The sequence below is a fragment of the Micromonospora chokoriensis genome (genome assembly GCF_900091505.1).
In the GTDB taxonomy this organism is placed as follows: Bacteria; Actinomycetota; Actinomycetes; order Mycobacteriales; family Micromonosporaceae; genus Micromonospora; species Micromonospora chokoriensis.
Window position 1 is genome coordinate 1,030,266 of the sequence record NZ_LT607409.1, and the last position, 112,795, is coordinate 1,143,060.

Below are 112,795 nucleotides of genomic sequence, written 5' to 3' on the forward strand. Positions count from 1 at the left end.
CCGGGTGGCCGGGGGGCCGGGTGGGTTAGGGGGTTGGGGTGGGCCAGGTGGGGGTGCGGCCGGTCTGGGTCAGAAGGTGGGCCAGGTCGGGGCCGTCGGTCGGGGTGGTGGGGTGGGTGACCGGGTCGGCGAAGACGCCCATCCTGCGGGCGGTGGGGCCCAACTGTTCGACCAGACCGTGCAGCTCGGCCACCGCCTCCGGGGCCGGCTGGTACCGCTGGTCGGTGGCGACGGCGAGGTCCCAGCCGTGCACGGTCAGGTCCAACAGAGCCATCCCGCCCACGACGGTCTGCGGCAGGCCCATTCCCGGCGACACACCCTCCAGCGTGGACGGATCCGACCACGCCGCGACCAGCCGGTCGGTCTCCACCCCGAACCGGTCCCGCCAGCCGTCACCGAGGTGGTCGGGCTTCTCCGCCCATTCCACCGGCTGCTTCGCGGCCAGCCCCTGGAAGTTGACCACCACTTCGAAGAGGTGGTTGAGCAGGTCACGCACCACGTAGTCGCGGCAGGGCGTGGGCAGGTCGAGCTGGTCGTCGGTGATGCCCCGCACCACGTCGACGGTTCGCGGCGCGGCAGCCGCCAGCAGATCGCTAGTCTGAGTGGTCATAGGGCCAGCGTATGAGGGTGGTCTTGAACAAATGCGACAGCGACCGCGTGGCGACAGCCGGGGAATTCTCGACCCCGGGCGCATGCTGCGCGAGGTGCGCTTCCGACGGCACCTGCCGGCGGAGCCACTACGCCCCTGGGTCGAGCACTACTGGCTGATCGACTGGGCGCTGCGCGCACCGTTCGAGCAACGGGTCGTGCCGCACCCGGCGGTGAACGTGGTGTTCCGGCGCGACGGCGACGGCGACGGCCACGGCCACGGCCACGGCCACGGCCACGGCCACGGCCACGGCGACGGCGGGGACAGGAGCGGGACCGCGTCCGGCGAGGTCGCGGGCGTGGGTCGTGACCTGTTCCGGATCACCCTGACCGGTACCGGCCGCGTCTGCGGGGTGCAGTTCCGCCCCGGCGGCTTCCACCCCTTCTGGCAGCGCCCGGTGAGTGAGCTGACCGGCCGGCGGGTGGCGCTTCCCACGGGCCGCCTGGCATCCCCCGGGATCGGCATGTGCGCGGGCACCGACGAGGAGCGTTGCGCAGCCCTGGACGCCCTGCTCAGCGCCTGGGCGCCCACACCGGATCCGCTGGCCGAGGAGGCCACCCGGCTGGCCGAGGCGATCCGCACCGACCGGACGGTGCTGCGGGTCGGTGACTTCGCCGCGCGACACGACGTCCCGGTCCGCCGGTTGCAACGGCTCTTCCTGGAGTACGTGGGCGTCGGGCCGAAGTGGGTGATCCGCCGCTACCGACTCCAGGAGGCCGTCGAACAGGCTGCCGGCGGTCCGCTGAGCTGGGCGGACCTTGCCGCCGACCTCGGTTACAGCGACCAGGCCCACCTGGTGCGCGACTTCACCGCGGTGGCCGGGGTGTCTCCTGCCGCGTACGCCCGGTCGGTGCGCTGACCACCGGCGCTCAGCGGCGACGCAGGACGACCACTGCGACGTCGTCCTGGATCTCCGGTGGGGCCAGCTCCACCAGCAACCGGGCGCAGAAGCGGTCCAGGTCCTCGTCGACAGTGGTGCAGACCCCGGAGAGGGCGGCCAGCCCCTCGTCGATCGTCGCGTCGCGTCGCTCGATCAGCCCGTCGGTGTAGAACACCAGGGTGGCCCCGGCCGGCAGCACGAACTCCAGGTCGGGCGGGCGAGGTGCCCGGACGCCGAGCAGCGGTGCGGAGTGCTGCACCAACTCGACCTTGCCGTCCACGCTGAGCACCGGCGGAAGGTGCCCGGCGCTGGCCAGCCGGACCCGACCGGTCGGTGGGTGCAGCAGCAGTACGCAGAGCGTGGCCAACTCGTCCGGCAGCAGTGTGCGCATCAGCTCGTTGACCCGGTGCAGGATCTCGCCGGGCTGGTGCCCCTCGACCGCGTACGCCCGCACCGCGTGCCGCAGCTCGGCCATCACGGTCGCGGCGTGCAGCGAGTGGCCGGCGACGTCCCCGATCGCCAGCAGCAGGTGCCCGTCGAGCATCACCAGTTCGTAGAAGTCGCCGCCCACCTCGGTCTGGGCGCTGGCCGGCTCGTACCGCACGGCGAGGTCCAGCCCGGCCACGTCGGGCAGGCCGCGTGGGAGCAGGCTGCGCTGGAGGGTCACCGCGATCCGGTGCTCCTCGTCGAACGAGCGCTGCCCCTCGACGGCGGCGGCGACCGCCTGCGCGAGCTGCACGAGCACCGGGGTCCGAGCGGTCTGGGTAGCGGTCGGCACCACCACGTAGAGCGGGGCCCGGTCCTCCCGCAGGCGGGCGGCGGCGACAGTCACCGTGTCGTCCGCCGGCCAGTCGACCAACGCCCAGGCCTCGGCCGTGTCGACCCGGACCGTGGAGCCGGTCGGCACGCCGGTGTCGTCGACCACCCAGGGCACGACGGAGGCCGGGGTGCCGGGGCCGGCGCAGATCCCCGCGAGACAGTCACCGTCGAACGTCTCCGCGATCACCGCCGCCGGACTCTTGAAAATCTGAGCGGCGCCCTCGGCGGCCGCCTCCAGCAGGCGCGCGAAGGTCGGGGCGGCGTGCACCGACACTGTCGTGTCGGCCAGGCCGAGCAGCCGCTCGGCGAGCAGTTCGGCGCGTTGCCGGGCCTGGTAGTAGCGCAGGACCGCCCGGGTGGTGGCGATCAGCTCTTCCGGCTCGATCGGCTCGGTCAGGTACGCGTCCGCGCCCCGGGTCAGTCCCTGGGCCCGGTCGGCGACGTCCACGGCGTGCGCCGACACGTGGATCACCGGCATCGCCGGATGACGGACCTTGATCTGTTCGCAGACCTCGTAGCCGCTGAGGTCGGGCAGCCGGACGTCGAGGACGACGAGGTCGATCCGGTCCACCTCGACCCGGGCCAACGCCTCGGCGCCGTTCTCGGCCTCGAGCACTGTGAAGCCGGCCCGGGTCAACCAGCTGACCAGCAGATAGCGTTTGGTACGACTGTCATCGACCACCAGGACGGTCGTCGGCATGCCGTCCACGCCGTCACGCTCCGCCAACGGGCAGGGAGACGTGGAATGTGCTGCCCCGGCCCGGCTCACTGGTCAGTTCCAGTGTCCCGCCGAGCAGCGTCACCAACCGCCGGGCGTACGGCAGGCCGAGGCCGGTGCCGCCGACCCGGGTGGCGCCCGGCACCTGGTAGAACTCCTCGAAGATCCGGTCGTGCAGCTCGGGGGCGATGCCCGGCCCGGTGTCGCTGACCTCGAACGTCCACCTGTCGCCCTGCTGGTGGGCACGCAGCCGCACCTCGCCGCGCTCGGTGAACTTCAACCCGTTGTGCAACAGGTTGCGCAGCACCTGGCCGAGCAGCACCTCGTCGGTGCGCAGCAGAGCCGGCGCGCTGGGCTCCTCCACCACCAGCTCCACCTCCGGGCGGGTGGCCAGCGCGCGCAGTGTGCCGCGCAGTTGACCGAAGACCGGGCGCAGGTCGACGTCCGACAGGTCCAGCTCGATCCGGCCGGACTCCGCCTTCGCCAGGTCCAGCAGCTCGTTGACCAGGTTGAGCAGGTCGGCCGCCGACGAGCGGATCAGTTCGACCTGGCGGCCCTGCTCCTCGGTGAGCGGGTCGGAGGCGGAGTCGGTGAGCAGCCGCCCCAACCCGATGATCGCGGTGACCGGGGCGCGCAGCTCGTGGCTCACGTTGGCGAGGAACCGGCTCTTCGACTCGCTCGCCGCCCGCAGTTGGGCCGACTTCTCGTCCAGCTCGGCGTAGAGGGCGACGACCCCCCGGTTGGTCTCCTCCAACTCCTCGGTGAGCTGGTTGTAGAGCGCCAGCACACCACGGTTGGTCTCGGCCAGTTCCTCGTTGAGCACGGCCAGCTCGTCCCGTTGGCTGCGTACCTCGTCGAGTGCCGCGATGAGCTGCCCGTTCTGCACCGTCAACTCGTCCAACGCGCTGGCCGGGGCGATCCGACCGAGTTCGCTGCGGAACTCGGCCAACCGCTCCGGGGTCGGGTTCGGCGCGTTGGCCGGGACTCGTCGGGACATCCTCACGACCGTAACCCCCTCGACGGTCGTCACGCCCAACGTGTCGACCAGTCGGGACACCGCACCGGACTGCGGCTGGTAGTGACCGTCGGGCAACGGGGTCACCGGGGCGAGGTCGGCACGCAGGTGGTGTCGACCGTCGACGCCCGCGTCGATGTGGAAGGTGACGTCCGCGCCGCCGATCGTCCCCAGCAGGTCCCGGGCCACCTCGCTGAGCGCAGTGGCGATCCGAACCTGGTCCTGGTGTTCGAGGCCCACCACGGCGGCCACCTCGCGGCCCCGCTGACGGATCACGAAGATGTCCTGCTCCACCCGCAGCGCCATCTGGAGCAGCGGCTGCGCGGCCAGGTCGCCGGTCATGCCCAGGACCTTGCCACGAGCACGCAGGCGTCGTCGCGTCGCACACCCGCGTCGCGCAGGAGGGTTGCCGCCACGACGAGCGGAGAGCGTTCCGCCAGACCCGGGTAGTCCTCCAACCGCCACCGGTCGGCCACCCCGTCGCTGTGCATCACCAGTCGGGAACCCAGGCCGAGCGGATATTCGTACTCCCGGATGGCCGGCCGTTGGTGGCCGGCGATGCCGGGCAGCGACACCAGCCCACGGCGGCGGCCGTCCTCCTCGACGATCACACCGGCGATGTTGCCCAGGCCGGCGTAGCGCAGCACGCCGGCCTCCGGCGCGAGTTCGGCGACCGCGAGCGCGGCGCCTCGGGTGTGCGACATGCTGCGGTGCAGGTGGGCGACCACCGCTGCCGGTGGGCCGGCCGGGGCGTTGCGGAACGCGGCGAGCGCCGCGTCGGTTGCGGCGCCGGCCAACGGGCCGTGCCCCAGCCCGTCGCTGACCAGCACCTGGTGTCGCCCGTCGGCGACCCGGACGGCGTACCCGTCGCCGCTGACCGTCTCGCCGGTGATCGGCCGGGTCAGGGCACCGGCCCAGGACGGGCGCGGGGGCTCCGCCGGCCAGACCTGCACGGCGAACACCGTCCCCCGGCCGGGCAGCGAGTATCCGTCGAACCAGCTCGCCTGCCGCACGATGGCACCCAGACCGATGCCGAGCGTTCCGGTGGTGGAGTGCCCGTCCTGGGACGAGACGGTCAGATCGGCCATCCCCGGCCCGGAGTCGATCGCCACCAGCTCCACGCCGGCCTGCCCGGCCCGGCGCACCGGCCGGAGCAGCAGCACCCCTTCGTCGGCGTGCTTGACCAGGTTGCTGGTCAGCTCGGCGGCGACGATGGCCAGGTCGGCGATGCGGACCTCACCGATCCCGACCTGCGCACCGAGGCGCTCGGCGGCCCGCCGCACGGCACTCGCCGCGCTGCTGGCCTCCACCCGGAACCAGATGCCACTGTCGGTGACCGCCTCGGCGCTCACCGCGACCACTTGGTGACCGTGATGCGCGTGCCGGTCTCCGGCGAGGTCTCGATCTCGAACTCGTCGACGAGGCGGCGGGACCCGCTGAGGCCGAGGCCGAGGCCACCGCCGGTGGTGTAGCCGTCGGTCAGGGCCAGATCCAGGTCGGCGATGCCGGGCCCGGAGTCGGCGAAGACGATCCGGATGCCCTTGCGCCGGCCGTTGTCCACTGTCGCCACCTCGACCGAGCCACCGCCCCCGTAGACGAGGGTGTTGCGGGCCAGTTCGCTGGCCGCGGTGACCACCTTGGTCTGGTCGACGAGGGACAGCTTGACGGCGACCGCCACGGACCGGACCAACTGCCGGACGCGTACCACGTCCTCATCGCTGCGGACCGACTGCGCCTGCGGGTGGCCCAGGTCGATGCCCGCGGTCACGGCGTGGCCGTCTCGGCGTCCGGCTCGTCCTCAAGCTCGTCGTCGAACCCGTCGTCGTGCGCCGCCGCGATGAGCTCCATGCCGCGCTCGACGTTCAGCGCGGTACGGATGCCGTTCAGCGAGAGCCCCAGTTCGACGAGGGTGATGGCCACGGCGGGGCGCATTCCGACCACCACCGTCTCCGCGTCGAGCACCTTGGAGATCGACGCGATGGTGGAGAGCATCCGGCCGACGAAGGAGTCGACGATGTCCAGCGCGGTGATGTCGATGATGACGCCGTGGCAGCCGGTGTCCACGATCCGCTCGGCGAGGTCCTCCTGGAGCGCGACCGCCGTCTGGTCGGACATGTCCACCTGGATGGAGACGAGCAGGATGTCGCCGATCTTGAGGATCGGTACGCGTTCCATCAGTTGCCCCGACGCGGTTGGCGGCGGGCCGTCTCCACCCCGGTGAGCCGCAGCACGTGGCGCAGCGCGTCGGCGAGGCTCGCCTTGGTGGCGATGTCGCCGAACTCGATGCCGAGCGCCACGATCGTCTGCGCGATCTGCGGACGGATGCCGGAGATGATGCAGTCGGCGCCCATCAGCCGGGCCGCCACCACGGTCTTCAGGATGTGCTGGGCGACCTGGGTGTCCACCGCCGGGACGCCGGTGATGTCGATGATCGCGTACGGGGAGCCGGTGTCGACCAGGGTCTGCAGCAGCCGCTCCATCACGACCTGCGCGCGGGCCGAGTCCAGGGTGCCGACCAGCGGGACGGCGACCACGCCCTCCCAGAGCTTGACCACCGGCGTGGAGAGTTCGAGCAGCTGCTCGGCCTGATCGGCGATCAGGCTCTCCCGGGTGCGGACGAAGCTCTCGAAGGTGTAGAGGCCCATGTCGTCGACCAGCTTGGAGAAGGCGACGAAGTCGCTCAGCGCGTTGCTTCCGCCGGCCTCCTGCAACAGTTCGGCGAGCACGTCCTTGAGGGCGAACACGCTGATCGAGGTCTCGGTGGCGGAGAAGCCCTGCCGGGCGCGACCACGGGACAGTTCGGAGAGCGCGGCACGCAGCTCGGCGGCGCTGTCGGCGGACAGGTCGATCTCGCCCTGGTCGCCGGTGGCGAGGATCGCGCGGTGCAGGTCCTGAACCTGCCGGCGCAGTTCGGCCTGACTCAGCCGGCCCCGCAACGAACTGGTGACGATCTCGGTCCACCGAGTCGTGACCCGGTCGGCCTGCTCGCTCAGCAGCGCGGCGAGCCGACCACTTTCTTCGGTGCTCAACGCCATTTCGAACCCCCTTGACCTGGACCGGGCGGACTCTATCACCGAGGGCCGACCAACTACTTGCCCCGTAGCAACGGAATGATGACGGCCACCGGATACCGGCTCCCGTTCTGCGTTCGCCCCCCGTCGTGGGATACCGTTCCCCCGATAACAGGAGGTCTGTCGAATGTCCTTGACGGTGCACACGGAACAGCGCGGCGACATGGTCGTCGTGTCGGTCGCGGGCGAGCTCGACATGGCCACCGCACCGCAGCTCCAGGACCAGATCACCGACCTGCTGGACAAGGGCCGCAGTCGGCTGGTGTTCGACCTGGCGGACGTCTCGTTCTGCGACTCGACCGGCCTGTCGGTCTTCGTCCGCGCCAAGAACAGCTGCGACGAGGCTGGCGGCGTGGTCCGGCTGGCCGCACCGCAGCGCGGGGTGCTGCGCATCCTCGAGGTGAGTGGGCTGGTCGAGGTGCTGCACACCTACCCGACGGTGGACGAGGCAGTCGCCGGCGAGTCGACGCCGGCCTCCTCCTGACCGCTGCCGTTCCTCACTCGTCCTCGACGTAGCGGGGACGGGCGATCGCCATGCCCGCCGTGGTCTGCACGGCGAGAGCGACCAGCAGGAACCCGATCGGGGCGGTCCAACCGCCGGTGGCCTCGTAGAGGATGCCGACCAGCAGCGGGCCGAGAGCGGCGATCACGTAACCGGTGCTCTGCGCGAACGCGGAGAGCGCGACGGTCCCCTCGGCGGTGCGGGCGCGCAGACCGATGGCGGTCAGGATCATCGGGAACGCGCCCTGACCGATGGCCAGGAGCGCGACCCAGAGCAGCGCGGCGCCGTGCGGGGCCAGCGCCAACCCCAGGTAGGCCAGCGCCGACGCGGTGGTCAGCCCCAGCACCAGCGGCCGCAGACTGCCGAGCCGGCCGGCCAGGGTGGGCATCAGCAGCGCGATCGGCACACCGAGCGCGGTCACCCCGGCGAGCAGCAGCCCGGCGGACTCCGGGTGGTAGCCGGCGTCGCGGAACAACTGGGCCAGCCAACCCATGATCGCGTACCCACTGAGTGACTGCGCCCCGAAGTACACGGCCATCGCCCAGCCGAGCCGGGTACGGGCCGGCCGGATCCGCGCCGGGGTGGCGGCGACCGCCGTCGGGGTCGCCCGCCGCGCGCCGGTCCGGGTCCGCAGCGCCAGCGGCACCCACGGGAGTACGGCCACCGCCGCCATCGCGGCCCAGATGCCGAGCCCGGCCCGCCAGGACCCGAAGGCGTGCGCGATCGGCACCGCGGTGGCGGCGGCCACCGTCGTGCCCACCGTCAACGCCATCGTGTACGCCCCGGTGACCAGGCCGGTGCGGTGCGGGAAGTGCTGCTTGACGAGCATCGGCAGCAGGATGTTGGCGACCGCGATGCCGGACAGCGCCAGCGCGCTGGTGAGCACGAAGATCCAGATCGAGTCGGTGACGACCCGGAGCACCTGACCGACGGCGAGGGCGAGCATGGCGGCCACCAGCACCCGGGCCGGTGCCACCCGGCGTACCAACCACGGGGTGAGCGCGCCGAGACCGGCGAACGCGATGGTCGGCAGGGTGGTGACCAGACCGGCGGTGGCGCCGGAGAGGCCCAGTCCGTCGCGGACCTCGTCGAGCAGCGCGCCGAGGCTCGTCACCACGGCACGGAGGTTGACCGCGACCAGCAGCATCCCGACCAGCACGAGCGCGCCACCGGTAGCCGGGTGCGTCCGCCGGGCCGCACCGGGGTCGCCGGCCAGGCGGGTGTCGACGGCGGGGCGGGTGTCGACGGCGGCGGGGGCGGGCAGCGCCGGAGCGGCGGTGGGTGGCGGGGTCATGACCTCTAACCTACAATCATGGGATGAATTTGGGACCGGTGATGTAACCAGTGCCACCGTCGGTCGATTCCTCCTCAGCTCCCCCCGTGCCGCCGCGCGGGCACCGCGTCCGGCAGACGATCGAGCAGCTCCGGGCCCGGATCCTCGGCGGTGAGTGGCCGGTCGGCGGGCGCATCCCCACCGAGCCGCAGCTGGTCGCCGCGCTGGGAGTCGGGCGCAACACGGTCCGCGAGGCGGTCCGCGCCCTGGTGCACGCCGGGGTGCTGGAGTGCCGGCAGGGCTCCGGCACGTACGTGGTCTCCACCGACGAGCTGGCCCCGGTGGTGGCCCGCCGCCTCGGCGACGACCGGATGACCGAGGTGATCGAGGTGCGCCGCGCCTTCGAGGTGGAGGCCGCCCGTCTCGCCGCGCTGAGGCGTACCCCGGAGGATCTGGCGGCGCTCGACGGCGCGCTCGCGGAGCGCGAGGCCGCCTGGCGGGACGGCCGGGTCGACGCGTTCGTCGAGGCCGACGCGGCGCTGCACACGGCGGTGGTCGCCGCCGCGCACAATGCCATGCTCGCCGAGCTGTACGCCTCGGTCGGCAGCGCCCTGCGCAGCACCGTCGCCCAGGCGATGGGTGACGCGCTCACCCCGGAGCGCTACGTCGACCACGGCCGACTGGTCGAGGCCATCCGGGCCGGCGACCCGGGCCGGGCGGCGCTCGAGGCCGGCACTTTTCTGGAGCCCGCCGAACGGGCATAGGTTGTCCCCGACAGAAAAGCGGACACCTCGGGAGTACGAATGCTCAAGGGCTTCAAAGACTTCATCATGCGCGGCAACGTCGTCGATCTGGCGGTCGGTGTCGTCATCGGCGCGGCGTTCACCGGCGTCGTCACTCAGCTCACCAAGTCGTTCCTCGAACCGCTGATCAGGGTCATCGTGCTGCTGATCACGGGCAGCGACAAGGGCCTGGCCGGCACGGCGCCCGAGTTCCGCGGCATCGCGTTCGACTGGATCGCCTTCGTCAACGCGGTGATCACCTTCCTGCTCACCGCGGCAGCGCTGTACTTCCTGGTCGTCTACCCGATGAACCGGCTGGCCGAGCGACGCAAGCGGGGCGAGGAGCCGCCGCCCGCAGCGCCGAGCGAGGAGGTCAAGCTGCTCACCGAGATCCGGGACGCGCTGGTCTCCGCCGGCCACACCACCCCGGGTCAGCAGCGTGGGGCGCTGGACGACGTGCTGGGCCGCCGGACGGAACCGCCGACGCAGCGCTGACTCGACCGGAAGCACATCGGCCCCTGTGGGAATCCCGCAGGGGCCGCACCTACTCGTACGTGTGTTCGATAGAGTCCCGCCATGGAGCAGCGGAAGCACTGGTGGAACGGGAAGTGGGGGCGGCTGGCCCGGCGGGACGTCTTCCTGCGGGTGGACGCCGACCGGTGGCACGTCGAGCAGCGCGCCGGCGGAGCGGAGGGCGTCTCCCGGTTCTACGAGTACGGCAGTGCGGACGAGGCCGAGGACACCGTCCGGGCACTCCTCGACGGTCCGGACACCTGGCGGGAGCTGTCCCCCCGCCCACCGGGCAGCTGGACCCTCCCGAACAGCTGACGAACCACCGCAGCCGCGCGGCGTTACCGTCGGGGTTGGCGGCGGGCTCGGACGCCGGTCGTCGCCACGTCCGATCCGGAGGCGGTAGCGCTCTCAGCGGTGATGCCGCTGTGGCATCTTGATGCCACAGCGGCATCAAGCTCTCCGGTCATCCCCGCGCGAGCGCCGCACCTCGGCCACTTCGGGATGCACGAGTGGGCCATGACCTACGCTGCCGCCACCCGCCACCCAGGCATCACGCTCTCCGGTCATCGCCGCGTGCCGCTAGCGCTACCGGCCGACGGGCATGCGGACGCGTTTAGCGGCGTGCCGCCCCGGGAACCGCGGTGGGATGGACCAGCAGGACGAGCAGCAGGCGACCATTTCGCGGATCACCACGGGGATGCCGGTGGTCGACTCAGCCGGCACCGAGGTCGGAACCGTGGACCTCGTCCAGCGGGGCGACCCGAACGCGGTGACCGTCCAGACCTCGACCGCCGACCCGGGCAGCAGCCTGGACGAGCTGATCGAGGCGACCGCGGTCGAGGAGCCGGACGTCCCGGCCGACCTGGCCGCACGGCTGCTGCACAGCGGCTATCTGAAGGTGTCGACGGAGTTGACCCGCACCGGCGCGGTCTACGTACCGGCCGACCGGATCGGATCGGTGGCCGACGGACGGGTCCTCCTGGCCGTCGGCGTGGCCGACCTACCCCCCGAGGAGTGACCCCACCGCCCTGATCGACTCGGGTTCACGAAAATCGGGGTGTCCCGAGGCTTCGGACACCCTGATTTCAGGAAACCCGAGTGGATCTACCCCTCGCGGCGGAAGCGGGGGCGTCCGCCGCGACGGAAGCGGGACCATCCGGCCCGGCCGAGGCAGGGGCAGGACCGTTCGACCCGGCGGGGGCGGGCGCGGGGCGGGGGTGGAAGAGCAGCAGCATCAGGCAGCCGGCGACCAGACCCCAGAATGCGCCGCCCACGCCGAGCAGCGTCACCCCGGAGGCGGTCACCACGAAGGTGACCACCGCCGCCTCCCGGGTCGCCGGGTCGGCCACCGCCGAGGCGAGCGCGGTCGCGAGGGCACCCAGTAGGGCCAGCCCGGCGACGGCCTCGATGAGGATCGGTGGGGCGACCGCGACCAACGCGGTGGCCACTCCGGCGCCCAATCCGAGCAGGGCCAGCCCGAGGCCTGCGGTGACCGAGGCGACCCATCGACGCTCCGGGTCCGGGTGCGCGTCGGGGCTGGCGGCGAGCGCGGCGGTGATCGCCGCCAGGTTCACCGCGTGCCCGCCGGCCGGGGCGGCGAGCAGGCTGGCCAGTCCGGTGGCGCGCAGAGCGGCGCCGAACGGCGGCCGGTAGCCGTAGCCGACCAGCACCGCCATGCCGGGTACGTTCTGCGCGGCCATGGTGACCAGGAACAGCGGTAGGGCCAGCCCGACCAGCGCGGACGCGTTCCAGGCCGGCGCGGTCAGCGTCACCGAAGGGACCAGCGCGGCACCGGTCAGGCCGGCCGGCGACGCGGTCAGCGCGATCGCCGCCACCGCGACCACCAGAGCGCCGGGCACCGCCCAGCGGCGGGCGAACCGGTGCAGCAGCAGCCAGGCCACCACCACCGGCCCGGCCACCAGGGGCAGCTCGACCAGTGCGCGGACCGGGGCCGTACACAGCGGCAGCAGGACCCCGGCGAGCATCGCGCCGGCCACCGGCTTGGGGATGGCGGCCACCGCACGGCCGAGGGGCGGGAACAGCCCGGCCGCGACGATCAGCACCCCGGAGACGAGGAAGGCGCCCACTGCGACCGGCCATCCGCCCGGGGGTGGTCCGGTCGCGACCAGCAGCGCCGCGCCCGGTGTGGACCAGGCGACGCTCATCGGTATCCGGTGCCGCCAGCCCAGCCATGCGGCGGCGAGCCCGCACGCCAGGCAGAGGGCGAGCAGCCCGGAGGCGGCCTGCGCGTCCGACGCGCCGGCCGCGCGGAGCCCGGCCAGGACGACGGTGAACGAGCTGGCGAAGCCGACGAGTGCGGTCACCACACCCGCCAGCAGTGGTTGCACACGTCCGGCCATCCGACTCCCCCGACTGTTCCGTTTACGGAACGACAGCGTGTAGCACCATAGTCGGGTGCCGCAGCCACCACCAGCCCGCCGCCCGGGCCTCGACGTGGATCCCGTCGTCGTCGGCCGCCGGGTTCGTGCCCTACGCGAGGAGCGAGGCATCTCGCTGTCCACACTGGCCCGGCTCGCCGGTGTCGGAAAAGCCACCCTCTCCGGCCTGGAACACGGCACCCGCAACCCCACCCTGGAGACGCTCTGGGCGGTCACCGCGCAGCTCGGCGTGCCGTTCACCGCCCTGCTGGCCGAACCGGCGGCCGAGCCGATCGTGCACGGCACCGCCGTGACCGCCACCCTGCTGGAGGTGTTCACCGACACCGACGCGACCTACGAGCTGTACCGGATGAGCGTCGCGCCGGGCGTCGTGCAGACCTCTCCCGCCCACCAGCCGGGCGTGACCGAGCACATCACCGTCTTCGCCGGAGTGCTGCGCGCCGGGCCCGCCGACGCGCCGCTGACCGCCCCGGCCGGCGGTCACCTCCGCTGGGTGTCCGACGTGCCACACACGTACGCGGCGGTGGGTGACGAGGAGGTCGCCGCCAGCCTGCTACTGCGCTACCCGCGCCACTGAGACCGGTTCCAAAGGGCCCATATCTCAATCATTTTTGCCCCACGCAGTAGTGCGTAGAGACGAAGGCAGGGTCTTCTTGGCAAGCTTGACCCCATGACGCTGATCCTCCGCTCGGCCATCCTCAACGACATCGGCTTGGTTCGCACCAACAACGAGGACTCCGCCCTCGCCGGTGACCGCCTGATCGCCGTCGCCGACGGCATGGGCGGGCTGCCCGCGGGCGAGGTGGCGAGCGAGATCGTGATCCGGATCCTGGACGAGCTGGCCCCGCCCACCGACCCCGACGCCGCCGCCGACGCCCTGCGCGCCGTGGTCAGCACCGCCAACCAGCGCATCCACGCCGCCATCACCGTCGACCCGACCCGGGAGGGGATGGGCACGACGCTCACCGCGGCACTGCTGGCCGGCGAGACGCTGGTGCTGGCCCAGGTCGGTGACTCCCGGTGCTATCTGCTGCGCGACGGGGAGCTGACCCAGCTCACCCGGGACGACACGTTCGTCCAGGCGCTCGTCGACCAGGGCACGCTCTCCCCCGACCAGGCCCGTCACCACCCGCAGCGGTCCCTGGTGACCCGGGCCGTGCAGGGTGCCGACACCCCGCCGGCGGTCGGGGTCCTGACCGTGGTGCCCGGTGACCGGCTGCTGCTGTGCAGTGACGGGCTCTCCGACTACGTCGAGGACGACGCCATCGCGGCGGCGCTGGGCATGTACTCCGACCGCCAGCAGTGCGGCGAACAGTTGGTGAAGCTGGCCCACCACGCCGGCGCTCCGGACAACGTGACAGTCGTCGTCTCCGACGTCGTCGCCCACTGACCGGTAGGACACACTCCGCCGGTTCACGGGACCCGCCGGGTCGGGTCCGGCCGCCGAAGTAGGTAGTTGTGCCATCTAGCTTGCACCGCTACTGTCCGACGCGTGGAATCCGACCGGCGCGGGCAGTGGCTGCGTGGGGTGCTCGACATCTGCGTGCTGGCCCTGCTGGCCGACCGCGAGTCCTACGGCTACCAGCTCGCCCAGGCGCTCGACGCCTCAGGTGTGGGGCCCATCCAGGGCGGCACGCTCTACCCCGTGCTGCTGCGCCTGCAGAAGACCGGCCTGGTCACCGCACAGTGGCGGGAGGGCAGCGCCGGGCCGGCCCGCAAGTACTACCGGCTCACCGACGACGGGTACGCGGCGCTCCGCTCAGGCGGCAGCGCCTGGCTCGCCTTCGTCCAGCCGGTGAACGACATCGTCACGAAGGGGGTCACCCGGTGAACGCCGACGATTGGCTGCGGACACTCACCGCCGAGTTGCACCAGCGCCGGGTAGCGCCGGACGCCGCCCGACACGTGGTCGCCGAGGCCGCCACACACCTACGTGACGGTGGCGGTGACCCCTGGGTCGTCTTCGGCCCACCCCAGCAGTACGCGGGCGCGGTCGTGGAGAGCATCGGCACCGCGCCCGGACCACGCCCCGGACCGGTCCGGCTGCACGCGACGGGCATCACCAAGCGGTACGGGCGGCGAACGGTCCTGCGGGACGCCACACTCACCGTCCGGGCCGGACAGATCGCCGCCGTCATCGGTGCGAACGGCTGCGGCAAGAGCACCTTCCTGCGCATCTGCGCCGGGCTGATGTCCCCGGACGCCGGCGAGGTGACAGTTTCGGGGCGGCTCGGCTACTGCCCACAGTCCGGCGGCACCGCCGACTTCCTGCTCGCCGACGAGCACTTCGTGCTGGTCGGGGCCGGCCAGGGCGTGGCTCGGGGTCCGGCCCGCCGGGCCGGTCGGGCGGCGGCACGTCAACTCGGATGGGAAGCGGGCGGGGACGTCCAGGCCCGCCATCTGTCCGGTGGCACCCGGCAGAAGCTCAACCTGACCATGTCCACGCTCAGCGCCCCCGACGTCCTGCTGCTCGACGAGCCGTACCAGGGCTTCGACCAGGGCACCTACGTCAACTTCTGGGACCAGCTCAGCAGGTTGCGCGACGCCGGCACGGCGATCGTCGTGGTGACCCACCTGCTCAACCAACTCGACCGGGTGGACATCGTGCTCGACCTGACCCCGGCACGGGAGACCGGGTGGCATGCGCCCGGCGTCCGGGGAGGCCACCAGTGAACCGGCTCGTCACCGTCGCCGAGATGACAGTGCGGGAGTTGCTGCGGCGTCGGGGCGTACTCCTGCTGTTGTTGTTGATGCCGTTGACCTTCTACCTGATCCGGCGGGACGCCTACCTCGGGCAGTCGGTCCGGTCGCTGCTTCTCGGCGTGGGCTGGGCGGTGAGCACCGCCGCGCTGTTCGCCACGACCGCGGCTCGTGAGGTGGAGCCGAGGCTGCGGCTGGCCGGCTACCGCCCACATCACCTCTACCTCGGTCGGGTGCTCGGCCTGTGGACGGTGGGGCTGATCATCTCCGTGCCGTTCTTCCTGCTCCCGATGATCGACGGCGCGGAGCTGCGGTACGGCGGCCTGGCCGCCGCGCTGCTCTGTTCCGTCGCGGTGGCGGCGCCGTTCGGGATGCTGATCGGCACGTTGCTGCCCCGGGAGATGGAGGGCACCCTGCTGCTGCTCACCGTGGTCACGGTGCAGATGTTGATCGACCCCGCCGGGTCCGGGGCGAAGCTGACCCCCTTCTGGTCGACCCGGGAGATCGCCACCTGGGCGGTCGACCACACCGACCAGGGCTACCTCTCCCGGGGCCTGCTGCACGGGCTCGCCGTCACCGCCCTGCTGGTCATCGGCGTGGCGGCCGTGGCCGGCATCCGTCTGCGCCGCCGCCGTCACCTGCGGCATCTGCCGGTCGGCTGACCGCGCGTGTTCGACCACGGGGTGCTCGTCGATGCCACGGATCGGGCCAATCCGGTTGCTGTCACCTGCACGGCAGGCTGAGATGGGCGAATGACCATCCGCCGGGTGACCGCCGACGACCGTCTCACCACCAGCTTCCCGCTGGCCGCGTACGCCTTCGAGTCCTCGCCGCTCGGTGCGGCACGGCTCGACGAGTTCCGCGACTACCTGCCCTACCAGCAGGGCAACCGGACGTTGATCGCCGAGGAGGGCGGTGCCACGCTGGCCGCCGTCTCGGCCATTCCGATGCGGCAGAACCTGCGCGGTGCGGTGCTGCCGATGGCCGGTGTCGCCGGGGTGGCGACCCATCCGCTGGCCCGTCGGCAGGGGCACGTCCGGACGTTGCTGCACCAACTGCTCGACGACGTACGCGAGGAGGGGCACACGCTCAGCGCGCTTTATCCGTTCCGGCCCAGCTTCTACGCCCGCTTCGGCTACGTCGGGCTACCCAAGCCGCGTCGGGTCACCTTCGCCCCGGCCCACCTGGGCTCGCTGCTCCGGGTGGACCTGCCCGGCGAGGTGAGTTGGGAGCGCATCGGGGCGGGTTATCCGGCGTGGCGGGCGTTCACCGAGCGCCACCTCCAGGAACGGCACGGCTTCTCGATCTTCCCGGACTACCGGGCGGTCGGGATGCGCGACCGGGACGAGTACTGGCTGGTGACCGCCCGGGTGGGCGGGGAGGTCACCGGCGCGGTGACGTACCGGATCGACGGGCACGGCGGCACACTGCACGGCAACGAGATGCTGTGCGTCGACCCGCTCGCCCGGACGTTGCTGTTGCAGTTCTTCGCCCGGCACGTCGACCAGATCGAGCGGGTCAGCGTCCAGGTCCCGCCCGACGAGTTGCCAGAGCTGTGGCTGACCGACCTGGACGTGCACGTGGAGGCGCGGACGGCCGTACCGGCTTCGTCGGCCCCGATGGCCCGCCTGCTGGCGATGGACGCGTTACGCGGGCTGCCCGCCGGGCCCGGTCGGGTACGCGTCGAGCTGACCGGTGACCGCTGGCTGGCCGGCACCCACCTGCTGGACGGCACCACCGGCGCGTTGGAGCTGGTCGACGACACCACCGCCCGTACGCCCACCGCCACCCTCACCGCCGCCGGGCTCTCCGCCCTCGCGTACGGGGTGCTGGACCCGACCGAGCTGCCGTTGCGGGGCCTCGGTGAGGTGCCGGCGGACGCCGCCGCCGAGCTGCGCGGCATCTTCCCCCGCCGGGTGCCGTACCTCTTCGCCGACTTCTGACGTCCCTTAGACAGGGGTTAAACCGGCACGGCGGATTCGTCGTGACACCGGCGCGGCTCCTAGCATCACCTGGTGCGCATGACGTCGCTTGCCGCCCTGCTCGTCCTCGGTGTCGCCACCGCGACCCTGCCCGCCTGCGCGGCCGACGATCCGGCACCCGCTTTCCAGTCCGGCTCCTCCGCCGCGCCGACGGCGGTGGCGACCGGCGAGCAGAGCGCCTCGCCGCAGGCCCGTGACGGCCTAGGTGGGCCGGGTGCCAGCGCCAGCCCCACACCCGCCGAGAAGGTCCTCGCGGCCGGAAACCCGAACGGCAGGGCCAGCGTGCCGGCGGAGGGGCGGGCGGTGGACACCTCGAAGCCGACCCGGACCATCGGCACCGGCACCCCGGCCAGCTGCACCTCCGCGGCGGTCGTGAAGGCCGTCGCGGCGGGCGGTGTCATCACGTTCAACTGTGGCCCGGCACCGGTGACGATCAAGATGGCCGCCACCGCGAAGGTGCGCAACGCCAACGGTCCGAAGGTCGTGCTGGACGGCGGCGGCACCGTCACGCTGAGCGGCCAGGGCCAGCGCCGCATCCTCTACATGAACACCTGCGACGAGGCTCAGGGTTTCACCACCTCGCACTGCCAGAACCAGGATCACCCGCAGCTCACCGTGCAGAACCTGACGTTCGCCGACGGCAACTCCACCGGAGAGAAGGCCGAGGGCGGCGGCGGTGGGGCGATCTTCGTACGCGGGGGTCGGTTCAAGGTGGTCAACTCGCGTTTCGTCCGCAACCGCTGCGACCGCACCGGCCCCGACCTCGGTGGCGCGGCCGTCCGGGTGCTGAGCCAGCACGAGAACAGGCCGGTGTACGTGGTGGGCAGCACCTTCGACGGCGGTTCCTGCTCGAACGGAGGGGCGCTGAGCAGCATCGGCGTGTCCTGGGTGGTGCTGAACAGCCTGTTCAGGAACAACGAGGCGATCGGCAACGGGGCCAACCCGGCCAAGTCCGGCACGCCGGGTGGCGGCAGCGGTGGCGCGATCTACTGCGACGGCAACGAGTTCACCGTGCGGATCGCCGGCACGATCATCGAGAACAACAAGGCCAACGAGGGCGGCGGAGCGATCTTCTTCGTGAGCAACAACCGCACCGGCACGATGCGGATCGAAGGCTCAACCCTGCGCCGCAACCCCAGTGGCAAGTTCGAGACCCGAGGCTTCCCCGGCATCTTCTTCCTGGGCGCCCGGAACCCCACTGTCACCGGCTCCAAGCTCTCCTGACCCAATCCCCGCCTGCGCCGCCGCACTCATCGCCCCGGCGCAGGTGATCAAGAGGTTTCGGTCATCGGGGCGGCGGTTTCTGACCGAAAGCTCTTGATCAACGAGCTGAGGCTGGGGCGGGTGGGGTGGGTCAGTAGGGGTTTCCTTCGCCTGGGGGGGGCGAGCGTGGAGGAGGGCGGCTGGGCGACCGGGCAGGTTCGGTGCGCCGGACATCGGCGGGCTCCCCGTGTGGTCGCCGTCGGCCATCCCGGCGAAGAGTTCCTTGAGAGCCGCCAACGCGTCGATAGTGGGGTGCCAGCCCAGTTCGGTCTCGGCGCGCTCGCTGGACATCAGCGGGGCGTTCAGACCCAGCTCCACCCAGCCCGCGTCCACCGGTTGCAGCCGCGCCCGCCAGCTCAGCGCCGCCGCCGCCCGCAGCACCGGCGCGGCGACCGGCACCGTCCAACCGTGGAAGTGCCGGGCCACCAGCTCCGGAGTCAGCACCGGGTCCGCGGCGACGTTGAAAGCGCCGCGCGCATCACCCACCACCGCCCGGGTGTACGCGTCAGCCACGTCGTCGGCGTGCACCGCCTGCATCCGCAACCGGCGGTTCGTCGGCACCAGCGGAATCCGACCGAAGCGCAACAGCCGCACCGGCGCCAGCGGACCGAGGAAGTAGCGGGTGATCTCCACGCCGGCGGCCCGCTGGAAGATCAACCCGGGTCGCATCCGCACCACCCGCAGCGTCGGGTGCTCCCGCTCGACCTCGTCCAGCAGCGCCTCCACCTCCGCCTTGTGCTCGCTGTACGACGAGCCGGACACACCGGTGGCCGGCCACCGCTCGCTGATCGGGTGGTCCTTCGGACCGGGCGCGTAGACCCCGACCGACGAGGCGTACACCAGAGCCGGCACCCCGGCCCGAACCACCGCGTCGACCACCGCCCGGCTGCCGTCGACGTTGGTCCGGCGCAGCACCCGCTGGTCATGGCTGGGCTGGATCTGCCAGGCCAGGTGCACCACCACGTCCGCACCCGCGAACACCTCGGAAAGCTGCCCCACCGCGCCCGGCGCGCCGATGTCGCAGGAGTGCCACTCCACCTGGTCGTACGGCTCGCCGGCATCCGGGCCGGGCAACCGACGGACGACCCCGGCCAACTCCACGCCCCGCTCCCGGCGCAGCCGCCGCAGCAACGCCGTACCGACGTTGCCGCTGGCCCCCACCACCACGATCCGCATGCCCGACCCCGTACCCGCCCAGCAGCAGCTCAACCACCGGCCCCCGTGCGGCTCGGCCCGGCGCTCGTCCCGGCGCGGCCTGTCCACGCGGCGCGGCCTGCCTGCCCGACCCGGTCCTGCGCCCGGCGCGGTCAGTCCGCCCGGCCCGGTCCGCCGGACGCGGTCCGTGCGCCCGGTGCGATCCGCGCGGTGGCTTGATCCACTCGCCTTCCTGAAAGTCGCGGTATGCGGTGGCTTGATCCACTCGTCTTCCTGAAAGTCGCGGTATCCGGGTGAGGATGACAGCCCGACTTCCGGAAACCCGAGTCGATCAGGGTCGCGGGGAGTGCCGGACCCAGCCGTGCTTCTCCATCCCCCGTCGACCGGTGGTCTCGGCCAGGCAGCGCGGGCAGATCCAACCAACCGCGTCCGCGTCGGTGAGCACGTCGGTGCCCGAGTAGTCGAAGCGCACATGAGGGAAGCGACGCAGCCGGGTCCGACTGAGGGCCAGGCCGCAGACCGTCTGGTTCTGACCGGGCAGCCAGGCGTGCACCTCGCCACCCGGCTGGCGTACACCGTCCGGCCCGACTTCCTCGCCGGACGCCGCCACAGCCGGGCTGCCGTTCCGTCTCATGCCCAACCGATTCCCCAGACGCCCCCGTACCATGCACATCCACCCAGGGCGCACATAATCCACTCCACATCCCCGACCTGGCGGTTTTCCCCGTCGCGGACACCGCCGCATCGCCGACCTCGTGATGATCAGGTTCGCCTGACGACAGGCATCGACGCCCGGCCGGAAGCCGAGAGCCGGCATCGCTCACCGTCAGGTAACCTGAGCGCGCGGGGCCGCTAGCTCAATGGCAGAGCTGTGGACTTTTAATCCATAGGTTCAGGGTTCGAGTCCCTGGCGGCCCACTCTTCCGCAGGTCAGCGGCACCGTCCGAGGATCGCTGAAGTCGCGATCTTGGTGGACGTAGCAGCGAATGCTCGGGCTAACGCCCAGGGCCTCCGCCGCACCTGAGGTCAGCGGGTGTCGAGGTGCGCGCGGGTGCGCATCAGCGCGAACCCGAGAAGGTTCGGGCCGCGCCACCGGGCCGGGTCCTCGGCACGCGGATCCGTGGCCGCCAGTCCGATGCCCCAGACGCGATCCAGCGGGCTGGCTTCGACCAGGACCCGGTTGGCCGTGCGGGACAGGTACCACGCGAGGTCGGGGTGCTGGCTGAACTTCGCCACGTTGCCGGCGACGACGAGGTCGAAGCGGTGCGCATCCCAGACGGCCTGATCGAAGTCGCGTACCTGCCGACCCAGGGCCTTGACCGCGTTCGGGTGCGACGCCGTCACCATCTGCGCGGCAATCGCCTCGTCACCGAACAGACGAGCCTTGCCGACCATCATGTAGTGCTCTGCGGTCGGGTAACGGACGCCGTCCACTGTGAACGGGGCCGGCCACCACTGGCTCAGGCACCCCGAGCCGATGCTGCCGTCGGGTTGGGGCTGGTGGCCCCAGAAGAACAGGTACTTGGGACGTCCACCATCGGCGACCAGCGCCTGCAGTGCGGGCAGGTTGTACGGCAGGGATTCCGTCTCAGGCACGTTCAGCAGCGTGCCAGACCCGGCTGACGATATCGGCCGCCAGGGTCGGGGCGCTGTGGAGCCTGGCGCCCAGGGCCGACGCAGTTATCCTCTTCAAGTGCCGGCCCGTGGAGATCGTTGACGCGGTGGCGGCACTGCGAAGGGACTATCGACATGCCCCGTGTGGTACCGGCGGTCAACCGCGCACTCGACGTCCTCGAACTGTTCGTGGACTGCCCCGAACTGTCGGCCCGCCAGGTGATGGAGCGGCTCGACCTGCCCCGCACCACAGTCCACGAGCTGCTCGTCACGCTTGAGGCTCGCTCGTACCTGATCTCGGTGCCGGGCCAGCCGGTGCGTTATCGGCTGGGCATGCCGCTGTTCCAGCTCGGCGCGGCGTTCGCCGGCCGGCTTGATCTGGTCCGTGAGGCACAGTGCGTCGCGCGGGACGTGGCCGCAGCGTGCGACGAGGCGGTCCACGTGGCGGTGCTCGACGGTGCGGATGTCATCTACCTCGTCAAGTTCGACAGCACGCACCCGGTTCGGATGGTCTCGGCGGTCGGACGGCGGCTGCCGGCGCACTGCACGGCGGTCGGCAAGATCCTGTTGTCCGACCTCGATCCGGCCGGCCTGGACGCCGTCCTGACCAACGGTGCCCTGCCCGGGATGACGCCGGCCAGCATCACCGACCCGGAGCGCCTGCGCGCGCATCTCGCGCGGGTGCGGGCGGACAGCGTCGCCGTGGACATCGGGGAGTCCGACACGGCCATGCGGTGCGTCGCCGCGGCGATCCGAGACCACTCCGGTGCGACCATCGCCGCGATGAGTCTGTCCGCGCCGATCATCCGCTGGACGGCCCAGGCGTACCGGGATTGGACCGAGCTGGTCCGCGAGGGTGCGGCCACGTTGTCCACCCGCATGGGCTACCGGGCCGTGCCCCGATAGCCAACCTCCCGTTTTCGGTTCGAAACTTCATCGAAACATTGACATTCTTCGCAGAGCTGTTCTAGCGTCGCGTCCACTTGATGCGGTATTTCGAACTGAGTTCGAAATTTCGAACGGCGGTGGTCCCGTGGCCCGACCGAACTGGAACATCAGCGCCCCCTTCGCGGCCTGGTCGCCGATCGCCACAACGCACTGACCGATGCGGGCGACGCGCATCCGTGGTCGCCGTCATGAAGACACACCCGTTGCACGAGCCACGCCCTCGGCGTGCCGTGCCGCGGGGACTTGAGGGAGGCGAATGTCCATGGGAAACAACCCAGCCTGGTCACGACGCGGCTTTCTGGGGATGGGGGTGGGGGTACTCGGCGCAGCCGGCCTGGCCGCCTGTGGTGGCGAGTCCGACTCGCCTCCCAAGGTGCAGCCGGAGGTTCCGCAGGAGCTGATCGACGCCGCGGCGGCGGTGAAGGGCTCCTCGATGGGGATGCTGTCGCAGAAGCTGTACTCGACGGCGGCGAACGAAGCCCTCGACAGCTCGATCAAGAAGTTCGCCGACACCACCGGGACGAAGATCGAGAACAGCCTGGTCCAGGCCGACGCCGGTGACGTCGTGGCCAAGATCCATGCAGAGGTCGAGGGCGGTGTCGCTCGGGACCTCGCGTTCATGACCGACTCACGCTTCGTCGCCCAGTTCCAGGCGCTGGGCGACCTGGAGGACGTGACGGACGTCGTCCAGGCACTGACGGCCAAGTACGGCGAACCCTGCGCCGAGGCCAAGAACTTCTGCGTCTTCGACGGCAAGTGGTACGCGATCCCGTACCACTTCATCGGGATCGGTTCGTTCCTGCGTAAGGACTGGATGCAGGAGAAGGGCATCACCCCGAAGGACATCTACAGCTGGGAGGAGCTGCGGGACGTCTGCCTGGAGATCTCCGATCCGGCCAAGCGTCGGTTCGGCTGGGGCATGACGGTGAACCGATCCGGTGACGGCAACGGCATGATCGAGGCACTGATCAACGCGTACGGCGGATCGATCGCGTCCAACGACGGCCGCAAGGTCACCTTCAACTCCCCCGAGACGGTGCAGGCCGTCACCTTCCTGGGCGACATCTACACCAACGAGAAGTACAAGCGGATGCTGCCGCCGGGGATCGCGAGCTGGACCGACACCAGCAACAACGAGAACTGGCTCGCCGGGATCCTCGGTTACACCCGCAACCAGTTCAGCGTCTACGCGGACTCCCGGACCAAGAAGAACCCGGTGCACGCGAACACCCACGTGTTCTCCGACTGCATCGGACCGGCCACCAACAACCCCCTGCTGCTCGGCCAGTCGCAGGGCTTCGTCGTCTTCAAGGGCGCCAAGAACCCCACGCTCGCCAAACTCCTGGCGCAGTACCTGGTCAGCGCGCCCGCGCTGCTCGGCGTCGCGAAGGAGGCCCCCGGCCTGGTCATGCCCGCCTGGGAGAAGGTCTGGGACGCCGACCCGTTCTTCACCAGCGGCGACCCGGCCTTCCCGATGCTGCGCAAGATCACTGAACTGAAGCTGCCGTTGAACACGAAGAACGGCCTCGCCTTCCCGCAGAAGGCCAGCGCCGGACAGCAGGCCGTCGGCTCGGCCTACGTCCTCACCGACATGATGCAGCAGGTCGTGCAGGGCACCGCGCCGGCGCAGGCCGTGACGACCGCCCACACGAAGATGGTGCAGATCTTCAACCAGCAGGGGCTGCCGCAGTGAGCTCGGTCCGTCCTGCGCGGGTCCCGACGGCGAATAGGGCGAAAGCCTCGCCGTCGGGACCCGGATCGCTCACCGTGACGCAGCGGCGGCTGGGTCGGGACTGGCGGCTGGCGACACTGTTCCTGGCACCGATGGCCCTGCTGGTCGGCGTGCTCGTCCTCGTGCCGATCGCCAGGTCGATCCTCACCAGCACCACCGAACGGCACGGGCAGGACACCGTGTTCGTCGGTCTGGACAACTACCTCGCGCTCATCGGTGACGACCAGTTCCACACCGGCGTGGTGAACTCGTTCGTCTTCACCGCGTACGCCGAGATCTTCAAGGTCGTGCTGGGTCTGTCCGCGGCCCTGCTGCTGCATCATCGCCGTCGCGGGCGGGCCCTGCTGACCGGGCTGCTGCTGGTGCCGTGGGTGGTGCCGACGGTGGTGACGGCGTTCAGCTGGCGCTCGCTGCTGGACCCGATCTTCGGCAGCGTCAACACGCTGCTCACCGCGACCGGAATCGGGCCGTTGCTGGCCAGCGTGCACCTGGTCGACAGCTGGCCGGCGGGTTGGCTGTCCGACCCGGAGCTGGCCATGCCGTCGGTGATCCTCGTGAACGTCTGGAAGGGGGTGCCGTTCTTCACCGTGTGCTTCCTGGCGGGGTTGAAGGCCATCCCGGCGGACCTCTACGAGGCGGCGACCATCGACGGCGCGTCGTCGGTGCAGCGGTTCATGAACGTGACGCTGCCCGGGTTGCGTCACGTTCTCACCGTGACGGTGACCCTGTCGTCGATCTGGACGTTCAACAACTTCGACCTCGTCTGGCTGCTGACGCAGGGCGGCCCGGGCGACGTGACAGCACCGTACGTGCTGATCGCGTACTCGAAGGCGATCCTGCAGTTGCAGTACGGCGCGGGCGCGGCGGTCACGCTCGTCATGCTGCCGGTCATCGGCGGGCTGGTGTTCTTCCTGGTCCGGTTGTTGCGCCAGGACAGCACCATCAGGCTGCCCCGGCGACGCCAGGCGGCGTGGCGGATCGGGGCGCGGCGGTGGGCCGGGGCGGTGCGGAAGGCGCTGCCGTGGGTCGTCACCGCGGTGGTCACCGGTCTGCTCTTCTGGGCGTCGCCGGAGATCTTCTGGAAGGCGGCGGTGGTCCTCGGGGTGATCCTGCTGATCGCGGTGGCGGTCGGCCGGGTGGTCTCGACCCTCCAGACCCGGGGCGGTCGACGGTCGTCGTCAGCGGTGTCGGGTCTGGGGTCCTGGGTGGCGCTGGCCGGGTTGCTCTTCTTCGTGCTGGGCCCCCTGTACTGGATCGCCGTCACCGCCTTCAAGTCCGAGGGCCAGGTCGTCATGCGCACCGACGACCTGTGGCCGACGCCGTGGACCCTGGAACAGTTCAGTGCCCTGTTCGCCAACCAGCCGTTCGGCCGCTGGTATCTCAACACCCTGCTGGTGTCCGCGGCGTCCACCGCGGTGGCGCTGATCTGCGCCGCCCTGGCGGGCTATGCGCTGGCCCGGCTGCGGTTCCGCGGGGCGCAGGGGTTCACCGTCACGGTGCTGCTCACCTACGTGATGCCGGGCGCGCTGCTGTTCATCCCGCTGTACCAGATGCTCATCGGCGCACGGCTCACCGACTCGTTGTGGTCCCTGGTGGTGACGTACCCGACCTTCACGCTGCCGTTCGCCACCTGGCTGCTGGTCGGCTACTTCTCGTCGATCCCCATCGAGCTGGAGGAGGCCGCGCTCGTCGACGGCTGCACCCGCCTCCAGGCGTTCGGTCGGGTGGTGCTGCCGCTCGCCAAGCCCGGGCTGCTGGCGGTCGCGCTCTTCACCCTGACCAATGCCTGGAACGAGTTCCTGTTCGCCTTCGTGTTCATCACGAAGGACGAGTACAAGACGCTCCCCGTCGGCATGCAGTCGATGATCGCCGGAGACGTCGTACCCCAGGGACAGCTCGCCGCGGCGTCGCTGCTCGTCAGCATCCCCGTGGTGATCATGTACGCCCTCGGGCAGCGCTTCCTGACCGAAGGTCTCACCGCGGGAGCCGTGAAGGGATGAGGTGACGGGCCGCTGGTGTCGATCGCGCACCAGCGGCCCGTCACCAACGACGGCTGCGGGATGCGATCAGGCGCTCTCGGTGCCGGTCTGTGCCCGGGTGTAGGTGAGGAAGAGGGAGCCGCTGTCCAGGACCGTGTGCTCGGTCAGGCGCCAGGTGCGGGGTGCGAAGACGGCATCGCGGCCGAACAGCGGAATGCCCGCGCCGATCGTCAGCGGGGCGAGCTTGACGACCAACTGGTCGATCTCCGGGTAGAGGGCACCGGCCAGGGCGCCACCGCCGATCACCCAGATGTCCTTGCCGTCGTGGCGCTTCAGCTCTCGTACCGTGGCAATGGGGTCCCCGGCCACGACCTCGACGGCCGGGTCCGGGCTTTGACCCAGCGTGCGGGAGAACACCAGGTGGCGCAGGTGCGGGTACGCGTCGGTGACACCGGCTCTCAGCCCCACCTCGTAGGAGTGGCGGCCTTCCAGGACGGTGTCGAACCGGCTGCCCGCGTCGGTGATGCCCAACGACTGTCGGGCCGGACCCGGCAGGGTCTCCGGGTACTCGGCGACAAGGTGGTGAAGGTAGTCGTCCGGGATGGGCCAGAAGCCGTCCGGACCGGTGGGGTCGGCGCCGTCGGGACCGGCGATGAATCCGTCCAGGGTGACGGCGACGTAGTAGACGAGCTTGCGCACGAACATCTCCTTGGCTCCGGTGCCGGATCCTGTTCTCGATCCGACCAGCTCAGCCTGCTCGGAGACGTGCCCGCTTGCAAGATCGTTTTGTTGTCGGGCGGCTCGACGGGTTCGAGAGACCGTCGAGCGCCGACAAAACCCGACAGTCCAGCGCGTGCAGATAAGACATTCAAACGGATCGCAAGCCTAATAAAACGGCCCGATGGCACGCGAATTCATTTGTCGGCCACGGCTACTCTCAGCGCACATCCATTCAGGATTCATTGACTCACGGGGAGAGCAGATGAAGCCTTGGCGCCTACGCGCGCTCGTCGCAACTGTGGCGGTTGCCGCGGTTGCCCTGTCGGTCACCGGTCCGGCGGCTGCGGCACCGGCGACCAGCCCGGTGCTCGACGTCGCGTCCATCGCCTTCGACAGGACGCAGGTCGACGTCACCGAGGACTACGCGACAGTCAATCTCAACTGGACGATCACCAATCGCGCCGCCAAAGCCCGGGGAATCAGCGGTGTCGTGGAACTGCGGCAGTTCGCCGGCAGCGAGCAGATCGGTCAACCCCGCACGGTCAGCTACAACCTGGACTGGGGCCGGGCGCAGGTAGGGGGCTCGGGGACAGCCCAGGAGTCCACCTATGCCTACCAGTTCACGGTCCCGCGCTACGCGCCTGTGGCGCAGACGTTCTGGCGGGTCACCAAGGTGACCATCGCCGACGACGTCGCGCACGCCCGCACGGTGCGCGACCCGGGCCCGGCCGCGCTCACCGTCGCCCAGATCGTCGACGCCGAAGGGCCGGTCGCCGAGCAGTTGTACTTCGACTTCGACCAGCCTCGCAGCTTCTACGACGACGGTTCCGGGGTGACGCTGCGCTACGCGGTGTACGTCGTCGACAACTCCGGCTTCAAGAAGGGGAAGCTCACCCTCACCGGCCCGAGCGGCAGGCGGGTCAGCGGCACGTTCCAGCTCACCCGGGACGGGTCGCAGTGGTCCTGCAACGGCCAGGTCGCCTGGGATCCGACGTGGCTGACGTGCTCCATCCCGGTCACCGTGCCGGCCGGCTCACCGTCCGGCACCTGGCGGGTCTCCCGGCTCGACCTGACCGACAGTTGGGGCAACACCCGGACCGACACGTCGCCGGAAGGAGCTGCTCCGGTCCAGGTGAGCCGCAACGAGGTGCTCAGCGCGTCGAACTTCGCTCTCACCAAGGCAGAGGTGAACAACTGGCGTGGTCCGGCCTCGACGGCACTCACCTTCCGGCCGCAGGGCATGGTTGGTGGCCTGGCCTCGGTCGACCTCGAATTGTCGTGGTGCTCCCAGCCGTCACACACCCCGGTGGTCGGTGACGACGGATCAGCCTCGGTAGAGATCGTCCTCCAGTCGTCCTGGATGAGCTCCTGCTCGATCAACGGGGTCAGGCTGACCGACGGGGCGGGCAACGTCGCCCTCTACGGCGCGGCGTACGGTGCTCCCGACCTCGGCCTCACCGTCACCCGGGTGAAGGACGAGAAGGCGCCGGTCGTGCTCTCGGCGACGCTACCCAAGGCGACGTGGACGCAGCAGGAGACCGAGGACGCCTGGGGGCTCGGCTTCGACGTCACTGTCGAGGTGGACGACTTCGCCAAGATCCAACAATTCAGCGCGACGATCTACGACAGCAACGGGGAGCCGAAGGGCGGGATGTCCGGCGGTGAGCACGACGACGGCACCGGCGTCTTCCGTCTCGCGGTGTCCACCGGCCGAATGGAGCCGGGGCAGTACACGATCGGTTTCTCGCTGACCGACGAGGCCGGAAACGACAGCGCTTGGGGTTATCCGAACAACGCCGGCAACCCGATTCCGAACGGTCCGCTGGTCCTGACCGTGGTGCCCGACTGACGTCCCGGTCCGGCCCGGCCCACCGGGCCGAGCCGGACCGCCGCCCGTTTCGCGCGCCGTGGCCGTGTCGGCGCTGGGGCCCGGCCGTCACGGCAGCGCCTTCCGCCGGCACCCGCCGGCTGCGGTGCCGGCCGCACCTACCCGCCGGTCCTCCGGCGGTACGAGAAGAGCCCGGCGTGGTCCAGGACGACCACCACGAGCACCACCACCGTGGCGACCGCGCTGACCGCGAGCAGCGGCAGCCGCAGGAGCCCCGTGGCAGCCGCCAACACGAACAGGGCCGCGACCCGTGGCCAGGACAGCCGTCGGTGGATCGCCACCGAGAAGAGGATCCGCCCGACGAGGAACAGCGTCGGACCGCCCAGGATGACGACGACAGCTGTCAGGTCACCGGTCCGCGAGGGGTGGGCGATGCTCAACTCGGCACCGACGGCGGTGACGACCAGCCCGGCGATCATCACCAGGTGCACGTATCCGGTGACGACGCCGAGCCGGGACGGGTCGGCGCGTTCGATGGCCGGGCCGAGCCGTTGGCCGGCGGGTGTGACGTAGAGCAGACCGATCAACACAGCGGTGGCGAAGACCAGCAGGAAGGCGGCGGTCTGCCGGAGGTGGAGGTCGGTGCCGGCGTACGAGAGGCCGGCGACCAGTACCAGTTCACCGAGCGCGATGATCATGATTTGTTGGTACCGCTCGGCGAAGTGCTCACCCGCGAGGTGCAACTCCTGTTGGCGGGTCCGGCCCATCAGCGGCGTGGGCCAGCCCAGTCGAGGGCCGGTGAGATCCAGGACGAGGGCGAGCAGCCAGAGCGGCACCCGCCAGTCCGGCAGGAGCCCGCCGGCCAGCCACGGTACGGCGGAGACGCTGAACCAGCAGAGGATCCGCACCGTCCGGTTCTGCCTCGGATGACCGCGTAACGCGAAGGTGGTGACCAGGCCCCGGGCGATGTGTACCGAGACGTACGCACCGGCGAAGAGCAGACCCCTCCCGTCCAACGCCTGCGGTATCGCCACCCCGACCAGCAGGGCGCCCAGCGCCGACGCGACCAGCAACCACCGCACCGCTGGACTCTCCGGGTCATACCAGTCGGCGAACCAGGTCGTGGGCACCCAGATCCACCAGATGCCGGTCAGCAGCAGTGCGGTCCGCAGCGCGCCGGCCACGGTGAGGTCGTGCAGCAGATGCTCGGCCAACTGGCTGAGAGCGAGCACGAACGCCAGGTCGAAGAAGAGCTCCAGGAACGAGGCGCTCAGTGGCGAGTCTCTGCCCCGCAGCAGCCGGTCACCTCGGCTCGCCATCGGCGCTCCCCCCGGAGGCACACCCGCCCTGCCTCCGTCGTACCACTCCGAGCCGGCCGACGAGACGAAAACGGCCGGGTGACGACCCGCCGCCCCCTCGTGTCGTTGATCCGGCAGCGCCCATGGTCGTCGCTGGCCACGGTGGGGGCACCGACTCAACGAGGAGGTAAGCCGATGACCGCTCAGCGCGAGACAGTGCAGGTCGACCACGACCTGTTCCGCGCCGTGTACGACTCGCCCGCGTCACTGCCCGGCCGACACCGCTGGACCACCCCGGAATCGGACGTCCGGCGGTTGGAGAAGCTGCTCGGCATGCCGGCGCGCAGCATCGGCGCGCCGCTCTGGGTCAGCGGCGACGAGCCGGACTGCCCGAAGTGCGGCCGGCGGGTCACCTGGTACGACATCGTCTCGTCGGCGCTCTCCGGGCTGCACGACAAGCACATGATCGCCACAGTCATCCTCGGCGACCGCAAGTACGTCAACACCGAGATCCCCGACGCCATCGCCGGGGTGCGCTGCTCCGACTGCCACACCGCGATCGACGGCCTGCGCAGCTTCAAGTGCCACAACTGGGCGTACGCCTTCGAGGCGCTGGAGGCCGTCCGTGAGCGGATGGCCGGTGGTCCCGTGCCGGCCTGAGCCGGGGATCGGTCGGCCTGAGCCGGGGGTGGTGGCTCAGGCGGCCGAGCGACGGGTGGGACGACGGCCGGGCGGGGAGGCTGGTTCCGGCCCGGGGTCGGGCACCTGCGGCATCGGCACGGTGACCGCCTCGGCGCCGGTGATCCGGACCGACTCGCCGTGGTGCCACACCTCCACCTCGGTGTCGGAGGCGGCGTCGGGCAGTTCGTAGCGGGCCTCGGTGGGCGTCAGCGTGACCCGCAGCCGGTGGCCGCGCCACCGCAGGCTGAACGCCAACCGGTCGATCCGGCGCGGCAGCCGCGGGTCGAAGGAGAGCACCCCGCGGTCGTCGCGCAGCCCACCGAAGCCCTGTACGAGGGCCAGCCACGCGCCGGCCAGCGACGCCAGGTGCAGCCCGTCGGCAGTCTTGTCGCCCAGGTCCGCCAGGTCCTGAAGGACCGACTCGGCGAACAGGTCGTACGCCAGGTCCAGGTGCCCGACCTCGGCGGCCAGGACGGCCTGCGGCGCGGCCGACAGCGACGAGTCGCGGACCGTGCGGGCCTCGTAGTAGGTCAGGTTGCGGGCCTTCTCGGCGGCGGTGAACTCGCCGGGGCAGACCTGCATGGCGAGCACCAGGTCGGCCTGCTTCACCACCTGCTTGCGGTACAGCTCCAGGTACGGGAAGTGCAGCAGCAGCGGATAGTCGTCCTCGCCGGTGTTCGCGAAGTCCCACTCGGGTTGCTCGGTGAAGCCGGCGGCCTGCTGGTGCACCTCGCGCTCGCCGTCGTACGGGACGACCATCGCGTCGGCGGCGGCCCGCCAGCCGGCCACCTCGTCGTGGTCCACGCCGAGCCGGCCGGCCAGGTCGGGGTGACGCTCGGCGGCGTCCGCCGCGCCGCGCAGGTTGCGCTTCGCCATCAGGTTCGTGAAGACGTTGTCGTCGACCAGCGCGGCGTACTCGTCCGGGCCGGTCACCCCGTGCAGGTGGAAGTCGCCGTCGCCCGACCAGTGGCCGAACCCGTGCCAGAGCCGGGCCGTCTCCACCAGCAACTCCAACCCCGCGTCGGCGAGGAAGCGCTGGTCGTCGGTGGCCGCCAGGTAGCGCAGCACCGCGTCGGCGATGTCGGCGTTGACGTGCAGCGCGGCCGTGCCGGCCGGCCAGTAGCCGGAGCACTCCCGGCCGCCGATGGTGCGCCACGGGAAGGTGGCGCCGGTCAGCCGCAGCTCGCGGGCCCGCTCCCGGGCCTCCGGCAGGTGGGCGTGCCGCCAGGTCAGCGCCGAACGGGCCACCGCCGGGGCCAGGTAGGTGAGCACCGGCAGGACGTAGGTCTCGGTGTCCCAGAGGACGTGCCCGTCGTAGCCGTTGCCGGTCAACCCCTTGGCCGAGATCGTCCGGTCCGAGTCGGGCCGACCGGCCTGGATCAGGTGGAACATCGCGAACCGGACCGCCTGCTGAAGCTCCTGGTCGCCGTCGAGCCGCACGTCGGCGACCTGCCAGGCCGCGTCCAGGGCGGCGCGCTGGTCGGCGAGGAGAGCGTCGAAACCGTCCGCACGGGCCGCGTCCGCCTCGGCGGAGACCAGGGCAGCCAACTCGTCGGCGGGTACGCCGTCGACCGCCGCCCACTCGTACGCGGCGAACTTCGTCAGCCGCAGCCGCTCCCCCGGATGCAGGCGACCCGTCACGGTCAGCCGGATTCGGTCCGGAATGCAGTCGCCGGTGGTGGTGACCGTGTCCGGCCCGTCCACCAGGTGACTGACCGCGACCGCCACGCGCTGACCGCTGCGCTCGGTCCGGTGGACCAGCACCCCGTCGAGGCCGTTCGCGTCGTACGACTCGGCGGTCAGCGGGTCGGTGGGCACCGAGGCCGCTCGGGGGTCGTCCGAGCGCTCCGGCACCTTCTCGTTGGCCAGCAGGTCGGAGCAGACCCGCAGCTCGACGGGGGCGTCCAGCGCCTCGACCTCGTACCGGACGGCGGCCACCGGGCGGCGCGGCAGGGACACCAGCCTGGTGCTGCGGATCCGCACCCCCCTCCCGGCAGGGGAGATCCACTCGGTGTCCCGGCGCAGCACACCGGTACGCAGGTCGAGCACCCGTTCGTGACTGCGCAGCGTCCCGGTCCGGATGTCCAGCGGCTCGTCGTCGACCCAGAGCCGGATCAGCGCGGCGTTCGGCGCGCTGATGACCGTGTCACTCTCCTGCGGGAACGCGTACCCCTCCTCGGGGTAGCTCAGCTCGCGACGCTCGTGCAGGCCGTTGACGTAGCTGCCCGGCATCCCGCACGGCGCGCCCTCGTCGAGGACACCACGCCATCCGACCCACCCGTTGCCCAGCGCGAAGATCGACTCGGTCTCGCCGAGCCGGTCCAGATCATCCGCCGTACGCCGGATGCGCCACGTCTCGTCGTCCCCCGTCCCGGCGGCGGGCGGCGGTTGGTCGGTGGCCGAACTGGTGTGCACGAAGCCTCCTGTGGATGCCGACGTCGCTGAACAGCCAAGCAGAGCCGGCTGGACGAATCCTGGACGAAGGTCGTGCCGGCGGCCCGTCCTTCGACAGCGGCGATGCCCCCGTGCCGCGTTCCCAGGGTGCCCCCACGGTGAACGGGGTATGAACAGAGGGTGAGGTGAGGCATGGCCGACAACGGCAGCATTGACGTTCCGGAGATCAGCGCGGAGTGGTACCGCGACGTCGTCGACGCCGCCGCCGCCAGCCCAGAGCCGGTGCAGTGGTTCGTCGGGCACGCGACCGAGGGGGTGATCCTCCTGCTCGGCGCGCTCCTGCTGATCGCCGCGCTGGGTCGCCGCTCCGGCGGCCCGCGCGACCGGGCACTCGCCCTGATCTCGCCGCTGCCGGCCCTCCTGGCGTACGTGGGCAGCGAATGGTTCAAGACCGTGGTGGACGAGGACCGCCCCTGCCGGACGGTCGGCCGGGCGATCATCGCGGGCGCCTGCCCACCCCCGGGTGACTGGTCGTTCCCCAGCAACCACGCCACGGTGGCCGGCGCGCTGGCGGTCACCACCCTGCTGCTCTCCCGCCGGCTCGGGCTGGTCGCGCTGCCACTGGCCGCGCTCGGCGCCTTCTCCCGGGTCTTCGTGGGTGTCCACTATCCGCACGACGTGATCGCAGGCGTGCTGTTCGGCGCGCTGGTCGCCGTGGTGGCGACCCCACTGCTGGCCCGACCCACCACCGAGTTGCTGCGTCGCCGATCCCGGGCTCCGATCCCCAAGCTGGCCAGCCGCCCCCACCCCTGACCGCCACGCGCCGGCCGGGGGTCAGAGTGACAGCAGGAGTGCCCCCACCGTGCCGAGCAGGAGGAACGGCCCGAAGGGCAGGTGGGTGTTCCAGTGCGCCCGGCGGGCGGCGAGCAGACCCACACTCAGCAGCGCGGACAGCCCGAAGGCGAGCAGCAGCCCGATCACCAGAACCGGCCAGCCGTACCAGCCGAGCAGGGCTCCCACGCTGAGCGCCAACTTGGCGTCGCCCAGCCCGAAGCCACGACGTCCGAGCAGCAGCGTGGTGCTGGCGAAGAAGAGCGCCAGGCCGGCACCGGCGACGACCGCCCGCAGCCAGTGACCCGGGTCGGCGTCGAGAGCGGCGACGCCGAGCAGGAGCCAGGTCCCGGCGGCCGCCGGCAGGGTGAGCCGGTCCGGTAGGCGGTGCACGGCCAGGTCGACGAGGACCGCCGGGATCGTCCAGCCCAGCCACCAGGCCAGCGCCGGCAGCGCCCCGCCCGAGGAGCCGGTCAGAGCGAGCAGCAGCGCCACCGCGCCGAGCACTGCCACCTCGACCACGCCGGGAGGCGGGCCGATCCGGGCCTGGCAGCGACCGCACCGGGCCGTCGGACCGAGCGCCGGCCAGGGCCGGGTCAGGCCGATCGGCGCGCCGCAGGCGTCGCAGCCGGTCCGGCTGGGCATGCCCGGGGGTACGGAGTAGCGCAGCGCGGCCATGCGCATCAGCGGGCCGACCGTGAGGATCGCGAGCACCGTCGACAGCCGGGTGCGCGCCTCCGCCGAAACGCGGTCCGTCGTGCGGCCCCGACCCACCGCCGAAACGCCATCCGTCGTGCGGCAGTGCCCCACCGCCGGGCGAGCGGGTTCCGTCGTGCCGCCGGTCGGTGGGTGCGCCGGGCTCCGATCGGGTGGGTTCTCCCGTCCGGGGACGGGGGCCGGGGGGCCGGTCAGCGCCATGTCACCTCCGGTACGCCGGTGCGCTCCCTTGGGAAGGTGAACACGGATCGTAACTGCACGATCGTCACGGTGTGGCGGATGGCGCAGAAAGCGACAGGCTCGCCCGGCCGCCAGCGGGCTGCGTCGAGCTGATCCGGGCCGGACAGCTCGTCGCTCAAGGCACAGCCGCAGCGGGCCGGCGACGCGGATGGGATGCCGGGATCAGGCCGCGATGTCCCACTCCTGGGGACGACGACGGGGCATCGGCGACAGTGCCCGCTCCGGCGATGCCCGATTTCCGACGGCCCCCCGCCCGGCCATCGCCCCGTGCACGGTGCGGACACCCGTCACCACCACCTGTCATCACTCAGAGTGTTCGCTTGAATTGCCTCTGTTGCATCGGCGAACGTCAGCCTATGCTCGCCCCTTGGGTGTGACGCAAGCCTCACCTCGACAACCGGAAGACACAGGACCTGCATTTGTAGAAGATCCGTAACGGTAAATGCGGAAGCGCAATGAGCGGCTCCGGATGTGCTGATCCGGGCGCGCTTCCGCATGCCCGACAGCGGTGACCCCCCACCGCTCCGGGCGACCACGAGGAGGCTCGACGGTGCGCGGACGGCAGCTCAGACGAGCGGCAATCTGCCTGCTGGCGGTCGTGGCGGCAGCGCCGCTCACCGCCTGCGCCAGCGGACGGGAGTCGGTCGAACGACCGGTGGCACCCCGTGCGGACGAACAACGGACCGATCCCGAGATCGATCGGCGAGCCGCCGAAAAGGCGGCACTCGACGCGTACTCCGGTTATCTCGCGGCTTCGCGCACGGCGAGCGGACGTAGCGATCCACGGGCACCCGAACTCACCCGGTATCTCGCTGATCCACTTCTTACTCGGGTCCAATTGTCCATTCGCGACGCTAAGGAGCACGGTGCCATGCGTACCGGGACGGTGAAGTCCGACCCGACCGTGATCGCGGTCAGCCTGGACGCGAAGCCAGCCACCGTGGAGATCCAGGACTGCCTGGACACGACCGGCTACCGGCTGGTCTACGCCAAGGACAAGCGCGTCGTCCCCGGCAGCGGAGGCGGCAGGCACTTCTCCACCGCCACCGCGACCCGGTATCCCGACGGGCGCTGGCTGATCAACTCTGGTACGACGCACCGGGACCAGCCGTGCTGACGTCCGGAGCACGGTCCCGCCGCGCCGGCACATCCTGGCGGGCTCTCGCCGGGATCGGCCTCGCGCTCCTGCTGGTGGTCGGCGCGACCCCGTCGGCAGCCGCCGCTGCGCAACGCGCCGACCCGGGGGCCAACTGCCCGCCGGACCAGCCGGACTGCAACGTCTGGGACGACGAGCCCGGCAACCCGGGTGACCCGGGTGGCGGCGGTGACGACGGTGGTGGAGACGACGGCGGTGGCGGCGGTGGCGGCGTCTGCCGGTGGGACGGCCGGACGGTCCCCTGCTACGACGAGTTCAAGGGCTGGTTCAACAGCGGAGACGGCTGTTACTACAAGTTGTCGGTGCCCCAGCGTGAGGCACCCGAGGGCCAGCAGTGGTACGTGCAGACCTGCAACGGCGGCGCGGACGTGGGCAACCAGACCGAGGTGTTGCTGGACGAACCGCCGGCCGGCTTCGGCGCACCGCCCAACCCGGAGGAGCTGGCCCGGCGTGCCCTCGCCTCGATCAAGCTGCTGCCGGCGCCCCTGAAGGTCGCACCCCGCAAGGGCATCGGCCCCGGGCTGGTCGGCCTGCCGGTGTGGCTGTGGGCGAACCCGGGCGAGGACTACTACGGCCCGCTGACCGCCAGCGCGACCGACCGGGACGTGACCGTCAGCATCACCGCGGCGGTCACCAGGACCGTCTGGGACATGGGCAACGGCGAGAAGATCACCTGCTATTCGGCCGGCACCCCGTACGACTCGAAGAACGAGAACCTCGCCGGCCGCGCGTCACCGGACTGCGGCGACTCCGACGGCTACCCGAATGCCGGCGAGTACACGATCAGCGCCACCACGCACTGGACGGTGACCTGGCGCGGCGGCGGCCAGAGCGGAGAGATCCTGGTGACCCGCCGCAGCGGCAACGTGCAGATCCAGATCAACGAACTCCAGGTGGTGACCCGGTGATTCAGCCGATGGTGCGATCCCCGCGAACGGAGATGACCCAGTGAGCCTCGCGACGCGCAACGGCACCGCACCGGTCGACGCGCCGGTCACCCCGCCGAACGTGGTCCGGCAGCGGCGGGTACGCCCCGGGCTGCTCGGTCTCGCCGTACTCCTGATCGCCCTCGGTGGGCTCGGGGCGGCGTTCGCAGTCACCTCGGTCCGGGCCACGGGCAGCTACCTGGCGGTGGCCCGACCGGTGGAGGTGGGTCGCGAGATCAGCGCCGCCGACCTGGTCAGCGTGCAGGTCGCCGGTGGTCAGGGGTTGCGCCCGGTGCCCGCCGGGCGGCTCGACGAGGTGATCGGCAAACGTGCCGCCGTCGCGCTGGTCCCGGGCACCCTGCTGACGCTGGGGCAGGTCACCGACGACCCGTTGCTCGGCCCCGGCCAGCAGCAGATCGCGCTCGGCCTGAAGACCGCCCAGGTGCCGGCCCGCGAACTGCACCCCGGCGACAAGGTCCTGCTGGTGAGCACCCCGGACCGCAGCAGCACCACCGGGGACGCGGCCGCCACCGGCACGAGGTTCCCGGCCACCGTGATCGACATGGTCAGCCCGACGAACAACGACAAGGTGCTGTATCTGGCGCTGGTCACCCGCGACATACCGGCGGTGGTGGCGCTCGCCGCACAGAACCGGCTCGCCGTCGTGCTGACCGAGACGGCCTGACGATGGCGATCATCGCGCTGGTGTCGGCGAAGGGTTCGCCCGGCGTCACGACGTCGGCGCTCGCCTGCGCGCTGACCTGGCACCGGCGGCTGGTCCTCGCCGAGTGCGACCCGGCCGGCGGCTCGATCCTCGCCGGCTACCTCGGCGGCCAACTGGACGGACCACGCGGCCTCGGCGAGTTGGCAGTCGGGGAACTGCGCGACGGCAACCTGGAGACCGCGTTCTGGTCGCAGCTCGTCGACCTGGACGCACCGCGCCGCGAACGACTGCTGCTGCCCGGACTCGTCGACCCCGCCCAGGGCGGCAGCGTCACCCCACTCTGGCAACGCTTCGCCGACTACTTCGACGCCCTGGACCGTGGCACCCCCGGCTACGACGTGCTCGTCGACTGTGGCCGGCTGCACGTCAACGGGCCGCCCTGGCCGGTGCTCCGGGCCGCGTCGGTGGTGCTGCTGGTGACCCGGGCGCACCTGCCGGACCTCTCCGGCACCCGCGTGGTCGTCACCGCCATCGAACGGGACTTCGCCGAGCACCGGGTGCCGCCGGGCACCCTGCGGCTGCTGCTGGTCGGTGATGGCCACGGACGAGCCGAGATCAGCCGCGCCCTGAAACTGCCGGTGATCGCACGGCTGCCGCAGGACCCGCGTACCGCCGGGGTGTTGGCCCTGGGTGGGACCGTGCGGGCCGGACGGCCGTTGATGCGCGCGGCCGGCGCGCTGGAGGTGCCGATCGGCGCGCTGCTGGAACGACGTCGCGCCCGGTTGGCGTGGCCCGTGCAGCAGGGGGTGCCGGATGCGGTTTGAGCCGGTCTCCGCCGACCCCCGGCAACAGCCACCGGGTGTCACCTCCACCGCGCCGCCCCTGGCCGCCCCGAACGGCCGGCACCACCAGCACGGGCCGGTGCCGCAGCCGCAGCCCACGGCCACCGTGCAACCGGAACTGGCACCCCGACCCCGGATGGACTTCCAGGTGGTCCGGGAGTTGCGTCGGGAACTCACCGAGCGGCTCACCCTGTGGCAGCGTGGCCGGGAGTTCACCGTCGACGAGGAGGACACCGAGCGAGCCCGACTCGCCGTCGCCGTGGTCGCCGCGTACGCGGACTCCGTACGCCGGGCCGGCACTCCGATGGCCGCCGGCGAGGAACGTCTGCTGCTCGACCAGGTGACCGCCGAGCTGGTCGGGCTCGGCCGGCTACAGACCCTGCTGGTCGACGACACCATCGAGGAAGTGCACATCCTCGGCTGCGACCAGGTACGCATCACCCGGCACGGCGGCGGGGTCGACTGGGCCGAGCCGATCGCCGACAGCGACGCCGAACTGGTGGAGATCCTCCAGGCGGCGGCCCGTCGGGCGGGCGCCACCGAGCGGTCCCTGTCCACTGTGAAGCCCACCCTCGACCTGCAACTGCCCGACGGCAGCCGGCTGGCGGCGGTGTTCCTGGTCAGCCACCGTCCGTACGCGGTGATCCGCAAGCACAACACCCTGGACGTGAGCCTGGACGACGTGGCGGGGGCCCGGGGTGACCTGGACGAGATGATCGACCCGCTGCTGCGCGACTTCCTCCGCGCGGCGATGCGCGCCGGCCTGAACATCATGGTCGCCGGCCTGGCGGGGGCCGGTAAGACCACGATCATCCGGGCCCTGATGAACGAGATCCCGCCGGACGAGCCGTACGTGCTGCTGGAGGAGAGCCGCGAGCTGTTACCGGCCCGCCGCCAGGAGCGGCACCGGGCGGTGATGAGTTTCGAGGCCCGGGAGGGGCACGGCGAGCGCGGCTTCGACGGCCGCCCGGCCGGCGAGGTGACCATCGCCGACCTGATCCCGCTGTCGCTGCGGATGGGTGTGCTGCGCATCATCGTGGGCGAGGTGCGGTCCCGGGAGATCGTGCCGATGCTCCAGGCGATGACCACCAGCCGTGGCTCGATGTGCACCATCCACGCCCGTACCGCCGCCGGGGTGGGTGAACGGATCGTCGAGTTGGCGCTGGCGCACGGCCGTGAGATGACCGTCGACCAGGCCCGCCGGATGGCCGGCAACGCCCTCGACCTGATCGTCTACGTCACCGTCGAGGACGAGACCGCGATCGGCGGACGTAAGCACCGGTTCGTCTCACACGTGGAGGAGGTGATCGGGGCCGGCGAGGCCGGTCGGATCACCACCACCAGCGTCTTCGGGCCCGGCCCGGACGGCCGCGCGGTCCCGCGGCACCTGCCGGAGCGGGTCCGTGACCAGCTGCTGCGGGTGGGGTACGACGTGCGGCTGCTGACCAGGTGGATTGAGGCCGGCGCGGGTGCCTGGCGACGCCCCCGGCAGACCCGACTGGCCCGGCGGTGACACCGATGGGCAGCCTGGAGTTGATCGCGGTGGTCTCCGGAGCCGCCTGTGTGGCGGGGCTGCTGCTGGCCGTGGTGGCGTTGGTCGGCACGCGACGCCCCCCGGGGGCACGCCCGGGTGGCGGGTCCAGCCTGAGTCGGCTGTGGCGCGGACCCGGCGGCACACCCGCCGAGCAGCGGTCCCACCAGGCGCTGCTGGTCGCCGCGCTGGTCGCCGGGGCGTTGGCGTTCCTGCTGACCGGGCTGCCGGTGGTGGGTCTCCTGGTGGCGGTCGCGGTGCCCGGAACCCCGTGGCTGTTCGGTGTGGGCAAGGCCGAACAGCGGGCGATCGCCCGGATCGAGGCGGTCGGCGAGTGGACCCGCCGACTCAAGGACGTCTCCAGCACCGGGCAGGGCCTCCAACAGTCGATCGTCGGCACGATCGGCAGTGTGCCGCCCGGCATCGAGGACGAGGTACGTCTGCTCGCCGCCCGTCTACAGGCCGGCTGGACGGCCCGCTCCGCGCTGCTGGCGTTCGCCGACGAGATCGCCGACCCGGTCTGTGACCAGGTGGTCGCGGCGTTGATCCTGCACCTCTCCGACCGGGGTGAACGGCTCGGTGACGTGCTCGGCTCGATCGCCGGCGCGGCATCGGCGGAGGTGGCGACCCGCCGGGAGATCGAGGCCAAGCGCACCCAGCCCCGGTTCGCGGTTCGTTTCCTCACCGGAATGACCCTGGCGACCCTCGCGTACGGGCTGATCAACACCGAGTACATCGAGCCGTACGGCACGCCTGTCGGTCAGATGGTGATGGCCGTCCTCGGCGCCGCCTTCATCGGCCTGCTGGCCTGGGTGCGCTCGATGAGCCAGCCGCAGCGGCCCGCCCGGTTCCTCCCGGCGCCCGACCCGACCGAGGTGATCGCATGATGGTCAACTGGCAGTTGGTCACCGCGGTGTGTGGCGGCGCCGGCATCGGGTTGGGCGTGTTCCTGGTGATCCGGGAGCTGGTACCGGCGACTCCGGCGCTCGGGCCGGCGCTGCGCCGACTGCACCAGCCGCCGGGCACCGGCCAGGTCGCCGCGCCCACCTCCCGCCGGTTGGACTGGTTGACCGGGTTCTCCCGCTGGCTGCGGCCACCCCACCGGCAGCTCGCCCTGATCGGCCAGACTCCCGAGCAGTACGCACTGTCGGTGCTGCTCTCCGCGCTGATCGGGCTGGCCACGCCCACAGTGCTCGGGGTGGCGCTGGTGGTGCTCGGCGTCTCGTTCCCGCTCGTCGTACCGGTGCTCGGCAGCCTCGGCCTGGCGATGGTCGGCGCTCTGCTGGCACACCGGGCGGTGCTGACCAAGGCCGACGCCGCCCGCGACGAGTTCCGTCAGGCGGTCTGCACCTACCTGGATCTGGTGGCGTTGCAGCTCTCGGCAGCGCACGGGCCCGTGCAGTCGCTGGAACGGGCCGCGGCGGTCTGCGACGGCTGGGTGTTCGACCGGCTCCAGGAGTCGCTGCGGATCGCCCAGATGCAGATGCACGCGCCCTGGGACGAGCTACGCGACCTCGCCGACAAGATCGGCATTCCGGAGCTGGGCGACGTCGGCGCGATCATGCGCTCCTCCGGCAGTGAGGGCGCACAGGTGCACGAGACCCTCCGCAGCCGGGCCGACTCGTTGCGCGACCAGATCCGCACCGACAACCTCGCCCGCGCCGAGGCGGTCACCAGCAAGCTCGACATCCCGGGCGCGCTTCTCGTCTTCGTGCTGCTCGGCTTCGTCGTCTATCCGTTCATCGCCCGTATCTGACCCCACCCCCGAAGGAGCACGTCATGTCCATCCTCAGCTATCTGCACGTCGTGCTGACGACGCGCCTGGCCGAGCTGCGCCGCGACGGCGAGCGCGGCGACAGCCCTGTTCCCACCGCCGTGATCATCTTCGGGCTCGTCTTCGTGGCCACGATCGTCACCGGGCTCGCCCTGGCCAAGGCCAACGACTGGATGACCAACATCCCGACCCACGAGAACCCGACGGCCCCGGAGTAGCCGGCATGAGCGGAGCAGCGCGCCCGAGGTCACGCCGGACGGTCACCGCCGCCCGGCGTCACCTCGCGGGCGTCGACCGGGAGCGAGGGGCCAATCCGGTCGAGCTGGCCGTGATGATGCCACTGATCCTGGTGCTGCTCTTTGCGTCGATTCAGATCGCGGCCGTCTTCCTCGCCCGCTCCACCGCGTTGAACGCCGCGCAGAGCGGCGTCAACGCACAGCGGTCCTACCAGGCGGCGGGCGGTGTCGGGGCGGAGAGCGCCAGCCAGTTCCTGGAGGCCGCCGGCGGTTGGCTGGTGGGCTGGAAGGCGACCAGCCCGAGCTGCGTGATCATCGACGACGTCGAGGTGACCTGCACGGTGAGCGGTAGATCCCTGTCGGTGATACCGGGCGTGGACTTCGCGGTCCAGCAGACCGCCCACGGGACGGTGGAGAGGGTGACCCCGCCGTGAACCGCACCACCGAGCGCGGCTCGGTCTCCATCGAGGTGGCGGTGCTCGCGCCCGCGTTCATCGCGCTGATGGTCCTGGCCGGCATGGCCGGGCGTACGGCGCTCGCCGCGGAGGCGGTCGAGGCCGCCGCTCACGACGCCGCGCGGGCCGCCTCGATCTCCCGGGGGTCGAGCGCCGCGGAGACCGCAGCGCGGAACGCCGCCCAGAAGCAGTTGGACTGGCACGGTCTGTCCTGTCGGGGCGAGTTGGATCCCGAGTTCAGAAGTTCGGTGGGCACGGTGACCGCCGGCGGATTCGACCACGCTTTCACCAGCGATGTCGGTCAGGACGCCACAGTGACGGTGGAGATCGTCTGCCTGGTGTCGTTCGACGACATTCTGCTCGACATCCTGCCCGGGGCGCCCGGCGAGAAGAAGGTCTCCGCGACGTTCACCTCGCCGCTGGACCGCTACCGGAGCCGGCAGTGACCGCCAGCGGGCCGGCACCCGACCACTCGCTCTCGGGTGAGCACGGTCGGGTGAGCATCTTCCTTGCGGTGACGATGATCGGAGTGCTGGCCATCATCGGCCTCTCCTTCGACGGGGCCGGGCAGCTCCGCACCCTGCAACGCGCCCAGAATCTGGCCGCCGAGGCGGCGCGGGCCGGCGGCCAGGCCATCGACCGGGCCACCGCCATCGAGGGCGGGCCGAAGCGGATCGACCAGCAAGAGGCGGTCAAGGCGGTCGGCAACTACCTGGCCGTCGCCGGCACCGCCGGCCATACCGTGAGCTTCCCGCAGGTCGGCGGGGAAACCCGGATCCGGGTGACCGTCACCATCACCTACCACCGCTCGATGCTCGGACCGTTCGTCGGTGGCAAGACGGTCACCGTCACCGGCGAGGCGACCGCGAGTGCCATCACCGCCACAGCACCATAGGAAGGAAGGCAGCCATGCCCGCATCGGGTGGGTCCGTCGTACGACGGACCGGACGGATCCTCACCGGCGTCGGCGCGCTGGCCGTGCTCCTGTTGCTGCTGGTCGGTGCGCCGATCGCGTTGCTGGCCTTCGCCGGAAACCCCCTGCCCGACCACCTCCCCACGATCGGCGAGGTGGGCACCGCCCTGACCAGCCGGGACGACGGGCAACTCTTCCTGCGCGCACTCGCCGTGGCCGGTTGGTTCGGCTGGGCCACCTTCGCCTTCTCGGTTCTCGTCGAGTTGGGTGCGCAGACCCTGCGTCGACCCGCGCCGAGGTTGCCCGGGATGGGCCGCCAGCAGAAGGCCGCCGCCGCGCTGGTCGGCTCGGTGGCGCTGATCCTCGTCGCCAGCCCGGCCGCCGCCAGCGCTGCCGCGATCTACGGCCCTGCGGCGTACCCGGGCTCGGGCACGCCGATGGTGGCCACCCTGGCCGCGCCGGCCCGCGCGGGCGCGGCACCGGACACGGCAGCCCCGCTGGCCCGCAGCGGGCCACTCGGGTTGGCCGGGACGGAGGTGGCCGCACCGAGCGGATCGGCGGCGAACGGCGAGGCGGCGCCGGTGTACCGGGTCGCCCGGGGCGACTACCTCGGTGAGGTGGCCGAGCGTTACCTGGACGAGTTCGGTGACTATCGACAGCTCGCCAAGCTGAACAAGCTCGACGACCCGGATCGAATCCGCCCCGGGCAACTGCTCCGGCTGCCGTCGGAGGCCGCCGACCAGGGGGCCCGCGAGCACGCGAGCGGCCGACTGGTCGGCCGGCCGGCAGCCCCGAAGCCGCCCGCGCCCCGGCCGGCGCCCGAACGGGCCGCACCGGCGCGGGTGGATCCGGCACCACCCAGCGGTACGCAGTCAGCGGGCCAACCACCCGCGATGACTGTCGGCGCGGCCCGGGCCGGTGCGGACGACCGGGTGAACCGACCGCTGGCGGTCTCCGCCGTACTGGCCGTGGCGAGCATTGTCGGTGCGCAGATCGGTGCGGTCCTGGGTCTACGCCGACGCCCGGCCACGGCCGGAGCGGCTCCCCGGTTGGCCACGTCCTCCCGCAAGCCGCGGGGCAGCGCGTCGCGGAGCAGCGGCAGCGGGGGCCGAGCCACGAGCGCCGCCGGACGGATCACCGGCGGAGCGGCGGGAAGCGGGGCGGCCTGGGCCGCCAGCCGGGCAGCGGCAGCTATCGAGGCTCCGACACCTACGAGCGGTCGGACGGCGGCGAGCGAGAACGAGACCACGCCCCGCGGCAGCGGCAGCGGCACTCGCGGCGGCGGGTTGGCCGCCCCCGGCAGCACGGCGTTCCCCGACGGCACCGAGGGCGGGTTGTTCACCGGCGGGCACGGTCTGGATTCCGTACCGGACGGGCCACCGGTGGGCCGCCACCGACGCAGCTGACCCGGAGAGCGATATACCTGTGAGTCATAGATATGACTCACAGGTATAAGCGTTGAGGGCATCAGCGCCACGTCACGGAGCAGCGCAGGCCGCCGAGACGTCAACAGCCGTCAGGGCAGGCGGGCCTGGAGCACACCGTTCTGGATCCGGGTGGGCAGGATCTGCTGGTCGTTGCCGGACGGCCCCTGCACGACCTCGCCGCCGTTGAGGCGGAACGCGCTGCCGTGCCACGGGCAGACCACACAGGCGTGACCGTCGATTTCCTGCACCTCGCCCTCGCCGAGCGGCCCGCTCTGGTGCGGGCAACGCTCCAACATCACGGTCACCTCGTCGCCGTGCCGGTAGAGGATCACCGAGATGTCGTCGTCCACCTCCCGGGTGATCAGGGTGCGCTGCGGCAGCGTCGCCATGTCGACGAGCGAGTGCCAGCCGTCGGTCATCCGGCGCAACTCGGAGATGCTCTGGTTGACCTGCGCCCCCTGCTTGTACGCGAGGTGCCCCCCGATGTACGCGCCGAGGCTGACGGTGGAGAGGCCGAGGAAGCCGAGAGCTCGACCGACGCCGTGCCGGCCGGACATCCGCGCGGCCAGCGAACCGGCGTAGAGCGTCAGGCCGACGGTGTTGGCGGCGGCGTGCACCAGGCCGACGCGGCGCTGGTCCCGGGCGAGCGCCGCCCAGTCGTTCAGTCCGGCGATCGCCGCCGGCACCGCGCTGACGGTGCCCAGGCCGACCAGCATGGTGGCGGGTCGGCGTTGCCCGGGCATCAGGTCCAGGACCGCGGCGCTGATCCACGCGCCGACCGGCACCTGCACCATCGCCGGGTGGAGTGGGTGCCCGATGGTGACCCCGTGCAGCAGGTCCCGCAGCCGGCGCGGACGCAGCGTGCTGAGGACGATTCGCTGCAACCGGTCGCCGGTCCGGTCCAGCCCGGACGCCTGCTCGACTTTCGTCAGAAGTTCTCGCACCCGTACCGACTTCCCGGCGAAGAGCCCCGCAAACCGGTCTCCGGCGACAAAACTGTCAGTCAGTGCGATCTTGCCGATGCGGCTCGGCGAACCAGGGCGGAGCGCCGGCCGAATTTGCAAGATCGACCGGGATTGTGGGTGCCGGGCGGCGCGGGCATGCTGAGCCGATGGGTGTACGGGTGGAGCGTTCCGGGCCGGTGACGACTGTCGTGCTGGATCGGGCGGCTGCTCGCAACGCCGTCGACGGGCCGACCGCCAGGGCGCTCGCCGACGCCTTCCGGGCCTTCGAGGCCGACCCGGACGCGTCGGTCGCCGTGCTCTGGGGTGCCGGTGGCACGTTCTGCGCCGGGGCGGACCTGAAGGCGATCGGCACGCCGAGTGGCAACCGGGTGGAGCCGGAGGGAGACGGGCCGATGGGTCCGACCCGGATGGCGCTGAGCAAGCCGGTGATCGCGGCGATCTCGGGGTACGCGGTGGCGGGCGGGCTCGAACTGGCGCTCTGGTGCGACCTGCGGGTCGCCGAGTCCGACGCGACGCTCGGGGTGTTCTGCCGCCGCTGGGGGGTGCCGTTGATCGACGGTGGCACCGTCCGGCTGCCCCGGTTGATCGGCGAGAGCCGGGCGATGGACCTGATCCTCACCGGCCGCCCGGTGTCGGCGGACGAGGCGTACACGATGGGGTTGGTCAATCGGGTGGTGCCACCGGGCCGGGCGCGGGTGGCGGCCGAGGAGCTGGCGGCAACGATCGCCCGGCACCCGCAGACCTGCCTTCGCAACGACCGGGCGGCGGTGCTGACCGCCGCCGGGCGAGGAGAGCCGGAGGCGCTGGCGACGGAGTTGGCGTACGGGATGGATTCGCTGGCGGCGGACGCGCTGGCCGGCGCGGCCCGGTTCGCCGCGGGCGAGGGCCGGCACGGCGCGACGCCGCCGGGAGAGTCACCTCCCCCGACGGCGTCGGCCTCGGGCTGAGTCAGTTGCGGTTGATGGTGAAGGTGGTGGTGGTGTTGCGGATGTCCTGGTAGTTGTTGGTCAACCGCAGGTTGTTGAAGGTGACCGAGCCGACCGCCGGACCCTGACCGGGTTCGGGCATCTCGTTGGCCCAGATGGCGAAGCCCGACTTCGCGTCGTACGCGTCACCGCTCTTGCGGACGCCGCTGATCGAGACGTTGGTGAACACCGTGTCGGTGATCGGGTTCTCCGGCTGCGACCCGGTGTACTTGGTCTGGAACATGATCCCGGTGTACGTCGGGTCGACGATGTCCACGTCGGACACCCGGATGCCGCGGAACTCCTTGGATGCGGAGAAGACCCAGATCGCCGGGAACGTCTGGGAACCCCAGAAGTGCCCGCCCGCTCTGATCAGCGAGATGTTCTGGAACTGGGTCGGCGGGCTCGCCCCGAAGCCGATGAACGGATAGCCGAAGTCCAGCGAGCTGATGGTGATCCCGGAGTACGTCAACATGTCCGCGATGTAGAGGTTGCGGAAGATGTTGTTGTAGCCGCCGTAGACCGCCACCCCGGCCGCCCGCCAGGTCAGCGTGGCCGAGAGGTTCTCGAACACGTTGCCGTTGTTGCCGACCGACGCGCCCTGGTCGGTGGCCGAGAAGAGGGCGAACGCGTCGTCGCCGTTCGACCGGCCCTCGGAGTTGGTGACCAGGTTGTTGGTGCTGCCGTTGGTCAGGTTCACGGCGTCGGCGAAGGTGTTGCGGAAGCGGCTGTCGCGGATGGTCAACCCGCTGACACTCACTCCCCAGTACGCGCAGACGGTGTGCTCGACCCAGACGTTGTCGAGCGTCATGTTGTCGACGTCCTTCAGCTCACCCCAGACCTTGCCCGGCCCGTCGATGCGGTTGGTGTAGTTGCCGAAGAAGGCCAGGTGCGAGAAGGACGACCCGCTGGCCGAGGACTCCACCCGGAAGCCGGCGTCGGTGTTCTGCTGGTTGGTGGGCGTCTGGAAGCGGGTGTACCAGATGCCCGCGCCGACGACGGACACCGCCTTGCCGTACACCTGGAACTTCTGCGCGGTCTCGTAGGTGCCGGCCGGCAGGTAGACGCCGACCAGGTTGCCGGTCGTGTCCATCCGGACCGCGTCGAGCGCGTTCTGGACGTCCTGGTGGCTGAAGCCACTGGGCACCCGGTACCGGGCCGGATCCGGGTTGGCCCGAGGTGCGACCAGCTCCAGGTTGACGAAGTCGATCGCGTACGTGGTGGTGTTCGCCGGGTCCTTCTGCAGACGGATCTTGCTGCCGGCCGGGATGGTGGAGTTCAGCATCACGTTCGCCTCGTCGTACAGGTGGCGAGGCGGGCCGGCACTGGGCGAGTCGCTCGGGCTGGCCTCCGAGCCGTACAGCCAGATGTGCTTGGAGGTCAGGTTGATCGGCTTGTGCAGGGTGCCGTTGACGTAGATGTTCAGCGTCGAGTCGATGCCTCCGCCGCCCGCCGAGTCGGGGATGGAGAAGCGGGTGACCAGGGTGTTCGTCGCCGCCCAGGTGGTCCACTCGACGTACGCGCCGGTGCTGTTCAGGGTGACCGCCCGACGTCCGGACGCCTCACCGCCGAGGTTGCCGATCTCCCGGTTGGGGCCGACCTGACCCGCGCCGCCGCCGGTGGTGCCGTCCTCGGCCTCGTACATGTCGTAGCCCAGGTTGGCGCCGCGACCCACGAAGAGCGGCCGGTCGGTGGTGTTGTTGGTCTGCTTCACCGGCAGCTCGTTGCCGTCCACGGCGAGCACCACCCGGACGGTGTACTTGCCGTTCGCGGCGGTCCAGGTGCCCAGGTTGATCGGGCCGACCGTCGCACCGGCGTTGATCACACCGGAGTACGAACCGGTCAGGGTACGGACCACGGTGCCGGACTCGTTGAGCACGGTCAGGGTGATGCCGTGCCCACCGGACGCGGACGCCTGGTTGCCGGCGTTGCGGATCGACACGGAGAAGGTGACGGTGCCGCCCGGCGGCGGGTTGCCCGGTGACCAGTCGACGGCGGAGGCGACCAGGTCGGAGCTGGCGACCGCGCCGACCACCAGCGGGCTGGGGTTGGTGTAGCTGTTGTTCGTGTCGTCCTGCTCGACGACGGTGTTCGACTCGTCGACCTTCGCGCTGAGCGGGTAGCTGCCCGAGTCCCGGGTGCCGATGCTGGCGCTGACAGTGGTCGACGCACCGGCGGCGAGGCTGCCGACCGACGCGGTGCCGACCCGGGTGGAGCCCAGGTAGAAGTTGACGTTGGTCGCGCCGGAGGTCGCCGAGCCGGCGTTGCGCACGGTGGCCGAGAGGGTGATGGTGCTGGTCTCCACCGGGGCGGACGGGCTGAACGACATGCCGGTGACGGTCAGGTCCGGGTTCGGCGCGGGGGTGCCGAAGACCTGGAACTCCGCCACCTGCCCGGCCGGTGCACCGGTGTTCGAGGCGATCGAGAGCCGGACGTCGGCCGCCGCGCCGGAGACCGGGATGGTCACCGTGTTGCCGCTGCCCGGGTTGAAGGCGTAGTTCGCCGCACCGACGAGGGTCGTGAAGCTCGACGAGCCCTGGTCCCGGCCGAGCACTGTGATGTTCTGCGTACGCGCGCCCCAGGCCGAGTCCGGGTTCAGCTTGATCACGACCTGGCTGAGGCTGGCGTTCGCGCCGAGCTGCACGGTCAACGTGCTCGGGTTGCCGTTGCCCTCCCAGTAGGTGGCCACGTTGTTGTCGTTGGCGTTGGTGGCCACGAACGTGTGCACGAACCCGGAGGCGGTGATCGACTTGCCGATCGCCAGGTTGGTCCCGGTGGGCGGGTTGCCGGTGCCGGTACGGGTCACCGTGTTGCTGTTCGCCGACTGGTTACCGGCCGCGTCCTTGGCCCGGACGTGGTACGAGACGGTGGCGCTGTCCGCCTGGCTGTCGACGTACGCCAGGGTCGAGCCGTTGACGCTGCCGCGCAGCGCGCCGTTGGCGTAGACGTCGTAGCCGGTCACCCCGACGTTGTCGGTGGACGCCGACCAGGTGAGCCGGATCTGCCCGCTGGCCGGCTGGGTGTACGCCAGGTTGCCGGGCGCGGTGGGGGCCTGGGTGTCGGTGCTGCCGGTGGCGCCGTACACCTCGACCTCGGAGAACTGCGCAGCCGGCCAGCCGGTGTTGCCGGTGACCTGCACCCGTACGTAGCGGGTGCTGGTGGCGGTGAAGCTGACCGTGGCGGTGTTGCCGCTGCTCGGGTTGAAGGTGTAGCCGGCGGACGCCTTCAGGGTGCTGAACGACGAGCCGTTGGTGGAGCCGAGCACCGACAGCGTCTGGGTGCGGGTCTGCCAGTCCGACGACGGCGGCAGCTTCAGCACCACCCGGTCCACGTTGACGGTCGCGCCCAGGTCCGCCTGGATCCACTGTGGAAACGCGTTGTTGGCGCTCTCCCAGTAGGTCGAGGCGTTGCCGTCGTTGGCGTTGCCCGCCACGTAGGTCTGGTGGTAACTGCTGGCGGTCATGGTGGCGGAGAGCCCGGCGAGCATGGCCACCCGGGCGGCGGCCGCGACCGGGTCCGCCGCCGGTGCCGCGCTCGCCGGGGGGACGGCGGCCGGGGCGGTGGCGAGGAGCATCCCGGCGAGCACGCCGGCGAGCAGCCGTCGGGGCGGACGCCGGCGGGCGGCTCGGGGAACGGGCCCGCCGGTCGGTGACGTGTCTGGTCTGGTGCCGTTACTGGACATGGGGTCGCTACACCTCTTTCGGGGGTGGGGTGCGGTGCGTTGCCCGGCGGCGGAGGCAGGGGGTACACCCGCCGCGTGGCACATTGCCCCTTCGGTGCTCCTTCCTCCCCGGTGCGCGGGGGTGGTGGGTGGTGGTGCCGGCGGCCGGGACGGGACCGCCGGCACCACGACGGTCAGGTCCGGCCGGGTCCGTCCACCGATCCGGCGGTACGCAACCAGACCGCGGTGTCCGACGGCAGCATCCCGTCGTCAAGCGGTCCACTGGCCAGCAACAACTCCCCCTCGGCCGGCAGGGGAACCGTGGAGTCGGAGAGGTTGACGACGCAGGCGAAGTCGCTCCCGCGACGGAAGGCGAGCACCCCGGCCGGGGCGGGCAGCCAGGTCATCTCCCCGTCACCGAGCGCCGGGTCGGCCCGCCGGGCATGGATCGCCGCCCGGTACAGCTCCAGCATCGAGGCCGGGTCTCCGGTCTGCGCGCTGGCCGTCCGGTCCTTCCAGTCGGCCGGCTGCGGCAGCCAGGGCGACGCGGCACCGGCCGGGCTGAACGCGAACGGCGGCTCGTCGCCGGCCCACGGCAGGGGTACGCGGCAGCCGTCCCGGCCCGGGTCGATTCGGCCGGACCGTTCCCACATCGGGTCCTGACGCAGCGCGTACGGGATGTCCTCCACCTCGTAGAGGCCCAGCTCCTCGCCCTGGTAGACGTAGGCGGCACCGGGCAGCGACAGCGAGAGCAGCGCGGCGGCCCGGGCTCGGCGGGTGCCCAGCTCCAGGTCGGTGGGGATGCCCTCGCGCTTGGCCGCGAAGCTGAACCTGGTGTCGGCCCGACCGTAGCGGGTGACGTGGCGGGTGACGTCGTGGTTGGAGAGGACCCAGGTGGCCGGCGCGTTGACCGGCGCGTGCGCGCTGAGCGTCCCGTCGATGCTCTCCCGCAGGGCGGAGGCGTCCCAGGCGCAGCCCAGGAAGTCGAAGTTGAACGCCGCGTGCAGCTCGTCCGGGCGCAGGTAGTTGGCGAACCGCTGCCGGTCCGGAAGCCACACCTCACCGATCAACGCGCGGTCGTCGTACTCGTCGGCGACCCGACGCCAGCCCCGGTAGATGTCGTGCACCCCGTCGAGGTCATGGAACGGGTGCGGCTGGTCCGGCTGGACCTCGGGCAGCGTCGGGTCCTTGACCAGCAACCCGGCCGAGTCGATCCGGATGCCGTCCACGCCCCGGTCGAACCAGAACCGCAGGATGTCCTCGAACTCCGCCCGCACCCGGGGGTGGTCCCAGTTGAAGTCCGGCTGCTGCGGGGCGAAGAGGTGCAGGTACCAGTCGCCGGGGGTGCCGTCCGGGTTGGTGGTGCGGGTCCAGGTCTCGCCACCGAACTCGCCCACCCAGTCGGTGGGCCGCTGGTCACCGTCGGGGCCCCGGCCGGGCCGGAACCAGAACAGGTCCCGCTCGGGCGCGCCGGGCCCGCCGGCGAGCGCCGCCTGGAACCAGGGGTGCGCGTCGGAGCAGTGGTTCGGCACCACGTCGACGATGGTCCGGATGCCCACCGCGTGCGCCTCGGCGATCAACGCCTCCACCTCGACGAGGGAACCGAATACCGGGTCGATGTCGCGGTAGTCGGACACGTCGTAGCCGGCGTCCGCCATCGGCGAGGGGTACCACGGGCTGAACCAGATCGCGTCGACGCCGAGCGCGGACAGGTGATCCAGCCGGGACCGGATGCCGGCGATGTCGCCGATGCCGTCGCCGTTGCCGTCGGCGAAGCTCCGGGGATACACCTGGTAGATCACCGCTCCACGCCACCACGGACTGCTGTCTGCTGTGGACACGAGCACCTGCTTTCTGGGTCAGTACGTCGGCGGGTTCGCCGGACCTGTATGTGTGTCGGACGAACTGTCGTTGTTCGCCGCGCGGGGTGTTGCGGTCGTGGCTAGCCCTTGATGCTGCCCGTGGTCAGACCGGACATGATGTTCCGTTGGAAGATCAGGAAGATGATGACCGTCGGGATCGCGGCGATGACCGAGGCGGCGATCACCACGTTCATCGGCGTACCGCCGGCGAAGGCGTAGATGCCGACGCTCACCGTCCGGGTCTCCGGCGACGGCATGACCAGCTTCGGCCAGAGGAAGTCCTTCCAGACCGCCGTCACGGCGAAGATCGAGACCACGCCGAGGATGGGGCGCGACAACGGCAGGATGATCGACCAGAGCGTGCGCAGCGACGACGCCCCGTCCATCAGGGCGGCGGCCATCAGCTCCTCCGGGATCGAGTCGAAGAACCGCTTCAACAGGAAGATGTTGAACGCGTTCGCGACCAGCGGCAGCCAGATGGCGAACGGCGAGTCGAGCAGGTTGAGGTGCAGGATCGGCAGGTCGATCACCGTCACGTACTGCGGAACGATGAGCACCATCGCCGGGATCATCAGCGTCCCCAGCATCAGGGCGAGGATCACGTTGCCGAAGATCGGCCGGAGTTTCGACAGCGAGTACGCGGCGGCGGTGTCGAAGACCAGTTGGAACAGCACCGCGCCGATCGCGTAGTAGAAGGTGTTGAACAGCAGCTTTGCGAGGGCCAGGTTGTTCCACGCGTCGATGTAGTTCTGCGGCTGCGGATCCTTCGGGAACAGCGAGGGTGGGGTCTGCGCGATCTCCTGGCCGGACTTGAGCGCGCCGGTGACCATCCAGTAGAGCGGGCCGAGGAAGACGAGCGTGAACCCCGCCACGACCATGACCAGCAGCGTCCAGTAGATGACCCGACCACGTCCCCGGCTGATCTGGGTCTGGGAGATGAGGGTCCGGGTTCCGGAATCCTGTGCCATTCCTCGCCGTCCTAGTCCTGTTTCGCAGTCAGCCGCACGTACACGGCGGAGAAGCCGGCCAGCACCACGAGCATGATCACGCCCAGCGCGGCGGCGCCGTTGAGGTCGTTCTGGAAGAACCCGTGCTGGTAGATGAGGTACGCCACCGAGGTCGCCGAGTCCTCCGCGCCCGCACCGTTGGCGAGGATCAGTGGCTCGATGAAAAGCTGCATCGTGGCGACGATCTGGAGCATCGCCAGGAGCGCGAGGATCAGCCGGGTCTGCGGGATCGTGACGTGCACGATCCGCCGCCAGATCCCGGCGCCGTCCAACTCGGCGGCCTCGTACAGCTCGCCGGGGATGTTCTGCAACGACGCCAGGTAGATGAGCACCGCACCACCCATGTTCATCCAGGTCGACGCGACCACCATCGCCGGCATCGTCATCTCGGGCGACTGCATCCACTGCGAGGTGGGCAGGTGCAGCGCCTTGAGGATCGCGTTGAAGAGCCCTGCCTCGCTGGGGTCGTACGCGTAGAACTTGAAGAGGAACAGCGCGGAGGCCGGCGGCAGCATCACCGGCAGGTAGACCAGAATCCGCAGGTAGCCCTTGGCGTGACGGAACTCGTTGAGCACGATCGCCACGAAGAACGGCACCACGTAGCCGAGGGCCAGCGCGAGCACCGTGAAGTAGAGCGTGTTCTGCCAGGCCGTCCAGAAGCTCGGGTCGGCGATGATGCGGGAGTAGTTGTCCCAGCCCACCCAGGTGGTCTCGCCGCGCCGGGTCCGCTGGAAGCTCATGACGATGCCGCGGATCATCGGGTACCAGGAGAAGACGACGAAGCAGAGCACCGCCCCGATCAAAAACGCGTGACCGGTGAGGTTGTCCCGTACCTTGCGGCCGAGGCTCGTGCGCTGCGGCCCCGCCGAGTACGGCGACGGCGGGCGGCCCGGTTTCCTGGAGGTATCCGGGACGGTGGTGATCGCCAAGGCAACTCCTGAATGAGTCGGTGACGTCGACGACGCGGTGCGGGTGGTGTGTGGGGGCCGGGTCGGCGTCCCGGCCCCCACACGCTCGGTCAGCTCTCCGCGGCGAGGAGCTGGTTGACCTTCTCCTCGGCGGTCTTGAGCAGTGCGTCGATGTTCGAGTTCGGGTTGGTCAGCACACCGGACATCGCGGCGTCGAGCACCGCGTAGATGGCCTGGGCGTTGCGCGGCTCACCCTTGATCGGCACCGGGGTCGCCTCGAAGATCGCGAAGTTGGCGGTGTCGACGTTGGCGTTCGCCTTGCGCAGCTCCAGCTCCTGCTTCTGCGCCTCGCTCCCGTTCGCGAAGAGCAGCGGCTGGGGCAGACCCACCGGGTAGTTCTGCGGCTTGGCCCGGACGTAGTCGAACTGACCCTTGCCCGGGGTGAGCTTCTGGTACGCGATCCACTTCAGACCGGCCTTGACCTGCTCGGGAGTGAGGTCCTTCTTGAAGAAGTAACCCTCACCACCGCCGAGCGTCCCCTTCGCCGCGCCGTCCTGGCCGGGCAGCGGAGCCATCGCCCAGTCCTGGAACTTGCCCTGGAACTGGCTGACGATGGCCTGGGTGGCATCCGGCGCTCCGATGAACATGCCGACCTTGCCAGCGCCGGCGTTCGTCAGCAGGTCGCCCCACTGGAGCAGCTGACGGGCGCCCATGCTGTTGTCGCCGTACCGCATGTCCTTGAGGTTCTGCAGGACCTGCTTGCCCATCGGGTTGTTGAAGTCGGCCTTCTTGCCGTCGGCCGTGAGCACCTGGCCGCCCTGCGAGTAGAGCAGCGAGGTGAAGTGCCAGCCGCCGGTGTTGCCGGCGCTGTACTCCGAGTAGCCGGCGATGCCGTTGCCGAGCGCGGAGATCTTCTTGGCGGCGGCCCGGACGTCGGCCCAGGTCTTGGGCGGGTTGTTCACGTCGAGCCCGGCCTGCTGGAACAGGACCTTGTTGTAGATCAGTCCCATCGAGTAGTTCTTCACCGGAACGGCGTAGAGCTTGCCGCCGTCGGTGAAGACCTCCTTGAGCGCGGGGTCGATGCTGTCCCAGGTCGGAACGGTGTCCTTGTTGGCGTACTGGGTGATGTCCATCGCCTGACCGGAGTCGAGCACCTGCTGGACGTCGGTCATGTACCCGTAGAACACGTCGGTCACGGTGCCGCCGGCCAGCCGGGCGGTGAAGTCCGGCGGGTTGTTGCACTGCTCGCCGACGCTGACGCTCTTGATGATGATGTCCGGGTTCTGCTTCTGGAACTCGACGACGTCGTCGTTCCAGTTCTTCAGCAGCTCTTTCTGGGCACCTACCGGCTGGCAGTCGACAGTGATGGTGACCTTGCCGCCGGCGGTCGCGCCCTTGTCGTCGCTCTTCGTGGAGCACGCCGTGAGGCTGAGCCCCAGGCCGGCCACGAGCGCGACCGCCGCAGCCTTTCGGTATTGCGGTACGGACATCTGTCCATCCCTTCGGGAACGGGTGTCTCCAATGACCTTCGCTGATCTGCGGTGATGCGACCTGACGCCCAGTAGCTGCGTCGGAGCCAGGTGTGAGTGGAGTCACTGTAGCGAGACCGACTCATTTCAGCAAGGTGTCGACCCCAAGACGAAAGGACACGACGTGATTACGTCAGATGTTGGCAAGCCGGTGAAAGCACCCCCACAAACCAGGCGCTACACCGCCATACCGTCCCATTCGAACAGGTCGATACCGCAAGCCCTGCCCAACCCGGTCGATCATGGAGTTGTGGTGCCTGATTTCGAGGTTTTACGGGCGTTATGCCACCCACCACAACTCCATGATCGACTCGGCGTGGGGTGGGGTGGGGTGGGTGGGGTGGGGTGGGGTGGGGGGGTGGGGGGACACAGAACGGCCGTCGACCGCGTGGGCGGTCGACGGCCGGAAGGCTCGTTCGGTGTGGTCCCTAGCGACCAGGGGCGGGAGCGGTCGAGCCACGTACCACCAACTCGGGCTCGAACAGCAGCTCGTCCTGGAGCACACCGGCACCCTCGATCTGGGTGACCAGCAGGTCGACGGCAGCCTGCCCCATCGTCTCGATCGGCTGCCGAACCGTGGTCAACGGCGGGTCGGTGCAGGTCATGAACGCGGAGTCGTCGTAGCCCACCACCGAGATGTCGGTAGGCACCGAGTGACCCAGCCGCCGGGCCGCTCGGATCGTGCCCAACGCCAGGACGTCGCTGGCGCAGATGATGCCGGTGACGCCACGCTCGACCAGCTTCGTCGCGGCGACCCGCGCGCCCTCCATCGAGAAACTGGAACGTTCGACGCACTCGGCATCGGCCTCGCCCCAGCCGGCGGCCCGGGTCATCGCATCCAGCTTGCGGCGCGACGGCACGTGCCCCTCCGGGCCGAGCACCATCCCGATGCGCTCGTGCCCGAGCGAGCGCAGGTGCCCGTACGCCTGCTCGACCGCCACCGCGTCGTCAGTCGAGACCCGGGGGAAACCCAACTCGTCCACACCGGCGTTGACGAGTACGACCGGAAGGCCCCGATCGGTCAGCCGACGGTAGTGGTCGTGCCGGGCGTCCGCGAGCGCGTACGAACCACCAGCGAAGATGACGCCGGAGACCTGGTGGTCGAGGAGCATCTCCACGTAGTCCATTTCGGAGACACCACCGATGGTCCGGGCGCACAGAGCCGGGGTGTAGCCGCGCTGCGCGAGCGTCCCGGTGACGACCTCGGCCAACGCCGGGAAGATCGGGTTCTGCAACTCGGGCAGCACCAGCCCGACCAGCCGGGCGCGTTCGCCACGCAGCTTGGTGGGTCGCTCGTAGCCGAGGACGTCCAGCGCGGTCAGCACCGCGGTCCGGGTCGCCTCCGAGACCCCGTCACGGCCGTTGAGCACCCGGCTGACGGTGGCCTCGCTGACGCCCGCCTTCTTGGCAACTTCAGTCAACCGCTTGGTCACGGACGCAATCGTACGTCGCCCTGATGAAAGAAATGAACAGCAAAATGCCCTGCGCTTGCCGTCCAGCTGCCGCATTCTTCCCATCGGCCACCATTCGGGCGGCGACATCGGGGGCCTATTGCGGCGTCGGCGCCTTACCGACACCAGGTCGCACCGGCCGGGTCGATCAAGCCCGGACCACGATGGGTGAGGGCGGTCGTCAGGACAGGTCGCGCAGCGCGTCCCCGATGGCCCGGTGGAAGGTCGGGTACGCGTAGATCATGTGTCGGAGCTGGCTCAGCGGTACCGCCGCGTGCACCGCCACGGCCAGCGCGGACAGCACCTCGCCGCCGGCCGGGCCGACGGAGGTCGCGCCGATCAGCACGCCCTGGTCGGCATCCGCGACGACCTTGATGAAACCCTCGTCGCCGACCTGGTGGATCCAGCCCCGGGTGGAGCTGCTCAGCTTGGTGAAACCGACCTGCACGTTGATGCCGCGGTCGCGGGCCTGGTGCTCGGTGAGCCCGACCGCGCCGACCTCGGGGTCGGTGAAGGTCACCCGGGGCAGCGCGCGGTAGTCGGCGCGGGGGACGGTGCCGGCCGACCCGCTCGACCCGCTGGCGGCCAGTGCGCTGGACGCGCCCATCGCTCCGCCGACCACGCTCGACGTGCCGCTGGCGTCCGCACCGGCCTTCGCCTGTCGGGCACGGGCCAGGATGTCGGCGATCACGATCCCCGCCTGGTACATGGCGATGTGGGTGAAGGCGCCCTCGCCGGTCAGGTCACCGACCGCCCAGACGTGGTCGGTGACGTGCAACCGGTCGTCGACCGGCAGGTAGCGCTGACTCGCGTCCAGGCCGATCGTGTCCAACCCCAGTTCGGCCAGGTGCGCCTTTCGCCCGGTCACCACCAGCAGCTGGTCGGCGGTGTACGCGGCCCCGCCGCTGCCCCGCAGGGTGAACCCTGTGCCGTCGTGGTCGACGCGTTCGGCGCGTACCCCGGTGTGGATCTCCACGCCGTCGGCGCGCAGCGCGGCGGCGGCGACCTCGGACGCCTCCGGTTCCTCGACGGCCAGCACCCGGTCGAGCGCCTCCACCACCGTCACCCGGACCCCGAAGCGGGCGAAGACCTGCGCCAACTCCAGGCCGATCGCGCCGCCACCGAGCACCAGCAACGACTCTGGCAGCTCCTCGACCTCGATCGCCTGATGGTTGGTCCAGTACGGGGTGTCGGCCAGGCCGTCGATCGGCGGCACCGAGGGGCGGGTTCCGGTGCTCAGCACGACCCCGTGCCGGGCCTCGAAGACCTGGTCACCGACCCGGACCCGGCGTGGGCCGTCGAGACGGCCACTGCCCCGCACGAGCCGGCCGCCCTTGCTGGTGAACCGGTCGGCGGCGACAGTGTCGTCCCAGGTGTCGGTGGCTTCCTCGCGGATCCGCTTCGCCACCGGAGCCCAGTCGGGCTGGACCTGCGCCGTCCCGGCGAGCCCGTCGACACGGCGGGCCTCGGCGAGGGCGTTGGCCGCCCTGATCATCATCTTGCTCGGGATGCAGCCCCAGTAGGGGCACTCCCCGCCGACCAGGTCCCGTTCGACGCCGACGACGCTCAGGCCGGCTTCGGCGAGCCGCTCGGCCACCTCCTCGCCGCCAACCCCGAGCCCCACCACGACCACGTCCACCAGCTCCCGATCTGCCACTGGAACAGCATCCCCCAGCGACACCGCCCCAACCACCGGGGTTGGAGAAAAGTCGGCGCGCTCACCGGTCCGGGCCGCCTACCGTGTCGGGATGCACGCACGCTTCGCCCCGGTCCGGGACTGCTTCCACGATCTGCTCAGCTCCGGCCGGGAGACCGGAGCCGGCCTGGTCATCTGGTACGACGGGCAGCCCGTCGTCGATCTGGTCGGGGGTCACCGGACCGGTGCCGAGCCGTGGCGGCCGGACACGCTCGCCAACGTCTACTCGGTGGGCAAGCCGGTGGCCGCGCTCTGCCTGCTGATGCTCGTCGACCGGGGGCAGGTCGACCTGGACGCGCCGGTCGACACGTACTGGCCGGGTTTCCGCACGGCGGCCACAGTGCGTCAGGTGTTGGCGCACACCGCCGGCCTCCCGGCGTTCCCGGTGCCCCGGCCGGCCACCGCGGTCGCCGACTGGGCGCTGCTCACCGACGACCTGGCCGCGGCCGACCCGGAGTGGGCACCGGGCTCGGTGGCCGCGGAGCACGCCTGGACGTACGGGCACCTGGTGGGCGAGGTGGTGCGGCGGGTCGACGGGCGGTCGGTGGGCCGGTTCCTGGCCGAGGAGGTCGCCGACCGGTGGCAGCTCGACCTCGGTTTCGGGCTGGCCCACGCGGACCAACGCCGGTGCGCGGAGATGCGCTACGGCGACCCGCGGTGGCCGGCTCGGAAGCTCGGCGAGCCGGGGTCACTACGGGCGCGCGCGTTGGGCAACCCGGCCGGTGGGCTGGACCTGGCCGTGTTGAACAGCCCGCTGTGGCGAGCTGCCGAGATGCCCGCGGTCAACCTGCACGCCACCGCGTCCGGTCTCGCCCGGCTGTACGCCGGCCTGCTCGCCGGGGGCAGCCTGGACGGGGTCCAGTTGTTCAGCCCGGAGCTGGTGGCGGAGGCGACCCGGGTCCAGTACGACGGGCCGGACCTGCTGCTGGACCGCCAGGTCCGGTGGACGCTCGGGATGCAGTGGGAGCCGGACGGCAGTTGGGGCATGGGTGGTATCGGTGGCAGCAGCGCGTGGGCCGACCCGGAGCGCGGTTACGTCTTCGCGTACGCCACGGCGCACCTGGCCGAGCACGACCGGGTCGACGAGCTGGTCGAGGTGTTGCACTCCTGCCTCTGACGCCTGTCAGCGCAGCCACACGGGGTCGGTGCCGGGCACCGAGAGCGGCGGCGGATAGTCGAGCGTCCGGCGGAGCGCCTCGGGCAGTCGCCACGGTTGGTGGACGGCCTTGCCCTGCACCCCCGCCAGCTCCGGCACCCACCGGCGTACGTAGTCACCGGCCGGGTCGTACCGCTCGGCCTGCCGGACCGGGTTGAACCCCCGGTACGGCTTGGTGTCGTTGCCGGTGCCGGCGACCCACTGCCAGTTGCCGGAGTTGTTGGCCACGTCCCCGTCGAGCAGCCAGCGGAAGAAGACCGCCACCCCGGACCGCCAGTCCTGCCCGAGGTGCTTGGTCAGGTAGCCGGCCGTGATCAGGCGGGCCCGGTTGTGCATCCAGCCCTGCGCACGCATCTGCCGCATCCCGGCATCGACGATGGGCATCCCGGTCCGCCCTTCGGTCCAGGCCGCCAACGCGTCGTCGTCGTAGCGCCACCGCTCGGTGGCGCCCCGCCGGTACGCCGCTGTGGAGATGTCCGGGAACGCGGCGGTGACCTGGTAGTAGAAGTCCCGCCAGCAGAGCTGCCGGACGAACGGCCCGGACCGGTCCCCGGCACTGTTGGCCACCGTCAGTGGGGACACGCAACCGAAGCGCAGGTACGGGCTGAGCCGGGACGTGTCGTCGCCGGCCATGTCGTCGTGCTGGTCGTCGTACCGGTGCAGGGCGGGCAGCCAGTCGGTGAGCCGCTGGCGGGCGACCCGTTCCCCGCCGACCGCGGCGTCCGGCGACTCTCCCGGCGGCGGCTTCGGCAGACCGCCCACGCGCACACCGCTGGGCAGCGCCACCCGGTCCGGCGCGGCCAACTCCTCGCGCCACTGCCGGGCTGCCCAGGACCTGTGGTACGGGCTGAACACCCGGTAGTGGTCGCCCCCGCCACCGGGTTGGAGGGCGCCCGGCTCGACCACTGTCAGCCCGGGGAACAGTCGCAGGTGCAGCCGGTGCCGGTCGCACTCGGCGCGTAGCCGCCGCTCCCGACGGCGGGCGTAGTGGCTGACGTCGGCGGAGAGCGCGACGGCGGTGGCACCGACCTCGCCGGCCAGCCGGATCGTCTCGGCCACCGGGTCACCGTGCCGTACCACCAGGTCACCGCCGCGCTCGCGGAGCTCGACGCGCAGGTCGGCGAGCGCCTGGTGCAGGAACCGGGTGCGGTTGGCCGACAGGCCGGCGAGAGCCGGGTCGAGGACGTACAGCGGCACCACCCGGTCGAAGGCCGCGCAGGTGGTGGCCAGCGCCGGGTGGTCGTGCACCCGCAGGTCGCGGGTGAGGAGCACGACCGCGGTGCTCGCGGTCACCGGGGCTCCGGTTGGATCGTCGGCCCGGGGATGGTGACCGGCGTACCGGTCGAGGTGAGCAGGGCACGGGCGGCGACCGCCATCCGTCGCCGCTGCGGCACCAGGGCCCGGCGGGTGAAGACGTCGTAGCCCTGCGCGGCCACCTCGTCGAGGATCCCGCCGTACAGGGCGTACGCGGTGCGCATGCAGGCCTGTGAGGCGGGCGCCAGCATGGTGATGCCCGGAGCGGCGGCGGCGTAGTGCGCCTGGGCGCGGGTCACCTCGTACTCGATCAGCTCACGGGTCCGCTGGGTGCCGCGGCCCCGGGCTCTGGCCTCGGCCAGCTCCTCGCGGGTCACGCCGAACTTCGCCAGGTCCTCGTCCGGCAGGTAGGTGCGGCCCCGGTCGAGGTCCTCGGCGACGTCCCGGATGAAGTTGGTGAGCTGGAAGGCGAAGCCGAGCTGCCGTGCCGGTTCCCGCGCCGCCGCCGGGTCGGAGCTGCCCAGGATCGGCAGCATCATCGTGCCGATCACCGCCGCCGAACCCTCCATGTAGTCGAGCAGGTGGTCGTAGGTCGGGTACGCGGTGACTGTCAGGTCCATCGCCATGCTCTTCAGAAACGACGCAAAGTCGTCCCGGTCGAGATCGAAGACGGCGATCGTGTGCAGGACGGCCGGCAGCAACGGGTCGTCGACGGGGGCACCGTGCAGGCCGGACACGAAACGGCTGGCCCAGTCGTCCAGGAGGGCGGCCCGCTCGGCCTGGGGAAGGTCCTCGGTGCGGTCCACGATCTCGTCCGCGTACCGGGTGAACCCGTAGAGGGCGTGCACATGTCGTCGTTTCCAAGCGGGCAGCAGTCGGGTGGCGAGATAGTAGGTGCGGCCATGGCGTTTGTGCAGCTCACGGCACCGGTCATAGGCAGCGGTGAGATCAGTGTCCACCGGCCCTCCTCAATTATCGACGCACCAATCGACGCAACTCGTAGCCTAGGGTACGCTCAGCCGCATGGCCAACGACGCAGTTGCGGGCAACGCGACCCGCGTGGCGCCGACGGGGCCCGGGGACGGGGACGATCCGGTCCGCGCCGTCCTGGCCGCGTACACCCAGGACCTGATCGCGGCGGTGCACGAGACCCTGAACACGTTCCTCACCGCCGAGGTCGACACCCTCGCCGAGATCGACGCGTCGATGGGCCGCTTCGCCGCAGCCGCGCGGGACGCCGTCCTCGTCGGCGGCAAACGGATCCGGTCCACGTTCGCCTACTGGGGGTGGCGAGGTGCGGTCGGCGGCGTCGAGGCACTGCCCCCCGTGCTGCCCGCGCTGGCCGCGCTGGAGCTGCTGCACACCTTCGCCCTGGTCCACGACGACGTGATGGACGCGTCCACCACTCGCCGGGGCCGGCCCACCGCGCACGTCGCGCTCGCCGAACAACACGTCGCCGCCGGCCACCGAGGTGATCCCGGCCGGTTCGGCGAGGCGGTCGCCGTGCTCATCGGTGACCTCTGCATGGTCTGGGCCGATCGGCTGCTGGCCCAGGCCACGGTGCCGTCGGCCCGGCTGTTCGAGGTTCGCCGCTGCTACGACCAGATGCGGGTGGAGACGGTCGCCGGGCAATACCTCGACGTGCTCGGCGAGAACGACCCGGCCAACTGGTCGGTCGACCGCGCGCTGCGGGTGGCCCGCTACAAGACCGCCAGCTACACCGTCCAGCGACCACTGCTCTTCGGGGCCTGCCTGGCCGGCGTCCCCCTCGACGATCCGCTGGTCTCCGCGTACACCCGTTACGGCCTGGCCGTCGGCGAGGCGTTCCAGCTGCGCGACGACCTCCTCGGTGTCTACGGCGACCCGGCCGCCACCGGCAAGCCGGCCGGTGACGACCTCCGCACCGGAAAGCCGACCACCCTGCTCATGCTGGCCCGGGAGCTGGCCACGCCGGCGCAGTTCCGGGCGTTGGAACGGGCCGCCGACGGACCGGTCGACCGGATCGCCGAGTTGGTCGTCGAGACCGGCGCCGTGACCCGGGTGGAGCGGATGATCGCCGAGCGGGTGAGTGAGGCGCTGGCGGCGCTCGACGCCGCACCCGTGGACCGGACGGCGCGCACCGCGCTGACCGGGCTGGCCACCGCCGCCACCAACCGGCGGGCCTGATGAGCGACTTTCTCGAGGAGGTGGTCACGTGCGGACGGTGACAGGACGGACGGACCGGGTGGTGGTCGTCGGGGCCGGGCTGGGTGGGCTCGCCTGCGCGCTGCACCTCGCCGGCAGCGGCCGGCAGGTGACGGTGCTGGAACGCGAGCCGGTGCCCGGTGGGCGCGCCGGTCGACTCGCCGTGGACGGCTACGAGTTCGACACCGGTCCGACGGTGCTCACCATGCCCGACCTGATCGCCGAGGCGCTCGGTGCGGTCGGTGAGGACATGCGCGACTGGCTCGACCTGACCCCGCTCGACCCGGCCTACCGGGCGTACTACCCGGACGGCTCGACCCTCGACGTGCTCACCGACACCACGCGGATGGCCGCCGAGATCTCTCGGGTCTGCGGGCCACGTGAGGCCGACGGTTACCTGCGCTTCGTCGACTACGCGCGGGAGCTGTGGCGTCTGGAGCGGGCCGACTTCATCGAGCGCAACCTGGACGCGCCGACCGACCTCCTCACCGGCAACCTGCTCAAGTTGCTCGCCGGTGGGGCGTTCCGACGCCTCCAGACCAAGATCAACCAGTTCTTCCGGGACCCGCGTACCCAGCGGATCTTCTCCTTCCAGGCGATGTACGCCGGCCTCGCGCCGCACGACGCGCTGGCCATCTACACCGTCATCGCGTACCTCGACTCGGTGGCCGGGGTCTACTTCCCGCGCGGCGGCATTCACGCGGTCTCCAGGGCGATGGCCGGCGCGGCCGAGAAGCACGGCGTGCAGATCCGGTACGACACCACTGTGACCCGGGTGGAGACCGCGAACGGCCGAGCCACCGGTGTGCTCACCGCGGACGGCGAACTGATCCGGGCGGACGTCGTCGTGCTCAACCCGGACCTGCCGGTCGCCTACCGGGATCTGCTCCCGGCCGCTCCGGCACGACGGCTCACCTACTCACCGTCCTGCGTCGTTCTGCACGTCGGCTCCCGACAGGCATATGACAAGATCGCCCATCACAACATCCACTTCGGACGCGCGTGGAAGGGCACCTTCGATGAGGTCATCCGGCGGGGTGAGTTGATGACCGACCCGTCGCTGCTGGTGACCAACCCGAGCCGGACCGACCCGTCGGTGGCGCCCGCGGACCGGCACACCTACTACGTGCTCGCCCCCGTGCCCAACCTGCACCGGGCTCCGTTCGAGTGGCGCGGCGACCTGACCCAGCGCTACAGCGACCAGCTGATCGGTACGTTGGAGGAGCGCGGCTACGTCGGCTTCGGCGCCGGCGTCGAGGTGCTGCGGGCGATCACCCCGGCCGAGTGGGAGGAGCAGGGCATGGCCGCGGGCACGCCGTTCGCCGCCGCCCACACCCTCTTCCAGACCGGCCCGTTCCGTCCGTCGAACCTGCACCGCGACCTGTCGAACGTGGTCTTCGTCGGTTCCGGAACACAGCCCGGGGTCGGCGTGCCGATGGTGCTCATCTCCGGCAAGCTCGCCGCCGGCCGGATCACCGGGGATGGCCGATGAGCAGTCGCGAGGGGCACCTCGTCGAACTGGTCGACGAGACCGGCGGGGCGCACGGCGAGACGACGGTCTCCGCCGCCCACCAGCCGCCGGGGCAGCTCCACCGGGCCTTCTCGGTGCTGCTGGTCGACCCGGACGGTCAGGTGCTGCTCCAGCGCCGGGCCGCCGTCAAGACCCGGTTCCCGCTGCGCTGGGCCAACTCCTGCTGCGGCCATCCCCGTCCGGGCGAGTCGCTCGCCGAGGCCGCCAACCGGCGGCTCCGCGAGGAGTTGGGCGCGGGCCCGGTCGAGCTGACCGAGGTGGGCGTCTACGTCTACTACGCCGAGGACCCGGCGACCGGTCGGGTCGAATTCGAGTACGACCACGTGCTGCGGGGTGACTTCCTCCCCTCCGCTCCGCTGCTGCCGAACCCGGACGAGGTGGCCGAGCTGCGGTGGGCCGACCCGACCGCCCTGGAGACCGAGCTGGAACGCGACCCCCGGTCGTACGCACCCTGGCTGGGCGGGGTGGTGAACCGGTTGTTGCGCCCGTCGGGGTCCACGCCCGGCGCACCCGGCCTGGCCGTGACCCCGCCCGGCTCGGCGGACGACACGGCGGAGCGGTCGGGTGGTCGATGAGGCGCTGAGCGCGGGTGCGGTCGCACGTCGGCTGGGGGTCGCGGTCACGACCCTCCGCACCTGGCACCAGCGCTACGGGCTCGGGCCCAGTGAACACATCCCCGGCCACCATCGCCGCTACACACCGGCCGACCTGGCCCGTCTCGAAATCATGCGACGGCTCACCGCCGAGGGGGTGAGCCCCGCCGAGGCGGCCCGCTGGGCCCGCCAGGCACCGGACCCACCACCCAACGGCACCGTCGCTCTCCGCCGCACCCAGTCGCCCAGCCGCGACGGCGGCGGAGGCATCCCGGTGGGCCGCGCCGGCCCGGCAGCCCGTGGGTTGGCCCGCGCCGCCATGCGCCTGGACGCGGCAGCGATCAGCGAGACCATCGCGCACGCCCTGGCCACCAACGGAGTCGTCGCCACCTGGGAAGGCCTACTGCGTCCGGTGCTCGCCGGCATCGGTGAACGCCACGCCGCCACCGCGGGCCTGATCGAGGTGGAACACCTGGTGTCCCGCTGCGTCTCGGAGGCCCTCGCGGCGGCCAGTCGGGCCCGGGTGCCCACCGGCCCGGCCCGCATCCTGCTCTCCTGCGCCGACGAGGAGCAGCACACCCTGCCGCTGGAGGCGTTGGCCGCGGCTCTCGCGGAGGCCGGGGTCGGCTACCGGATGCTCGGCGCCCGGGTGCCGGCGGCCGCTCTGGTCGAGGCGGTCAACCGGACCGGACCGGCTGCCGTGGTGCTCTGGTCCCACACGCGCGCCACCGCCGACCCGGCCCAGCTCAGCGCGTTGCTCGCCGCGCCCAGCCGCCCACTGCTGGCGCTCGCCGCCGGCCCCGGCTGGCGAGCCGACACCCTGCCCGCCGGGGTCGTACGACCGGTGGACCTGGCCGAGGCGGTCTCGCTCGCCGCCGCCGTCCGTGACTCCCTGGACCAGTCGACGCGTGACTGATCGCACTGTCGCCCGCTGAGCGCGTGAACTACCGTCGGGCGGGTCCGCCTACCCCGACCCCTCCGGGAGCCAGCAGATGCAAGCCCGCGCCGTCCTGGCGTCCGTCCTCGCCGTGGCGCTGGTCCTGTCCGGTTGTGCGCAGCCGGAACGCACCATCGCGTCGCACCCGGCGGAGTCGACACCTCCACCGTCCCCGCCGTCGCCGCAGCCGACGGTCAGCAAGCCACCCAAGCCTCCGCTGCGCCCGCTTCCGGCGAAGCTCCCGGCCGGCCTGCGACGCAACACCGGCGAACGACCCGTGGTCCTCACCTTCGACGACGGACCCAACCCGGCCTGGACACCCAAGGTGCTCGACCAGCTACGTGCCGCCAAGGTGACCGCCACCTTCTGCGTCGTCGGTCGCGAGGTGCAGCGCCACCCGGACCTGGTCCGACGGATCGTCCGCGAGGGGCACCAGCTCTGCAACCACAGCTGGCGACACGACCTCGACCTGGCGCGGCGGCCGGTCGACGAGATCAAGGCAGACCTGGCCCGCACCAACAAGGCCATCCAGAAGGCGGCTCCCGGCGCCAAGGTGCCGTTCTACCGGCAGCCGGGCGGCCGGTGGACCTCGGAGGTGCTGGACGTCGCGAAGGGTCTCGGCATGCGCCCGCTGCACTGGTCGGTGGACCCACAGGACTGGGACAAGCCCAACGCCGCCACGATCGGCAAACGCATCCACGCCGCCGCCCGCCCCGGAGCCATCGTGCTGCTGCACGACGGGGGCGGCAACCGGGCCGCGACGCTCGCCGCCTGCCCTGGCCTGATCGCCGACCTGAAGAAGCGCTTCGGCATCACCAAACTCCGCTAGACCCCCTTTGACCTGCTGTTATGCCCCATTGCCAGCCCTTGCCGATACCGATTTTGTCGACCGACCAGGCATCACGTATGCTTTCGAAGCCTCCGGCGGGGCCGGATGGGAGCAAGTCCGCTTGAAGTTGCGAGTGTGCAATGATGGCGGGGCCGCCCTCATCGTCTAGCGGCCCAGGACGCCGCCCTTTCAAGGCGGTAGCACGGGTTCGAATCCCGTTGGGGGCACGACCGGCGCAAGCCGGAGCAACACAAGCTAGGTCCTGTGGAGCAGTTGGAGTGCTCGCCGCCCTGTCAAGGCGGAGGTCGCGGGTTCAAGTCCCGTCAGGACCGCAGCGCTGACGCCGCGCCCCGCGCGGCGTTCTGCGTATCGGAGCAGGTCGCCCTGCCACCGGTTCGTCCGGTAGCCGGGTAGCATGAGCCGAGCGACACGGCCAGGTAGCTCAGTTGGTACGAGCGTCCGACTGAAAATCGGAAGGTCGGCGGTTCGACCCCGCCCCTGGCCACATAGCCTTTCGCCGGGCTACAGAGGTCCCCACCAGCGAAAACGCAGGTGGGGATCTTGCTGTTTCCGGCGCATGCGCCCCAGGCTCCCGACGACGACGTCCAGATTCCGTGTGATCAACACGACTTCCCCGAAATCGCGGCATCCCAGTGCCTCCGACACCGCAATGTCCCCGAACCCGTGTGGATCAAGCGAAGGCCGCAGCGTGCGGCGGGCGAGGCAGGGCCGGAGAGCGAGGCGGGGCCGGAGAGCGAGGCAGGGCCGGAGAGCGAGGCGGGGCCGGAGAGCGAGGCGGGGCCGGAGAGCGAGGCGGAGGCCGGACCGCCGGGGTGAGGTCGCCGGCCGGGGGTGAGGTCGCCGGCCGGGTCGGGGCGTCATTCGTCGCGGTGACTCTGGGGGCGGTGCTGCACGATGCCGCCCTGGATCGCGTCCCACACGCTGCGTCCAGCGTGTCGCAACGTCTCCCCGGCCTGCTCGGCAAACTGCGCCGCGTTCTGGGCGGCAGCCTGCGCCGCGGCCGACAGACCGCCGCCGCCGTCGCCAGCCGGGCCGGGACCAGCCGAGCCCGAACCAGCCGAGCCCGAACCAGCCAAGCCCGAACCAGCCAAGCCCGAACCAGCCGAGGCCGAACCAGCCGGGCCGGGACCAGCCGGGCCCGAACCAGCCGAGGCCGCCTGGTCGGGGTGGTCACCGGGTCGCCCCGCGGTGCCTTCCGGCCGTTCCCCACCGCCCGGTCGCTCCCCCCAAGGGCGATGCGGCGCCTCGTGCTCCGGGCGCCGATCCGCCGGTCGCGCCTGCCCGGGTCCACCAGGGCGCGACCCTGCAGCCATCTGCTCCGAGCCGACCGGTCCCGGTTCCGGACAACTCGGCCCCGGGTGCCCAGGGCCAGAAGGCTCGGGACCAGAAGGCTCGGGACCGGGCTGGGCGACACCGGGTCGGCCCCGATCGGCGACCGCACTCCGTTCGTCAAGTACGCCGCCCGAGCGCCGCGCCGCTGCCCGGATCTCCGCCGCACCCGCCGCCACCTGCTGCGCGCTGCGGTTCACGTCGTCGATGGCGGTGGCCGTACGCGCGAGCGATTCGATGATCTGCGGATTGCTGTCGAGGGTGTCGAGCGCCCGCCCCAGGATCGTGGTCAGCTGTTCCAACCGCACCCGTAGCTGCGCCTCGGCGTGCACCCCGTCGACGTCCAGCTCGACGCCGCTCAGGTGCACCCGTACGCCGGCGTCGACCTGCAGGAGGTTGGCCACCCGGGCCCGCAGCGACAGGTCGGCGTCCAGGCCGTCGACCGCCAGCCGGATCGAGTCGACGGACACCTTGGGAATGTCGAGCAGGACGTCCGGGTCGACGTTGTCGACGTTTCGGTCCGCCTCCCGTTGCTGCCCGTTCTCGCTCATGATCTCCCGCCCGCCCGCACAGAATTCCGGTCGTCGGCGCGGTTACCCGCTTTCCGGCCGGACATCCCGTGCGTGACGGCTCGGCGACCCTCTGTCTGGAACCGGGCACCGCGCGAAGCTGCACACCCGGGCATCAGCCGGTATGGTCCGGGCCTATGGGACAGGAAATGACTGATCCGGCCGACATCCGGCAGGACGTCGACCAGTTCTCTCTGCGGTGCAGTCTCCTCGTCCCGAGTTCGGCCGAGCACGCGTTCGCGGTCTTCACGGCCCAGCTGACTGACTGGTGGGTCACCGAGTACACCTGGTCCGGCCCGGATGCTCTCGACGAGCTGGGCATGGAGCCACGGGCCGGCGGCATGCTCTACGAGATTGGCCCGTACGGCTTTCGCGCCGACTGGGGTCGGGTGCTCACCTGGGATCCGCCGCGGCGGCTGGTCTTCGCCTGGCAGATCGGCCCCGACCGGGCACCGGTGCCGGATCCGGCCCGGGCCAGCGAGGTCGAGGTGCTGTTCCTACCGGAAGGGCCGGAGCGCACCCGGATCGAGCTGGAGCACCGACACTTCGACAGGCACGGCGAGGCTGCTGAGGGTTACCGCAAGGCGCTCACCGCCGGCTGGCACGAGTTGCTCACCCGCTACGTGGGCACGCTGTCGCGCCACCCCGGCATCTCCGCCTGACCGAGCCGCCGATCAGCGCGGAACAGCGCGTCGGCTCACCGGCCGAGCCGCCGGTCAGCGGCGGACCGACCGGTCAGGTCCCGACCGCCCAGGTTTGCGCCTTGGCCGGCCTCCGCACCCGAACCGAACCCGGTGCCGCCGAGTCGACGCGGTGGGGCGGTGCGCAGCCGTGGGTACTCCGCGCTGAGCCGTCGCTGCACCCGGTCGGAGCGGTCGGCCAGCACCAGCGCCACCGACGGCGTGCCCGACTCACTGGCCGCCGCCGTCTCCGCCGCCCAGAGTCGACCCCCGATCACCTCCGCGAAGCCGGCCAGCCAGGAGCGGCGGAAGGCGGCCGGATGGTCGTCCTCCGGCACCGGGGTGGCGGCCAGGCCGTGTGCCGCCTGCACGAGCAGTGAAGTGAAGAGCAGGTCGACCCGTTCCAGGTCACTGGCGAAGCCGAAGAGGTGCAGCGCGAAGCCGTTGCCCTGCCGCCGGCGCACGCAGCGACAGCGCAGCGGCTCGGCGACGGCGGCGAGCAGGCCGACCTTGTCGCGGGCGTACGGGGCGACGACGTCCAGAACCCGGTCGCCGACCGGATCGGTGGTCGGGTCGTGGACGGCCAGCAGCGCTCGGTCCACGCCGTAGCGGGCGATCAACTCGGTCGCCTTGGCGGTGAAGGCGGCGGCTTCGGCAGGCGTGCAGGCCGGGTCCTCGGCCTGGGCCAGCAGCTTGCGCACCTTGCTGAGCATGGCCTCGGACATGCCTACAGAGCTACCACACGGGGCGGACAGCAACGGGGCCACGACAGCATCGATCGATACGTATCATCGTCACGGTCCGATGATCGGTCCAATCCGGACGGTCAGCTACCTGTTCCCGGAGGCTTGCCCGCATGCCATCCCCGACCGCACGCCTGTTCGCCGTCGCCACGGCCACCGCGCTGCTCTTCGCCGGCGCACCCGCACAGGCTGCCCCATCCGCGCCGGTCACGCCGGCCACCCCCGGCACCAACGCCTTCGCCCCGCTAGCGACGTGTTACGGCGGGGCGGTCCGGTCGTACTTCGCGAGCGGCCGCTACGGCGGCACAGCCGGCCAGTTCCGCACGACGACCCGCTGTCGCGACATCAACGTCCGTAACGCGAGCGTGTACGCCACCGAGGCGTGCGTGATCTTCGTCGACAAGACGAGTGCCTGCAACTACTGGACGTACCTGCCGGCCAACTCGGGCTGGACCACGGTGGCGACCAACGTCCGCGACGGGGTCAACTTCCAGGTCCGCTTCGAGAACCTGCGGTACGAGTACGAGCCGCTGATCGCGTACCACGCGTTCTGAGTGCCGGGCGCGGTCGCGGCGTCCACCCCCCCGACGGGCGCCGCGACCGCGCTGTCACCCGGCGCGGCTGCGCAGTGTGGCGATCGTCGAGCCGGCGAGGGTGAGCAGGCAGTCGGGCAGCAGACCGTCGGCTGCCGCAGCACCGAAGAGCGCCTCGCCGGTCGGCTCGTCCCGATTGGCGTACGCGCTGACGAAGCGGGCCACCCAGCGGGTGTCGTACTCCGCCTGGTCGATTCCCGGGAAGTCCAGCGCCGCCCCGCCGGCGGCCGGGGTGTCACCGAGCATCGTCGCGGCGAGGCACCAGGCGACCCCGTACGCGCCGCTCAGGCCGGCTCGGTCGACGACCGCGTCGAACGCTCCCACCACCGCGTCTCCATCCCCGGTCAGCGCCGAGCGGAGCACGGCGGCTGCGTCGTCGAACGTCTGCTGTGGTAGGTCCGTCACCCACCGCACAGTAGGACGGGTGGTCAAGCACCCCCACCAATCGCTACTCTCCGTGTTCAATGCGAGCTACCTGCGCTTTACGCCACCTCCACGGTCCCACCGTCGGCCTCGGCACGCTAATGTGCGCAGCGGACCTTCGCCGGAGGAAGGACGACCATGCTCGTATCACGCCGATCGCGGGTGGCCACACTGGCTGCCTGCGCGACGATCCTGCTCGCCACAAGCGCTTGCGGGGATGACAAGGCCAAGGAGACCAGCGCCCAACAGGTCCGTCTCTACGGCACGGACGGCAACATGCTCAACTCCTACCCCGCGGAGTTGAAGGAACGCGCGAGCCTCGTGGACGGGATGAAGGGCACCACGCCACTCGTCCCGCTGCCCGAAGACTTCAAGAACCGACTGCGGACCGTCAATCCGGCGCTGACGGACTTCGTGTACTCCGCCGAGTCCTACGACGCGGTGGTGATCGCCGTGCTCGCCGCCCAACTGGCCGGGAGCACCGATCCGGCGGCCATCGCGAAGCAGATCGTCGCGGTGACCAACGACGGGCAGCGCTGTGAGGACCCGGCGAGTTGCCTCGCGCTGGCCCGCAACGGGCAGGACATCGAGTACCGCGGTGTGTCGCTGAGCCGTGCGGGCTTCACCGACAAGGGTGAGCCGGCCACCGCGAGCTACGCCACGCTGACCTTCGACGGGCAGCAGATCAACGACGGCAAGACCGAGTTCGTCGGCGCGGGCATCGAGTCGGCGGCGAGCACCAAGGCGCCGCCGAAGCCGAAGAAGCAGCGCGCGGGTGGCGACCCCGACCAGGAACCGCTGAAGTTGGGCGGCCTGCTGCCGAAGACCGGTGACCTGTCGATCGCGTACCCGCCGATGGCCGCCGGCGCCGCGCTGGCGATCAAGGAGATCAACGCCGCCGGTGGCGCGCTGAGCAAGCCGGTGACCTGGGTCGAGGGCGACGACGGCACCAACCCGGCGGTGGCCAAGGCGACGGTCGCCAAGCACGTGACGGACGGCGTGAGCGTGATCATCGGCGCGGGTGGTTCGGGCATCTCCCGGGCCGTGCTGCCGGACGTGGTGCGGGCCGGGAAGATCCTCTTCTCGCCGTCCAACACCGACAGCGGCCTGACCGACGCGGAGGACAACGGCCTCTACTTCCGCACGGCACCGCCGGACAGCCTCCAGGGCCGCGCGTTGGCCGACGTGATCCTCCGCGACGGTTCGCAGAAGATCGTGATCGTCGCGCGTAAGGACTCCTACGGTGAGGGCCTCCAGAACACCGTCCGGGACGAGCTGGAGAAGGCCGGCGTCGCCGCCGACCGGCTCAAGCTGATGACGTACGAGCCGCCGGCCGACGCCCAGGCGCCGGCTGTCGACTTCGGCGGCGGGGCGAAGGAGATCAAGGAGTTCGGCGCGGACGCCGTACTCATCATCGGTTTCGGTGAGTCCGCCCAGGTGATCCGCGGCCTGGCCGACGCCGGGGTGCAGATCCGGCAGTAGCACGACCACAGAGCCACGAAACGGCCGCACCGGCGCTCTCGCCGGTGCGGCCGTTTCGGGTCGGGGAGTCATCGCGGCCGGCGGCGCTGCAGGAACTCGGTCATCCGGCGGTGCTTCTCCTCGTCCTCGAAGAGCACCGCCTGACTGACCAGGTCGAGATGCGGGTGCGCGGCGGCGGGCGCGTCCACCGCCAACTTGGTCAGCCGCAGCGCGAGCGGCGAGCCCAGGGCGATCTCGTCCAGCAGGGCGTGAGCGACAGTCAGCAGCTCGGCGGGCTCGTCCACGACCCGGTTCACCAGGCCGATCCGCAGCGCCTCCGCGGCGTCCACCCGTCGTCCGGTGAAGAGCAGCTCCTTGGCCCGGCCCTCACCGACCAACGCGGGCAGCCGGTGGGTGGCGCCGGCGCCGGCCAGGATGCCCAACCGCACCTCCGGCTGGCCGAAGACCGCCCGGGCCGTGCACACCCGCAGATCGCAGGCGTACGCCAGCTCCGCGCCACCGCCCAGCGCCGGGCCGTCGACGGCGGCCACGGTCGGCATCGGCAGTGCCCGGATCCGCGCGAAGGCGGCGGAGTTGATCGCGGCGAGGGCGTCCGTGCGGCCTCGTTCGCGCAGTTGGCCGATGTCGGCGCCACCGGCGAAGATGCCCGCCGCGCCGCCGGTCAGCAGCAGGAGCCGAGGGTTCGCCTCCAACTCGGCACAGACCTGGTGCAGCTCGGCGATCAGGTCGGCGTCGATGGCGTTGCGCTTCTCCGGTCGGTCCAGGGTGACCACCAGCCGGTCCGGGCGTTCCTCGATCCGCAGACCGCTCACTGCTTGACACCGCCTTCCCACCGGTAGAAGCCCTGCCCGGACTTCTTGCCCAGCCGCCCCTCGGCCACCATCTCCACGAGCAGGGGCGGCGGCGCGAAGCGGTCCCCGTACGCGGCCTGGAGGGTGCGGGCGATGTCCAGCCGCACGTCCAGACCGACCAGGTCGGTGAGTTCCAGCGGACCGATCGGGTGCCGGTAGCCCAACACCATGGCCTTGTCGATGTCGGCCGCGCCGGCCACCTCGTCGGCCACCATCCGGATCGCCTCCAACCCGAGGGTGACGCCGAGGCGCGACGTGGCGAAGCCGGGCATGTCTCGTACCACGACGGGGTCCTTACCCAACCGGCCGGCGAGCGCGACGGCCGCGGCGGTGGTCTCCTCGGCGGTGGCCGGGCCGACCACGATCTCCAGGAGCGTCATCGCCCAGACCGGGTTGAAGAAGTGCAGGCCGAGGAAGCGCTCGGGCGCGTCCAGCCCGGCGGCCAGCTCACCGATGGCGATGCTGGACGTGTTGCTGCCCAGCAGAGCCGGACGCAGCGCGGCGGCGTCCCGCAGCACCGCCCGCTTCAGGTCCAACCGCTCCGGCACCGCCTCCACGATCACCTCGGGGGCGGGAGCGACGTCGGTGAGCGTCGGCCGCAGCGTGATCCGTTGCCGGTTCGCGGCGGCCTCGTCGGCGCTCAGCTTCCCGCGCTGCACCGCCCGTTCCCACAGGTCGGCGAGCCGGTTCAGCGCGGAGGCTCCCCGCTCGGGGTCGACCTCGACCAACTCCACGGCGTGCCCCGCCCCGGCCGCCACGTACGCGATGCCGAGGCCCATCGTGCCGGCACCGACGACCACGAAACGATCGCTCATCACGCCTCCCTGTCCGACCCGCCGGCGCGCGGGGTCTCCGCCGCGCCGGCCCCGGTTTCCCGCCCGTTCCGCTCGCTCATGGTGCGACCCTATGCAGCACGCCGATCATCCCCATGCGTGGGGGAGCGCGGGATCGGGTAATGACGGCCCGTCAACCGAGGGAAGGACCGCATCGACATGAGCCAGGCACCGGAGAGCGTCACCGACACCGAGATCGTGGAGACCCGGGGCGACGAGCGGGTCGAGCTGCTGCGCGCCGACACCAACAACGACGGCAAGACCGACGTGTGGGTGGTGGACACCGACGGCGACGGCAAGGCCGACCTGTTCCAGTTCGACACCGACGGCGACGGCAAGGTGGACATCACCATGGTCGACATCGACGAGGACGGCCAGCCGGACGAGGTGGTCGACGGCGACGGCGGTCTGCCGCCGGAGCAGCTTCCCCCGACCGTCCAGGTCTGAGCGGTACGACGGCCTCTGCGCGGCTGAGGCGCAGAGGCCGTCGGTCAGTCGGCGAGGCGCAGGGTGGCGAGGTAGTAGGGCGCGTCCCGGTCGTCCACATCGGTCAGCCGCCAGCCGGTGCCGTGCACCAGCGAGGCGAACTCGTCCGCCGAACAGACCAGGTAGTCGAACCACTCGGTGCTCAGCTCCCGGTAACGAAGCCGGAGCCGGAGCTGACCGCCGAGCCGACCGCGGCGGCGGTTGCGTTCGTGGTAACCGGTGTGCACCGGGTCGCGGGTGCCGTACGGGTCGGTGCCGTGCGCGATGATCTGCGCGCCCGGGCGGGCCAGAGCCGCGAGCGCGGCCAGGAACCCGGGGGCACGCTCCCGACCCTCGAACAGGCCGAGGTTGTTGCCGAGCAGCAGGAACGTGTCGTACCGCCGACCATCGGCCACGTGCGTGTCGACGGTGCCGTGCACCAGCCGCCGGACACCGCGACGCCGGCTCACCGCCAGCGCGCCGCCAGAGGTGTCCAGGCCGGTGACGGGTACGCCGCGCTCCTGGAGCAGCAGGGCGATCCGGCCGGCGCCGGTGCCGATGTCCAGTGTCTCGCCGCGGGCCCGGTCCACCGCGCGGTGGTCGTACGGCTGCCAGTCCTGCGGCCCGTCGAGGTAGTGCGCGGCCGGCGCGCCGTTGATCAGCCCGTCGTCCCGTTCGATGATCTCGATGACCGGCCGGGGCAGTCGTCCACCCACCAGTGGTCGGGGGCCCACCCCGCTCGCCACCGCGAGGGTGTCCCGCAGCAGCTCACCGACCACGTCACCGATTTGAGGCTGCACCGTCACGGCGTTCACGCTATCCGGCCACTCAGTTGCCACAGCGGTCGTATCCTTGCGGCGTGACGATGCTGGACCGGCTGTCGGCCGAGAAGTACATCCTGCTCACGACCTTCCGCAAGGACGGTCGGGCGGTGCCGACGCCGGTCTGGTCGGTACGCGACGGTGACGCGTTGGCGGTCTGGACCCGGGCCGACTCGGGCAAGGTCAAACGGATCCGCCACAACGGCGAGGTGACGGTGGCTCCGTGCGACGTGCGGGGCCGCCCACACGGGGCGGAGGTGCCGGCCCACGCGACGATCTACGGGAGCGGCGACACCGGTCGGGTCCGTGACCTGCTCAAGCACAAGTACCGCCTGATCGGTCGACTCAGTCTGCTGGGCAGCCGGCTTCGGCGGGGCGAGGGCGGCACGGTCGGCATCCGGGTGACGCTGGCCGAGTCGCGGCGCTGAGTCGACGCGGGCGTGGAAAGGGGCGGCGGATCGAGATCCACCGCCCCTGACCGGAAAAACTGGTGCCGACTCAGTCGCCCTGTCGCTGCTGCGGGATCTGACCCTGCAACAGCGCCCTGACCTCCGACTCGCGGTAGCGACGGTGGCCACCCAGGGTGCGGATGGCGCTGAGCTTGCCAGCCTTGGCCCACCGGGTCACCGTCTTCGGGTCGACACGGAACATCGACGCCACCTCGGCCGGTGTAAGTAGCGGCTCTGGTTCGTGCGTTCGCGATGCCATCGGTCACTCCTCCACATGTATAGACATCGGCCGGGGTCCCGCCGGCCGACGCGTCTCCCATGGTCCGGCTAGTCCCCGATGTCCGACATGGGCCGAACGGATGAAGGTCCCTAGACGGACGGATGAACCATGCCCGATTTTTACGACTTTTACACGGCAGAAAGTACCTTATTCGGACTCATGATCACGGTTCGTGATGCGTCAACTACGAGCGCACCTCACTTTGGGAGCGCTCCTACGGCGATTTGCCCCTAGTTGCACCGCTCCAGCAACTGCACCGCGCGCCAGCGGGCCACCAACTTGTCGTACGCGGCCGACGCCTCGTCGGCCTCACCACGCGACAGCCCCGCCAGGCCTCCGGCGACCAGTTCGGGAGAGTCGTCGGCTTCGAGCGTCTCGTCGGACAGAAGGTCCACCAGGCCGCCGTAGTCCAACTCGACCACCGAGCGGGGATGGAACTCCTCCAACCAGCGAGCCGCCTCCTCCACCGCCTCGGTGATCGGCGCGTCACCCACCGACTTGCGCAACACCGACAGGGCGCGGGAGGACCGACGGCGGGCCTTCGAGATCTCCGTGCGGTAGCGCAACGCGCGTCGCCCCGGCCGGGTGACCAGGTCCCGTTCGGCCGGGTCGAAGAGCACGAACCACCGCAGCGGTACGCCCCAGGTGGCGATCTGCTCGTGCACCCGGGGCACGCCGTGCTCCAGCACCCGCGCGCCGCTGCGCCAGTCGTCGACGACAGCCCTGGCCTGCCCGGCGAGCACCGGTGGCACGAAGGCGTCGGCGAGCACCGAGGGCACGCCGTCCCGAGCGCTGAGCGCCGCCTCAGCGACCCGGATCCGCAGGTTCCACGGGCAGACCAGGAGGCTGTCGTCCGTCTCCAGGACGTACGCCTCCTCCGGCAGGTCGGGCAGCCGGGTCCAACCGGCGCCCAGCGCCTCGATCACCGCCGTCCGCTGCCGGCCGGGCCCCTCGACGGGGGCGACGGCCCTCCCCTCCGAGACGTATCGGCGCCAGTAGCTCTGCCGGTCCCGGTCGAAGGCGGTCAACGGTTCGTACACGCGCAGGTAAGAAGCGAAGAGCGACGGCACGGCGCGATCCTCCCACGAACCGCAGCCGTACGCGGTCAGCGGCCGGACCACGCGCGCCGCAACGTGGGACGGCGGCGGCGCGTCGAGCATCCGCACGGCGGCCGATACTAGGCTCGATCACACCGGCAGCATCCCCGCCGGGTTCCACCAGGTCCGCGTCCCACAAGGGCGCACACCACTCCAGGAGCCAATCATGGGCGTATTCGCGAGCACCGACGACCCGGTATCGACAGGTCACGAACAGGTCGTGTTCTGCCAGGACAAGCAGAGCGGCCTGAAGGCGATCATCGGGATCTACTCCACCGCGCTGGGGCCGGCGCTCGGCGGCACCCGCTTCTACCCGTACGCCAGCGAGGAGGACGCCCTCGCCGACGTGCTGGACCTGTCCCGTGGGATGGCGTACAAGAACGCGCTCGCCGGCCTGGACCTGGGTGGCGGCAAGGCCGTCATCTGGGGTGACCCGGAGCAGATCAAGAGCGAGGCGCTGCTGCGCGCGTACGGGCGCTTCGTGGAGTCCCTGGGCGGCCGCTACTACACCGCCTGCGACGTCGGCACGTACGTGGCGGACATGGACGTCGTGGCCCGGGAAACCCGTTACGTGACCGGTCGCAGCGTCGAGCACGGTGGCGCGGGTGACTCGTCGATCCTCACCGCCTGGGGTGTCTTCCAGGGCATGCGGGCCGCCGCCGAGCACGTCTGGGGCACCCCGAGCCTGCGTGGCCGCCGGGTCGGCGTGGCCGGCCTGGGCAAGGTCGGCAAGTACCTCACCGGGCACCTGTTGGAGGACGGCGCCGAGGTGGTCGCCACCGACGTCAACCCGAAGGCGCTGGAGTGGGTGCGCAGCAACCACCCGCAGGTCACCCTGGTCGACGACGCCAGCGCGCTGGTCGCGGCGGACATCGACGTGTACGCCCCCTGCGCGCTGGGCGGCGCGCTGAACGACGACACCGTCCCGGCGCTGCGCGCCAAGGTGGTGACCGGCGCGGCGAACAACCAGCTCGCCCACCCGGGCATCGAGAAGCTACTGGCCGACCGGGGCATCCTCTACACGCCGGACTACGTGGTCAACGCCGGTGGCGTGATCCAGGTCGCGGACGAGATCGAGGGCTTCAACTTCGACCGGGCGAAGCTCCGGGCGACCCGGATCTACGACACCACCCGCGAGATCCTGCGTCTCGCGGACGCCGAGGGCGTGCCGCCCGCGGTGGCGGCGGACCGGCTGGCCGAGCGGCGGATGGCGGACATCGGCCGGCTCCGCGGGATCCACCTGCGCTGAGCCTTCCCGGAGGCGGATCGACGGGATCCGCCTCCGGGCCACCAGTATGGGCGCGGCTGGGTAAGCTGAGGCCGGATCGAATTTTGGTGCGGTTTGTCCGGTGTCACGGGCGCTAACCGTTCCGCTCCTTACCCGGTACACTGGGTGACGGCCGGATCGACGCGACGCGCAGAGCCGGCTGACGGTAACCCGAGGTGCCGAACGGTGGCATCCCCATGTACCGTAAGAGCCACGAGAGATGCCTGACGTCATCGGGGCCCGCCTTCGGGCTGCCCCGCATTCTGTGCGAGGGGGTCGAGCCATGGGGCGCGGCCGTGCTAAGGCCAAGCAGACGAAGGTGGCCCGGGAGTTGAAGTACCACTCCCCGAACACCGACCTCACCGCCTTGCAGCGCGAACTGGCGGGTGCTGGTAAGTCTGAGCACCACTTCGACGACGACTCTAAAGAGTTCGTCGACGACGATGATGAGGATCACGCGGACGACGATCCGGATCCCTGGGTCCGTCCGACCCGCTGACCTCTCGACGCAACTGAGCACGCGGTGATCCCCGCGTGCTCACGCACGTCCCGTGCAGGTGCAGTCGCCGACGACCAGGGGCCTGACCCGACCGGAACACTCCGGCCGCTCGACAGGCCCCTGTTCACGGCCTCTCAGCGCGGGCGGTTGTTCCAGTTGTAGAACGTCGGGATGTTCTCGAAGTGGTTCCAGGCACAGACCGCGCTCGCGCCGTCGCCGCCTGACACCTCCGAACGCTGGCGTCGCGCGGCCTCTGCCTCCCGCAACAGCGCCACGAGGCCAGGAGCAGCCTCCCGCACACGCTCGTTGACGCCGTCATCCGCTGTGCGCTCGGGCCGCCGGTCACCGGTGCTCTCGGGCATGCTCCAACACTCCCTCCAATAGGCGGATCTTGCTGTTGCGGCAGTGCTCGGTCTCCGTACCGTCAAAACGCCCCAGCTCGAAGTAACGGTTGGCGGCATGGCCACCGCCGCAGAAGCCGAAGTAGGGGCAGGACACCCGACACGCCTCCACACCGCTGAGGAACTCCCCCACCCACGGCGTGGCCGCCGCCGCGCCGAGGATCTCCGCCAGTGGGGTTCTCAGGACGTTGCCGCTGCTGAAGTCGCCGTAGCGGGGGTGGGTGAAACCAGCCAACTCCGGGGACAGCACGGTCACCGAGCCGTCGTGGCCGATCGTCGGGATCGGGTCCAGGTGGCGGGGCAGCACACCGTCAGCCGAGCCGTCGAGCACCGCCGCGGCGTAGCGCATCGACCACTCGACCTCACGGAGGTGGATCCGGGGCGCACGCCGCCAGGCCGCGACCAACTCCGCCCAGAACCCGGTCACCGCCGACTCGTCGTGGCGGTTGCCCCGGGTGTTGACGCCCTCGGTCTCCTCGATGTTGATGCCCAACACGTCGCAGCCGAGATCGAGGAAGTAGTCGTACAACTCGGTGGCCAACCCTCGCTCCGGGCGGGACACCACGGCCAGGGCGGAGAAGGGCAGACCGCGTCGGCGCAGCGCCGCGACACCACGCACGATCCGGTCGTACGCCGGCTGGCCTCCCCGGTTGACCCGGTCACCGTTGCGCGCCCGCGGCCCGTCGACGCTCACGCTCACCCGCATCTCGTGCCGGGCGAAGAAGTCGCACCACTCGTCGTCGATCAGGGTGGCGTTGGTCTGCACGTGGTGCTCGACCTCGGGCCCGAACGGCGCGATCAGGTCGGCCAGGTGCTCCGGACCGGCGGCCAACGGTTCACCGCCGTGCCACACCACGGAGAACCGACCGGCCGCCGCCCAGGGGTTGACCGCCACCGCCACCGCCTCGGCCACCTCCACCGGCATGCGCTGGTCGGTGGCCCGAAAAGGCAGGTAGCAGTACGCGCAGTCAAGGTTGCACAGGGTCGTCGGCTGCATGACGACGTACGACGGGACGGCGGCAAGACCGCGCATCCCGCTGAACGACTGTCCCCGAGCAGCCATCACCCTCCTCCGCCTGGCCTGAGGGGTGCCCTTCAGGCTAGGCGGCATTGGCCACTCGGGTGAAGCCCTGATCAGGTGCCCGTACGATCACCAGAGGGTGATCATCCCCGGGTGTGCTGACCGACCATCTGCACGTTGCCGGTGCCCTCGATGATTTCGCCGGCCTGCCACGCCTCGACACCACGGCCGGTCAGCGTGGCCAGCGCCCGGTCGGCGTCCTCGGCCGACACGATCGCGAACATGCCGACACCCATGTTGAAGGTGGACTCCATGTCCTGGTCGTCGATGCGACCCTTCGTCTGGATCAGATCGAAGATCGGCTGCGGCTTCCAGGTGGACCGGTTGACCACCGCGTCGACGTGCTCGGGCAGCACCCGGACCAGGTTGCCGGGGATGCCGCCGCCGGTGATGTGGGACAGCGCCCGCACCTCGGCCTCGGCGATCAGCTTCAGGCAGTCCTTGGCGTAGATCTTGGTGGGGGTGAGCAGCTCCTCCCCCAGGGTCCGCTGCCGACCGAAGTCGTCGATCACGATGTCCAGGCGCATCCGGGCCGCACCGAGGAGCACGTGCCGGACCAGCGAGTAACCGTTGGAGTGCAGGCCGGAGGAGCGCATGGCGATCACGACGTCGCCCACCTCGACCCGCTCCGGGCTGAGGATGTCCGCCTCCTCGACCACACCGACACCGGTCGCGGAGATGTCGTACTCGTCCGGGCGCAGCACGCCCGGGTGCTCGGCGGTCTCCCCGCCCAGCAACGCGCAGCCCGCGTACCGGCAGCCGTCGGCGATGCCCGCCCCGATCTCGGCGACCTTGTCCGGAACGACCTCGCCGGTGGCGATGTAGTCGAGCAGGAACAGCGGCTCGGCACCGCACGCCACCAGGTCGTCCACGACCATCGCCACCAGGTCGATGCCGACCGTGTCGTGGATGTCCATCTGCTGAGCGATCACCAGCTTGGTGCCCACCCCGTCGGTGGAGGACGCCAGGATCGGGTTCTTGTACTTCTTCGTGTCCAGCCGGAACAGGCCGGCGAAGCCGCCGAGGTCACCCAGCACCTCCGGCCGGCGGGTCTGTCGCACCTTCGACTTGAGCAACTCCACCGCGCGGTCCCCCGCGTCGATGGAGACCCCGGCATCGGCGTACGAGACCGAGCGTTTACGCGCCTGACGGCCAGCACCGCCCGTCCACGGCTGACGGTCGCCGCCGGCGCCGGTCGGGCTGCTTCCTGCGCCGCTGCGCTCGGACACGTGCGTCACGGTTCTCCCCTTTGGTTCTCGGTGCCGCCGGCGGTAGCCGGGCCGCGCCGGTTGGTGCTACGGGCGGTTTGCGGTAACGCCACCCGGAGTGGCGACGGACGAGCCGTTCACGTGCGAGCCTTCCAGCGCCGAGTTGGCGACGCGTCGGCCCACACCTTCGAGCACGTGCTTGCCGATCAGGTTGCCGGCCGGCAACTCGATCGGGTACTCCCCATCGAAACACGCCCGACACAACCGGGTCTTCGGCTGCTCGGTCGCGGCGATCAGGCCGGGAAGCGAAACGTAGCCCAGCGTGTCGGCGCCGATGGAGCGCCGGATGCCGTCGTTGTCCAACCCGTTGGCCAGCAGCTCTGCCCGGGTGGCGAAGTCGATGCCGTAGAAGCACGGCCAGCTGACCGGCGGGGAGGAGATCCGGACGTGCACCTCCAGCGCCCCCGCCTCGCGCAGCATCCGCACGATGGCGCGCTGGGTGTTGCCGCGAACGATCGAGTCGTCCACGACCACCAGGCGCTTGCCCCGGACGTTCTCCCGCAGCGGGTTGAGCTTGAGCCGGATGCCGAGCTGACGCAGGGTCTGCGAGGGCTGGATGAAGGTACGGCCGACGTACGGGTTCTTCATCAGGCCGGCGCCGTAGGTGATGCCGGACGCCTCCGCGTAGCCGATCGCGGCCGGAATGCCGGACTCCGGCACGCCGATGACGAGGTCCGCCTCGACCGGGTGCTCCTTGGCCAGCTGCCGACCGATCTGCACCCGCGTCGCGTGGACGTTGCGCCCGGCGATCGTGGCGTCCGGGCGGGCGATGTAGACGTACTCGAAGAGGCAGCCCTTCGGCTCCGGCGCGGCGAACCGGGTGGAGCGCAGGCCGTTCTCGTCGATCGCGATCAACTCACCCGGCTCGACCTCGCGCACCACGCTGGCACCGACGATGTCCAGTGCGGCGGTCTCGCTGGCCACCACCCAGCCACGCTCCAGGCGGCCGAGCACGAGCGGGCGGACACCGTGCGAATCGCGGGCCGCGTAGAGGGTCGTCTCGTCCATGAAGACGAAACTGAACGCGCCACGCAGCTGCGGCAGCACCTCCAGCGCCGCCGCCTCGACCGAGAGGTCCGGTCGACCGGCCAGCAGCATCGTCACCAGGGAGGTGTCGTTGGTCGAGCCGTCCGCGACGAGGCCGCGCTCGGCGACCTCCTTCTCCAGCTCGGCCGTGTTGACCAGGTTGCCGTTGTGGGCCAACGCGATGGTCGTGCCCGAGGTGGTGGAACGGATCGTCGGCTGGGCGTTCTCCCAGTTCGACGCGCCGGTGGTGGAGTAGCGGGCGTGCCCGATCGCCAGGTGGCCGCGCAGGCTCGCCAGGGTGGGCTCGTCGAAGACCTGGGCCACCAGGCCGAGGTCCTTGTAGACCACCACGCCGGAGCCATCGCTCACCGCGATGCCCGCCGCCTCCTGACCCCGGTGCTGCAGGGCGTAGAGGCCGAAGTAGGTCAGATTGGCAACCTCTTCGCCGGGGGCCCAGACGCCGAAGACGCCACAGGCATCCTGGGGGCCAGGTCGTTGGGGGTCAAGGTCGTGGCTCAGCCGGCCGTCGCCTCGGGGCACCTACCGCTCCCTCATGCTGGTCTGGACCGGCCGGGCGGGATCACGGGCGGATCCACACTTCTCTGCCGGGACCACTGTCGTCGCCTGACAGTGTACGCGAATCGCTGTCAGCACAGAAAGTCACGAATTCCGTGCGGAGAGTAACGCCACATGGGACGTCATGACAATTCGAGGGGCAGACACCCCGAGAGGTCCGCCCGGACACCGCTCATCTGGACGCGACCCTCGGTCACCGCCTCCGCCCAACCGATCCTCCCGGTCGCCAAGCGCAGCCAGGTGTCCGGCGCCATCTCGACCACGTTCGGCGGGTTTCCCCTGGTGTGTCGAGGTCCGGGTACGCACTGGATCGCCCCGTATGGTGGGACGCGCACCTCCACCGATCGGCCGGGGGCGCGCTCCGCGAGGACGGCCAACAACGACCGGACCGCCTCTCGGAAGACTGTCCGTTCGGGCGTACACCCCTCGTCGAGCGCCGACAATGCGGCAGTTACGGCAGCGGACTTACTGTGCGGAGAGGACACGACGGGACGATACGACCCGCAGGCCAACTACCCGACGCTGGCCCTGGGTCGCGCCGATCCAGTCGGACAAGGCATAGTTGCCGACGGCGTATTCGAACCGTGATGATCCCCGGCCCGGCGCCCCGCCGGTCAGAGGGAAGTCAGCCCGGAAGGCGGTGGACGTGTCAACACACCGACGTGCCTGGAAGCAGCGGGCCGGTGTGGTCGTAGCGCTGGTTGCCGGCGCTCTGCTCGCCGTCCCCGCCACACCAGCCCTCGCCGCAAGCGTCGAGGTCTCCCCGAACTCGGTGACCGTCAACGCCGGCAGCGACGCCACAGTCACCGTGCGCGTCACACCCGGTGACGGCGACCGCTCGGCGAAAATCAGCCTCTCCGGCCTTCCGTCGGGGACCAGCTGCGCCAGCGGTTGTGGCGAGATCCAGTTCCAGGGTCTGGGTAACCAGCCCAAGTCGCAACTCGTCCGCATCGCGGCCAACGACAACGCCGGCAACGGGAACGCCACCGTCACCGTGGCCGTCGAGGCCGATTCCGGCCCGAACACCGCGACCTTCGCGCTGACCGTCAAGGGCAAGGCCGCGCCGCCGCAGGCGCAGACCGTGCAGTCGGTCTCCGGCAAGGTGGTCGCGCAGGCCGACGGCAAGGCCGTGCCCAACGCGGTGGTCATGCTGCTGGACAGCGCCGGCAAGCGCTTCGACACCACCAGCGACGGCAGCGGCAACTTCCGCTTCACCGGCACCACGGGCAACCCGATCGCGCCGGGTCGACTCGATCTGGGTGCCAGCTTCGACAACGTGGTGGCCCGCAAGACCGTCAACGCCGCCGCCGGGCAGTCCCTCACCGGGCAACGGATCAGCCTCGCGATCAAGACCGAGGTGACGCCCAGCCCCACCCCGTCGGCCAGCGCGGACGCGACTCCCACCGAGGAAGTGGCCGAGGAGGGGACCGAGGAGGAGCCCACCGAGGAAGCCAGCCCCGGCGCCCCGGCGAACGCCTCGAACAACGAGGACAGCGGTGGCGGCGCGGGTTCGTACCTGATCATCCTGCTCGGCGGTCTCCTGGTGGCGGCCGGCGTCGGCACCATCGTGCTGCTCTGGATGAAGCGCAAGGAGAACGGCGGTGACGACGACGACGCGGTGCCGGCTGGCAGCGGCGGCCCGGTCCCGCCCGCGCGGGGCGGTTTCCGCGGTGCCGACGACCAGACCCGGGTGGTCGGTGGCCGACCCGGTGGCGGTGCGGATCCGACAATGGTCGGCGGCGCAGCGCTGAGCGAGGCACCCACGATGATGCACCGCCCGGTCGTCGACGACGTCCCGCCGGACCCGTACGGTGCGCCGGCGCAGGCGTACGGCGGCGCGGGCCAGCAGGGCTGGGGCGGCGCCGGTTACGGCGACGAGCCCGCCTCCGGTGGCTACGGCGCCGGCGGCTACGGCAACGCCCCCGCGTCGGGTGGCGGCTACGGCGCTGGCGCGGCCGGTGACGGCTACGGCGCCGCGCCTGGTTCCGGGGCCGGCTACGGTGGTGCGCCGACCTCCGGTGGCAGCTACGGCAACGACCCCGCCTCCGGTGGCGGCTACGGCAGCCGGGACTACACCGCCCAGGCCGGGGCGGCCGGCTACCCGCCGGCTCCCGCCGGTGGAGGGGCCTACGGGGAGCGCTACGACGAGCCGACCGGCCGTTACACGGGCGACAACACCCAGTACCCGGCACCGGCAGACCCCTACGCGACGGGCGTCTACCAGCCTGAGCAGGGGCAGGGCTACGGTCAGCCGGATTCGGCCCCGTACGGCGGACGGGCCACCGAGCCGACCGCCGGATACGGCGGACCGGCAGCCGGTGGCTACGACCAGGGTGGCTACGGACAGCCCGCCGGTGGCTACGACCAGGGCGGCTACGGGCAGGAGCCCTCGCAGCAGGGCGGCGGTTACGGGCAGGAGCCTCCGCAGCAGCGCGGCGGTTACGACGACCGGGGCTACGACCAGGGCAGCTACGGCCAGGAACCCCCGCAGCAGGGCGGCTACGGCCAACCGGCCGGTGGCTACGACCAGGGCGGCGGCTACGGGCAGGAGCCTCCGCAGCAGCGCGGCGGCTACGACGACCGGGGCTACGACCAGGGCGGCTACGGTCAACAATCGGCTGGCCGCGGCCGGCCGGACACCCCGCCGCCGACCGAGCGGGGCGGTCGACGCCTCGACTGGCTGGACGACTGAGCAACGACAGCACGCGAACGGCCACCCGGATCTCCGGGTGGCCGTTTCGTCTTTGGCGAGATCCACTCGCCTTCCCGGATGTCGGGGCATCCGACGGACCTGGACACCCCGACTTCACGAAAGTGGAGGCGGGCGGGGCGGACCCCGGGGTGCGTCGGGCAGGCCGCCGTCGGTCAGGCGGGGGAGAAGACGCCCTGGCGGAGCACCGGCACGACGTCCGACACGCCGATCCGAACGGCGACGTCCACGTCGGCGGCGAAGCCGCCTTCGGTCAGCTCGCGCCCGGAGACGCTGCCCCGAACGGCGGCGGACACGTCCGGAGTGCTCGCCAGCGCGGCGAGCGCCATGGCCGCCTCCACGGACAGCCCGCCCGGCACGCCGGAGAGGGCGTCCAGCACCGAGGCGGCACCGAGTTGATCCTCCACCGACGGACGCAACGACCCGTCCGGCCAGTGCTCCCCGGCAGCGATCACACCGATCGGGGCGTCCAGGGTGCCGTACCCCTGGCGGCGCAGCCAACGCCCGACGGCGCCGGCGTTGCGCAGGCACGCCGCGACCACCGGTAGGCCGGTGGCACTGGCGGCGGCGCTGATGGCCGAGCCGTTCGGCGAGGGGAGGACCAGGTCGGCCACCACCGGCGCGGCGCCCAGCGCGGCCGGCGAGAGCGACCACGGATGTGCCGCTGTCACCTGCCGTCGACCCACTGCGGCGACCGCGCCGACGCGTAGTGCGTACTCGGCGGCCTGCTCACCCCAGGGGAACGGGTGTACCCGCATGCCACGGGCGACCGCGACCTCCACCGAGGTGGTGAACGACAGGACGTCCACCACCACCAGCGCCGCACAGACCCGCCCGAGTTCGGCCGCACCGGTCAGGCCCCAGTCGAACCTGGCGCCCGAACCGGGTTGGCCGTAGACGGCGGCCGTCAACGCTTCAGCGCTCGTCAGGCGACGACTCGGTGGCACCGGTCTCCGAGTCGGTGGGCCCGTCGGAGGACTCCGACCCGACCGGTTCGACAGCGCCGGTCTCCGGGGAGGGGCCGGACGAAGCGATGGGCTCGGAGACCACCTCGGCCGGATCCACCGGTGCGGCCTCCGCGTCCGAGGTGACCGGCAGCGGTACGCCCTCGACCGCACCCGCCACACCGGCGGCCGGCGCGGGCACCTCAACAGCGGCCGAGCCCCCGAAGAGGCGCGGCAACGTCTCGGTGTGCGCGGCGCGCAGCTCGTCCAGGCCGATCCGGAACTGCCCGTGCACCTCGAGCGCGCCGCTGGACGGGTCGGTGACACCGATCAGCTCGAACGGCACGCCCCGCTCGGCGCAGAGCGCCGCGAACGCCTTGTCGTGGCCACGCGGCACCGACACCAGCGCCCGCGTGGCGGTCTCGCTGAACAGGTAGACGAACGGCATCGAACCCTCGGCGAACTGCTCCGGCACCGCGATCCGGGCACCGACGCCACGGCGAAGGCAGGACTCGACCAGGCTCTGAGCGAGACCACCGTCGGAGAGGTCGTGTGCCGAGCTGAGGTGCCCGACCCGGGCCGCCTCGGCCAGCAGGTCGGCGAGTGCCTTCTCGCGGAGCAGGTCGACCTGCGGCGGAATGCCACCGAGGTGCTCGTGCGTCACCCAGGCCCACTCCGAGCCGGACAGCTCCACGTTCGTCTCACCGAGCAGGTAGAGCTGGTCGTGGTCGCCACCGGCGCGCGGCACGAAGCCCATCGGCACCCGGTCGGCGACGTTGTCCAGCACACCCAGCACACCGACCACCGGGGTCGGGTGGATGGGCGCCGCGCCGGTCTGGTTGTAGAAGCTGACGTTGCCGCCGGTCACCGGGATGCCCAGCTCCAGGCAGCCGTCCGCGAGGCCGCGCACGGCCTCGGCGAACTGCCACATCACACCCGGGTCCTCGGGGGAGCCGAAGTTGAGGCAGTTGGTCACGGCGATCGGCTTCGCGCCGGTCACCGCCACGTTCCGGTACGCCTCGGCCAGGGCCAGCTTGGTGCCGTTGTACGGGTCCAGTCGGGCGTACCGGCCGTTGCCGTCCACCGACAGCGCCACACCCAACCCGGTGCGCTCGTCGATCCGGATCACGCCGCCGTCCTCCGGCTGGGCGAGCACTGTGTTGCCCAGCACGTAGCGGTCGTACTGCTCGGTGACCCAGGTCTTGTCGGCCAGGTTCGGCGACGCGATCATGCGCAGCACGGTCTCCCGCAGCGCCTCCGGGTCGGACGGCCGGGGCAGGGTCTCGGCCCGGTCGGCCTGGAGCAGGATCAGGTCGGCCGGCTCCCGCATCGGCCGGGCGTAGACCGGGCCGTCGTCGACGAGCGAACCCGGCGGTACGTCGACGACCAGGTGGTCCTGCCAGGTGATCAGCAGCCGACCCGGACGTCCGTCCGGCTCCGGTGCGGTGACCTCACCGATCGCGGTGGCGAGCACGCCCCACTTCTCGGCGGTCTTGAGCACCGCCTCCAGCTTGTCCGGCTCGACGACCAGCAGCATCCGCTCCTGCGACTCGCTGGCCAGGATCTCGTGCGGCTCCATCGAGGGCTCGCGCAGCGGCACCCGCTCCAGCCGGACCCGCATGCCGGTGCCGGCCGCGGCGGCGGTCTCGGTGAGGGCGCAGGTCAGGCCGGCGCCGCCGAGGTCCTGGATGCCGACGACCAGTTGGCCGTCGTACAGCTCGAGGCACGCCTCGATCAGCAGCTTCTCGGTGAACGGGTCGCCGACCTGCACGGCCGGGCGGCGCGCCTCGCTGCCCTCGTCGAAGGTGGCGCTGGCCAGCACCGACACGCCGCCGATGCCGTCGCGCCCGGTCTTGGCGCCCATCAGCACGACAACGTTGCCCGGGCCGGCGGCGGCCTTGTTCTGCAACCGGTCGACCGGCAGCACGCCCAGGCAGAGGGCGTTGAGCAGCGGGTTGCCCTGGTAGGAGGGGTCGAAGACCAACTCGCCACCGATGTTGGGCAGGCCGAGGCAGTTGCCGTAGCCGCCGACGCCGGCGACCACGCCGGTGAGGACCCGGGCGGTGTCCGGGTGGTCCGCGGCACCGAAACGCAGCGGGTCCATCACCGCGACCGGGCGGGCGCCCATGGCGAGGATGTCCCGGACGATGCCGCCGACGCCGGTCGCCGCGCCCTGGTACGGCTCGACGAAGCTCGGGTGGTTGTGCGACTCGACCTTGAAGGTCACCGCCAGCTCGTCGGAGATCTGCACGACACCGGCGTTCTCGCCGATGCCGGCGAGCAGCCGGTCGCTCTGCGGGGCCTTCTCACCGAACTGACGCAGGTGCACCTTGCTCGACTTGTACGAGCAGTGCTCGCTCCACATGATCGAGTACATGGCGAGCTCGGACTGCGTGGGCCGGCGGTCGAGGATCTGCCGGATCCGGTCGTACTCGTCGTCACGCAGGCCCAGCTCGGTGTAGGGCTGGAGCTCGCCCGGGGTGCCACCGGCGCGCGGCACGGTGTCCACGCTCTCGGTCCAGACGGCGGCGGCCGGCTGGGCGGGGGCGACGACCGCCGGGGCGACGGCCTGCGCCGGGCTCGGCTCGGCCGGTTGCGCCGGGGCGGAGTACGCCTCCGGGGTGTCCCGTACCGGGTCCGGATGGGTGGTCATGACCTCTCCTCGCTGCGCTCGTGCCCGCCGGAACGGCGGTTGAGCAGACCGATGATCGTGACGCTGGTCACCGCGGCGCTCCACGCACTCACGCGGGCGCCCCGACCAGGTGCTTGAGGACCGACGTGAAGAAGCCGAGGCCGTCCAGCGAAGGGCCGGTCAGCGCCTCCACCGCGTGCTCGGGGTGCGGCATGATGCCGACCACGTTGCCGGCGGCGTTGGTGATCGCGGCGATGTCCCGCAGAGAACCGTTCGGGTTGCCGCCGACGTAGCGGGCGACCACCCGGCCCTCGGCCTCGAGCTGGTCCAGGGTCGCGGTGTCCGCGACGTAGCAGCCCTCACCGTTCTTGACCGGGACGAGCACCTCCTGGCCGGGCTGGAACGCGTTGGTCCACGCCGTGGTGGCGGACTCGACGCGCAGGACCTGGTCCCGGTTGCGGAAGTGCAGGTGCTGGTTGCGCGTGAGCGCGCCGGGCAGCAGGTGCGCCTCGCAGAGGATCTGGAAGCCGTTGCAGATGCCGAGCACGGGCAGACCACCCTGGGCGGCGTCCACGATCGTCTCCATCACCGGGGCGAACCTGGCGATGGCGCCGCAGCGCAGGTAGTCACCGTAGGAGAAGCCGCCGGGCAGCACGACAGCGTCCACCCCGTGCAGGTCCGCGTCGCCGTGCCAGAGCCGGACCGGCTCCGCGCCGGCGATCCGGACGGCCCGGGCCGCGTCCCCGTCGTCGAGCGAGCCGGGGAAGGTGACCACGCCGACCCGGGCGGTCACGAGCGGGCGTCCGCGGTCTCGTCGGCCTCGACCAGGCGGACGGTGAAGTCCTCGATGACCGGGTTGGCGAGCAACTTGTCGGCAATCTCCCGAGCGCGGTCCAGGTCCGGTTCACCGGTGAACTCGATCTCGATGCGCCTGCCGATCCGGACCGAGGCGACATCACCGACGCCGAGCCGGGGCAGCGCGTTTGCGACGGCCTGGCCCTGCGGATCGAGGATCTCGGGCTTGAGCATGACGTCGACGACGACGCGAGGCACTGGGCACTCCTGACTGTGTACGCAGTTGGGTGCCGACCCACATGGGGCGAGCGCAGCCAGCGTACCTGGCAGATACGGCCGCGGACGCACCGGCCGGGTGGAGTTCAAGCAGTGATCGACATTGCCCGCGCTCACGGCGGCCCGACAGGCGGGGCAGGTGGCCTCAGCAGGGCATATACGGCGTGACGGGAGGCCGAATCGTTACATTGAGTAACCTCGATCACATCCTTGATAACGATCGGTCCGGGCCCTACTGTACATCGACGTAAGTCGATTTCGGTGTCGGCGGGGACCTCCCACCGGCACCCATCCGCACCCGGCGACCCCGGGTCCGCCCCGTCCAAGGAGTCCACCCGATGCGCATCCGCCCCCTGCTCGCCGCCGTCAGCATCGCGTTGGTCGGCGCCCTCGGTGCCGCCTCCGGCGCGTCCGCCGCCCCGCCCGGCCCGCAACCCATCATCGGTGGCACCACCGTCTCGTCGGCGCCCTGGGCCGCCGCGGTGCTCAGCAACGGCTCGTTCACCTGCTCCGGCAGCGTCATCGCCTCGCAGTGGGTGCTCACCGCCCGGCACTGCATCAACGGCGCCATGTCCGTTCGGATCGGCAGCGTGAACCGCACCTCCGGCGGGGTCACCCGTACGGTCAGCGCCACCTACACCCGCAGTGACCTGGCGCTCATGCGGCTCTCCAGCGCCGTCACCACCTCGACGGTGACCCTGGCCAACAGCAACCCGCCGATCAACTCGACGAACTCGATCTACGGGTGGGGCATGACCTGTTACAGCGGCTGCTCGGCGTCGACCCAGCTGAAGACCGCCACCGTACGGGTGACCAGCAACAGCGTCACCGACGCGTACGGCGGGCAGGCGATCCGCAGCACCGAGATCAGCGGCAACGCCTGGCGGGGCGACTCGGGCGGCCCGCAGTTCTACAACGGCCAGCAGGTCGGCGTCGCCTCCACGGCCGACGGCTACAGCATCCAGAACTACGGCAGTGTCGCGTACAACCGGGCCTGGATCACCTCGGTGGCCGGTGTCTGACGGTTACCACCCGGAGCGTCGCGGATGGTCGGCCGCGTGCCGGCCGTCCGCGCCGCGCCGTTTTGCAGCATCCGATCAGGTGAACAATGCGCCCGATCGGGTCGGGCCCCTGCTGACAGCATCGGAAACGTGCTGGTCGTGACGACGGAGCAACTGCCCGGCTACGAGATCCGCCAGATTCTCGGTGAGGTGGTGTCATCGATGGCCAGGACGCGCAACCCGTACCGCGAGGGGGTCAAGAACCTGCGCGGTGGCGCGTACGACCCGATGGCCCCGGACAACCTGACCCGGTGGCGCACCGACTCGGTGTCCCGACTCGGCGAGGAGGCCCTGCGCCTCGGCGCGAACGCCGTGATCGGCATGCGGTTCGACAGCCGGGACTGCGGTGAGATGTGGATGGAGATCTGCGCGTACGGCACGGCGGTGATCGCCGTACCCGTCATACCCGAGGTCATGCCGGCCGACCAGCCGGCGGTCGCCGCGGAGACCGCCACCGACCCGGCCTTCGCCGAGTCCCTCGGCGGCATCGCCGAACCGGCCAGCGCCCCCACCCTGAGAACAGCAGCAGAAACCCCCACGGGCGAGTAAGCCCCCACCCCACCCGGCCCCGCCCCACCCTGTTGATCAAGAGGTTTCGGTCACCAGGGAGATCGAACGTGACGCAAACCTCTTGATCAACAGGGTGGGGGCGGGGTTAGAGGATGGGGGGTGGGCTGTAGGTGGCGGCTTCGGGGTGGGTCTCCACCACCTTGGTGATGCGCTTGGTTACCGCTGCCACCTGGGACTGGGCGGCGCCCACGAAGGCGCTGCGGTCGGCGACCAGGGTGTCGATGTCGGCGCGGGACAGGCCGAGCCGACCGTCCGCCGCCAACCTGTCGAACAGGTCGTTCTCCGGGGAGCCCTTCTCGCGCATCGCCAGCGCCACCGCGACCGCGTGCTCCTTGATCACCTCGTGGGCGACCTCCCGGCCCACGCCGCGCCGGACCGCCGCCACGAGGATCTTGGTGGTGGCCAGGAACGGCAGGAACCGCTCCAACTCCCGGTTGATCACCGCCGGGTACGCGCCGAACTCGTCGAGCACGGTGAGGAACGTCTGGAACAGCCCGTCGGCGGCGAAGAACGCGTCCGGCAGGGCGACCCGACGGACCACCGAGCAGGACACGTCCCCCTCGTTCCACTGGTCGCCGGCCAGCTCGCCGACCATCGACAGGTAACCCCGGATGATCACGGCGAAGCCGTTCACCCGCTCCGACGAGCGCGTGTTCATCTTGTGCGGCATCGCGCTGGAGCCGACCTGACCCGGCTTGAAGCCCTCGGTCGCCAACTCCTGGCCGACCATCAACCGGATCGTGGTGGCCAACGACGACGGCGCCGCGGCGGTCTGCGCCAGCGCGGCCAGCACGTCGAAGTCGAGCGAGCGCGGGTACACCTGCCCGACGCTGTCCAGCACCCGGGAGAAGCCCAGGTGCTCAGCGACCCGCCGCTCCAGCTCAGCCACCTTGTCGGCGTCCCCGTCGAAGAGGTCCAACTGGTCGGCGGCCGTGCCGACCGGGCCCTTGATCCCCCGCAACGGGTACCGGGCGATCAGCTCCTCCAGCCGCTCGTACGCGATCAGCAGCTCCTCGGCCGCCGACGCGAAGCGCTTGCCCAGCGTGGTGGCCTGCGCCGCCACGTTGTGCGAGCGGCCGGTCATGACCAGCTCGGAGTGCTCGTACGCCAGGAAGGCGAGGCGGGCCAGGGTGGCCACCACGCGGTCCCGGATCAGCTCCAGCGAGGCACGCACCTGGAGCTGCTCGACGTTCTCGGTCAGATCCCGGGAGGTCATGCCCTTGTGCACGTGCTCGTGCCCGGCGAGCGCGCTGAACTCCTCGATCCGGGCCTTCACGTCGTGCCGGGTGACCCGCTCCCGCTCCGCGATCGAGGCGAGGTCGACCTGGTCGAGCACCCGCTCGTACGCCTCGACCACGCCGTCCGGCACCGCGACACCCAGGTCACGCTGGGCGCGGAGCACGGCGAGCCAGAGCCGCCGCTCCATCCGGACCTTCTCCTCCGGAGACCAGAGGGCGACCAGTTCGGGCGAGGCGTACCGGTTGGCGAGCACGTTCGGGATCGTCGTCACGTACCTCATTGTCCCGCACCCGCTGGTAGGCGCCGTGAGTGGGCCAGGTCGTCAGGGTGATCGACACGAGTTCGGCGATGTGGGGGTGTCCCGGGCGTCCGGATACCCCCACATCGGCGATCTCGCGAGACCGCCTCCTCGCGAGGAGGCGGTCTCGCCAGGCTCAGCGCTCCAGGATCGCCGTCACGCCCTGGCCGCCGGCCGCGCAGATGGAGATCAGCCCGCGTCCGCTGCCCTTCTCGGCCAGCAGCTTGGCCAGGGTCGCCACGATCCGCCCGCCGGTGGCGGCGAACGGGTGCCCGGCGGCCAGCGACGAGCCGTTCACGTTGAGCCGGTCGGTGTCGATCGCGCCGAGCGGCGCGTCCAGGCCGAGCCGGTCCTTGCAGAACTCCGGCGACTCCCAGGCGGCCAGGGTGGCCAGCACCTGCGAGGCGAACGCCTCGTGGATCTCGTAGTAGTCGAAATCCTGCAACGTCAGCCCGGCCCGGGCGAGCATCCGGGGCACCGCGTACGCGGGGGCCATCAGCAGCCCTTCGTCGCCGTGCACGAAGTCCACCGCCGCCGTCTCCGACCAGCTGAACCAGGCCAGCACGGGCAGGTTGTGCGCGGCGGCCCACTCCTCGCTGGCCAGCAGCACCGTGGACGCGCCGTCGGTGAGCGGTGACGAGTTGCCGGCGGTCATGGTGGCCTGCTCGGCGTCCGGGCCACGGGTGCCGAAGACGGGCTTGAGCGAGCCGAGCTTCTCCACGCTGGTGTCCGGGCGCAGGTTCTGGTCGCGGGTCAGCCCGAGGTAGGGCGTCATCAGGTCGTCGAAGAAGCCCCTGTCGTACGCGGCGGCGAGGCGCTGGTGCGACCGCAGTGCCAGCTCGTCCTGGGATCGCCTGTCGATCTGCCAGCGCAGCGCGGTGCGGGCGGCGTGGTCACCCATGGACAGGCCGGTACGCGGCTCGGCGTTGCGCGGGAGGTCGGGCTTGAACGGCTGGAGCGGACGCAGCTTCGCGGCGATCTTCAACCGCTCGCCGAGGGTGCGGGCGCTGTTGAGCTTGAGCAGGGTGCGGCGCATCTCCTCGTTGACCGCGAGCGGTGCGTCGGAGGTGGTGTCGACACCTCCGGCGATACCGACGTCGAGTTGCCCGAGGGCGATCTTGTTGGCGACCAGGATCGCCGCTTCCAGGCCGGTGCCGCAGGCCTGCTGGAGGTCGTAGGCGGGGGTGTGCGGGTCGAGCCGGGACCCGAGGACCACCTCGCGGGCGAGGTTGAAGTCGCGCGAGTGCTTGAGCACCGCCCCGGCCACCACCTCACCGACCCGCTGCCCGGCCAGCCCGTACCGGGCGATCAGGCCGTCCAGCGCCGCGCCGAGCAGGTCGGCGTTGGACGCGTCCGCGTAGCGGGAGTTGGAACGGGCGAAGGGGATGCGGTTGCCCCCGATGACCGCGACCCTCCGGATGCTCTGCACGATCCGCCTCCTCGCGAAAGTGTTGCTCGAACCCTACTCGCCAGTAGGCTACGCCCATGACCGACAGGTACGCGAGCTTCGTCCAATCGGCCGCCGGCCGCGCGGTGGTCAAGCGCCTCGGACTTCCCGATCCGCCTCGACTGCGCCGGCACCACCTCGGCGACCCGTTGCTGCCCGGGCCGGCTCTGCTCGGCACGGCCACCGGTGGGCGACTCGCCGAGCCGGTCGGCACGATCCTGACGGCCGCCGGGGTCGAGCTGCGCGACGCCACCGACGCCGGACCCCAGGACCGCTTCGGCGCCCTGGTGTACGACGCCAGCGGCATCACCGACTCCACCCAGCTCCGCCAGCTCTACGACTTCTTCCACCCGCACGCCCGGGCCGTGCTGCCCAGCGGCCGGGTGATCCTGCTGGGCACCCCGCCGGACGAGTGCCCGACGCCCCGCGAGGCGACCGCCCAGCGCGCCCTGGAAGGGCTGGTCCGCAGCATCGGCAAGGAGTTCGGTCGGGGCACCACCGCCCAGCTCGTCCACGTGACCCGGGCCGCCGGGGACGGCGTTCTCACCAGCCTCGAATCGACTCTCCGGTTCCTGCTCTCCGGGCGGTCCGCGTACGTCTCGGGTCAGGTGATCCGCGTCGGGGCCGGCGAGGCGAGCGTCCCGGCCGACTGGGACCGCCCACTGGACGGGCAGGTGGTGCTGGTCACCGGTGCCGCCCGGGGGATCGGTGCGGCGCTGGCGAAGGTGCTCGCCCGCGACGGCGCACAGGTGGTCGCTCTGGACATCCCCGCCGCCGGGGACGCGCTCGCGGCGGTGGCGAACGACATCGGCGGCACCGCCGTACAGCTCGACCTGACCGCACCGGACGCGCCGACCCGGCTCGCCGACCACCTGGCCAGCCGGCACGGCCGGGTCGACGTGGTGGTGCACAACGCCGGCATCACCCGGGACAAGACGCTCGGCCGGATGGACGCCGACCGGTGGGACCAGGTCCTCGACGTCAACCTGTCCAGCCAGGAACGGATCAACGACGTGCTGCTGGAGCGCGGGCTGATCCCGACCGGCGGGCGAATTGTGTCGGTCTCCTCGATCGCCGGGATCGCCGGCAACCGGGGTCAGACCAACTACGCCACCAGCAAGGCCGGCGTGATCGGGCTGGTCGACTCGCTCGCCCCGACCCTGCGGGAGCGGGGCATCAGCGTCAACGCGGTGGCCCCCGGCTTCATCGAGACCCGGCTGACCGCGCGTATCCCGCTGGTGGTCCGCGAGGCGGGCCGGCGGATGAACAGCCTGGCCCAGGGCGGGCTGCCGGTGGACGTGGCCGAGACGATCGGCTGGTTGGCCTGGCCGGCGAGCGGCGCGGTCAGCGGAAACGTGGTCCGGGTGTGCGGCCAGAGCCTGCTGGGGGCGTGATGCGGGGCAGGCGAGAGCCGGACGACGACCTGTCCCTGCACGAGCTGATCGACGGCCCGACCGAGGCGCTGACCGCGGAGACCCTGGCTGCGGCTCTCGAACCCACGTCGGGCAGCCGCACCCGGATCGACCTGCCCCGGATGCCGGCCGTCGGGGCGTTGAACCGACGGGCGTTGCTCGGCGCGCTACCGGGCCCCCGCGGCGGGCGGCGCGGGAGCGGCCTGCCGACGGTCGAGCTGGCCGTCAGCGGAGTGACCGTCGACCGGGCACGCTTGGCCGACTACGACCGGGTCTGCGGGTTCCGGCTCAGCGATCGGCTGCCGGGGACCTTCCCGCACGTCCTGGGCTTCCCGCTGAGCCTGCGGGTGATGACCCTGCCGGCGTTCCCGCTCCCGCTCACCGGCCTGGTGCACGTCGGCAACCGGATCACCGTGCACCGCCCGACCACCGCCGACGAGAAGCTCGACTTCATCGCGTACGCCGAGAACCTGCGCCCGCACGACCGGGGGCGGCAGGTGGACGTGGTGCTGGTCGGCTCGATCGACGGCGAGAAGGTCTGGGAGGGTGTCTCGACGTACCTGGGTCGGGAACGCAAGCCCGGCGGCGGCGACCGGGGTGGACGGCCCGACGCGCCGGTCGGCACGGCCCGCTGGCGGGTGGAGCCGCGCGTCGGCACGGAGTACGCGCGGGTGTCCGGCGACCACAACCCGATCCACACCTCCCGGCTCGGTGCGCGGCTGTTCGGCTTCCACCGACCGATCGCGCACGGCATGTGGAGCAAGGCGCGCTGCCTGGCCGCGTTGGAGAACCGACTGCCGGACTCCTACGCCGTCGAGGTCGCCTTCAAGCTGCCGGTGCCACTGCCGAGCACTGTGAACTTCGCCCTGCTGCCGGACGGCGGGTTCGCCCTGCACGACTCGCGCGGCCGACCGCACCTGGCGGGCTCCGTGCGACCGCACCCGGCGGGCTCCGTGCGACCGCACCCGGCGGTCTGATGCGCTGACCCGCCCCTGCTGAGCAGTTCGGGCTTGGCAGGGGCGTTCCCATGCGCTAGGTTGTTCTCACATAGAGATGTTCTCACAGTGAGAGAGATGCCGTGGACGAGCAGGAGTTCCTGGACGCGTACGACCCCCGGGCCTATCCGGCGGTCGCGGTGACCGTCGACGTGGTCGCATTCACCATCCGCGACGACGCGCTGCACCTGCTGCTGATCCGACGCGGTCAGGCACCCTTCGAGGGCCACTGGGCGCTGCCCGGCGGCTTCGTCCACCCCGACGAGGACCTGACCACCGGCGCCCGACGCGAGCTGGCCGAGGAGACCGGGCTCGGTGGCGACGGGCTGCGCCGCGTACACCTGGAGCAGTTGGGCAGCTACGGCGATCCCGACCGTGACCCGCGGATGCGCATCGTCTCGATCGCCCACCTCGCGTTCGCCCCCGACCTGCCCGACCCGGCCCCCGGCACCGACGCCGACGCCGCGATCTGGCTGCCGGTGACCGCGCTGAGCAGCCGCCAGCTCGCCTTCGACCACGGCCGGATCATCGACGACGCGCTGGAGCGGGCCCGGTCCAAGCTGGAGTACACCCCGCTCGCCACCCGCTTCCTCCCCACCGAGTTCACCATCGGCGAGCTGCGCGCCGTCTACGAGACGGTCTGGGGTCACCCCCTGCACGCCGGCAACTTCCACCGCAAGGTGCTGTCCGTGCCGGGCTTCGTGGAGAGCACCGGCGCCAGCACCGAGCGCGGCGGCAGTCGGGGCGGCCCGCGCGCCCGGCTCTACCGGGCCGGCGACGCCCGCCTGCTGCACCCGGCGCTGCTGCGCCCGGCCCGTGAGGAGACGGTGCGATGAGGACGGCGGAGGCCATCGGCCTGGTCGCGGCGGCCCGCACCGACGCCGACCTGTTCGGCGCGGACCAGCCGGCCCGGCGTTACCGCGAGCTGGTCGCGGCCCTGCACCCCGACCACCTGCCGGCCGACCCGGCGGTACGCGCCGAAGCCACCGAGGCGTTCATCCACGTCACCACCCGGTGGCGGGCTCGGCAGGTGACAGTCCTCGGCGACTACCGGCTCGGCGCGCCGGCCCACTCCGGTGACCTGGCCGACCTCTACGACGTGGGCGACGACCGGCTGCTCAAGCTCCCCCGGCGGCCCACCGACAACGACCTGATGACCCGCGAGGCACACGCCCTGCGCACCATCGCCGAACGCGGCGACCCGCGCTACCTGCCGTACGTGCCCCGACTGGTGGACGAGTTCCGGCACCGCGACGCCGCGACCGGCGCGGAACGACGGATCAACGTGCTGGCCACCGCACCCGGGTTGCACGACCTCGACGAGGTGCGGCGCGCGTACCCCGACGGGTTGGACGCCCGGGACGTGGCCTGGATGTGGCGGCGGCTGCTGGTGGCGCTCGGCCTGGCCCACCGGGCCGGCGTGGTGCACGGCGCGGTACTGCCGCGACACGTGCTGATCGAGCCGGACGCCCACGGCGTGGTGCTCGTCGACTGGTGCTTCTCGGCCCCCGTCGGCGGCACCGTCCCGGCGGTCCTACCCGGCCACGGCTGGGACCCGGAGGAGGTCGTCACGAAGCAGCCCTGCGGCCCGGGCACCGACATCGCCATGGCCAGTCACTGCATGAGCTGGCTGATGGGGCCACGCGCACCCCGGGAGCTGGACGCCTTCGCGCGGGGCTGCCGACAACGGTCGCTGGACGCCCGGCCCGACGACGCCTGGCGTCTGCTCCGCGAACTCGACCAGGTGCTGGACCGGCTCTACGGGCCCCGCACCTTCCGACCCTTCACCCTCACCCCCTAAGGAGCTGTCATGGGCAGTGGAATCTGGTCCACCGACGTGTACGACGCCGCCGACCGCTACCGCCGGTCCACCGGCAGGAGTGCCTTCTCCTACAGCGACAGCGGGGCGCGCACCGTGCACCCCGCGCTCGACCCCCGCGACGCGACCCGCGAGAGCCGCGACTCCGACGAGCACCCCCGGTCGACGCCCGTCGCGGTGCTCTTCGACGTGACCGGCTCGATGCGTACGGTGCCGCGCGTCCTGCAGACCAAGCTGCCGCAGCTGCTCGGGCTGCTGCAACGGCAGGGCTACGCCAGCGACCCACAGATCATGTTCGGCGCGATCGGCGACGCGACCTGCGACCGGGTGCCGTTGCAGGTGGGCCAGTTCGAGTCGGACAACCGGATGGACGACGACCTCGGCCGGGTCGTCCTCGAAGGCGGTGGCGGCGGTCAGATGAGCGAGTCGTACGAGCTGGCCATGTACTTCATGGCCCGGCACACCGTCACCGACAGCTGGGAGAAGCGCGGCCGGCGCGGTTACCTGTTCATCATCGGCGACGAGCTGGCGTACCAGCAGGTGAAGGCCCGGGAGGTGGCCCGCCTGATCGGCGACGACCTGGCCGAGGACGTGCCGCTGCGGCAGATCGTGGCCGAGGTGACAGGCCGCTGGGACACGTACTACCTGCTCCCCGCCGGCAGCCACTACGCCGGCAACGCCACGGTGCTGGACTTCTGGCGGGACCTGCTCGGGCAGAACGCCGTTGTGCTCGACGACCTGGACGCGGTGTGCGAGACCATCGCGCTCACCATCGGCCTCGGTGAAGAGGCCATCGACCTGGACGCAGGATTGCGTGACCTGGACCGCGCCGGCTCCGGCGCGACCGGCACCGTGTCGAAGGCGCTGGCCCGCCTCGGTCGGGGACGGCGGGCCGAGGTGTCGACGCTTCCGGCGTTCCGCGACACCGCAGGTGGGGTGACCCGGCTGTGAAGCACGTGGCGGTGGTCGACCTCGGCTACGGCGACGCCGGCAAGGGCACGGTGGTGGACTGGCTCTGCGCCACCCGCCCAGTGCACACGGTGGTCCGCTTCAACGGGGGCGCGCAGGCGGCACACAACGTCGTGCTGCGCGACGGGCGGCACCACACGTTCGCGCAGTTCGGCGCCGGCACGTTCCACAGCGGGGTCGGCACGCACCTGTCCCGGCACGTGGTGGTGGACCCGCTGGCCCTGGCCGCCGAGGCCGACCATCTCGCCACGGTGGGGGTGCACGACGCGCTCGACCGACTCACCGTCGACGGGGAGGCGCTGCTCGCCACCCCGTACCACCGGGCCGCCAACCGGGCCCGGGAGATCGCCCGGGGAGCCGACCGGCACGGCTCCTGCGGGCTGGGGGTGGGCGAGGCCGTCGCGTACGGTCTCGCCCACCCGGACGACGCGCCCCGGGTCGCCGACTGCCACGACCCAGCGCTGCTGCGCCGCCGGCTGACCGTCCTGCGGGACCGGCTGACCGCCGAACTCGGCCCGCTGGACGCGCCGCCGGTCGAGGACTGCCTGCCCGCGTACACCGGGTTCGCCGGGCGGGTCGCGATCGTCGACCGGAGTTGGCTCGCCGGTGCGCTGCGCTCCGGGACCTGCGTCTTCGAGGGCGCGCAGGGGGTGCTGCTGGACGAGTGGCACGGCTTCCACCCGTACACGACGTGGAGCACCACCACGTTCGCCAACGCCGACAGTCTGCTCGCCGAGGCGGGCCTGCCCGGTGACGTGACCCGGGTCGGGGTGCTGCGGGTGGTCACCACCCGGCACGGGGCCGGCCCGCTGGTGACCGAGGACCCGGCGCTGCCGTTCACCGACCGGCACAACGCCACGAACCCCTGGCAGGGCCGTTTCCGGTTCGGCCACTTCGACGCTGTCGCCCACCGGTACGCCCTCGCGGCGGCCGGCGGGGTCGACGGCCTGGCGTTGACCCACCTCGACCTGGCCGATCCTGACCTGCGGTTCTGCCGGCGCTACGACACCACCGACCACCTCACCCCCGGCCCACCCGGTGACCTGGGCCGGCAGGCCGCGCTCACCGCCCGTCTGCTGCGTTCCCGCCCGGTCTACGACGACCCGCCGACGGACTGGGCGGAGGCGGTCGGCGCGGAGCTGGGCGCGCCCGTGGTGCTGACCTCGCACGGCCCCACCGCCGACGACAAGACCGCGCACGGTCCGCTGCTGACCCCACCGGCGCTGATCGGCGCCGGCTGAGGCGTCTTCTGCCGACTCGGCCACCGGGCGGCCCCCACCCGGCAAGCATGGGGGCATGGACGCCCTGCTCGACCTCCTCCGTGGGACGGTCACATCGCCGTGGGTGTACCTGGTGATCTTCGGGCTCACCGCGATCGACGCGTTCTTCCCCGCGGTGCCGGGCGAGGCCGCGGTGATCACCGCAGGGGTGCTGTCCGCCAGCAGCGGTCACCCCAGCCTGACCCTGGTGATCGTCAGCGCCGCCGTCGGCGCGCTGGTCGGCGACCACATCTCCTACGCGATCGGTCGGGGCGGCGGCGCGCACCGGCTGGCCCGCCTACCGGACGGCAGCCGGCGGCGGGCCGGCTCCGACTGGGCCCGCCGGGCCGTGGACCGGCGGGGCGGCATCATCCTGACCACCAGCCGGTACGTGCCGGGCGGTCGAACGGCGGTCACCCTCACCATGGGCGCGGTGCGCTATCCCCGCCGGTCATTCCTGCTGTACGACAGCATCGCGGCGGTCACCTGGGCGCTGTACTGCGGGCTGCTCGGATACTTCGGCGGGCTGGCCTTCGAGCGCGATCCCGTGAAGGGCGTACTGGTCGGAGTGGGGGTCTCGCTGGTCGTCACGTTCGGTCTGGAGGGGGTCCGCTGGCTGCGCCGCCGGGCCCACCGCCACGCCGCCTCCCGCCGCTGACGCGGTCTTCAGTTACCGGCCTTCCGGTTGCGGTCGCCCAGAAAGACGTCACAGCAGGTCGGCGTCGTGCACCAGGATCGCCAGCTGCACCCGGTTGCCCGCCTGCAGCTTCGCCAGCGCCCGGCTGACGTGCGCCTTCACGGTGGCCTCGCTCATCGTCAACCGCCGGGCGATCTCCGCGTTGCCGTGCCCACGCGCCACCTCCCGAACGATCTCCAACTCCCGCGCGGTGAGCGGTGCGAGCCGCCGGCGAGCCGCGTCCCGCCGCGCCGGGCCACGATCGGCGAACGAGCTGATCAGCCGCCGGGTCACGGTCGGGGCGAGCATCGCGTGCCCGGCCGCCACCGTCCGAACGGCGGCGGCCAACTCGCGGGGCGGGGTGTCCTTGAGCAGGAACCCGACAGCGCCGGCCCGCAGCGCCCGGTGCACGTACTCGTCGAGGTCGAAGGTGGTCAACATGATCACTTTCGCGCCGGCGGCGACCACCTCCGGCGCGACGGTCAGCCCGTCGACGCCCGGCATCCGCACGTCGAGCAGCACCACGTCGGGGCGTAACCGGTGGGTCTGCTCCAACGCGTCGGCGCCGTCCGCCGCCTCGCCGACCACTGTGACGTCCTCGGACGCCTCCAGGATCAACCGCAGCCCGGCGCGGACGAGCTGCTCGTCGTCGACCACCAGCACCCGGATCACGTCGCGCCCTCCAGCGGGATCAGGGCCCGGACCAGGAAACCGCCGTCCGCCGGCGTCGCCTCCAGCCGACCGCCGAGCAGCTCCACCCGCTCGCGCAGCCCGAGCAACCCCTGCCCGGCGCCGGGCAGCGCCGACCCGCTCTCGGACGGGCCGTTGCGGACCAGCACCTCCAGCCCGTCGGGCAGGTAGCGCAGGCGAACGACAGTCTCGGCGTCGGCCGCGTGTTTGCGCACGTTCGTCAACGCCTCGCGGACCACCCGGTACGCGGTCCGCCCCAACGTCGCCGGTAGTGCGGTCGGCTCGCCCTCGTCCTGCCGGGACACTCGGAGCCCTGCGGTGCGGGACTCCCCGATCAGCTCGTCCAGCGCGTCGAGCCCTCGCTCCGGCACCACTGCCGCCTCGGCCTGTCGGAGCACACCCAGCACCTCGCGCAGGTCGGTGAGCGCCTGCCGGCCGGTCGTCCGGATCAGCGCGGCGGCCTCGACGGTTGCCGGGTCCGCGGCGGTCACCTCCAGGGCACCGGCGTGCACCACCATCAACGAGACCCGGTGTGCCACCACGTCGTGCATCTCCCGGGCGATCCTGGTCCGCTCCTCGGCGCGGACCCGGTCGGCGTGGGCCTCCCGCTCGCGTTCCAACCGTTCGGCCCGGTCCCGCAGAGCGGCGAGTGTGTCCCGGCGCGCCCGCACCCACAGGCCGAGGACCAACGGAAGTCCGACCAGGCAGGCGGCGAGCAGCAGCACGTTGCCAGTGGTGGCGGTGGTGATCCGGCGTACGCCGCCCACCTGCACCCCAATGACGACCCCACCGGCGAGCACCACGGCAGCCCCGGCGAGGTAGATGGCGAGTCGCCGCCCCCGTAGCCGCAGACCAGCCTGGTACGAGGCGACCACCCCGGCCGCCGCGGCGGCGAGCACCAGCCAGCCCAGCGCCGCAGCCAGGAACACGGGCCAGCGGCGGGTCCGGATCGTGCCGGCGGCCCAACCCGAGAACACCGCGAGCAGCAGCACCACCGCGCCCGACAGCGGCGAGCGGACACCGATGTCGCCTGTCGCGCTGGCCCAGACGGCGGCGGCCACCACGACAGCGAGCAGCAGCACCCCGTAGCGTTGGACGAACCGCCGAGGAGCGGAGTTGCTGGGGGCCACGCAGCGAGCGTAGGGCTTTACGAGCGAACCCGGCCGCCTCTCGCCGTCGGACCGGGGTGTGGTGGGGGAAGACCCCTATCTGCCATCCGGGCCGGTCACTACCTAAGTAGTGCCGCCCATCTGACCACTGGCCGATGGCAGGCGCCGCCGCGCGCACCAGCATCAGGATCATGGATCTGTTGGACCTGCTGCACGACACGATGTCCTCGCCCTGGGTGTACCTGGCGATCTTCGCCATCGCGGTGCTCGACGGCTTCTTTCCGGTGGTGCCGAGCGAGACGGCGGTGATCACGGCCGGGGTGTTCGCCGCCTCGGGCGCGCCGTACCTGCCCGCGGTCATAGTGGTGGCCGCCGCCGGAGCGCTCGTCGGCGACCACGTCTCGTACGCCATCGGTCGAAGTGGTGGCGCACGACTGCTCGATCGGCTGCCGCCCGGCGGCCGTCGCCGGAGGGCGACCGACTGGGCCCGCCGGGGGATCGCGACGCGCGGTGGCCTGATCCTCACCGTGGCCCGCTACGTGCCGGGCGGTCGGACCGCTGTCACCCTCACCATGGGTGCGGTGCACTTTCCCCGGCGTCGGTTCCTGGCCTTCGACGCGCTGGCCGCCGGCTCGTGGGGGCTCTACTCGGCGCTGGTCGGCTACATCGGCGGGCTGGCGTTCGAGCAGGACCCGCTCCGCGGTCTGCTGCTCGGTCTGGGCCTCGCCCTGACGGTGACGGTGGTCGTCGAGGTGGTCCGCTGGCTCGCCAACCGTCGCCGATCCGCACGGCAGGCACCCGCGCCCGAGCCGGTGGGCCGGACCCCGGTGCGGTGACGCCGGGGAGTCAGTGCGTCGGCGGACGCCAGGTCACCCCGTGCAGGAGTTGGGCCGCACCGAGCCAGGCCACGTTCATCATCCGGGTGGCCGTCTTCTCCGGGTCGGCCTCCGGGTGATCGGCGAGCCAGTCGGCCAGCGACTCGGTCGCACCGACCAGAGCGTATGCGACGACCTCCAGGTCGGTGGGCGCGATCTCGCGGCCCTCGGCGCGGAGCGCGTGGTCGAACATCCCGGCGACCACCTCGACCAACCGGGTACGCATGGTGGCCAACTCACCGGCGAACGGCTGCTCGCCCCGGGCCTGCCGGTAGAGCACCGCCCATCCGTCGCGGTATGCGCCGACGAAGCCGAAGAAGGCCCGCAGCCCACGCCAGAGTCGCTCGTCGGCCGGCAGGTCGGGGGCCGCCGCACCGGCGATGGCCTGCATCATCCGGGTGCCCTCCCGGTGCAGGCAGGCGACGAAGAGTTCCTCTTTGGTGCCGAGGTACGCGTACACCATGGGTTTGGAGATGCCGGCGTCCTCCGCGATCTCGTCCATGCTGGCGGCGTGGAAGCCGCGCCGGGAGAAGACCTTCACGGCCGCATCGAGCATCTGCTGCTCGCGGACGGCGCGTGGCAGGCGCTTGAAGGCGGGAGGCGTGGACACCTTGCGAGCATACCTACTCGTGCGTAGGGTTACGCGCGAGTAGCCAATTCTTCCGGAAGGCGCACCTGATGACTGACTTCGACCCGGCCACCTTCGCCAACGTGGGCCCCAAGGAGTTCGCCCAGCTGGTCAAGTCCACGCCGGACGACAAGATCGCCCAGGTGATGTCCGGTGACCTGCGCGGCAAGATCCTCGGTGAGGTGTTCAACCGGATGCCGTCGCTGTTCCGCGCGGACCGGGCCGGCTCCACCAACGCGGTCATCCACTGGGTCGTCACCGGCCGCCCGGACGGCGGCAGCGACACCTACGAGGTGGTCATCGCCGACGGCACGTGCGTGGTGAACGAGACTCCGCAGCACGACCCGAAGCTGAGCCTGACCATGGGCCCGGTCGAGTTCCTGAAGATCGTCTCCGGTGGCGCGAACCCGGTGATGATGTTCATGACCGGCAAGCTGAAGGCGAAGGGCGACCTCGGCCTCGCCGCCAACATCGCCAACCTGTTCGACATCCCCAAGGCCTGACATGGCCGAGTTCTCGCTCGACCTGAACGAGGAACAGCGGGATCTACGCGACTGGGTGCACGGCTTCGCCGCCGAGGTCGTGCGCCCGGCCGCGGCCGAGTGGGACGAACGCGAGGACACCCCGTGGCCGGTGATCCAGGAGGCCGCCAAGGTCGGCCTCTACGGCTTCGAGTTCCTCGCCACCTGCTGGGCCGACCCGACCGGGCTGTCCCTGCCGATCGCCAGCGAGGAACTCTTCTGGGGTGACGCCGGCATCGGCCTCTCCATCTTCGGCACCTCGCTCGCCGTCGCCGCCATCTACGGCGCCGGCACCCCGGACCAGATGGTCGAGTGGGTGCCGCAGTGCTTCGGCGACGCCAACTCACCGGCCGTCGCGGCGTTCTGCACCACCGAGCCGGAGGCCGGCTCCGACGTCGGGGCGATGCGCACCCGCGCCGTCTACGACGAGGCCACCGACGAGTGGGTGCTGACCGGCCAGAAGGCGTACGCCACCAACGGCGGGATCGCTGGCGTGCACGTGGTCACCGCCTCGGTCGACCCCACGCTCGGCTCCCGGGGTCAGGCGGCGTTCGTCGTACCACCCGGCACCCCCGGCCTGGCCGCCACCCGCAAGCTGCGCAAACTCGGCCTCCGCGCGTCGCACACCGCCGACGTCTTCCTCGACGGGGTACGCGTGCCCGGTCGCTGCCTGCTCGGCGGGCGGGACGCCCTGCTGGAACGCCTCGACCGTGCCCGCTCCGGTCAACGCGCCACCGGTCAGGCGGCCATGCGGACCTTCGAGCTGTCCCGACCCACTGTGGGCGCGCAGGCACTCGGCGTGGCGCGAGCCGCCTACGAGTACTCCCTCGACTACGCGAAGGACCGGGTCCAGTTCGGACGGCCGATCATCGAGAACCAGGCGGTCGCGTTCACCCTGGCCGACATGCGGATGGAGATCGACGCGGCGCGGCTGCTGGTCTGGCGGGCCTCGTGGATGGGGCGCAACAACCGCCCGTTCACCGCCGGCGAGGGCTCGATGTCCAAGCTCAAGGCCGGCGAGGTGGCGGTGTCGGTCACCGAGAAGGCCGTGCAGTTGCTCGGCGGGGCCGGCTTCCTGCGCGACCACCCGGTCGAACGCTGGTACCGGGACGCCAAGATCTACACCATCTTCGAGGGCACCTCCGAGATCCAACGACTGGTCATCTCCCGGGCGATCTCCGGGATGCAGATCCGCTGAAACCGACGCGGCCCTCCGCCGAGCGCCCCACCACCCGTGCTGTCTTCGTCACCCCGTGCCGCCGCCGACTGGGCCCTCAGCCACGCCCGGTGCATGATCAAGGAGAGAAGCCCTGATGGACGGGGAGCCGCACCGCCCGTCCGCGTACCACCCCTAGGAGGTCTGCGGCATGGACCTGCCGTTCGTCGTCGCCACGCTGACCCGTCGCGGAGTGCTCACCCCGGGCAGCCCGATCCGGGTCGCCGCGCAGCTCAACGCCCTGCGTCGGTGGGGATGGAGCCTGGCGGGCGAGTTGCGTCAGGCCGCCGCCCGGGACCCCGGCCGCACTGCAGTCATCGACGAGGCCGGCGTCGAGCTGACCTACCACGACCTCCTCGACCGGGCCGAACGGATGGCCCGGTCGATGCGGGCCGGCCTCGGCGTACAGGCCGGCGACCGGATCGGCGTGCTCTGCCGCAACCACCACGGACTGATCGAGACGATCGCCGCCGCCACCCTGCTCGGCGTCGACGCGGTGCTGGTCAACACCGGGCTCAGCGCCGCCCAACTGGGCACCGTCGCCGAGGAGCAGCGACTGCGGCTGTTGGTGCACGACGACGAATTCGCCGACCGGGTCCTCGGACTCCCCGCCGAGCTGCACCGGCTCGACGAACGCGCCCGCGAGGAACTGGTCGCCGGGGCACTGCCCGGTGACCTGCACCCGCCGGAGCGCGACGGTCGGATCATCGTGCTCACCTCCGGCACCACCGGCACACCCAAGGGCGCCCGCCGACCCACGCCGGGCGGCTTCGGCCCGCTGGTGTCCATCATCGACCGCATTCCGCTGCACGTCCGGGACCGGGTGATGATCGCCGCGCCGATCTTCCACACCTGGGGCCTCGCCGCTCTCCAGATGTGCCTGGCCCTGCGGGCCACCATCGTGCTGCACCGACGCTTCGACCCCACCGCCACGCTCGCCGCCCTCACCGCGAACCGGTGCGACGCGCTGTTCGCCGTACCCGTGATGGTGCAGCGGCTGATGGAGGTGCCCCCGCCCGACCCACGCCCCTCGCTCACTGTCGTCGCGGTCAGCGGCTCGGCCCTGCCCGGCGGGCTCGCTCCGAAGTTCATGGACGTCTACGGCGACGTCCTCTACAACCTGTACGGCTCCACCGAGGTCTCCTGGGCGTCCATCGCCGGCCCGCAGGACCTGCGCCAGGCACCCACCACCGCCGGGCGTCCCCCGCACGGCACCCGGCTGGAGCTGCTCGACGACGACGGCCGCCCCGTGCCGGACGGACGGGTCGGGCGGATCTTCGTCGGCAACGAGATGCTCTTCGAGGGGTACACCTCCGGTGCCAGCCGGGAGACCCGCGACGGCCTGCTCGACACCGGCGACCTCGGCCGACTCAACGCCGACGGGCTGCTCTTCGTCGACGGCCGGGCCGACGACATGATCGTCTCCGGTGGGGAGAACGTCTTCCCCTCCGAGGTGGAGGATCTGCTCGCCCAACTGCCGCAGGTCCGTGAGGTGGCCGTGATCGGCGTGCCCGACCCCGAGTACGGCCAGCGCCTCTCCGCGTTCCTCGCCCTCCATCCCGGCGAGACACTCGACCCCGAGGCGGTACGCGAGTACGTCCGGCACTACCTGGCACGCTTCTCGGTGCCCCGGGACGTGATCTACGTCAAGTACCTGCCCCGCAACGCCACCGGCAAGGTGCTCGCCCGCGAACTACGGCGCTACTACGGCTGAACCGTCCCACCGGGAATGGTGATCCGCCCCTCGATCGCGGTGGCCGCGATGTCGGTGCGGTGCTGCGAACCAGGCAGGTCCACCCCGTCCACCAGCGCGTACGCGGCGTCCCGGGCGGCGGCCAGGTCGGCGCCGGTGGCCGTACCGCAGAGGACCCGGCCGCCCGCGGAGACCAGGGCGCCGTCGTCGGCCCGGCGGGCGGTGCCGGCGTGGATGACGCCCGGCGCGTCCGCGCCGGTGATGACATCGCCGGTACGCGGCGCGGCCGGGTAGCCCTCGGAGGCGAGCACCACGGTCACGGCGCTGCCGTCGCGCCACCGCAGCGGCGGGTGCTCGGCAAGCGTGCCGGTGGCGGCGGCGTGCAGCAGCCCGGCCAGCGGAGTCTCCAGCAGCGCCAGCACCACCTGGGTCTCCGGGTCGCCGAAGCGCGCGTTGAACTCGATCACCCGAGGGCCGGCCGCCGTGATCGCAAGCCCGACGTAGAGCAGACCGGCGAACGGCGTGCCCCGGCGACGCATCTCCGCGAGCGTCGGGTGGACCACGTCGCGCATCACGTCGTCGACCAGGCCGGACGGGGCCCACGCCAGCGGCGCGTACGCCCCCATGCCACCGGTGTTCGGCCCGGTGTCGCCGTCGCCCAGCCGCTTGAAGTCCTGAGCTGGCAGCAGCGGCAACGCCGCCTCACCGTCGGTGACCACGAAAAGGCTGACCTCGGGGCCGTCGAGGAACTCCTCGACCACGACCCGTCCACACTCGCGGGCGTGCGCCAGCGCTGCCGCCCGGTCGTCGGTCACCACGACGCCCTTGCCGGCGGCGAGCCCGTCGTCCTTCACCACGTACGGGGCACCGAACTCGTCCAACGCCCGCGCGGTGCTCTCGTCGTCAGTGCAGACGTACGCCCGGGCGGTCGGTACGCCGGCGGCGGTCATCACGTCCTTGGCGAACGCCTTCGAACCCTCCAGCTGGGCGGCCGCGCCGGACGGGCCGAACACGGGGATGCCCTTGGCCCGTACCGCGTCGGCAACCCCGGCGACCAGCGGCGCCTCCGGCCCGATCACCACCAGGTCAGCAGCGGTCTCCACGGCCAACGCCGCCACCGCCGCCGGATCTGTCGGAGTCACCGTCCGCAGCTCGGCGAGAGAAGCGATACCCGGATTACCCGGCGCGGCAATCAGCGCCGAGACGCCCGAATCCGCCACCAGCCCGAGCGCAAGCGCATGCTCCCGCCCGCCACCACCCACCAAAAGAACGCGCACGCCGGCATCCTACTGCCCCCACCGCCTTCCCCTGTTGATCAAGAGGTTTGCGTCAAGTCACGGCGGGATCCTGACGCAAACGTCTTGATCACCTTCGGGGGGTGGGGGTGGGGGTGGGGGTGGGGGTGGGCTGGTTACCTTTGGTGGGCGGTTGCGATGGCCTGGCGGACGGTCCACGGGATGTAGTCGGGACGGAGGGTGTCCTGCCAGGTGAAGCGCAGGATGGTCCAGCCGGCGTTGACCAGGCGATTTTGTCGGCGGCGGTCGGCGAAGGCAGCCTCCGGCGTGCCATGGGCGTCCCGGCCGTCGGCCTCCGCGATGACCTTCGGGCCGCGCCAGCCCAGGTCTCCAATCCCGAGCAGATAGCCGTCGTCGTCGCGTACCTCCAACTGCAGCGCGTCCGGTGGCACCCGACCGTCCACGCACCGCAGCCGGCTACGGGTCTCCAGCGGTGACTGCGCGCGACCGTCGGCCTCAGCGAGGTAGGCCCGCGCCCTGACCGCGCCCCGCCGCCCTCGGATGAGGCTCGGGATCACCGTCAGTTGAGATGGGGCGATGCGGCGTCGATTCAGCGCCGAGTCGAGGACCGAGACCGCTGGGTAGCGATCGACCATGAGGACGACGTCAGAGACAGTGCGGAGCGGAGCCGTCACACGAATGCCCGCGACCTCCGTGATCTCACCGGGATCGACAGTCATCTGATGCACGGTCAGCCACGGCACCGGGACGCGCTGATGCCTCGGTCGATCCGCCGGCACCGAGACGTGGACTTGCGCCGTCCGCCGGAGACCCGCGATGCCGTGCAGCTCCAGCGCGGTGTCCAGCACAACGAAGGCACCTGGACCGAGGCTCACGACCGCAGCGCGGATCCGCGCCCGTCGCCGCGTCGCATCACCCAACTCCGCGTCCGGCACGAAGCAGCCGCGCAGAAGCCGCTGCCACCTGCCGGACCGGCAGAGGTGCCGGACCTCGTCCCTGGTCAGGCCGGCACGCAACGCCTGAGCCAGGGTGACCATCCCGTCCTGACCGGCCGCAACGTCACGAAGAAGCTGGTGTGGTCCCACACCAACACCCTGCCCACCCACCCCATCCCACCGAAGCCCCTGTGGACAACCTGCGGAGCCCTGTGGATAACCCCACCCCTCGCCTCGGCGATCAAGAGGTTTGCGTCAAATCCAGGCCGGATCCTGACGCAAACCTCTTGATCACCCGGGAAAGCGGGGGGACAGGGGGGGACAGGGGGGACAGGGGGGACAGGGGGGATTAGGGGAGGAGGGGGTGGTATTGGACGTTTTCGTCTCGGCCTGGGCCTACGCCTACGACGCTCACCCGGGCGTTGCAGAGTTCTTCGATCCGCGCGATGTAGCGGCGGGCGTTCTCCGGGAGATCCTCGGCGGTTCTCGCCTTGGTGATGTCCTCCCACCAGCCGTCGAGCTCCTCGTAGACCGGCTTGGCGTGGTGGAAGTCCGTCTGGCTCATCGGCATGTCGTCGACCCGCACGCCGTTGATCTCGTAGCCGACGCAGATCGGCACCTTGGGCATGCCGGTCAGGACGTCCAGCTTGGTGATGACCAGGTCGGTGACACCGTTGAGGCGGCAGGCGTACCGGGCGACGACCGCGTCGAACCACCCGCACCGGCGTTCCCGCCCGGTGGTCGTGCCGTACTCCGCGCCGATCTTGCGCAGGTGGTCACCGTTGGCGTCGAACAGCTCGGTCGGGAACGGCCCGGCGCCGACCCGGGTCGTGTACGCCTTGCTCACCGCGATGACCTTGC

Annotated in this window: 110 protein-coding genes, 4 tRNA genes and 2 pseudogenes (1 of these 116 running past the window's edge); 63 read left to right on the forward strand and 53 right to left on the reverse strand. The window is 71.3% G+C overall.

Features of this window, described 5'->3' with window-relative positions; translation table 11 throughout:
• Positions 1 to 25 precede the first annotated feature (25 nt).
• On the reverse strand, positions 26 to 610 hold the full coding sequence (locus GA0070612_RS04790) for a TIGR03086 family metal-binding protein (protein WP_088986820.1): 585 nt from the start codon (positions 608 to 610) through the stop codon (positions 26 to 28).
• 31 nt (positions 611 to 641) lie between these two features.
• Here GA0070612_RS04790 and GA0070612_RS04795 point away from each other — a divergent pair, with 31 nt between their 5' ends.
• On the forward strand, positions 642 to 1,508 hold the full coding sequence (locus tag GA0070612_RS04795; RefSeq protein WP_088986821.1) for a helix-turn-helix domain-containing protein: 867 nt from the start codon (positions 642 to 644) through the stop codon (positions 1,506 to 1,508).
• 10 nt (positions 1,509 to 1,518) lie between these two features.
• On the opposite strand, the gene GA0070612_RS04800 is transcribed toward GA0070612_RS04795, so the two are convergent.
• The 6 genes from GA0070612_RS04800 to GA0070612_RS04825 are packed head-to-tail and all read right to left on the reverse strand — an operon-like array spanning position 1,519 to position 7,116.
• A complete protein-coding gene (locus GA0070612_RS04800) occupies positions 1,519 to 3,048 on the reverse strand; it encodes a SpoIIE family protein phosphatase (RefSeq protein ID WP_197699406.1) in 1,530 nt (509 codons plus the stop codon).
• A gap of 13 nt (positions 3,049 to 3,061) precedes the next feature.
• Positions 3,062 to 4,423: a sensor histidine kinase gene (locus GA0070612_RS04805; RefSeq protein WP_088986822.1), complete on the reverse strand. Its 1,362-nt coding sequence runs from the start codon at positions 4,421 to 4,423 to the stop codon at positions 3,062 to 3,064.
• On the reverse strand, positions 4,420 to 5,433 hold the full coding sequence (locus tag GA0070612_RS04810) for a SpoIIE family protein phosphatase (protein WP_088991273.1): 1,014 nt from the start codon (positions 5,431 to 5,433) through the stop codon (positions 4,420 to 4,422). The genes GA0070612_RS04805 and GA0070612_RS04810 overlap by 4 nt, the downstream gene beginning before the upstream one ends.
• On the reverse strand, positions 5,430 to 5,849 hold the full coding sequence (locus GA0070612_RS04815; RefSeq protein WP_088986823.1) for an anti-sigma regulatory factor: 420 nt from the start codon (positions 5,847 to 5,849) through the stop codon (positions 5,430 to 5,432). Before GA0070612_RS04815 ends, GA0070612_RS04810 begins: the two co-directional genes overlap by 4 nt.
• Complete coding sequence (locus tag GA0070612_RS04820; protein ID WP_088986824.1) at positions 5,846 to 6,256, reverse strand: STAS domain-containing protein; 411 nt, start codon at positions 6,254 to 6,256, stop codon at positions 5,846 to 5,848. The genes GA0070612_RS04815 and GA0070612_RS04820 overlap by 4 nt, the downstream gene beginning before the upstream one ends.
• On the reverse strand, positions 6,256 to 7,116 hold the full coding sequence (locus GA0070612_RS04825; protein ID WP_088986825.1) for an STAS domain-containing protein: 861 nt from the start codon (positions 7,114 to 7,116) through the stop codon (positions 6,256 to 6,258). Before GA0070612_RS04825 ends, GA0070612_RS04820 begins: the two co-directional genes overlap by 1 nt.
• Positions 7,117 to 7,279: 163 nt before the next feature.
• On the opposite strand from GA0070612_RS04825, the gene GA0070612_RS04830 reads away from it, so the two are divergent.
• Positions 7,280 to 7,636 (forward strand): STAS domain-containing protein, encoded by a 357-nt coding sequence (locus GA0070612_RS04830; RefSeq protein WP_088986826.1) that lies wholly within the window; start codon positions 7,280 to 7,282, stop codon positions 7,634 to 7,636.
• A 13-nt stretch (positions 7,637 to 7,649) separates the two neighbouring features.
• Here GA0070612_RS04830 and GA0070612_RS04835 read toward each other — a convergent pair whose 3' ends face one another.
• Entirely contained in the window at positions 7,650 to 8,948 is a 1,299-nt protein-coding gene (locus GA0070612_RS04835) for an MFS transporter (RefSeq protein ID WP_088986827.1), read from the reverse strand.
• Between the two features lie 50 nt (positions 8,949 to 8,998).
• Here GA0070612_RS04835 and GA0070612_RS04840 point away from each other — a divergent pair, with 50 nt between their 5' ends.
• From GA0070612_RS04840 to GA0070612_RS04855, 4 genes are all read left to right on the forward strand, one after another.
• Positions 8,999 to 9,691, forward strand: a complete 693-nt coding sequence (locus tag GA0070612_RS04840) for a FadR/GntR family transcriptional regulator (protein WP_088986828.1) — start codon at positions 8,999 to 9,001, stop codon at positions 9,689 to 9,691.
• Between the two features lie 39 nt (positions 9,692 to 9,730).
• Positions 9,731 to 10,204 (forward strand): large conductance mechanosensitive channel protein MscL, encoded by a 474-nt coding sequence (gene mscL, locus GA0070612_RS04845; protein ID WP_088986829.1) that lies wholly within the window; start codon positions 9,731 to 9,733, stop codon positions 10,202 to 10,204.
• An 81-nt stretch (positions 10,205 to 10,285) separates the two neighbouring features.
• Positions 10,286 to 10,537, forward strand: a complete 252-nt coding sequence (locus GA0070612_RS04850; protein ID WP_088986830.1) for a hypothetical protein — start codon at positions 10,286 to 10,288, stop codon at positions 10,535 to 10,537.
• A 331-nt stretch (positions 10,538 to 10,868) separates the two neighbouring features.
• Positions 10,869 to 11,240: a hypothetical protein gene (locus GA0070612_RS04855; protein WP_088986831.1), complete on the forward strand. Its 372-nt coding sequence runs from the start codon at positions 10,869 to 10,871 to the stop codon at positions 11,238 to 11,240.
• Between the two features lie 67 nt (positions 11,241 to 11,307).
• On the opposite strand, the gene GA0070612_RS04860 is transcribed toward GA0070612_RS04855, so the two are convergent.
• Entirely contained in the window at positions 11,308 to 12,582 is a 1,275-nt protein-coding gene (locus GA0070612_RS04860; RefSeq protein ID WP_088986832.1) for a benzoate/H(+) symporter BenE family transporter, read from the reverse strand.
• Between the two features lie 55 nt (positions 12,583 to 12,637).
• On the opposite strand from GA0070612_RS04860, the gene GA0070612_RS04865 reads away from it, so the two are divergent.
• From GA0070612_RS04865 to GA0070612_RS04895, 7 genes are all read left to right on the forward strand, one after another.
• On the forward strand, positions 12,638 to 13,198 hold the full coding sequence (locus tag GA0070612_RS04865) for a helix-turn-helix domain-containing protein (protein WP_231924469.1): 561 nt from the start codon (positions 12,638 to 12,640) through the stop codon (positions 13,196 to 13,198).
• A 93-nt stretch (positions 13,199 to 13,291) separates the two neighbouring features.
• Positions 13,292 to 14,011, forward strand: a complete 720-nt coding sequence (locus GA0070612_RS04870; RefSeq protein WP_088986834.1) for a PP2C family protein-serine/threonine phosphatase — start codon at positions 13,292 to 13,294, stop codon at positions 14,009 to 14,011.
• A gap of 102 nt (positions 14,012 to 14,113) precedes the next feature.
• A complete protein-coding gene (locus GA0070612_RS04875) occupies positions 14,114 to 14,452 on the forward strand; it encodes a PadR family transcriptional regulator (RefSeq protein WP_088986835.1) in 339 nt (112 codons plus the stop codon).
• On the forward strand, positions 14,449 to 15,294 hold the full coding sequence (locus GA0070612_RS04880) for an ATP-binding cassette domain-containing protein (protein WP_088986836.1): 846 nt from the start codon (positions 14,449 to 14,451) through the stop codon (positions 15,292 to 15,294). The genes GA0070612_RS04875 and GA0070612_RS04880 overlap by 4 nt, the downstream gene beginning before the upstream one ends.
• Complete coding sequence (locus GA0070612_RS04885) at positions 15,291 to 15,983, forward strand: ABC transporter permease (protein WP_088986837.1); 693 nt, start codon at positions 15,291 to 15,293, stop codon at positions 15,981 to 15,983. The genes GA0070612_RS04880 and GA0070612_RS04885 overlap by 4 nt, the downstream gene beginning before the upstream one ends.
• 90 nt (positions 15,984 to 16,073) lie before the next feature.
• Complete coding sequence (locus GA0070612_RS04890) at positions 16,074 to 17,264, forward strand: GNAT family N-acetyltransferase (protein WP_088986838.1); 1,191 nt, start codon at positions 16,074 to 16,076, stop codon at positions 17,262 to 17,264.
• A 78-nt stretch (positions 17,265 to 17,342) separates the two neighbouring features.
• Positions 17,343 to 18,527, forward strand: coding sequence for a hypothetical protein (locus tag GA0070612_RS04895; RefSeq protein ID WP_088986839.1), 1,185 nt, complete (start codon positions 17,343 to 17,345; stop codon positions 18,525 to 18,527).
• On the opposite strand, the gene GA0070612_RS04900 is transcribed toward GA0070612_RS04895, so the two are convergent.
• Both GA0070612_RS04900 and GA0070612_RS04905 read right to left on the reverse strand, forming a co-directional pair.
• Entirely contained in the window at positions 18,420 to 19,742 is a 1,323-nt protein-coding gene (locus GA0070612_RS04900; RefSeq protein ID WP_231924470.1) for an NAD-dependent epimerase/dehydratase family protein, read from the reverse strand. The genes GA0070612_RS04895 and GA0070612_RS04900 overlap by 108 nt on opposite strands.
• A gap of 310 nt (positions 19,743 to 20,052) precedes the next feature.
• Positions 20,053 to 20,355, reverse strand: coding sequence for a hypothetical protein (locus tag GA0070612_RS04905; RefSeq protein ID WP_088986840.1), 303 nt, complete (start codon positions 20,353 to 20,355; stop codon positions 20,053 to 20,055).
• Positions 20,356 to 20,567: 212 nt separating this feature from the next.
• Between GA0070612_RS04905 and GA0070612_RS04910 the strand changes: the two genes are divergently transcribed.
• Positions 20,568 to 20,639: transfer RNA gene (locus GA0070612_RS04910), tRNA-Lys, on the forward strand.
• Between the two features lie 108 nt (positions 20,640 to 20,747).
• Here GA0070612_RS04910 and GA0070612_RS04915 read toward each other — a convergent pair.
• Positions 20,748 to 21,317: an NADAR family protein gene (locus tag GA0070612_RS04915; protein WP_088986841.1), complete on the reverse strand. Its 570-nt coding sequence runs from the start codon at positions 21,315 to 21,317 to the stop codon at positions 20,748 to 20,750.
• A gap of 153 nt (positions 21,318 to 21,470) precedes the next feature.
• Here GA0070612_RS04915 and GA0070612_RS04920 point away from each other — a divergent pair, with 153 nt between their 5' ends.
• The 3 genes from GA0070612_RS04920 to GA0070612_RS04930 all read left to right on the forward strand — a co-directional run bounded on the left by GA0070612_RS04920 (position 21,471) and on the right by GA0070612_RS04930 (position 26,015).
• Entirely contained in the window at positions 21,471 to 22,241 is a 771-nt protein-coding gene (locus GA0070612_RS04920; RefSeq protein WP_088986842.1) for an IclR family transcriptional regulator, read from the forward strand.
• Between the two features lie 304 nt (positions 22,242 to 22,545).
• Complete coding sequence (locus GA0070612_RS04925; RefSeq protein WP_088986843.1) at positions 22,546 to 23,976, forward strand: extracellular solute-binding protein; 1,431 nt, start codon at positions 22,546 to 22,548, stop codon at positions 23,974 to 23,976.
• A 74-nt stretch (positions 23,977 to 24,050) separates the two neighbouring features.
• Complete coding sequence (locus tag GA0070612_RS04930) at positions 24,051 to 26,015, forward strand: ABC transporter permease (protein ID WP_231924471.1); 1,965 nt, start codon at positions 24,051 to 24,053, stop codon at positions 26,013 to 26,015.
• A 66-nt stretch (positions 26,016 to 26,081) separates the two neighbouring features.
• On the opposite strand, the gene GA0070612_RS04935 is transcribed toward GA0070612_RS04930, so the two are convergent.
• The gene (locus tag GA0070612_RS04935; protein WP_088991274.1) at positions 26,082 to 26,693 is read right to left on the reverse strand and encodes a dihydrofolate reductase family protein; all 612 of its coding nucleotides are present in this window, start codon (positions 26,691 to 26,693) and stop codon (positions 26,082 to 26,084) included.
• A 283-nt stretch (positions 26,694 to 26,976) separates the two neighbouring features.
• On the opposite strand from GA0070612_RS04935, the gene GA0070612_RS04940 reads away from it, so the two are divergent.
• A complete protein-coding gene (locus GA0070612_RS04940) occupies positions 26,977 to 28,563 on the forward strand; it encodes a hypothetical protein (protein ID WP_157742426.1) in 1,587 nt (528 codons plus the stop codon).
• A 137-nt stretch (positions 28,564 to 28,700) separates the two neighbouring features.
• Here the strand turns inward: GA0070612_RS04940 and GA0070612_RS04945 are convergent, their stop codons facing one another.
• Positions 28,701 to 29,861 (reverse strand): low temperature requirement protein A, encoded by a 1,161-nt coding sequence (locus GA0070612_RS04945; RefSeq protein WP_088986846.1) that lies wholly within the window; start codon positions 29,859 to 29,861, stop codon positions 28,701 to 28,703.
• 174 nt (positions 29,862 to 30,035) lie between these two features.
• Between GA0070612_RS04945 and GA0070612_RS04950 the strand changes: the two genes are divergently transcribed.
• A complete protein-coding gene (locus GA0070612_RS04950; RefSeq protein ID WP_088986847.1) occupies positions 30,036 to 30,500 on the forward strand; it encodes a hypothetical protein in 465 nt (154 codons plus the stop codon).
• 36 nt (positions 30,501 to 30,536) lie between these two features.
• Here GA0070612_RS04950 and GA0070612_RS04955 read toward each other — a convergent pair whose 3' ends face one another.
• Complete coding sequence (locus GA0070612_RS04955; RefSeq protein WP_088986848.1) at positions 30,537 to 32,936, reverse strand: glycoside hydrolase family 65 protein; 2,400 nt, start codon at positions 32,934 to 32,936, stop codon at positions 30,537 to 30,539.
• Positions 32,937 to 33,107: 171 nt separating this feature from the next.
• On the opposite strand from GA0070612_RS04955, the gene GA0070612_RS04960 reads away from it, so the two are divergent.
• Positions 33,108 to 33,728: a phosphatase PAP2 family protein gene (locus GA0070612_RS04960; RefSeq protein WP_088986849.1), complete on the forward strand. Its 621-nt coding sequence runs from the start codon at positions 33,108 to 33,110 to the stop codon at positions 33,726 to 33,728.
• Positions 33,729 to 33,749: 21 nt separating this feature from the next.
• Here the strand turns inward: GA0070612_RS04960 and GA0070612_RS04965 are convergent, their stop codons facing one another.
• Both GA0070612_RS04965 and GA0070612_RS31320 read right to left on the reverse strand, forming a co-directional pair.
• Entirely contained in the window at positions 33,750 to 34,460 is a 711-nt protein-coding gene (locus GA0070612_RS04965) for a prepilin peptidase (protein WP_408630532.1), read from the reverse strand.
• A gap of 194 nt (positions 34,461 to 34,654) precedes the next feature.
• A complete protein-coding gene (locus tag GA0070612_RS31320; protein ID WP_157742427.1) occupies positions 34,655 to 34,822 on the reverse strand; it encodes a hypothetical protein in 168 nt (55 codons plus the stop codon).
• 536 nt (positions 34,823 to 35,358) lie between these two features.
• On the opposite strand from GA0070612_RS31320, the gene GA0070612_RS04970 reads away from it, so the two are divergent.
• The 12 genes and pseudogenes from GA0070612_RS04970 to GA0070612_RS05025 all read left to right on the forward strand — a co-directional run.
• A complete protein-coding gene (locus tag GA0070612_RS04970) occupies positions 35,359 to 35,820 on the forward strand; it encodes a hypothetical protein (protein ID WP_231924595.1) in 462 nt (153 codons plus the stop codon).
• Positions 35,814 to 36,767 (forward strand): hypothetical protein, encoded by a 954-nt coding sequence (locus GA0070612_RS04975; RefSeq protein WP_088986851.1) that lies wholly within the window; start codon positions 35,814 to 35,816, stop codon positions 36,765 to 36,767. The genes GA0070612_RS04970 and GA0070612_RS04975 overlap by 7 nt, the downstream gene beginning before the upstream one ends.
• 40 nt (positions 36,768 to 36,807) lie before the next feature.
• A complete protein-coding gene (locus GA0070612_RS04980; RefSeq protein WP_088986852.1) occupies positions 36,808 to 37,470 on the forward strand; it encodes an SAF domain-containing protein in 663 nt (220 codons plus the stop codon).
• A gap of 2 nt (positions 37,471 to 37,472) precedes the next feature.
• Positions 37,473 to 38,273 carry a P-loop NTPase family protein gene (locus GA0070612_RS04985; RefSeq protein WP_088986853.1) on the forward strand — a complete coding sequence of 267 codons (801 nt, stop codon included), beginning with the start codon at positions 37,473 to 37,475 and terminating at the stop codon, positions 38,271 to 38,273.
• On the forward strand, positions 38,263 to 39,804 hold the full coding sequence (locus GA0070612_RS04990) for a CpaF family protein (protein ID WP_088986854.1): 1,542 nt from the start codon (positions 38,263 to 38,265) through the stop codon (positions 39,802 to 39,804). Before GA0070612_RS04985 ends, GA0070612_RS04990 begins: the two co-directional genes overlap by 11 nt.
• Entirely contained in the window at positions 39,765 to 40,709 is a 945-nt protein-coding gene (locus tag GA0070612_RS04995; protein WP_197699407.1) for a type II secretion system F family protein, read from the forward strand. The genes GA0070612_RS04990 and GA0070612_RS04995 overlap by 40 nt, the downstream gene beginning before the upstream one ends.
• Positions 40,709 to 41,578, forward strand: a complete 870-nt coding sequence (locus tag GA0070612_RS05000) for a type II secretion system F family protein (protein WP_088986856.1) — start codon at positions 40,709 to 40,711, stop codon at positions 41,576 to 41,578. Before GA0070612_RS04995 ends, GA0070612_RS05000 begins: the two co-directional genes overlap by 1 nt.
• Positions 41,579 to 41,601: 23 nt before the next feature.
• Positions 41,602 to 41,814, forward strand: a complete 213-nt coding sequence (locus GA0070612_RS05005) for a hypothetical protein (protein WP_088986857.1) — start codon at positions 41,602 to 41,604, stop codon at positions 41,812 to 41,814.
• A gap of 5 nt (positions 41,815 to 41,819) precedes the next feature.
• On the forward strand, positions 41,820 to 42,266 hold the full coding sequence (locus GA0070612_RS05010) for a TadE/TadG family type IV pilus assembly protein (protein WP_088986858.1): 447 nt from the start codon (positions 41,820 to 41,822) through the stop codon (positions 42,264 to 42,266).
• Complete coding sequence (locus GA0070612_RS05015) at positions 42,263 to 42,733, forward strand: TadE/TadG family type IV pilus assembly protein (RefSeq protein ID WP_088986859.1); 471 nt, start codon at positions 42,263 to 42,265, stop codon at positions 42,731 to 42,733. Before GA0070612_RS05010 ends, GA0070612_RS05015 begins: the two co-directional genes overlap by 4 nt.
• 74 nt (positions 42,734 to 42,807) lie before the next feature.
• Positions 42,808 to 43,182: a pilus assembly protein TadG-related protein gene (locus tag GA0070612_RS05020; protein WP_088991276.1), complete on the forward strand. Its 375-nt coding sequence runs from the start codon at positions 42,808 to 42,810 to the stop codon at positions 43,180 to 43,182.
• A 14-nt stretch (positions 43,183 to 43,196) separates the two neighbouring features.
• Positions 43,197 to 44,270: pseudogene (locus GA0070612_RS05025) on the forward strand (LysM peptidoglycan-binding domain-containing protein); the annotation flags it as partial.
• A gap of 446 nt (positions 44,271 to 44,716) precedes the next feature.
• On the opposite strand, the gene GA0070612_RS05030 reads toward GA0070612_RS05025, so the two are convergent.
• Positions 44,717 to 45,571, reverse strand: a complete 855-nt coding sequence (locus GA0070612_RS05030; RefSeq protein WP_088986861.1) for a DUF2231 domain-containing protein — start codon at positions 45,569 to 45,571, stop codon at positions 44,717 to 44,719.
• A gap of 167 nt (positions 45,572 to 45,738) precedes the next feature.
• On the opposite strand from GA0070612_RS05030, the gene GA0070612_RS05035 reads away from it, so the two are divergent.
• The gene (locus GA0070612_RS05035; RefSeq protein ID WP_088986862.1) at positions 45,739 to 46,539 is read left to right on the forward strand and encodes a crotonase/enoyl-CoA hydratase family protein; all 801 of its coding nucleotides are present in this window, start codon (positions 45,739 to 45,741) and stop codon (positions 46,537 to 46,539) included.
• 1 nt (position 46,540) lies between these two features.
• Here GA0070612_RS05035 and GA0070612_RS05040 read toward each other — a convergent pair whose 3' ends face one another.
• The 7 genes from GA0070612_RS05040 to GA0070612_RS05070 all read right to left on the reverse strand — a co-directional run bounded on the left by GA0070612_RS05040 (position 46,541) and on the right by GA0070612_RS05070 (position 58,632).
• The gene (locus GA0070612_RS05040; protein ID WP_088986863.1) at positions 46,541 to 50,239 is read right to left on the reverse strand and encodes a discoidin domain-containing protein; all 3,699 of its coding nucleotides are present in this window, start codon (positions 50,237 to 50,239) and stop codon (positions 46,541 to 46,543) included.
• A gap of 173 nt (positions 50,240 to 50,412) precedes the next feature.
• The gene (locus tag GA0070612_RS05045) at positions 50,413 to 52,059 is read right to left on the reverse strand and encodes a glycoside hydrolase family 13 protein (RefSeq protein ID WP_088991277.1); all 1,647 of its coding nucleotides are present in this window, start codon (positions 52,057 to 52,059) and stop codon (positions 50,413 to 50,415) included.
• Positions 52,060 to 52,160: 101 nt separating this feature from the next.
• A complete protein-coding gene (locus GA0070612_RS05050) occupies positions 52,161 to 53,048 on the reverse strand; it encodes a carbohydrate ABC transporter permease (RefSeq protein ID WP_088986864.1) in 888 nt (295 codons plus the stop codon).
• A gap of 11 nt (positions 53,049 to 53,059) precedes the next feature.
• Positions 53,060 to 54,016 carry a carbohydrate ABC transporter permease gene (locus GA0070612_RS05055; protein ID WP_088986865.1) on the reverse strand — a complete coding sequence of 319 codons (957 nt, stop codon included), beginning with the start codon at positions 54,014 to 54,016 and terminating at the stop codon, positions 53,060 to 53,062.
• Positions 54,017 to 54,105: 89 nt separating this feature from the next.
• Positions 54,106 to 55,485, reverse strand: a complete 1,380-nt coding sequence (locus GA0070612_RS05060) for an ABC transporter substrate-binding protein (RefSeq protein WP_088986866.1) — start codon at positions 55,483 to 55,485, stop codon at positions 54,106 to 54,108.
• Positions 55,486 to 55,952: 467 nt separating this feature from the next.
• Positions 55,953 to 56,957: a LacI family DNA-binding transcriptional regulator gene (locus GA0070612_RS05065; protein ID WP_331716390.1), complete on the reverse strand. Its 1,005-nt coding sequence runs from the start codon at positions 56,955 to 56,957 to the stop codon at positions 55,953 to 55,955.
• A 199-nt stretch (positions 56,958 to 57,156) separates the two neighbouring features.
• Positions 57,157 to 58,632: a dihydrolipoyl dehydrogenase family protein gene (locus GA0070612_RS05070; RefSeq protein WP_088986868.1), complete on the reverse strand. Its 1,476-nt coding sequence runs from the start codon at positions 58,630 to 58,632 to the stop codon at positions 57,157 to 57,159.
• Positions 58,633 to 58,723: 91 nt separating this feature from the next.
• Between GA0070612_RS05070 and GA0070612_RS05075 the strand changes: the two genes are divergently transcribed.
• Complete coding sequence (locus GA0070612_RS05075; RefSeq protein WP_088986869.1) at positions 58,724 to 59,788, forward strand: serine hydrolase domain-containing protein; 1,065 nt, start codon at positions 58,724 to 58,726, stop codon at positions 59,786 to 59,788.
• Positions 59,789 to 59,794: 6 nt separating this feature from the next.
• On the opposite strand, the gene GA0070612_RS05080 is transcribed toward GA0070612_RS05075, so the two are convergent.
• Positions 59,795 to 61,120 (reverse strand): cryptochrome/photolyase family protein, encoded by a 1,326-nt coding sequence (locus GA0070612_RS05080; RefSeq protein ID WP_088986870.1) that lies wholly within the window; start codon positions 61,118 to 61,120, stop codon positions 59,795 to 59,797.
• The gene (locus tag GA0070612_RS05085; RefSeq protein ID WP_088986871.1) at positions 61,117 to 62,040 is read right to left on the reverse strand and encodes a phytoene/squalene synthase family protein; all 924 of its coding nucleotides are present in this window, start codon (positions 62,038 to 62,040) and stop codon (positions 61,117 to 61,119) included. Before GA0070612_RS05085 ends, GA0070612_RS05080 begins: the two co-directional genes overlap by 4 nt.
• Before the next feature lie 64 nt (positions 62,041 to 62,104).
• On the opposite strand from GA0070612_RS05085, the gene GA0070612_RS05090 reads away from it, so the two are divergent.
• The 8 genes from GA0070612_RS05090 (at position 62,105) to GA0070612_RS05125 (ending at position 67,660) form a co-directional block, all read left to right on the forward strand.
• A complete protein-coding gene (locus GA0070612_RS05090; protein ID WP_088986872.1) occupies positions 62,105 to 63,247 on the forward strand; it encodes a polyprenyl synthetase family protein in 1,143 nt (380 codons plus the stop codon).
• 28 nt (positions 63,248 to 63,275) lie between these two features.
• Positions 63,276 to 64,757, forward strand: coding sequence for a phytoene desaturase family protein (gene crtI / locus GA0070612_RS05095; protein WP_088986873.1), 1,482 nt, complete (start codon positions 63,276 to 63,278; stop codon positions 64,755 to 64,757).
• Positions 64,754 to 65,371, forward strand: a complete 618-nt coding sequence (gene idi, locus GA0070612_RS05100; RefSeq protein WP_088986874.1) for an isopentenyl-diphosphate Delta-isomerase — start codon at positions 64,754 to 64,756, stop codon at positions 65,369 to 65,371. The genes crtI and idi overlap by 4 nt, the downstream gene beginning before the upstream one ends.
• Complete coding sequence (locus GA0070612_RS05105) at positions 65,361 to 66,305, forward strand: MerR family transcriptional regulator (RefSeq protein ID WP_088986875.1); 945 nt, start codon at positions 65,361 to 65,363, stop codon at positions 66,303 to 66,305. The genes idi and GA0070612_RS05105 overlap by 11 nt, the downstream gene beginning before the upstream one ends.
• Before the next feature lie 76 nt (positions 66,306 to 66,381).
• Positions 66,382 to 67,155 (forward strand): polysaccharide deacetylase family protein, encoded by a 774-nt coding sequence (locus GA0070612_RS05110; protein WP_088986876.1) that lies wholly within the window; start codon positions 66,382 to 66,384, stop codon positions 67,153 to 67,155.
• A 154-nt stretch (positions 67,156 to 67,309) separates the two neighbouring features.
• Positions 67,310 to 67,382, forward strand: a tRNA-Glu gene (locus GA0070612_RS05115).
• Between the two features lie 31 nt (positions 67,383 to 67,413).
• A tRNA-Asp gene (locus GA0070612_RS05120) sits at positions 67,414 to 67,487 on the forward strand.
• 99 nt (positions 67,488 to 67,586) lie between these two features.
• Positions 67,587 to 67,660: transfer RNA gene (locus tag GA0070612_RS05125), tRNA-Phe, on the forward strand.
• Positions 67,661 to 68,033: 373 nt separating this feature from the next.
• Here the strand turns inward: GA0070612_RS05125 and GA0070612_RS32790 are convergent.
• On the reverse strand, positions 68,034 to 69,056 hold the full coding sequence (locus GA0070612_RS32790) for a hypothetical protein (RefSeq protein WP_197699307.1): 1,023 nt from the start codon (positions 69,054 to 69,056) through the stop codon (positions 68,034 to 68,036).
• Positions 69,057 to 69,211: 155 nt separating this feature from the next.
• Between GA0070612_RS32790 and GA0070612_RS05140 the strand changes: the two genes are divergently transcribed.
• Positions 69,212 to 69,736, forward strand: a complete 525-nt coding sequence (locus GA0070612_RS05140; RefSeq protein ID WP_088986878.1) for an SRPBCC family protein — start codon at positions 69,212 to 69,214, stop codon at positions 69,734 to 69,736.
• A 35-nt stretch (positions 69,737 to 69,771) separates the two neighbouring features.
• Here the strand turns inward: GA0070612_RS05140 and GA0070612_RS05145 are convergent, their stop codons facing one another.
• Positions 69,772 to 70,479: a DUF2786 domain-containing protein gene (locus GA0070612_RS05145; RefSeq protein ID WP_088986879.1), complete on the reverse strand. Its 708-nt coding sequence runs from the start codon at positions 70,477 to 70,479 to the stop codon at positions 69,772 to 69,774.
• A 131-nt stretch (positions 70,480 to 70,610) separates the two neighbouring features.
• Between GA0070612_RS05145 and GA0070612_RS05150 the strand changes: the two genes are divergently transcribed.
• On the forward strand, positions 70,611 to 71,051 hold the full coding sequence (locus GA0070612_RS05150; protein WP_088986880.1) for a hypothetical protein: 441 nt from the start codon (positions 70,611 to 70,613) through the stop codon (positions 71,049 to 71,051).
• A 54-nt stretch (positions 71,052 to 71,105) separates the two neighbouring features.
• On the opposite strand, the gene GA0070612_RS05155 is transcribed toward GA0070612_RS05150, so the two are convergent.
• The gene (locus GA0070612_RS05155; protein ID WP_088991278.1) at positions 71,106 to 71,495 is read right to left on the reverse strand and encodes a hypothetical protein; all 390 of its coding nucleotides are present in this window, start codon (positions 71,493 to 71,495) and stop codon (positions 71,106 to 71,108) included.
• Positions 71,496 to 71,651: 156 nt separating this feature from the next.
• Between GA0070612_RS05155 and GA0070612_RS05160 the strand changes: the two genes are divergently transcribed.
• Complete coding sequence (locus tag GA0070612_RS05160) at positions 71,652 to 72,995, forward strand: ABC transporter substrate-binding protein (protein ID WP_088986881.1); 1,344 nt, start codon at positions 71,652 to 71,654, stop codon at positions 72,993 to 72,995.
• Positions 72,996 to 73,063: 68 nt separating this feature from the next.
• Here GA0070612_RS05160 and GA0070612_RS05165 read toward each other — a convergent pair whose 3' ends face one another.
• Positions 73,064 to 73,807, reverse strand: a complete 744-nt coding sequence (locus GA0070612_RS05165; RefSeq protein WP_088986882.1) for an enoyl-CoA hydratase/isomerase family protein — start codon at positions 73,805 to 73,807, stop codon at positions 73,064 to 73,066.
• The gene (locus GA0070612_RS05170) at positions 73,804 to 74,661 is read right to left on the reverse strand and encodes a 3-hydroxyacyl-CoA dehydrogenase family protein (protein ID WP_088986883.1); all 858 of its coding nucleotides are present in this window, start codon (positions 74,659 to 74,661) and stop codon (positions 73,804 to 73,806) included. The genes GA0070612_RS05165 and GA0070612_RS05170 overlap by 4 nt, the downstream gene beginning before the upstream one ends.
• 177 nt (positions 74,662 to 74,838) lie before the next feature.
• Here GA0070612_RS05170 and GA0070612_RS05175 point away from each other — a divergent pair, with 177 nt between their 5' ends.
• Positions 74,839 to 75,126, forward strand: coding sequence for a hypothetical protein (locus GA0070612_RS05175; protein WP_088986884.1), 288 nt, complete (start codon positions 74,839 to 74,841; stop codon positions 75,124 to 75,126).
• 44 nt (positions 75,127 to 75,170) lie between these two features.
• Here GA0070612_RS05175 and GA0070612_RS05180 read toward each other — a convergent pair whose 3' ends face one another.
• Positions 75,171 to 75,950: a class I SAM-dependent methyltransferase gene (locus tag GA0070612_RS05180; RefSeq protein ID WP_088991279.1), complete on the reverse strand. Its 780-nt coding sequence runs from the start codon at positions 75,948 to 75,950 to the stop codon at positions 75,171 to 75,173.
• 53 nt (positions 75,951 to 76,003) lie between these two features.
• On the opposite strand from GA0070612_RS05180, the gene GA0070612_RS05185 reads away from it, so the two are divergent.
• Positions 76,004 to 76,393 carry a PPOX class F420-dependent oxidoreductase gene (locus GA0070612_RS05185; protein WP_088986885.1) on the forward strand — a complete coding sequence of 130 codons (390 nt, stop codon included), beginning with the start codon at positions 76,004 to 76,006 and terminating at the stop codon, positions 76,391 to 76,393.
• A 70-nt stretch (positions 76,394 to 76,463) separates the two neighbouring features.
• Here GA0070612_RS05185 and GA0070612_RS05190 read toward each other — a convergent pair whose 3' ends face one another.
• Together GA0070612_RS05190 and GA0070612_RS05195 are read right to left on the reverse strand one after the other, a co-directional pair.
• Positions 76,464 to 76,673: a BldC family transcriptional regulator gene (locus GA0070612_RS05190; RefSeq protein ID WP_007073996.1), complete on the reverse strand. Its 210-nt coding sequence runs from the start codon at positions 76,671 to 76,673 to the stop codon at positions 76,464 to 76,466.
• Positions 76,674 to 76,924: 251 nt separating this feature from the next.
• Positions 76,925 to 77,764: a hypothetical protein gene (locus GA0070612_RS05195; RefSeq protein WP_088991280.1), complete on the reverse strand. Its 840-nt coding sequence runs from the start codon at positions 77,762 to 77,764 to the stop codon at positions 76,925 to 76,927.
• A 193-nt stretch (positions 77,765 to 77,957) separates the two neighbouring features.
• Here GA0070612_RS05195 and GA0070612_RS05200 point away from each other — a divergent pair, with 193 nt between their 5' ends.
• A complete protein-coding gene (locus GA0070612_RS05200) occupies positions 77,958 to 79,040 on the forward strand; it encodes a Glu/Leu/Phe/Val family dehydrogenase (RefSeq protein ID WP_088986886.1) in 1,083 nt (360 codons plus the stop codon).
• A 301-nt stretch (positions 79,041 to 79,341) separates the two neighbouring features.
• On the forward strand, positions 79,342 to 79,557 hold the full coding sequence (locus GA0070612_RS05205; protein WP_030332207.1) for a DUF3073 domain-containing protein: 216 nt from the start codon (positions 79,342 to 79,344) through the stop codon (positions 79,555 to 79,557).
• A 134-nt stretch (positions 79,558 to 79,691) separates the two neighbouring features.
• Here GA0070612_RS05205 and amcA read toward each other — a convergent pair whose 3' ends face one another.
• The 5 genes from amcA to GA0070612_RS05230 form a co-directional block, all read right to left on the reverse strand.
• Positions 79,692 to 79,919, reverse strand: a complete 228-nt coding sequence (gene amcA, locus GA0070612_RS05210; RefSeq protein ID WP_088986887.1) for a multiple cyclophane-containing RiPP AmcA — start codon at positions 79,917 to 79,919, stop codon at positions 79,692 to 79,694.
• The gene (gene amcB / locus GA0070612_RS05215; protein WP_331716408.1) at positions 79,900 to 80,991 is read right to left on the reverse strand and encodes a cyclophane-forming radical SAM peptide maturase AmcB; all 1,092 of its coding nucleotides are present in this window, start codon (positions 80,989 to 80,991) and stop codon (positions 79,900 to 79,902) included. Before amcB ends, amcA begins: the two co-directional genes overlap by 20 nt.
• Before the next feature lie 131 nt (positions 80,992 to 81,122).
• Positions 81,123 to 82,277 (reverse strand): phosphoribosylformylglycinamidine cyclo-ligase, encoded by a 1,155-nt coding sequence (gene purM / locus GA0070612_RS05220; protein WP_088986889.1) that lies wholly within the window; start codon positions 82,275 to 82,277, stop codon positions 81,123 to 81,125.
• Positions 82,278 to 82,334: 57 nt separating this feature from the next.
• Complete coding sequence (purF, locus tag GA0070612_RS05225) at positions 82,335 to 83,873, reverse strand: amidophosphoribosyltransferase (protein ID WP_088986890.1); 1,539 nt, start codon at positions 83,871 to 83,873, stop codon at positions 82,335 to 82,337.
• 158 nt (positions 83,874 to 84,031) lie between these two features.
• Entirely contained in the window at positions 84,032 to 84,394 is a 363-nt protein-coding gene (locus tag GA0070612_RS05230) for a sterol carrier family protein (protein WP_088986891.1), read from the reverse strand.
• Positions 84,395 to 84,555: 161 nt separating this feature from the next.
• Here GA0070612_RS05230 and GA0070612_RS05235 point away from each other — a divergent pair, with 161 nt between their 5' ends.
• The gene (locus tag GA0070612_RS05235) at positions 84,556 to 86,601 is read left to right on the forward strand and encodes a carboxypeptidase-like regulatory domain-containing protein (RefSeq protein WP_088991281.1); all 2,046 of its coding nucleotides are present in this window, start codon (positions 84,556 to 84,558) and stop codon (positions 86,599 to 86,601) included.
• A 173-nt stretch (positions 86,602 to 86,774) separates the two neighbouring features.
• Here the strand turns inward: GA0070612_RS05235 and GA0070612_RS05240 are convergent, their stop codons facing one another.
• The 4 genes from GA0070612_RS05240 to purS form a co-directional block, all read right to left on the reverse strand.
• Positions 86,775 to 87,530: a 2-phosphosulfolactate phosphatase gene (locus GA0070612_RS05240; protein WP_088986892.1), complete on the reverse strand. Its 756-nt coding sequence runs from the start codon at positions 87,528 to 87,530 to the stop codon at positions 86,775 to 86,777.
• A gap of 4 nt (positions 87,531 to 87,534) precedes the next feature.
• A complete protein-coding gene (gene purL / locus GA0070612_RS05245) occupies positions 87,535 to 90,216 on the reverse strand; it encodes a phosphoribosylformylglycinamidine synthase subunit PurL (protein WP_088986893.1) in 2,682 nt (893 codons plus the stop codon).
• 88 nt (positions 90,217 to 90,304) lie between these two features.
• A complete protein-coding gene (gene purQ / locus GA0070612_RS05250; protein WP_088986894.1) occupies positions 90,305 to 90,988 on the reverse strand; it encodes a phosphoribosylformylglycinamidine synthase subunit PurQ in 684 nt (227 codons plus the stop codon).
• Positions 90,985 to 91,248, reverse strand: a complete 264-nt coding sequence (purS, locus tag GA0070612_RS05255; RefSeq protein WP_030491392.1) for a phosphoribosylformylglycinamidine synthase subunit PurS — start codon at positions 91,246 to 91,248, stop codon at positions 90,985 to 90,987. Before purS ends, purQ begins: the two co-directional genes overlap by 4 nt.
• A gap of 356 nt (positions 91,249 to 91,604) precedes the next feature.
• On the opposite strand from purS, the gene GA0070612_RS05260 reads away from it, so the two are divergent.
• Positions 91,605 to 92,288, forward strand: coding sequence for a S1 family peptidase (locus GA0070612_RS05260; protein WP_088986895.1), 684 nt, complete (start codon positions 91,605 to 91,607; stop codon positions 92,286 to 92,288).
• Positions 92,289 to 92,312: 24 nt separating this feature from the next.
• Entirely contained in the window at positions 92,313 to 92,876 is a 564-nt protein-coding gene (locus GA0070612_RS05265; protein WP_088986896.1) for a YbjQ family protein, read from the forward strand.
• A 106-nt stretch (positions 92,877 to 92,982) separates the two neighbouring features.
• On the opposite strand, the gene purB is transcribed toward GA0070612_RS05265, so the two are convergent.
• Positions 92,983 to 94,407: an adenylosuccinate lyase gene (gene purB / locus GA0070612_RS05270; protein WP_088986897.1), complete on the reverse strand. Its 1,425-nt coding sequence runs from the start codon at positions 94,405 to 94,407 to the stop codon at positions 92,983 to 92,985.
• A gap of 163 nt (positions 94,408 to 94,570) precedes the next feature.
• The gene (locus GA0070612_RS05275; RefSeq protein ID WP_088986898.1) at positions 94,571 to 95,863 is read right to left on the reverse strand and encodes an acetyl-CoA C-acetyltransferase; all 1,293 of its coding nucleotides are present in this window, start codon (positions 95,861 to 95,863) and stop codon (positions 94,571 to 94,573) included.
• 56 nt (positions 95,864 to 95,919) lie between these two features.
• Here GA0070612_RS05275 and GA0070612_RS05280 point away from each other — a divergent pair, with 56 nt between their 5' ends.
• From GA0070612_RS05280 to GA0070612_RS05310, 7 genes are all read left to right on the forward strand, one after another.
• Complete coding sequence (locus tag GA0070612_RS05280; RefSeq protein ID WP_088986899.1) at positions 95,920 to 97,275, forward strand: 3-oxoacyl-ACP reductase; 1,356 nt, start codon at positions 95,920 to 95,922, stop codon at positions 97,273 to 97,275.
• Positions 97,276 to 97,415: 140 nt separating this feature from the next.
• Positions 97,416 to 98,270: a MaoC family dehydratase gene (locus GA0070612_RS05285; RefSeq protein ID WP_231924596.1), complete on the forward strand. Its 855-nt coding sequence runs from the start codon at positions 97,416 to 97,418 to the stop codon at positions 98,268 to 98,270.
• Positions 98,271 to 98,371: 101 nt separating this feature from the next.
• The gene (locus GA0070612_RS05290) at positions 98,372 to 99,124 is read left to right on the forward strand and encodes an NUDIX hydrolase (RefSeq protein ID WP_088986900.1); all 753 of its coding nucleotides are present in this window, start codon (positions 98,372 to 98,374) and stop codon (positions 99,122 to 99,124) included.
• Complete coding sequence (locus GA0070612_RS05295) at positions 99,121 to 100,089, forward strand: BUD32 family EKC/KEOPS complex subunit (protein ID WP_088986901.1); 969 nt, start codon at positions 99,121 to 99,123, stop codon at positions 100,087 to 100,089. Before GA0070612_RS05290 ends, GA0070612_RS05295 begins: the two co-directional genes overlap by 4 nt.
• Positions 100,090 to 100,098: 9 nt before the next feature.
• Positions 100,099 to 101,058, forward strand: coding sequence for a hypothetical protein (locus GA0070612_RS05300; protein WP_088986902.1), 960 nt, complete (start codon positions 100,099 to 100,101; stop codon positions 101,056 to 101,058).
• Positions 101,055 to 102,317, forward strand: a complete 1,263-nt coding sequence (locus GA0070612_RS05305; protein WP_088986903.1) for an adenylosuccinate synthetase — start codon at positions 101,055 to 101,057, stop codon at positions 102,315 to 102,317. The genes GA0070612_RS05300 and GA0070612_RS05305 overlap by 4 nt, the downstream gene beginning before the upstream one ends.
• Before the next feature lie 55 nt (positions 102,318 to 102,372).
• Positions 102,373 to 102,993 carry a DedA family protein gene (locus GA0070612_RS05310; RefSeq protein ID WP_088986904.1) on the forward strand — a complete coding sequence of 207 codons (621 nt, stop codon included), beginning with the start codon at positions 102,373 to 102,375 and terminating at the stop codon, positions 102,991 to 102,993.
• Positions 102,994 to 103,041: 48 nt separating this feature from the next.
• On the opposite strand, the gene GA0070612_RS05315 is transcribed toward GA0070612_RS05310, so the two are convergent.
• Both GA0070612_RS05315 and GA0070612_RS05320 read right to left on the reverse strand, forming a co-directional pair.
• Complete coding sequence (locus tag GA0070612_RS05315) at positions 103,042 to 103,683, reverse strand: response regulator (protein ID WP_088986905.1); 642 nt, start codon at positions 103,681 to 103,683, stop codon at positions 103,042 to 103,044.
• Positions 103,680 to 104,831 carry a sensor histidine kinase gene (locus GA0070612_RS05320; RefSeq protein WP_197699308.1) on the reverse strand — a complete coding sequence of 384 codons (1,152 nt, stop codon included), beginning with the start codon at positions 104,829 to 104,831 and terminating at the stop codon, positions 103,680 to 103,682. The genes GA0070612_RS05315 and GA0070612_RS05320 overlap by 4 nt, the downstream gene beginning before the upstream one ends.
• Before the next feature lie 167 nt (positions 104,832 to 104,998).
• On the opposite strand from GA0070612_RS05320, the gene GA0070612_RS05325 reads away from it, so the two are divergent.
• Entirely contained in the window at positions 104,999 to 105,646 is a 648-nt protein-coding gene (locus GA0070612_RS05325; protein WP_088991283.1) for a DedA family protein, read from the forward strand.
• Positions 105,647 to 105,656: 10 nt separating this feature from the next.
• On the opposite strand, the gene GA0070612_RS05330 is transcribed toward GA0070612_RS05325, so the two are convergent.
• Positions 105,657 to 106,295 carry a TetR/AcrR family transcriptional regulator gene (locus tag GA0070612_RS05330; protein ID WP_088986907.1) on the reverse strand — a complete coding sequence of 213 codons (639 nt, stop codon included), beginning with the start codon at positions 106,293 to 106,295 and terminating at the stop codon, positions 105,657 to 105,659.
• A 68-nt stretch (positions 106,296 to 106,363) separates the two neighbouring features.
• Here GA0070612_RS05330 and GA0070612_RS05335 point away from each other — a divergent pair, with 68 nt between their 5' ends.
• The 3 genes from GA0070612_RS05335 to GA0070612_RS05345 all read left to right on the forward strand — a co-directional run bounded on the left by GA0070612_RS05335 (position 106,364) and on the right by GA0070612_RS05345 (position 109,764).
• Positions 106,364 to 106,816, forward strand: a complete 453-nt coding sequence (locus GA0070612_RS05335; RefSeq protein ID WP_088986908.1) for an SCP2 sterol-binding domain-containing protein — start codon at positions 106,364 to 106,366, stop codon at positions 106,814 to 106,816.
• 1 nt (position 106,817) lies between these two features.
• Positions 106,818 to 108,032, forward strand: coding sequence for an acyl-CoA dehydrogenase family protein (locus GA0070612_RS05340; protein WP_088986909.1), 1,215 nt, complete (start codon positions 106,818 to 106,820; stop codon positions 108,030 to 108,032).
• 169 nt (positions 108,033 to 108,201) lie between these two features.
• Complete coding sequence (locus GA0070612_RS05345; protein ID WP_088986910.1) at positions 108,202 to 109,764, forward strand: AMP-binding protein; 1,563 nt, start codon at positions 108,202 to 108,204, stop codon at positions 109,762 to 109,764.
• On the opposite strand, the gene purD is transcribed toward GA0070612_RS05345, so the two are convergent.
• The 4 genes and pseudogenes from purD to GA0070612_RS05360 all read right to left on the reverse strand — a co-directional run.
• Complete coding sequence (gene purD, locus GA0070612_RS05350) at positions 109,755 to 111,020, reverse strand: phosphoribosylamine--glycine ligase (protein WP_088986911.1); 1,266 nt, start codon at positions 111,018 to 111,020, stop codon at positions 109,755 to 109,757. The two genes, GA0070612_RS05345 and purD, sit on opposite strands and share 10 nt — an antisense overlap.
• Positions 111,021 to 111,154: 134 nt before the next feature.
• A complete protein-coding gene (locus GA0070612_RS32400) occupies positions 111,155 to 111,718 on the reverse strand; it encodes an endonuclease domain-containing protein (RefSeq protein ID WP_231924473.1) in 564 nt (187 codons plus the stop codon).
• A 273-nt stretch (positions 111,719 to 111,991) separates the two neighbouring features.
• A pseudogene (locus tag GA0070612_RS32990) lies at positions 111,992 to 112,036 on the reverse strand (hypothetical protein); the annotation flags it as partial.
• Between the two features lie 247 nt (positions 112,037 to 112,283).
• Positions 112,284 to 112,795, reverse strand: the final stretch of a protein-coding gene (locus GA0070612_RS05360) for an adenylosuccinate synthase (protein ID WP_088986913.1). Its footprint extends 778 nt past the window's final position; only the last 512 of its 1,290 coding nucleotides appear in the window; its start codon lies beyond the right edge, outside the window — the gene reads right to left on this strand; it ends in the stop codon at positions 112,284 to 112,286.

Bases quoted from the DNA above. Each gene is read 5' to 3' on its own strand.
- GA0070612_RS04790 (WP_088986820.1), bottom strand. From the start codon at position 610: ATGACCACTCAGACTAGCGATCTGCTGGCGGCTGCCGCGCCGCGAACC.
- GA0070612_RS04795 (WP_088986821.1), top strand. From the start codon at position 642: ATGCGACAGCGACCGCGTGGCGACAGCCGGGGAATTCTCGACCCCGGG.
- GA0070612_RS04800 (WP_197699406.1), bottom strand. From the start codon at position 3,048: ATGCCGACGACCGTCCTGGTGGTCGATGACAGTCGTACCAAACGCTAT.
- GA0070612_RS04805 (WP_088986822.1), bottom strand. From the start codon at position 4,423: ATGACCGGCGACCTGGCCGCGCAGCCGCTGCTCCAGATGGCGCTGCGG.
- GA0070612_RS04820 (WP_088986824.1), bottom strand. From the start codon at position 6,256: ATGGAACGCGTACCGATCCTCAAGATCGGCGACATCCTGCTCGTCTCC.
- GA0070612_RS04825 (WP_088986825.1), bottom strand. From the start codon at position 7,116: ATGGCGTTGAGCACCGAAGAAAGTGGTCGGCTCGCCGCGCTGCTGAGC.
- GA0070612_RS04830 (WP_088986826.1), top strand. From the start codon at position 7,280: ATGTCCTTGACGGTGCACACGGAACAGCGCGGCGACATGGTCGTCGTG.
- GA0070612_RS04835 (WP_088986827.1), bottom strand. From the start codon at position 8,948: ATGACCCCGCCACCCACCGCCGCTCCGGCGCTGCCCGCCCCCGCCGCC.
- mscL (WP_088986829.1), top strand. From the start codon at position 9,731: ATGCTCAAGGGCTTCAAAGACTTCATCATGCGCGGCAACGTCGTCGAT.
- GA0070612_RS04850 (WP_088986830.1), top strand. From the start codon at position 10,286: ATGGAGCAGCGGAAGCACTGGTGGAACGGGAAGTGGGGGCGGCTGGCC.
- GA0070612_RS04855 (WP_088986831.1), top strand. From the start codon at position 10,869: ATGGACCAGCAGGACGAGCAGCAGGCGACCATTTCGCGGATCACCACG.
- GA0070612_RS04860 (WP_088986832.1), bottom strand. From the start codon at position 12,582: ATGGCCGGACGTGTGCAACCACTGCTGGCGGGTGTGGTGACCGCACTC.
- GA0070612_RS04870 (WP_088986834.1), top strand. From the start codon at position 13,292: ATGACGCTGATCCTCCGCTCGGCCATCCTCAACGACATCGGCTTGGTT.
- GA0070612_RS04890 (WP_088986838.1), top strand. From the start codon at position 16,074: ATGACCATCCGCCGGGTGACCGCCGACGACCGTCTCACCACCAGCTTC.
- GA0070612_RS04895 (WP_088986839.1), top strand. From the start codon at position 17,343: ATGACGTCGCTTGCCGCCCTGCTCGTCCTCGGTGTCGCCACCGCGACC.
- GA0070612_RS04900 (WP_231924470.1), bottom strand. From the start codon at position 19,742: ATGCGGATCGTGGTGGTGGGGGCCAGCGGCAACGTCGGTACGGCGTTG.
- GA0070612_RS04905 (WP_088986840.1), bottom strand. From the start codon at position 20,355: ATGAGACGGAACGGCAGCCCGGCTGTGGCGGCGTCCGGCGAGGAAGTC.
- GA0070612_RS04920 (WP_088986842.1), top strand. From the start codon at position 21,471: ATGCCCCGTGTGGTACCGGCGGTCAACCGCGCACTCGACGTCCTCGAA.
- GA0070612_RS04925 (WP_088986843.1), top strand. From the start codon at position 22,546: ATGGGAAACAACCCAGCCTGGTCACGACGCGGCTTTCTGGGGATGGGG.
- GA0070612_RS04940 (WP_157742426.1), top strand. From the start codon at position 26,977: ATGAAGCCTTGGCGCCTACGCGCGCTCGTCGCAACTGTGGCGGTTGCC.
- GA0070612_RS04945 (WP_088986846.1), bottom strand. From the start codon at position 29,861: ATGGCGAGCCGAGGTGACCGGCTGCTGCGGGGCAGAGACTCGCCACTG.
- GA0070612_RS04950 (WP_088986847.1), top strand. From the start codon at position 30,036: ATGACCGCTCAGCGCGAGACAGTGCAGGTCGACCACGACCTGTTCCGC.
- GA0070612_RS04960 (WP_088986849.1), top strand. From the start codon at position 33,108: ATGGCCGACAACGGCAGCATTGACGTTCCGGAGATCAGCGCGGAGTGG.
- GA0070612_RS04985 (WP_088986853.1), top strand. From the start codon at position 37,473: ATGGCGATCATCGCGCTGGTGTCGGCGAAGGGTTCGCCCGGCGTCACG.
- GA0070612_RS04990 (WP_088986854.1), top strand. From the start codon at position 38,263: ATGCGGTTTGAGCCGGTCTCCGCCGACCCCCGGCAACAGCCACCGGGT.
- GA0070612_RS05000 (WP_088986856.1), top strand. From the start codon at position 40,709: ATGGTCAACTGGCAGTTGGTCACCGCGGTGTGTGGCGGCGCCGGCATC.
- GA0070612_RS05005 (WP_088986857.1), top strand. From the start codon at position 41,602: ATGTCCATCCTCAGCTATCTGCACGTCGTGCTGACGACGCGCCTGGCC.
- GA0070612_RS05010 (WP_088986858.1), top strand. From the start codon at position 41,820: ATGAGCGGAGCAGCGCGCCCGAGGTCACGCCGGACGGTCACCGCCGCC.
- GA0070612_RS05020 (WP_088991276.1), top strand. From the start codon at position 42,808: ATGATCGGAGTGCTGGCCATCATCGGCCTCTCCTTCGACGGGGCCGGG.
- GA0070612_RS05035 (WP_088986862.1), top strand. From the start codon at position 45,739: ATGGGTGTACGGGTGGAGCGTTCCGGGCCGGTGACGACTGTCGTGCTG.
- GA0070612_RS05040 (WP_088986863.1), bottom strand. From the start codon at position 50,239: ATGTCCAGTAACGGCACCAGACCAGACACGTCACCGACCGGCGGGCCC.
- GA0070612_RS05050 (WP_088986864.1), bottom strand. From the start codon at position 53,048: ATGGCACAGGATTCCGGAACCCGGACCCTCATCTCCCAGACCCAGATC.
- GA0070612_RS05060 (WP_088986866.1), bottom strand. From the start codon at position 55,485: ATGTCCGTACCGCAATACCGAAAGGCTGCGGCGGTCGCGCTCGTGGCC.
- GA0070612_RS05075 (WP_088986869.1), top strand. From the start codon at position 58,724: ATGCACGCACGCTTCGCCCCGGTCCGGGACTGCTTCCACGATCTGCTC.
- GA0070612_RS05090 (WP_088986872.1), top strand. From the start codon at position 62,105: ATGGCCAACGACGCAGTTGCGGGCAACGCGACCCGCGTGGCGCCGACG.
- idi (WP_088986874.1), top strand. From the start codon at position 64,754: ATGAGCAGTCGCGAGGGGCACCTCGTCGAACTGGTCGACGAGACCGGC.
- GA0070612_RS05110 (WP_088986876.1), top strand. From the start codon at position 66,382: ATGCAAGCCCGCGCCGTCCTGGCGTCCGTCCTCGCCGTGGCGCTGGTC.
- GA0070612_RS32790 (WP_197699307.1), bottom strand. From the start codon at position 69,056: ATGAGCGAGAACGGGCAGCAACGGGAGGCGGACCGAAACGTCGACAAC.
- GA0070612_RS05140 (WP_088986878.1), top strand. From the start codon at position 69,212: ATGGGACAGGAAATGACTGATCCGGCCGACATCCGGCAGGACGTCGAC.
- GA0070612_RS05145 (WP_088986879.1), bottom strand. From the start codon at position 70,479: ATGTCCGAGGCCATGCTCAGCAAGGTGCGCAAGCTGCTGGCCCAGGCC.
- GA0070612_RS05150 (WP_088986880.1), top strand. From the start codon at position 70,611: ATGCCATCCCCGACCGCACGCCTGTTCGCCGTCGCCACGGCCACCGCG.
- GA0070612_RS05160 (WP_088986881.1), top strand. From the start codon at position 71,652: ATGCTCGTATCACGCCGATCGCGGGTGGCCACACTGGCTGCCTGCGCG.
- GA0070612_RS05170 (WP_088986883.1), bottom strand. From the start codon at position 74,661: ATGAGCGATCGTTTCGTGGTCGTCGGTGCCGGCACGATGGGCCTCGGC.
- GA0070612_RS05175 (WP_088986884.1), top strand. From the start codon at position 74,839: ATGAGCCAGGCACCGGAGAGCGTCACCGACACCGAGATCGTGGAGACC.
- GA0070612_RS05190 (WP_007073996.1), bottom strand. From the start codon at position 76,673: ATGGCATCGCGAACGCACGAACCAGAGCCGCTACTTACACCGGCCGAG.
- GA0070612_RS05200 (WP_088986886.1), top strand. From the start codon at position 77,958: ATGGGCGTATTCGCGAGCACCGACGACCCGGTATCGACAGGTCACGAA.
- GA0070612_RS05205 (WP_030332207.1), top strand. From the start codon at position 79,342: ATGGGGCGCGGCCGTGCTAAGGCCAAGCAGACGAAGGTGGCCCGGGAG.
- amcA (WP_088986887.1), bottom strand. From the start codon at position 79,919: ATGCCCGAGAGCACCGGTGACCGGCGGCCCGAGCGCACAGCGGATGAC.
- amcB (WP_331716408.1), bottom strand. From the start codon at position 80,991: ATGCGCGGTCTTGCCGCCGTCCCGTCGTACGTCGTCATGCAGCCGACG.
- purL (WP_088986893.1), bottom strand. From the start codon at position 90,216: ATGACCACCCATCCGGACCCGGTACGGGACACCCCGGAGGCGTACTCC.
- GA0070612_RS05260 (WP_088986895.1), top strand. From the start codon at position 91,605: ATGCGCATCCGCCCCCTGCTCGCCGCCGTCAGCATCGCGTTGGTCGGC.
- GA0070612_RS05265 (WP_088986896.1), top strand. From the start codon at position 92,313: ATGGTCGGCCGCGTGCCGGCCGTCCGCGCCGCGCCGTTTTGCAGCATC.
- GA0070612_RS05280 (WP_088986899.1), top strand. From the start codon at position 95,920: ATGACCGACAGGTACGCGAGCTTCGTCCAATCGGCCGCCGGCCGCGCG.
- GA0070612_RS05285 (WP_231924596.1), top strand. From the start codon at position 97,416: ATGCCGGCCGTCGGGGCGTTGAACCGACGGGCGTTGCTCGGCGCGCTA.
- GA0070612_RS05295 (WP_088986901.1), top strand. From the start codon at position 99,121: ATGAGGACGGCGGAGGCCATCGGCCTGGTCGCGGCGGCCCGCACCGAC.
- GA0070612_RS05300 (WP_088986902.1), top strand. From the start codon at position 100,099: ATGGGCAGTGGAATCTGGTCCACCGACGTGTACGACGCCGCCGACCGC.
- GA0070612_RS05310 (WP_088986904.1), top strand. From the start codon at position 102,373: ATGGACGCCCTGCTCGACCTCCTCCGTGGGACGGTCACATCGCCGTGG.
- GA0070612_RS05335 (WP_088986908.1), top strand. From the start codon at position 106,364: ATGACTGACTTCGACCCGGCCACCTTCGCCAACGTGGGCCCCAAGGAG.
- GA0070612_RS05340 (WP_088986909.1), top strand. From the start codon at position 106,818: ATGGCCGAGTTCTCGCTCGACCTGAACGAGGAACAGCGGGATCTACGC.
- GA0070612_RS05345 (WP_088986910.1), top strand. From the start codon at position 108,202: ATGGACCTGCCGTTCGTCGTCGCCACGCTGACCCGTCGCGGAGTGCTC.
- GA0070612_RS32400 (WP_231924473.1), bottom strand. From the start codon at position 111,718: ATGACTGTCGATCCCGGTGAGATCACGGAGGTCGCGGGCATTCGTGTG.